The sequence below is a fragment of the Thauera sp. WH-2 genome, from assembly GCF_048321015.1.
In the GTDB taxonomy this organism is placed as follows: Bacteria; Pseudomonadota; Gammaproteobacteria; order Burkholderiales; family Rhodocyclaceae; genus Thauera.
In genome coordinates, this window is sequence record NZ_JBLWFG010000002.1 from 395,414 (window position 1) to 487,224 (window position 91,811).

The 91,811-nt window shown below is 66.6% G+C and carries 86 protein-coding genes, 1 tRNA gene and 1 other RNA gene (1 of these 88 cut by a window edge); 40 read left to right on the plus strand and 48 right to left on the minus strand.

What is annotated here, in order from left to right; translation table 11 throughout:
- Together ACNKW1_RS06085 and ACNKW1_RS06090 are read right to left on the minus strand one after the other, a co-directional pair.
- Positions 1 to 1,287 carry the 5' portion of a cation acetate symporter gene (locus ACNKW1_RS06085; protein WP_418363686.1) on the minus strand. The gene continues 393 nt to the left of window position 1, outside the view, so only the first 1,287 of its 1,680 coding nucleotides appear in the window; the start codon lies at positions 1,285 to 1,287; its stop codon lies off the left edge, out of view.
- Positions 1,287 to 1,595 (minus strand): DUF485 domain-containing protein, encoded by a 309-nt coding sequence (locus ACNKW1_RS06090; protein ID WP_418363788.1) that lies wholly within the window; start codon positions 1,593 to 1,595, stop codon positions 1,287 to 1,289. Before ACNKW1_RS06090 ends, ACNKW1_RS06085 begins: the two co-directional genes overlap by 1 nt.
- A 180-nt stretch (positions 1,596 to 1,775) precedes the next feature.
- On the opposite strand from ACNKW1_RS06090, the gene ACNKW1_RS06095 reads away from it, so the two are divergent.
- Positions 1,776 to 2,558, plus strand: a complete 783-nt coding sequence (locus ACNKW1_RS06095) for an enoyl-CoA hydratase/isomerase family protein (RefSeq protein ID WP_418363687.1) — start codon at positions 1,776 to 1,778, stop codon at positions 2,556 to 2,558.
- A 5-nt stretch (positions 2,559 to 2,563) separates the two neighbouring features.
- On the opposite strand, the gene pgaD is transcribed toward ACNKW1_RS06095, so the two are convergent.
- Genes pgaD through ACNKW1_RS06110 form a run of 3 tightly spaced genes read right to left on the minus strand, consistent with a single transcriptional unit; the run spans position 2,564 to position 6,245 of the window.
- Positions 2,564 to 3,142, minus strand: a complete 579-nt coding sequence (gene pgaD, locus ACNKW1_RS06100) for a poly-beta-1,6-N-acetyl-D-glucosamine biosynthesis protein PgaD (RefSeq protein ID WP_418363688.1) — start codon at positions 3,140 to 3,142, stop codon at positions 2,564 to 2,566.
- Entirely contained in the window at positions 3,097 to 4,371 is a 1,275-nt protein-coding gene (gene pgaC / locus ACNKW1_RS06105; protein ID WP_418363689.1) for a poly-beta-1,6-N-acetyl-D-glucosamine synthase, read from the minus strand. Before pgaC ends, pgaD begins: the two co-directional genes overlap by 46 nt.
- A gap of 26 nt (positions 4,372 to 4,397) precedes the next feature.
- Positions 4,398 to 6,245 (minus strand): tetratricopeptide repeat protein, encoded by a 1,848-nt coding sequence (locus ACNKW1_RS06110; RefSeq protein ID WP_418363690.1) that lies wholly within the window; start codon positions 6,243 to 6,245, stop codon positions 4,398 to 4,400.
- A gap of 337 nt (positions 6,246 to 6,582) precedes the next feature.
- Here ACNKW1_RS06110 and ACNKW1_RS06115 point away from each other — a divergent pair, with 337 nt between their 5' ends.
- Positions 6,583 to 7,383 (plus strand): PA14 domain-containing protein, encoded by an 801-nt coding sequence (locus ACNKW1_RS06115; RefSeq protein WP_418363691.1) that lies wholly within the window; start codon positions 6,583 to 6,585, stop codon positions 7,381 to 7,383.
- A 41-nt stretch (positions 7,384 to 7,424) separates the two neighbouring features.
- Here the strand turns inward: ACNKW1_RS06115 and ACNKW1_RS06120 are convergent, their stop codons facing one another.
- The 4 genes from ACNKW1_RS06120 to ACNKW1_RS06135 all read right to left on the minus strand — a co-directional run bounded on the left by ACNKW1_RS06120 (position 7,425) and on the right by ACNKW1_RS06135 (position 10,770).
- Positions 7,425 to 8,033 carry a DUF3299 domain-containing protein gene (locus ACNKW1_RS06120; RefSeq protein ID WP_418363692.1) on the minus strand — a complete coding sequence of 203 codons (609 nt, stop codon included), beginning with the start codon at positions 8,031 to 8,033 and terminating at the stop codon, positions 7,425 to 7,427.
- A 94-nt stretch (positions 8,034 to 8,127) separates the two neighbouring features.
- A complete protein-coding gene (locus ACNKW1_RS06125; RefSeq protein WP_418363693.1) occupies positions 8,128 to 9,423 on the minus strand; it encodes an ABC transporter permease in 1,296 nt (431 codons plus the stop codon).
- Complete coding sequence (locus ACNKW1_RS06130; RefSeq protein WP_418363694.1) at positions 9,420 to 10,175, minus strand: ABC transporter ATP-binding protein; 756 nt, start codon at positions 10,173 to 10,175, stop codon at positions 9,420 to 9,422. Before ACNKW1_RS06130 ends, ACNKW1_RS06125 begins: the two co-directional genes overlap by 4 nt.
- A 7-nt stretch (positions 10,176 to 10,182) precedes the next feature.
- Positions 10,183 to 10,770, minus strand: a complete 588-nt coding sequence (locus ACNKW1_RS06135) for a DUF2796 domain-containing protein (protein ID WP_418363695.1) — start codon at positions 10,768 to 10,770, stop codon at positions 10,183 to 10,185.
- Positions 10,771 to 10,901: 131 nt separating this feature from the next.
- Here ACNKW1_RS06135 and ACNKW1_RS06140 point away from each other — a divergent pair, with 131 nt between their 5' ends.
- Genes ACNKW1_RS06140 through ACNKW1_RS06160 form a run of 5 tightly spaced genes read left to right on the plus strand, consistent with a single transcriptional unit; the run spans position 10,902 to position 14,314 of the window.
- Positions 10,902 to 11,372: a Fur family transcriptional regulator gene (locus ACNKW1_RS06140; protein ID WP_418363696.1), complete on the plus strand. Its 471-nt coding sequence runs from the start codon at positions 10,902 to 10,904 to the stop codon at positions 11,370 to 11,372.
- Positions 11,372 to 11,542 (plus strand): hypothetical protein, encoded by a 171-nt coding sequence (locus ACNKW1_RS06145; protein WP_418363697.1) that lies wholly within the window; start codon positions 11,372 to 11,374, stop codon positions 11,540 to 11,542. Before ACNKW1_RS06140 ends, ACNKW1_RS06145 begins: the two co-directional genes overlap by 1 nt.
- A gap of 1 nt (position 11,543) precedes the next feature.
- On the plus strand, positions 11,544 to 12,386 hold the full coding sequence (locus tag ACNKW1_RS06150) for a metal ABC transporter ATP-binding protein (protein ID WP_418363698.1): 843 nt from the start codon (positions 11,544 to 11,546) through the stop codon (positions 12,384 to 12,386).
- Between the two features lie 57 nt (positions 12,387 to 12,443).
- Positions 12,444 to 13,310 carry a metal ABC transporter permease gene (locus ACNKW1_RS06155; RefSeq protein WP_418363699.1) on the plus strand — a complete coding sequence of 289 codons (867 nt, stop codon included), beginning with the start codon at positions 12,444 to 12,446 and terminating at the stop codon, positions 13,308 to 13,310.
- A 20-nt stretch (positions 13,311 to 13,330) separates the two neighbouring features.
- Positions 13,331 to 14,314, plus strand: coding sequence for a metal ABC transporter solute-binding protein, Zn/Mn family (locus ACNKW1_RS06160; RefSeq protein WP_418363700.1), 984 nt, complete (start codon positions 13,331 to 13,333; stop codon positions 14,312 to 14,314).
- Between the two features lie 129 nt (positions 14,315 to 14,443).
- Here ACNKW1_RS06160 and rhtB read toward each other — a convergent pair whose 3' ends face one another.
- The 6 genes from rhtB to ilvD all read right to left on the minus strand — a co-directional run bounded on the left by rhtB (position 14,444) and on the right by ilvD (position 18,577).
- Complete coding sequence (gene rhtB, locus ACNKW1_RS06165) at positions 14,444 to 15,061, minus strand: homoserine/homoserine lactone efflux protein (RefSeq protein WP_418363701.1); 618 nt, start codon at positions 15,059 to 15,061, stop codon at positions 14,444 to 14,446.
- Positions 15,062 to 15,071: 10 nt separating this feature from the next.
- Entirely contained in the window at positions 15,072 to 15,878 is an 807-nt protein-coding gene (locus ACNKW1_RS06170) for a sulfite exporter TauE/SafE family protein (protein WP_418363702.1), read from the minus strand.
- Positions 15,879 to 15,981: 103 nt separating this feature from the next.
- A non-coding RNA gene (ssrS, locus tag ACNKW1_RS06175) (6S RNA) lies at positions 15,982 to 16,165 on the minus strand.
- 23 nt (positions 16,166 to 16,188) lie between these two features.
- Positions 16,189 to 16,491 carry a cell division protein ZapA gene (locus tag ACNKW1_RS06180; RefSeq protein ID WP_418363703.1) on the minus strand — a complete coding sequence of 101 codons (303 nt, stop codon included), beginning with the start codon at positions 16,489 to 16,491 and terminating at the stop codon, positions 16,189 to 16,191.
- Between the two features lie 4 nt (positions 16,492 to 16,495).
- Positions 16,496 to 16,690, minus strand: a complete 195-nt coding sequence (locus tag ACNKW1_RS06185; protein ID WP_418363704.1) for a hypothetical protein — start codon at positions 16,688 to 16,690, stop codon at positions 16,496 to 16,498.
- A gap of 36 nt (positions 16,691 to 16,726) precedes the next feature.
- The gene (ilvD, locus tag ACNKW1_RS06190; RefSeq protein ID WP_418363705.1) at positions 16,727 to 18,577 is read right to left on the minus strand and encodes a dihydroxy-acid dehydratase; all 1,851 of its coding nucleotides are present in this window, start codon (positions 18,575 to 18,577) and stop codon (positions 16,727 to 16,729) included.
- A 97-nt stretch (positions 18,578 to 18,674) separates the two neighbouring features.
- On the opposite strand from ilvD, the gene ACNKW1_RS06195 reads away from it, so the two are divergent.
- Complete coding sequence (locus ACNKW1_RS06195) at positions 18,675 to 19,349, plus strand: YceH family protein (RefSeq protein WP_418363706.1); 675 nt, start codon at positions 18,675 to 18,677, stop codon at positions 19,347 to 19,349.
- A 36-nt stretch (positions 19,350 to 19,385) separates the two neighbouring features.
- Entirely contained in the window at positions 19,386 to 20,174 is a 789-nt protein-coding gene (lgt, locus tag ACNKW1_RS06200) for a prolipoprotein diacylglyceryl transferase (protein WP_418363707.1), read from the plus strand.
- A 22-nt stretch (positions 20,175 to 20,196) separates the two neighbouring features.
- Here the strand turns inward: lgt and ACNKW1_RS06205 are convergent, their stop codons facing one another.
- Positions 20,197 to 20,583: a two-component system response regulator gene (locus ACNKW1_RS06205; RefSeq protein ID WP_418363708.1), complete on the minus strand. Its 387-nt coding sequence runs from the start codon at positions 20,581 to 20,583 to the stop codon at positions 20,197 to 20,199.
- A gap of 186 nt (positions 20,584 to 20,769) precedes the next feature.
- Between ACNKW1_RS06205 and ACNKW1_RS06210 the strand changes: the two genes are divergently transcribed.
- From ACNKW1_RS06210 to ACNKW1_RS06255, 10 genes are all read left to right on the plus strand, one after another.
- The gene (locus ACNKW1_RS06210; protein ID WP_418363709.1) at positions 20,770 to 22,152 is read left to right on the plus strand and encodes a malonyl-CoA decarboxylase; all 1,383 of its coding nucleotides are present in this window, start codon (positions 20,770 to 20,772) and stop codon (positions 22,150 to 22,152) included.
- Positions 22,153 to 22,204: 52 nt separating this feature from the next.
- Positions 22,205 to 24,607 carry a putative bifunctional diguanylate cyclase/phosphodiesterase gene (locus ACNKW1_RS06215; RefSeq protein ID WP_418363710.1) on the plus strand — a complete coding sequence of 801 codons (2,403 nt, stop codon included), beginning with the start codon at positions 22,205 to 22,207 and terminating at the stop codon, positions 24,605 to 24,607.
- A gap of 167 nt (positions 24,608 to 24,774) precedes the next feature.
- The gene (locus tag ACNKW1_RS06220) at positions 24,775 to 25,815 is read left to right on the plus strand and encodes a hypothetical protein (RefSeq protein WP_418363711.1); all 1,041 of its coding nucleotides are present in this window, start codon (positions 24,775 to 24,777) and stop codon (positions 25,813 to 25,815) included.
- A complete protein-coding gene (locus ACNKW1_RS06225; RefSeq protein WP_418363712.1) occupies positions 25,802 to 26,287 on the plus strand; it encodes a hypothetical protein in 486 nt (161 codons plus the stop codon). Before ACNKW1_RS06220 ends, ACNKW1_RS06225 begins: the two co-directional genes overlap by 14 nt.
- A gap of 91 nt (positions 26,288 to 26,378) precedes the next feature.
- Positions 26,379 to 26,582 (plus strand): hemin uptake protein HemP, encoded by a 204-nt coding sequence (gene hemP, locus ACNKW1_RS06230; protein WP_418363713.1) that lies wholly within the window; start codon positions 26,379 to 26,381, stop codon positions 26,580 to 26,582.
- 35 nt (positions 26,583 to 26,617) lie between these two features.
- Complete coding sequence (locus ACNKW1_RS06235; RefSeq protein ID WP_418363714.1) at positions 26,618 to 26,857, plus strand: (2Fe-2S)-binding protein; 240 nt, start codon at positions 26,618 to 26,620, stop codon at positions 26,855 to 26,857.
- A complete protein-coding gene (gene bfr / locus ACNKW1_RS06240) occupies positions 26,854 to 27,333 on the plus strand; it encodes a bacterioferritin (protein WP_418363715.1) in 480 nt (159 codons plus the stop codon). Before ACNKW1_RS06235 ends, bfr begins: the two co-directional genes overlap by 4 nt.
- A 70-nt stretch (positions 27,334 to 27,403) precedes the next feature.
- Complete coding sequence (locus ACNKW1_RS06245) at positions 27,404 to 28,315, plus strand: energy transducer TonB (protein ID WP_418363716.1); 912 nt, start codon at positions 27,404 to 27,406, stop codon at positions 28,313 to 28,315.
- 2 nt (positions 28,316 to 28,317) lie between these two features.
- Positions 28,318 to 29,085, plus strand: coding sequence for a MotA/TolQ/ExbB proton channel family protein (locus ACNKW1_RS06250; protein WP_418363717.1), 768 nt, complete (start codon positions 28,318 to 28,320; stop codon positions 29,083 to 29,085).
- The gene (locus ACNKW1_RS06255) at positions 29,085 to 29,501 is read left to right on the plus strand and encodes an ExbD/TolR family protein (protein WP_418363789.1); all 417 of its coding nucleotides are present in this window, start codon (positions 29,085 to 29,087) and stop codon (positions 29,499 to 29,501) included. Before ACNKW1_RS06250 ends, ACNKW1_RS06255 begins: the two co-directional genes overlap by 1 nt.
- Positions 29,502 to 29,615: 114 nt before the next feature.
- Here the strand turns inward: ACNKW1_RS06255 and ACNKW1_RS06260 are convergent, their stop codons facing one another.
- Both ACNKW1_RS06260 and ACNKW1_RS06265 read right to left on the minus strand, forming a co-directional pair.
- The gene (locus ACNKW1_RS06260; protein WP_418363718.1) at positions 29,616 to 30,032 is read right to left on the minus strand and encodes a Fur family transcriptional regulator; all 417 of its coding nucleotides are present in this window, start codon (positions 30,030 to 30,032) and stop codon (positions 29,616 to 29,618) included.
- A gap of 174 nt (positions 30,033 to 30,206) precedes the next feature.
- Entirely contained in the window at positions 30,207 to 31,202 is a 996-nt protein-coding gene (locus tag ACNKW1_RS06265; protein ID WP_418363790.1) for a cytochrome-c peroxidase, read from the minus strand.
- Between the two features lie 312 nt (positions 31,203 to 31,514).
- Between ACNKW1_RS06265 and ACNKW1_RS06270 the strand changes: the two genes are divergently transcribed.
- The 11 genes from ACNKW1_RS06270 to ACNKW1_RS06320 all read left to right on the plus strand — a co-directional run bounded on the left by ACNKW1_RS06270 (position 31,515) and on the right by ACNKW1_RS06320 (position 46,806).
- A complete protein-coding gene (locus ACNKW1_RS06270) occupies positions 31,515 to 32,843 on the plus strand; it encodes an efflux RND transporter periplasmic adaptor subunit (protein WP_418363719.1) in 1,329 nt (442 codons plus the stop codon).
- Positions 32,840 to 34,849, plus strand: a complete 2,010-nt coding sequence (locus ACNKW1_RS06275; RefSeq protein ID WP_418363720.1) for a MacB family efflux pump subunit — start codon at positions 32,840 to 32,842, stop codon at positions 34,847 to 34,849. The genes ACNKW1_RS06270 and ACNKW1_RS06275 overlap by 4 nt, the downstream gene beginning before the upstream one ends.
- A 65-nt stretch (positions 34,850 to 34,914) precedes the next feature.
- Positions 34,915 to 36,294, plus strand: a complete 1,380-nt coding sequence (locus tag ACNKW1_RS06280; RefSeq protein ID WP_418363721.1) for an efflux transporter outer membrane subunit — start codon at positions 34,915 to 34,917, stop codon at positions 36,292 to 36,294.
- A 185-nt stretch (positions 36,295 to 36,479) separates the two neighbouring features.
- On the plus strand, positions 36,480 to 38,855 hold the full coding sequence (locus ACNKW1_RS06285; protein ID WP_418363722.1) for a TonB-dependent receptor domain-containing protein: 2,376 nt from the start codon (positions 36,480 to 36,482) through the stop codon (positions 38,853 to 38,855).
- Positions 38,856 to 38,937: 82 nt separating this feature from the next.
- Positions 38,938 to 39,642: a PepSY-associated TM helix domain-containing protein gene (locus ACNKW1_RS06290; RefSeq protein WP_418363723.1), complete on the plus strand. Its 705-nt coding sequence runs from the start codon at positions 38,938 to 38,940 to the stop codon at positions 39,640 to 39,642.
- 18 nt (positions 39,643 to 39,660) lie between these two features.
- Complete coding sequence (locus ACNKW1_RS06295) at positions 39,661 to 40,173, plus strand: DUF2271 domain-containing protein (protein ID WP_418363724.1); 513 nt, start codon at positions 39,661 to 39,663, stop codon at positions 40,171 to 40,173.
- A 24-nt stretch (positions 40,174 to 40,197) separates the two neighbouring features.
- The gene (locus ACNKW1_RS06300; RefSeq protein WP_418363725.1) at positions 40,198 to 41,001 is read left to right on the plus strand and encodes a DUF4198 domain-containing protein; all 804 of its coding nucleotides are present in this window, start codon (positions 40,198 to 40,200) and stop codon (positions 40,999 to 41,001) included.
- 52 nt (positions 41,002 to 41,053) lie between these two features.
- Positions 41,054 to 42,424, plus strand: coding sequence for a sulfite reductase subunit alpha (locus ACNKW1_RS06305; protein ID WP_418363726.1), 1,371 nt, complete (start codon positions 41,054 to 41,056; stop codon positions 42,422 to 42,424).
- A 379-nt stretch (positions 42,425 to 42,803) separates the two neighbouring features.
- Positions 42,804 to 44,765, plus strand: coding sequence for a ferrous iron transport protein B (gene feoB / locus ACNKW1_RS06310; protein ID WP_418363727.1), 1,962 nt, complete (start codon positions 42,804 to 42,806; stop codon positions 44,763 to 44,765).
- 10 nt (positions 44,766 to 44,775) lie between these two features.
- Positions 44,776 to 45,030, plus strand: a complete 255-nt coding sequence (locus ACNKW1_RS06315) for a ferrous iron transport protein A (RefSeq protein WP_418363728.1) — start codon at positions 44,776 to 44,778, stop codon at positions 45,028 to 45,030.
- 135 nt (positions 45,031 to 45,165) lie between these two features.
- Complete coding sequence (locus ACNKW1_RS06320; RefSeq protein ID WP_418363729.1) at positions 45,166 to 46,806, plus strand: acyl-CoA synthetase; 1,641 nt, start codon at positions 45,166 to 45,168, stop codon at positions 46,804 to 46,806.
- Positions 46,807 to 46,881: 75 nt separating this feature from the next.
- Here the strand turns inward: ACNKW1_RS06320 and ACNKW1_RS06325 are convergent, their stop codons facing one another.
- The 8 genes from ACNKW1_RS06325 to ACNKW1_RS06360 form a co-directional block, all read right to left on the minus strand.
- Entirely contained in the window at positions 46,882 to 47,208 is a 327-nt protein-coding gene (locus ACNKW1_RS06325) for an AzlD domain-containing protein (protein WP_418363730.1), read from the minus strand.
- An 11-nt stretch (positions 47,209 to 47,219) separates the two neighbouring features.
- Positions 47,220 to 47,924: an AzlC family ABC transporter permease gene (locus tag ACNKW1_RS06330; RefSeq protein ID WP_418363731.1), complete on the minus strand. Its 705-nt coding sequence runs from the start codon at positions 47,922 to 47,924 to the stop codon at positions 47,220 to 47,222.
- A gap of 92 nt (positions 47,925 to 48,016) precedes the next feature.
- On the minus strand, positions 48,017 to 48,592 hold the full coding sequence (locus ACNKW1_RS06335; protein ID WP_418363732.1) for a TMEM165/GDT1 family protein: 576 nt from the start codon (positions 48,590 to 48,592) through the stop codon (positions 48,017 to 48,019).
- A gap of 63 nt (positions 48,593 to 48,655) precedes the next feature.
- Positions 48,656 to 51,733: an efflux RND transporter permease subunit gene (locus tag ACNKW1_RS06340; protein WP_418363733.1), complete on the minus strand. Its 3,078-nt coding sequence runs from the start codon at positions 51,731 to 51,733 to the stop codon at positions 48,656 to 48,658.
- Entirely contained in the window at positions 51,730 to 52,785 is a 1,056-nt protein-coding gene (locus ACNKW1_RS06345) for an efflux RND transporter periplasmic adaptor subunit (protein WP_418363734.1), read from the minus strand. The genes ACNKW1_RS06340 and ACNKW1_RS06345 overlap by 4 nt, the downstream gene beginning before the upstream one ends.
- A 62-nt stretch (positions 52,786 to 52,847) precedes the next feature.
- Complete coding sequence (locus tag ACNKW1_RS06350) at positions 52,848 to 53,762, minus strand: adenylate/guanylate cyclase domain-containing protein (RefSeq protein ID WP_418363735.1); 915 nt, start codon at positions 53,760 to 53,762, stop codon at positions 52,848 to 52,850.
- Positions 53,763 to 53,976: 214 nt separating this feature from the next.
- Positions 53,977 to 54,876 (minus strand): ribose-phosphate diphosphokinase, encoded by a 900-nt coding sequence (locus ACNKW1_RS06355; protein WP_418363736.1) that lies wholly within the window; start codon positions 54,874 to 54,876, stop codon positions 53,977 to 53,979.
- 87 nt (positions 54,877 to 54,963) lie between these two features.
- Positions 54,964 to 56,556: a thymidine phosphorylase family protein gene (locus ACNKW1_RS06360; RefSeq protein WP_418363737.1), complete on the minus strand. Its 1,593-nt coding sequence runs from the start codon at positions 56,554 to 56,556 to the stop codon at positions 54,964 to 54,966.
- Between the two features lie 219 nt (positions 56,557 to 56,775).
- Here ACNKW1_RS06360 and ACNKW1_RS06365 point away from each other — a divergent pair, with 219 nt between their 5' ends.
- Positions 56,776 to 57,198: a cyclic nucleotide-binding/CBS domain-containing protein gene (locus tag ACNKW1_RS06365; protein WP_418363738.1), complete on the plus strand. Its 423-nt coding sequence runs from the start codon at positions 56,776 to 56,778 to the stop codon at positions 57,196 to 57,198.
- A 34-nt stretch (positions 57,199 to 57,232) separates the two neighbouring features.
- Here ACNKW1_RS06365 and ACNKW1_RS06370 read toward each other — a convergent pair whose 3' ends face one another.
- From ACNKW1_RS06370 to ACNKW1_RS06435, 14 genes are all read right to left on the minus strand, one after another.
- A complete protein-coding gene (locus ACNKW1_RS06370; RefSeq protein WP_418363739.1) occupies positions 57,233 to 58,339 on the minus strand; it encodes a DUF5924 family protein in 1,107 nt (368 codons plus the stop codon).
- Positions 58,336 to 59,076 carry an SDR family oxidoreductase gene (locus ACNKW1_RS06375; protein ID WP_418363740.1) on the minus strand — a complete coding sequence of 247 codons (741 nt, stop codon included), beginning with the start codon at positions 59,074 to 59,076 and terminating at the stop codon, positions 58,336 to 58,338. Before ACNKW1_RS06375 ends, ACNKW1_RS06370 begins: the two co-directional genes overlap by 4 nt.
- A gap of 13 nt (positions 59,077 to 59,089) precedes the next feature.
- Positions 59,090 to 59,719, minus strand: a complete 630-nt coding sequence (locus tag ACNKW1_RS06380) for a class I SAM-dependent methyltransferase (protein WP_418363741.1) — start codon at positions 59,717 to 59,719, stop codon at positions 59,090 to 59,092.
- A gap of 138 nt (positions 59,720 to 59,857) precedes the next feature.
- The gene (locus tag ACNKW1_RS06385; protein WP_418363742.1) at positions 59,858 to 60,319 is read right to left on the minus strand and encodes a CopD family protein; all 462 of its coding nucleotides are present in this window, start codon (positions 60,317 to 60,319) and stop codon (positions 59,858 to 59,860) included.
- Between the two features lie 82 nt (positions 60,320 to 60,401).
- Positions 60,402 to 61,214 carry an enoyl-CoA hydratase/isomerase family protein gene (locus tag ACNKW1_RS06390; protein ID WP_418363743.1) on the minus strand — a complete coding sequence of 271 codons (813 nt, stop codon included), beginning with the start codon at positions 61,212 to 61,214 and terminating at the stop codon, positions 60,402 to 60,404.
- 248 nt (positions 61,215 to 61,462) lie between these two features.
- Positions 61,463 to 62,230 carry a 3-hydroxyacyl-CoA dehydrogenase gene (locus ACNKW1_RS06395; RefSeq protein WP_418363744.1) on the minus strand — a complete coding sequence of 256 codons (768 nt, stop codon included), beginning with the start codon at positions 62,228 to 62,230 and terminating at the stop codon, positions 61,463 to 61,465.
- Between the two features lie 19 nt (positions 62,231 to 62,249).
- Positions 62,250 to 63,449, minus strand: coding sequence for a thiolase family protein (locus ACNKW1_RS06400; RefSeq protein WP_418363745.1), 1,200 nt, complete (start codon positions 63,447 to 63,449; stop codon positions 62,250 to 62,252).
- Between the two features lie 16 nt (positions 63,450 to 63,465).
- On the minus strand, positions 63,466 to 64,602 hold the full coding sequence (locus ACNKW1_RS06405) for an acyl-CoA dehydrogenase family protein (protein WP_418363746.1): 1,137 nt from the start codon (positions 64,600 to 64,602) through the stop codon (positions 63,466 to 63,468).
- Between the two features lie 150 nt (positions 64,603 to 64,752).
- Complete coding sequence (locus tag ACNKW1_RS06410; protein ID WP_418363747.1) at positions 64,753 to 66,603, minus strand: AMP-dependent synthetase/ligase; 1,851 nt, start codon at positions 66,601 to 66,603, stop codon at positions 64,753 to 64,755.
- Between the two features lie 8 nt (positions 66,604 to 66,611).
- Positions 66,612 to 67,424 carry an ABC transporter ATP-binding protein gene (locus ACNKW1_RS06415; RefSeq protein ID WP_418363748.1) on the minus strand — a complete coding sequence of 271 codons (813 nt, stop codon included), beginning with the start codon at positions 67,422 to 67,424 and terminating at the stop codon, positions 66,612 to 66,614.
- Positions 67,425 to 67,427: 3 nt separating this feature from the next.
- Positions 67,428 to 68,597, minus strand: a complete 1,170-nt coding sequence (locus ACNKW1_RS06420; RefSeq protein ID WP_418363749.1) for an ABC transporter substrate-binding protein — start codon at positions 68,595 to 68,597, stop codon at positions 67,428 to 67,430.
- Between the two features lie 49 nt (positions 68,598 to 68,646).
- A complete protein-coding gene (locus ACNKW1_RS06425; RefSeq protein WP_418363750.1) occupies positions 68,647 to 69,687 on the minus strand; it encodes a branched-chain amino acid ABC transporter permease in 1,041 nt (346 codons plus the stop codon).
- Positions 69,687 to 70,571, minus strand: a complete 885-nt coding sequence (locus tag ACNKW1_RS06430; RefSeq protein WP_418363751.1) for a branched-chain amino acid ABC transporter permease — start codon at positions 70,569 to 70,571, stop codon at positions 69,687 to 69,689. The genes ACNKW1_RS06425 and ACNKW1_RS06430 overlap by 1 nt, the downstream gene beginning before the upstream one ends.
- A 1-nt stretch (position 70,572) precedes the next feature.
- Positions 70,573 to 71,406, minus strand: coding sequence for an ABC transporter ATP-binding protein (locus ACNKW1_RS06435; RefSeq protein ID WP_418363752.1), 834 nt, complete (start codon positions 71,404 to 71,406; stop codon positions 70,573 to 70,575).
- Between the two features lie 248 nt (positions 71,407 to 71,654).
- Between ACNKW1_RS06435 and ACNKW1_RS06440 the strand changes: the two genes are divergently transcribed.
- The 4 genes from ACNKW1_RS06440 to ACNKW1_RS06455 all read left to right on the plus strand — a co-directional run bounded on the left by ACNKW1_RS06440 (position 71,655) and on the right by ACNKW1_RS06455 (position 75,332).
- Positions 71,655 to 72,680: an AraC family transcriptional regulator gene (locus tag ACNKW1_RS06440; protein ID WP_418363753.1), complete on the plus strand. Its 1,026-nt coding sequence runs from the start codon at positions 71,655 to 71,657 to the stop codon at positions 72,678 to 72,680.
- A gap of 92 nt (positions 72,681 to 72,772) precedes the next feature.
- Positions 72,773 to 73,606 carry a class I SAM-dependent methyltransferase gene (locus ACNKW1_RS06445; RefSeq protein WP_418363754.1) on the plus strand — a complete coding sequence of 278 codons (834 nt, stop codon included), beginning with the start codon at positions 72,773 to 72,775 and terminating at the stop codon, positions 73,604 to 73,606.
- A 150-nt stretch (positions 73,607 to 73,756) separates the two neighbouring features.
- Positions 73,757 to 74,062 (plus strand): monooxygenase, encoded by a 306-nt coding sequence (locus ACNKW1_RS06450; protein WP_418363755.1) that lies wholly within the window; start codon positions 73,757 to 73,759, stop codon positions 74,060 to 74,062.
- Positions 74,063 to 74,153: 91 nt separating this feature from the next.
- Entirely contained in the window at positions 74,154 to 75,332 is a 1,179-nt protein-coding gene (locus tag ACNKW1_RS06455; protein ID WP_418363756.1) for a multidrug effflux MFS transporter, read from the plus strand.
- A 25-nt stretch (positions 75,333 to 75,357) separates the two neighbouring features.
- Here the strand turns inward: ACNKW1_RS06455 and ACNKW1_RS06460 are convergent, their stop codons facing one another.
- Positions 75,358 to 77,142, minus strand: a complete 1,785-nt coding sequence (locus ACNKW1_RS06460; RefSeq protein ID WP_418363757.1) for a putative bifunctional diguanylate cyclase/phosphodiesterase — start codon at positions 77,140 to 77,142, stop codon at positions 75,358 to 75,360.
- Positions 77,139 to 79,409, minus strand: coding sequence for a GAF domain-containing protein (locus tag ACNKW1_RS06465; RefSeq protein WP_418363758.1), 2,271 nt, complete (start codon positions 79,407 to 79,409; stop codon positions 77,139 to 77,141). Before ACNKW1_RS06465 ends, ACNKW1_RS06460 begins: the two co-directional genes overlap by 4 nt.
- Before the next feature lie 428 nt (positions 79,410 to 79,837).
- Here ACNKW1_RS06465 and ACNKW1_RS06470 point away from each other — a divergent pair, with 428 nt between their 5' ends.
- Both ACNKW1_RS06470 and ACNKW1_RS06475 read left to right on the plus strand, forming a co-directional pair.
- Entirely contained in the window at positions 79,838 to 81,472 is a 1,635-nt protein-coding gene (locus ACNKW1_RS06470) for a methyl-accepting chemotaxis protein (RefSeq protein ID WP_418363759.1), read from the plus strand.
- Between the two features lie 182 nt (positions 81,473 to 81,654).
- Positions 81,655 to 82,386 carry a pentapeptide repeat-containing protein gene (locus tag ACNKW1_RS06475; protein ID WP_418363760.1) on the plus strand — a complete coding sequence of 244 codons (732 nt, stop codon included), beginning with the start codon at positions 81,655 to 81,657 and terminating at the stop codon, positions 82,384 to 82,386.
- A 17-nt stretch (positions 82,387 to 82,403) separates the two neighbouring features.
- Here the strand turns inward: ACNKW1_RS06475 and ACNKW1_RS06480 are convergent.
- From ACNKW1_RS06480 to prxU, 4 genes are all read right to left on the minus strand, one after another.
- Positions 82,404 to 82,500: transfer RNA gene (locus ACNKW1_RS06480), tRNA-Sec, on the minus strand.
- A 54-nt stretch (positions 82,501 to 82,554) separates the two neighbouring features.
- A complete protein-coding gene (gene selB, locus ACNKW1_RS06485) occupies positions 82,555 to 84,513 on the minus strand; it encodes a selenocysteine-specific translation elongation factor (protein ID WP_418363761.1) in 1,959 nt (652 codons plus the stop codon).
- A complete protein-coding gene (selA, locus tag ACNKW1_RS06490; RefSeq protein ID WP_418363762.1) occupies positions 84,507 to 85,919 on the minus strand; it encodes an L-seryl-tRNA(Sec) selenium transferase in 1,413 nt (470 codons plus the stop codon). Before selA ends, selB begins: the two co-directional genes overlap by 7 nt.
- A gap of 163 nt (positions 85,920 to 86,082) precedes the next feature.
- Entirely contained in the window at positions 86,083 to 86,799 is a 717-nt protein-coding gene (prxU, locus tag ACNKW1_RS06495; protein WP_418363791.1) for a thioredoxin-dependent peroxiredoxin, read from the minus strand.
- 369 nt (positions 86,800 to 87,168) lie between these two features.
- Here prxU and ACNKW1_RS06500 point away from each other — a divergent pair, with 369 nt between their 5' ends.
- The 3 genes from ACNKW1_RS06500 (at position 87,169) to fdhE (ending at position 89,699) form a co-directional block, all read left to right on the plus strand.
- Entirely contained in the window at positions 87,169 to 87,813 is a 645-nt protein-coding gene (locus ACNKW1_RS06500; RefSeq protein ID WP_418363763.1) for a class I SAM-dependent methyltransferase, read from the plus strand.
- 177 nt (positions 87,814 to 87,990) lie between these two features.
- The gene (pdxH, locus tag ACNKW1_RS06505) at positions 87,991 to 88,638 is read left to right on the plus strand and encodes a pyridoxamine 5'-phosphate oxidase (RefSeq protein ID WP_418363764.1); all 648 of its coding nucleotides are present in this window, start codon (positions 87,991 to 87,993) and stop codon (positions 88,636 to 88,638) included.
- Positions 88,639 to 88,790: 152 nt separating this feature from the next.
- Entirely contained in the window at positions 88,791 to 89,699 is a 909-nt protein-coding gene (gene fdhE, locus ACNKW1_RS06510; RefSeq protein ID WP_418363765.1) for a formate dehydrogenase accessory protein FdhE, read from the plus strand.
- A gap of 65 nt (positions 89,700 to 89,764) precedes the next feature.
- Here fdhE and ACNKW1_RS06515 read toward each other — a convergent pair whose 3' ends face one another.
- On the minus strand, positions 89,765 to 90,781 hold the full coding sequence (locus ACNKW1_RS06515; protein WP_418363766.1) for a class I SAM-dependent rRNA methyltransferase: 1,017 nt from the start codon (positions 90,779 to 90,781) through the stop codon (positions 89,765 to 89,767).
- Between the two features lie 237 nt (positions 90,782 to 91,018).
- The gene (locus tag ACNKW1_RS06520) at positions 91,019 to 91,441 is read right to left on the minus strand and encodes a GNAT family N-acetyltransferase (RefSeq protein ID WP_418363767.1); all 423 of its coding nucleotides are present in this window, start codon (positions 91,439 to 91,441) and stop codon (positions 91,019 to 91,021) included.
- Positions 91,442 to 91,811: the final 370 nt, after the last annotated feature.

Sequence of the window (91,811 nt, forward strand, 5' to 3'; positions counted from 1 at the left end):
GAGCAGGATGGCGACGATGCCCAGGCCGATGGTGGCGTACTTCGACACCTTCAGCTCGGTGGCCTCGTTGGCCTTGCCCTTCATGATGACGCGCGAATAGATGTCGTGCGAGATCGCCGACGCGCCGGCCAGCGCCAGGCCCGCCACCACCGCGAGAATGGTCGCGAAGGCCACCGCCGACAGGAAACCGAGCAGCAGGTTGCCGCCCACCGCCTGCGCCAGGTGCATGGCGATCATGTTGCCGCCGCCGACGACCTTGCCGCCGATCACGCCGCCCTCGAAGAACTGCGGGTTCTGGCCGACGATGATGATCGCGCACAGGCCCATGATGGCGATGACGTTGAAGAAGTAGGCGACGATGCCCGAGGCGTAGAGCACCGACTTGCGCGCTTCCTTGGCGTCGGTCACGGTGAAGAAGCGCATCAGGATGTGCGGCAGGCCGGCGGTACCGAACATCAGGCCGAGGCCGAGCGAGATCGCGGTGACCGGATCGGCGAGCAGGCTGCCAGGGTTGAGCAGCTTGTCACCCAACTTGTGCACCTCCATCGCACGCGTGGTCAGCTCGTCAAACGAGAAGCCGAACTGGCTGAACGCGAGCAGACCCACCGCGGTGCCGCCGATCAGCAGCATGCAGGCCTTGATGATCTGCACCCAGGTGGTCGCCACCATGCCGCCAAACGTCACGTACACCATCATCAGCGCGCCGACGACGACGAGCGCGATGTTGTAGTCGAGACCGAACAGCAGCTTGATGAGCTGACCGGCACCGACCATCTGCGCGACAAGGTAGAAGCACACCACGGTGAGCGAGCTGACCGCGGCCATCGTGCGCACCTTACCCTGGTCGAGGCGATAGGCGGTGATGTCGGCGAAGGTGAACTTGCCCAGGTTGCGCAGGCGTTCGGCCATCAGGAACAGGATGATCGGCCAGCCGACGAAGAAGGACAGCATGTAGATATACGCATCCACACCCTGCGCGTACATCATCGCGGTAAGACCGAGCAGCGTGGCCGCCGACATGTAGTCACCGGCGATCGCCAGGCCGTTCTGGAAGCCGGTGATACCACCACCCGCCGTATAGAAGTCGGAGGTCGACTTGGTGCGGCTGGCCGCCCAGTAGGTGATACCCAGGGTCATCAGCACGAACACGAAGAACATGCCGATGGCGTGAAGGTTGAGCGGCTGCTTCTCGGCAGCATCCATCGCGGGGCCGGCGGCGAGCGCGAGCGGGCTGGCGGCCAGGGCGAGCAGGCCGGCTGCGCTGAGGGAAAGCTTACGGGCGTTCATCACTTCTCCTCCTTCCATGCGGCCTTGACGAGTTCCTTGTTGATGTCGTCGAACTCGCCGTTGGCGCGACGCACGTACACAAGGGTCAGGATCCAGAAGAAGATGAATTGCAGCAGGCCAGCCAGAATGCCGAAAGTCAGGTTGCTGCCCTCGAACAGGCGCGTCCCGATGACTTCGGGCGCGAACGCCACGAGCAGCACGAAGCCGTAGAAGACGATCAGAACGATCGCCGCAAGGATGCCCGCAAAGCGAGTCCGTTTGGACACCAGTTCCGCAAAACGCGGATTGCGCCGTATGTGCGCATACATCGAGCTAGACACTTTCTCCCTCCTCGTGGAAAAGCAACGCTTGGAACGCTCCTCCTCCACCCTCCTCTGATCGACCGTTCCGTCTGACGCGGCGTGTCGAGCGAGCGGATGATATATCATCCATAAGAGTCCATACAGGTCCGTATGGAAAAATTTTATTTATCGAAAATCCCGAATGCGATGAACACACGAATCGATCTCGAACTCCAGAACGGTATCGCGACACTCACCCTGCACAATCCGGCCAAGCTGAACGCGGTCAACGCCGCAATGTGGCGCGGACTCTCTGCCGCCATGGGAAAGATCGCCGTCGACGACAGCGTGCGCTGCGTGATCCTGCGCGGCGCCGGCGAGGAGGCCTTCGCCGCGGGGGGCGACATCGAAGAGTTCGTTCGCGTGCGCAGCACGGTCGATGACGCCCTGCACTATCACGAGGATCTGGTCGCGACCGCCCTTAACGCGATCCGCGACTGCGCAGTTCCCACGGTCGCCGCCATCCGGGGCGCGTGCATCGGCGGCGGCCTGGAGATCGCCGGCTGCTGCGACATCCGCATCGCGGGCGAATCGGCCCGCTTCGGCGCACCGATCAACCGGCTCGGATTCTCGATGTACCCGGGCGAGATGGCCGGTCTGCTCGCGCTGGTGGGTCCGGCGGTGGTGCTGGAGATCTTGCTCGAGGGGCGCATCCTCACTGCGCGCGAGGCGCTGCAGAAGGGGCTGCTTTCGCGCGTGGTGGACGACGAAAAGGTATTCGACGAGGCGGCCGCCTGCGCCGCACGCATCCGCGCTGGCGCCCCGCTGGTGGCGCGCTGGCACAAGCAGTGGGTGCGCCGGCTGATGCGCGGCGAGCCCCTCAGCGCAGAGGAAAGGCGTCAGGCCTTCGATTTCCTCGCGACCGAGGATTACCGGGAAGGACTGGCCGCATTTATGGAGAAGCGCACGCCGCAGTTCACGGGGCGCTAGTCTGCTCAGACGGCTTCGCAGGCTTGTTCTTCATCCGCGTCGCGAACGGGGCTGCTGCGCACTCGACCCGAAGGTACGGAGTCAGCGCGCGCTTCACGAAGATCGCGCTCATCCCGAGGCAGGACGGAAATGATGCGCCCCTCCGGATCGTGCTCGACGACCATGATTCGCCGTCCCTGCCAGGCGAGCAGAGAAGACTCCTCTTGTCCAAATCTCGCTTGCAGCATGGCAGGCGTGACGGCGGGAAAGGCCTTGCGTCGCTCCACGTTGCGGAAGCGCAAGTGGTTGTACTTGGCCCACGCAAGCAGGGTGATGCCCATGGCGGCGATCACCACGAGATAGGCGCCGATCAGTTCGAAGAACCCCTCGTCCCCACCAAGATCGAACATGTGAAACTTGAACTGCCAGCCGAAAAACACCCAGCCGGCCAGCGTGACCAGCGGTAGCCACAATACCAGCCACACCATCCAGAAGAAGGTGGTGAGAACGCCGGACAAGGCTCTCTGCGGCCATGACTGCAGGTCAGGGCGTTCAATGATCAGGGGGCTTCGTTCGGTCGTATCCCGCGGTCCGGGCTTTTCCATGTTGCGCGCTTCCTTCCTCTCAGGAGAACCCTCGGCAGCGCCACCACCGAGGTGCAGACGTTAAGGCCCCAGTAGGCCAGTGGATACCAGATCATCCAGTAGTAGTAGCGACCGTACCCACGCTCGTAACGCGAATCGAGGAACATGCTCACGGCGAACTGCAAAAGGCAGGTCGTCCCGATCACCAGACCGCTCCAGCCAGGGGCAAGGGTCCGGATCTGCAAGGCCTCGGGGAGTTCCAGCAGCAAACCCGCAATGAACAGCGCGACGATCGCAGCCATCGCATACGCCCACGCGACACTGGTGAAGTATTCGATGTAGATTGGCCACAAGCGGCGTTGCCGCCACTGTGCGAGAACGCCGAACTGCGCGAGCAGCACCTGGCTGCCGCCCATGGCCCATCGCAAGCGCTGACGCCAAAGCCCTTGCAGCGTTTCCGGCATCAGGATCCAGCACAGCGCATTCGGCTCGAAACGCACATCCCAGTGGCGAATCTCCAGCCGCCAGCTGACGTCGATGTCCTCCGTGAGGGCATGGGGGTCCCAGTAGCCGACATCGTGCAGCGCGCTGCGCCGGAAGCAGGCCATGACACCGGACACCGTGAACACCTTGCCGTAGGTCCGCTGGGCACGCTTGATCAGGCCGATGATCGAGGAGAACTCCCCGACCTGTATCCGCCCGAGCAGCGTGGAACGCGTACGAATGCGCGGATTGCCCGTCACAGCACCTACCCGGGGGCTGGCGAGCAGGTGGCGCATCATCCACTTCAGGCTGTTCCTGTCGACCAGCGAGTCGCCATCGATGCAGAGGAAATACTCGTGACGCGCAAACGCTGCCGCAGTGTTCAACCCTACCGCCTTGCCCTGGTTTCTCGCGAGGTGGACGACCCGGATGCGCGCATCCGCTTGAGCAAGCGCCTCGGCACGCTCGCCGGTGTCATCCGTGCTGCCATCATTGATCAGCAGGACCTCGAACTCCGGATAATCGAGTTCGCATAGCGCGGCCACCGTCTCTTCCACATTCCGCCCCTCGTTGTGACACGGAACGAGAATGCTCACTGGCGGGTAATGCGGCAGCGGCGGCGGCTGATCCGGCGGGGGGTCACGCCGCTCGTAATGGAGGTAATAGTACAAACCGCCCGTCATCCACAGATAGGCCATGAAAAGCGGGTAATAGAACGAAAAGGCGAACAGCAGCCGGGCGATTTCGGAGAGGAGATCGGTCGTCATCACGATGGAATCCTTTGCCTGAGGCGCTAGAAGCGGAACACCAGCGAGGCATAGAGGTAAGCGCGCGTCTCATGCTCTCCGTCGTACGGAAAGCGGCGCACACCCAGGCCATAGCGCGCAGAGGCGTCATCGCCCATGCGCCACTCATGCTCGTAACGCAGTTCGCCAAAGCCTTTCCAGCCATAATCCACATCCGCGGGGCGAGCTGCAGCCCATTGGCGATACCCACCCACGGTCGCGGCGACCCGCTGGTTGAAGCGCCGCTCATAGGCATGCCAGCTCAACCAATCCGAAACCACGGTCGCGGAGAGGGCATAGTCCCGCTTGGGGTTGAAATACTCCGCGTCCGTGCGCGTGTTGCGGCTGGTGTAGGCCGCAAACTGAAGGTCGACCGCGTTTCGCGGCACGCTGTAAATACGCTCGAACCAGGTCGCGCTCAGGGTCGCCCGCTCGTTACCGTCAGTGAAATCGTAGTAGCCGACATCGATCGACTGGCGGCGCGACTCGTCTTCCGTTCGTGTTGCACCCACTGAAAACCGCCACGCTGCCAGGTCAGCGCCGAAATCGCCAAGGTGATAGTAGCGGCCCTTGACCGATACATCGTCCGCGCGCGACTCGAAGGCAGCACGGAACGCCCATCGGTCGCTCGGCTGCCAGTCCCCACGGAGCGAAATGGTCGCCTTGCGCGCAAACGTACGCTCAGACCCCAGCTCTGCAGCAAGGCTCCAGTCTCGTCGAGTCATCTCGACACCGACGCCGGCACGGATGTGATCGGCCCGGTTTTCATCGAAGTCCGCCATAACCCGGTGATGATGCGCAAACACCCTGAACCCGTTTCCGAGCAAGGGGCTGTACAACCAGAGGTCAGTGCTGAGGTCGTCCTTGCCGGACACTCTGCCATGTCCCTGACCGGCGTTCAGTTCAAGACTCAGGCGGGCTCTCGCTGCCGACTCCCACGCCTTGAGCAGCCGCAAAACCCCGGGGTGCTCGGGCATCGTCACGATCAGTTCATCGATCAAGGCCTTGGCCTCTTCGAGCTCGCCCATGGCCCATGCGGTTTCGGCCAGACCGATCTTCGCATGCACGTTTCCTGGCGCTTGCGCCTCAGCGCGTGCGTAGCCCGCCCGGGCCGTTCTTGGAAGGCCTCGCGCCTGCGCGAGCGCGGCAGCCTCCAACTCTCCTGCGGGCGAGTGCCGCTCTTCTTCAGAAAGCGCATCGAGCATCTGCTGCGCAAGGCGTGGCCGGTCGCTGAAGCGGTGCATGCGGGCGCGCAGCAGTCGCGTCTCCAGGGCTGCGCCATCGATCCGCTCGATCTCCGTCAGCGTCCGCTCCAGTGCCTCATCCTCACCCGCCTCGAGATAGGCGTACGCAAGACTCACGTGGAGACTGACCTCATCCGGGCTCGCTGCGAGTGAGGCCCGATAAAGCGCAATCGCATCCAGAGGGCGTCGCGCGCGCAGGGCGAGATCTCCGGCAACGCGAATCGCGTAAGGCGGTAGCGGAGCCAGTCCGGCCAGTTGACGGAGGAGGCGGTCCGCCTCATCGTCCCGGCCCCGCGCCGCCAATGCGAGCGCCCGATCGAGCATCAGCGCGCGCTCGACCGGCGCGAAGCCGCCCTCCCCTCGAAGCCTGGCAAGTCGGGCGATGTTGTCCTCGATCGCCTCATCGAGCTTGGCGTAGCGTTGCGCGCTCCAGTCCTGGTCAAGATGGCGGATGCCCGCCCGGATCTTCGCTGCATTTTCCTCCTGCACCTCCCACCAGTGCACCGCCGGAGACACAGGCTCCGGGATGCCGTCGCCGGCCCAGCCGGGGTGGCTGAACGCGAGCGAGCTCAGGAATAGGCAGATGAGGCCCTGTGGACGAAGAAAGTGCATGCGGAAACATCAAGCGCTGAAGGCCGGGAAGGCGCGATCCTGCAGGAAGCGCGACCATCCGCACAGGGCACAATTCACGCCTTGCAGGAAACTGCACTTACGGCCCGTGTGCATGCAGGAGTCGCCGGGCACGCCTCGCGGGGTCCCTTGGCCCCTACGGCCGCGCCTCTACCATCGCTCAACTGCACGCGTCCGTGACGGATTGCCGCGCGGGCTCAAACGAGCACAGCGAGAATCAGACTGTTTCCAATCCACAAGAAATTCTGGATCCAATATGCGCTCGTCAATTATCAAAACGCTTGCGGTTCTTGCGGTCGCGCTCCAGGTGCCCCCATCGGTGTCGGCGCCCCTCGAACTCATTCCTGTCAGTACAGCGCCCTACGTAACAGGCGGCGGGCTCTCCGCAACCTGGAGCCAGGTTCGCGACGACTACCGCTTCAGCCAGCAGATGTGGTCCGAAGCCGGCAGCGACCCAGCCGCCATCGGTACGTTCGGCTGGGGTACGGGCATCTGGGGCACGGTCGACATCGCCCACGTTCAGAGCCTGCCGAACGACTCAGCCGCCCTGATCGGCCGTGTGAACGACACTTCTGCGGTGAACTTCGCCAACCTGACCTACAACATGCTGATCGGTGATGGAGCACTCGGCCACTGGGAATATGACCGGCAGCGACCACTGGCTCCGATCGTCCAGCAGACCGGCTCGCAGACAAACTACGCCGCCAGCTTCGCAGGCTTTCTCTACATCCCGGAAGCTGGCGCGTACGACTTCAGCCTCTTTGTCGACGACGGCTTCGTGTTCTCGCTCATGGGCGCCAACGGCATGCTCGGCATGGAGCGCGAGACGCTGGCCGGCAGCGCCAACGGCCGCGACCTCTTTGCGCTCAGCGCATCGAATGGCAACACTACGGTGATGATGGGCAGTGGCTATTACGGCATCGAGATCGATTATTTCAATCGACTTGAAGCGGGGGTGATCGACCTCGCCCTGTGGGGGCCACAGGACCAGGGCTGGCGCAGCATCTCGACAGACTGGCTGTTTACGGAACTCCCCAGAAACGCGATTCCCGAACCCGGTACGCTTGCACTCGTGCTGCTTGCATTCACGGCGCTCGGGCGCCAGGCGAGGAAGACCTGAGCGGACTATCCGATCGTCTCCCCTGCAAGGATGCAGGCAAGCTACTCCGGCAAGTCCTCCACATATTCCTCGACCCGCAGCGCACGCAGCTGGTAGCCCGCTACGCCCATCTCCGAGTCCATCCGGCCCACCGCCATCACGCCATTGACCCACACCGGCAGCATGTTCCAGGCCCCGGGCACGGGCTTGTCCGGGATCACGTGGATGAGCTGGTTGGCAGGCGGTGGCGGCACATGGACGCAGGCGCCGAAATACGGCACGAGCAGGAATTCGCGGATCTGCTCGCCGTCACTCTCCAGCGGCACGAGAAAGCCGGGGATGCGCACCTGTGCGCCAGCGAGGCGTTCCACCAGCGGGGCGCGGTCCCATTCCTCGCGCAGGCGCTGCATCGCCTCCATCGCGCGCGGGTCTTCATCCTGTAACTCGTCCAGGTTCAGGCTGCCGAGAAAGCCCTCGGGGTTCCAGTCGGCAGGGATCAGGTCATCCCAGCTGATCTCGCGATACGCGCCTGCCGCCGCGCTGGCCGGCGCCGCCAGTCGGTCGCCGACCCGGTACTCCCCGGCACCCTGAGACTGCGCCTGCACAGGCAGCGCCATCACAAGCAGGCCTGCGAGCAGACCCATGCACAACATCTTCGAGCGTTTCATCATTCCTGGCCGATTGCCTGCAAACAGGGGAAGGGGAAGGCCGGCACGCGCTTCCGCGTAGCGTGACGGTCACCGCGAGATCCGCGGCAAGGCGACATCAGACACGAATCGTCATCCCGTCCGCAAGCGAATAACGGTACGCGCGCAGGGCAGGCACCAGACTCGCGAGCAGGCTCACCGCAAGCACCGCCCCCAGCAAGCGCCACTCGCCGACACCCGGCCAGCCCAGGCTCAGCTGCAGTCCGTGCGCGCTCGACAGCCAGGGCGCAAACGCAGCGCCCGCGCCATACAGCAGCACCAGCCCGAGCGCGATACCCGCCAGCGCGAGCAGCAGGCTCTCCACCGCCAGCAGCGCAAACACCTGCCGTGGACGGGCGCCGAGCGCACGCAGGATCGCGAGCTCGCGCCGGCGCTCGCCCAGGCTGGCGACCACAACCGCCACCATGCCGGCCAGCCCAACCGCCACCACCAGTGCAGACACCGCGAGCAGCGCCTTTTCGGCAATGCCGACCAGGCTCCACAACGCCTGCAGGGTCGCACCCGGCAGGATCGCAGTGAGCGCTTCGTCGGGGTATGTGTTGATCTGGCGCTGAACGCGGAACACCGCGGTGCGGCTCTTCAGCCCCACCAGCGCGGCGGTCACGGACTTGGGCTGCAGGTCGAACTTGCGCACATGCTCGGGCGCGATGCGGAGTCCCGGAATCGGCGCGCCGCCATGCCAGTCGACATGGATCGCCTCGATTCCTTCCAGGCTCACCAGCAGCGCACGATCGACCGGCGTGCCGCTGCGCGCGAGGATGCCAACCACAGTAAAGGGCTTGTCGGCGTGGTCGGCGAATCGCGGCCCGCCCTCGCCGCCCAGGCTGCCGTGACTGAGCACGATGCGCTGGCCGAGCGCGTAGCCGAACCGCGCCGCGACCTCCGCGCCGAGTACCACCTCGAAAATGCCCGCCGCTTCTGCGGGCTTGTCCTCGAAGGGGCGCCCCTGCGCAAACCGCAGCGGGCGACGGTCACCGTGACGATAGTGCGCAAAGAAGTCCGCCGTGGAGCCGACCACCCGATGGCCGCGATGCGAATCCCCGAGCGAGATCGGCACCAGCCACTGCACCTGCGGCAGCGCGGCCAGGTGCTCGATACTCGCCCAGGACATGTTGTTGGTCGCGCTGCCGAGGTGGAAAACGGCATACAACAGCAACTGCACCGGCCCGCTGCGCGCGCCCACGACGAGGTCGGTACCGGAGAGGGTCTGCGCGAAACCCGCCTTTGCATCGTTACGCAGGCGCTCCACGCCGAGCAGCAGCGCCACCGACAAGGCCACGGCAATCACGGTCAGCAGCACGGACAGACGCCGGTTGGCGATGCTGTGCAGGGACAGGGTGAAGACGGGGCTCATGCTGGCGCCTGCATCGAACCAGTGGCGCGATGGATCGTGGCGAGATCGAGCACGCGGTCAAAATGCCCCGCCAGGCGCTGATCATGGCTGACGAAGAGCAGCGCCGCCCCAGCCGCCGCGCACTCGTCCAGCAGCAGGTCGATGAAGGCCTGCTGACGCTCTGCGTCGAGCGCCGAGGTCGGCTCGTCGGCCACCACCAGGCCGGGACGGCCGATCAGCGCGCGCGCTGCAGCCACACGCTGCTGCTGGCCGACCGAGAGCGCGGCCGCGGGCCGATCGAGCAGCGCAGCCCCGAGATCCAGACGCTCGGCCAGGCGGGTGGCCTCGGCCTCCGGCGTGCTGCCTGCCACCGCAATGCGCGCGCGGCGTTGTGGCGAGAACCTGCAGGCAAGCAGGATGTTGTCGCGCGCGGAAAGATAGGGCAGCAGATTGAAGAGCTGGAACACGAACCCCACGTGATCGGCGCGGAAGCGGTCGCGCGCACCGGCCGAGAGCGCCGCCAGCGACTGCCCGGCGATTCGCACCACCCCCACTTGGGGCAGGATCACGCCGCCGACCAGCGACAGCAGCGTCGTCTTGCCGCTGCCGCTGGGTCCGCGCAGGAACACGCGCTCGCCCGCGGCAATCCTCAACGTGGCGATGTTCAGGCAGTCGCAGTCTGCGCCGGGCCAGCGATAGCGCAGCGCGTCGAGCAGCACCGCGGCTGGTTCGGCAGCAGCGCCTGATGCGGTTTCGGTGGGATGGTCAGGCATGGCGGCCTCAGAACGCCATCGTCGTCGCCCCCGGCCTCAGCACCGTCGCGCCCTGACCGTGCGGTGTCGCGCGTTCGGCCCGGATCTCGTGCAGGCGCGGGAAGAACTCGAACAGCCGCGTATCGAGCGCATCCAGCGCCGCAGGCTGCCCGCACACAAACTGATAGCTCGCCACGAGGTCGGCATGGCCGCGCGCCTCTCCGGCATGCTCGTGCTCATGCTCGTGGTCGTGGCCGCGCGCTCCCTCCACCTCGCTCAGCCAGGGGGCCTCGATCTCCACCGTGCGCTGCACGCAGGCTGCCGCCTCGGGCAGCACGAACAGCCTCCCCCCTTCGCGCAAGCGCGCCGCGGCATCGGCCAGTGCCTGGCGCTGGGCAGCGGTCGTGGGGGCATGCTCGAAGCCCACCAGGTTATCCAGCGGCGTCAGGAACTCGAGCAGCAACTCCCCGCCCTCCAGCGCAGCGCTCAGCCGCGCCACGCCATGCTCATGCGCAGCGTGCTGCGCGCTAGCCGGCAAGGGCGTGGCCGCGACAATCACGCCCAAGCCGGCCAGCGCCGGGAGAACATTTCTCGAAAGCCAGGAATGGACAAGCATCAGCGAACAACCTCCGGAACAAGACCGACACGGCGTCGGTCGGGCGAGCGCCCGACTGCGACACAATCTAATGCTACAATGTTGCATCAAAAATCTGCTGCAGGCCAGCACCGCTGCTGACCGCCCTTTTCATGCCGGCCTACCGCCCTTCCACCCCACCCCCTCCGCCCCCCACGAGCGCCCGCGAGCTCATCACCGCACATGGCGGGCGGGTCACGCGTACCCGGGTCGCAGTCATCGACGTCCTGCTGGGTTCGCAACACCCGCTCTCACACGACGAGATCGCAGCAGCCCTTGACGGAGAGCACATCGAGCACGATCGTGTGACGCTCTATCGCGCACTGGAATGGCTGGTCGAGCAGGGCATCGCGCAACGCATCGCGAGCGGGGAGCGGGCCTGGCGCTTCGAGATCCGCCGCGGCGGAGAACACCGCCATGCCCATTTCCACTGCGAGCGCTGCGGGCAAATCCTGTGTCTCGAGGACGTTCCCACCCCTGCCAGTGCCCCGCTGCCGCCGGGCTTCGCGGTCGAACGTGCCGAACTCGTGCTGCATGGCGCGTGCGCAGCCTGCGGCCGCCATGCGCAGAAGGGCGAACAGTGATGAAGCCCGTACCCACGGTTTCGGCTGCACCCGCCCGCTCGCGGCAAGCGCGTAGCGCACGCAGTTTCCCGGCGCGAAGCCTGCTTGGCGCCGGCCTGCCCGCCCGCCTGGTGCTGGTTGCCGCGGCGTTGGTGTTGCTGTGGCTGACCATCTTGTGGGCGCTGGGCTGAAATGCACGCCGCCGCCATGGTCGTCCTCGACAACCTCACCCTCGGATACGATCGCCACCCTGCGGTCCATCACCTGTCGGCGGAAATTCCCGCCGGCAGCCTGCTCGCCGTGATCGGTCCCAACGGCGCCGGAAAATCCACCCTGCTCAAGGGGATCGCCGGAGAACTGCGCCCCATCGGCGGACGCATCGTACTGTCTGCATTGCCTGCGGCCGGGGTGGCCTACATGCCCCAGCGCGGAGAGATCGACCACAGTTTTCCAGTTTCGGTGTTCGACGTCGTCGCCATGGGCCTGTGGCATGAGATCGGCGCCTTTGGGGGGCTCTCGCGGCGCCAGCGTGCGCGCGTGGGCGAAGCCCTCGGCGCGGTTGGGCTCGCCGGCTTCGAGGCCCGCCCGATCGGCTCGCTCTCGGGCGGACAGCTTCAGCGCGCCCGCTTTGCCCGCCTGATGTTGCAGGACGCTCCGCTGATTCTGCTCGACGAACCCTTCGCCGCCATCGACAGTCGCACCGTCGATGATCTGGTGGCGCTGATCCTCGGCTGGCACCGTGAAGGCCGCACCATCCTCACCGTGGTGCATGACCTGGAACAGGTGCGCCGCCACTTCCCGCACGCGTTGCTGCTGTCACGGGAGCCGGTCGCCTACGGCCCCACGGCCGCGGTGCTCACCCCCGAGTTGCTCGGGCGCGCCCGGCGCCTGTCCGAAGCCTTCGACGAGGACGCACCCGAGTGCCACATCGAGACCCCGCTCGAACCATCACTCGCTGGCGGAACGGAAGCGCACGCCCCCCCTGTCCAGCCATCCCACAAACACGGGGACGGACACGTGCACCATCACCACTGACCGTCGGCCCCGTGCCCACCCCATCGCCTCTCACCTCCTGCAAAAAGCGCCACCCGAGTGTTCGATTTCCTCATCGCCCCTTTCACCGAGTTCGCCTTCATGCGCCGCGCGCTCGCCGGCTGTCTCGCGCTCGCGCTCGGCGCCACACCGGTCGGCGTATTCCTGCTGCTGCGCCGCATGAGCCTGATGGGCGACGCCATGAGCCACGCGATCCTGCCGGGCGCCGCGCTCGGCTACCTCGCCTTCGGCCTGTCGCTGGGTGCGATGACAGTGGGGGGCATCGTTGCCGGCCTGGTGGTCGTCTTCGCCGCCGGTCTGGTGACGCGCGCCTCGGTGCTCAAGGAAGACGCCAGCCTCGCCGCCTTCTACCTGCTCTCACTCGCGGCCGGGGTGATGATCGTGTCGCTGCGCGGGCGCAATCTGGACCTGCTGCATGTGCTGTTCGGCTCGGTGCTGGCGCTCGACGATGCCTCGCTGCTGCTGATCGCCGGCATCGCCAGCGTCACCCTGCTGAGCCTCGCCGTGCTGTTCCGCCCGCTGGTCATGGAGTGCTTCGACCCCGCCTTCCTGCGCGGCGTGAGCCGCTGGTCGCCGGTGGCGCACTACGGCTTCCTGATGCTGGTGGTGGTGAACCTGGTGAGCGGCTTCCACGCCCTGGGCACGCTGATGGCGGTAGGCATCATGATCCTGCCCTCGGCCGCCGCGCGCCTGTGGGCGAAGGGTCTGCCGATGCTGCTGCTGCTCGCTGTGCTGTTCGCGTTCGGCAGTGGCATCGCCGGCCTGCTGTTCTCCTTTCATGCCGACGTACCGGCGGGCCCAGCGATCGTGCTCATGTGCGGGCTGGTCTATTTTGCCTCGCTCATCGCCGCACCGGGTGGCCTGCTCGCCGGCCGGTTGCCGGTGCGCCACCACCTCGAATCCTGACTTCCCAACCCTGAGCCCAAATGACCATGAAACGGAACTCGTCGATCGCCCGCATCCGCCGCAGCCTTCATGCGCTCGCAGCCTCATTCGCCCTGCTCGCCGGCAGCGCCCATGCGCAGCCGGTGAATGTGGTCGCCAGTTTCAGCATCCTCGGCGATCTCGTCGGCCAGGTGGGCGGTGAACGTGTGAAGGTGCGCACACTGATCGGCGCCGACGAGGACGCGCACGCCTTTCAGCCCCGGCCCTCGGATGCACGCGACATCGGCAGCGCCACGCTGGTCGTCGTGAATGGTCTGGGTTTCGATGACTGGATGCTGCGACTGGCACATGCGGGCGGCTACAAGGGCACGGTGACCATTGCCAGCAAGGGCATCACCACGCTCGAGATGGACAAGGATCATGACCACCACGGTCATGACCACGACCATGGCCACGAGCCCGCTGAAGCCGGAAACAAGGCCGGCACGAAGGCGGTGGATCCGCATGCCTGGCAGGACGTGGGCAACGTGCGCCGCTACGTCGCCAACATTGCCGACGCGCTGAGCCAGGTCGATCCCGAGGGCGCTGACCGCTACCGCACCAACGCCGAGCGTTACGATGCCGAGCTGAAGGCGCTGGACGCGGAGATCCGCACAGCCTTCGAGGCCATGCCCGTGGAACGACGCAAGGTGGTCACCTCGCATGCAGCTTTCGCCTATTTCGGCCGCGCCTACGGGCTGCAGTTCCTGTCGCCGGTGGGCGTGTCCAATAACGCGGAGCCTACCGCGCAGGGCGTCGCCCGCCTGATCCGCCAGCTCAAGGCCGAGAAGGTGCCCGCAGTGTTCATCGAGAACGTGGCCGACCCGCGCCTGATCGAGCGCATCCGGAGCGAAAGCGGTGCGCGCGTGGGCGGCACACTGTACTCCGACGCCCTGTCCGCGACGGACGGGCCTGCAGCCAGCTACGTGCAGATGATGCGCGCCAACCTCGCCACGCTGCGCGACGCGCTGCACGCAAAGGACTGAAGGCGGACGCGCCCCAGACAGCTCCGGACGAAAAGGAGGCGAAGGCGCCGACGGGCGTAGCGCGCCTTCGGGCCAAGGCGTGGGCTCGGCGCCCGCATCAGGCGGTAAAAAGGAGCCCCGGCTGCAGACTCAACGGCTCGAGGCAGCCAGCATCGCACCCGCGCCCACGAACAAGCCACCGAAGATGCGGTTCTGCATGCGCAGCAGGCGCGGGTTGCGAAGCAGCGGACGAAAGCGGGTAGCGAGCAGCGCATAGAGCGACATCACGATCACGTCCACTCCGACCATGGTCGCGCCGATGACCGCGAACTGCGGCCACTGGGGCAGATCGGGCACGATGAACTGTGGCACCAGCGCGGCGATGAAGACGATCGCCTTGGGGTTGGTCAGGTTCACCAGCACCCCCTGGGCGTAGAGCTGGCGGCGGGAATGCGCGCGCACCTCACCCTCGCCGATGGGTTCCGGCGCGGCGCGCCATTTCTGTACGCCCAGCCAGACCAGGTAGCCCGCACCGACGAACTTGATCACCGTGAAGGCCACCTCCGAGGTCGCCAGCACCGCGCCCAGGCCGAGCGCGACCACGCCCAGTTGCAGCAGCAGCGCCAGCTCCAGCCCGGCGATGCTGCGCAACGCGGCGCCGAAGCCGTAGCGCAGACCGGTGGACATGGACAGCACCGCGCCCGGCCCGGGCGAAACCGCGATCACGATCGATGCGACCAGGAAGGCCAGCCACAGATTCCAGCTCATCACACCCTCCTCAGGCAAACAGGCTGTGCAACATCTTCGCGCACAGCAGCATCAGCACCCCGGCGAACACCTTCTTCAGCGTCGCCACCGGCAGGCGATGGGCGAGCCGGGCTCCCAGCGGCGCGAAGAACATGCTCACCGCCGACACCAGCACCAGCGCCGGCAGGTAGATGAAACCCAGTGTCAGCGCGGGCGTACCGGGCGCGCCCCAGCCATTGATCAGGTAGCCCAGCGTGCCCGCCAGCGCGATCGGCAAGCCGATCGCCGCGGACGTGCCGATCGCATTCTGCATCTTCACGTTGCACCAGGCCATGAAGGGCACCGACAGCGAACCGCCACCGATCGCCACCAGCGCGGACACCCCGCCGATTCCCAGGCCGGCTGCAGTCATCCCCGCTGTACCGGGCAGGTCACGCGAAGGCTTGGGTTTGATGTTCAGCAGCATCTGCACCGACACGTAGGCCATGAAGCAGGCAAAGAAGATCGCCAGCGGCACGGTGTCGGCGCGCGCGGCGATGAAAGTGGCGCCAAAGGTGCCGGCGAGAATGCCGGGCGTGATCGCGCGCACGATGTCCCAGCGCACCGCGCCATGGGCGTGATGGGCGCGCAGGCTGGACACCGAGGTCAGCACGATAGCCGCCATCGAGGTACCCAGCGCCAGATGAACGACCTGGTCCTGCGGGAAACCCTGGGCAATGAAGAAGGTGGTCAGCATCGGCACCATGATGCCGCCGCCGCCCACGCCGAGCAGACCTGCGAAAAAACCCACCGCTGCGCCCAGCACGGGGTAGGCGAGCCACCAGATGTCGAATCCCATGGACACTCTTCCAGCGCACGCCAGCCACGATCACCGCACACGGCAGGCAGGGCATGCACCACGTTAACGGGGAAAGGCGCGGCTTTCACCGCGCCTTTCCGATTGGCCCCCCGCCTGTGCCGTCTCCGCCGGGCATCCTGAACCATGGGTTCAGGGAGGTCGCGTCCCTTCCGCTTCAGGATCACCCGGCGAGGGGCGTTCACACCAGCGGCATCGATGGTCGGCGACCGAGTCTCTCGACTATTGGTTCAAGGAATCTACGACTTCGACGAACACTGCAGGGGATTGATCTTACCGCCTGGAAAAGCGCTCAGAAGAGCTTTTCCTGCGGTGCCAGCACGCCGTCCAGGCGCGCTTTCATGAGTCCGATTCTACGCTTCATGCCCGGCATGTCAAACCCGTTGCCACGCTGATGCTGGAGAAATTCGTGGGCAATGTTGAGCGCAGTCATGACCGCGAGTTTCTCCCCCGAAGCGTGCGTCTTCTCACCGAGTTCGCGGAACTTTTCGTCCAGGAACGCGACGGTGGCGAGCAGATCTTCGCGCGTCTCGGGCGTGCAGGAGATACGGTACTCCTTGCCCAGCAGCGTCATGTCGAGGTGGTCGGCAGACATCGCGTCAACCCTCCGGCAGTTTGTGGAGCAGGCTCTCGAGCCGGTCCGCGGCCAGGCGGACCTTGTCTGCGAGCGTGCGGTTGTCGGCCTCCAGCCTGCCGACGCGCGTGCGCAGGTCGGCATTGTCGGCCTTCAGGCGTTCGTGCTGGCTGATCAGTTGCTCTAGCTGGGCTTCGAGTTGGGCGAATTCGGTATCCATGGCGTCGATGGTAGTGAGCGGCCCATGACGGGTCAATCAGCGCTGCACCTGAGTGACATCACGCACTGCGCCGGTGTCTGCCGAGGTGGTGAGTGCCGCGTAGGCCTGCAGCGCAGCCGAAACCACGCGCTCGCGCTTGACGGGCCTCCAGGCAGCGCGCCCCCTTGCCTCCATCGCAGCGCGACGGCGGGCGAGTTCGGTGTCCGGAACCGCGAGGTGGATGCGCCGGTTCGGGATGTCGATCTCGATCGTGTCACCATCCTCGACCAGCGCGATCGCACCGCCGCAGGCTGCTTCGGGCGAGGCGTGGCCGATCGACAGGCCCGATGTGCCACCCGAGAAGCGGCCATCGGTGAGCAACGCGCACTGCGCACCCAGGCCACGGCTTTTCAGGTAGGAGGTCGGGTACAGCATCTCCTGCATGCCGGGGCCGCCCTTGGGGCCTTCGTAGCGGATCACCACCACGTCGCCGGCCTGCACCTGCTCGCCGAGAATGCCCTCGACCGCGTCTTCCTGGCTCTCGAACACCCGTGCCTTGCCGGTGAACTTCCAGATCGACTCGTCCACACCCGCGGTCTTCACGATGCAGCCCTTCTCGGCGATGTTGCCGTACAGCACGGCAAGACCACCATCGGCGGTAAAGGCATTGGCCTTGTCGCGGATCACGCCGGAGGTGCGGTCCATGTCGAGCTCGTTCCAGCGCCGGTCCTGAGAGAAGGCGACCTGGCTCGGCACGCCGCCGGGCGCCGCACGGAAGAGCGTGAACACCGAGTTTTCGTGTGCCTGCATGATGTCCCAGCGCGAAAGCGCCTCGGCCATGGTCTTGCTATGCACCGTCGGCACGTCGCGATGCAGCAGGCCTGCGCGGTCGAGCTCGCCCAGGATGCCCATGATGCCGCCCGCGCGATGCACGTCCTCGATGTGGACGTCGGCCACCGCGGGAGCAACCTTGCACAGGCAGGGCACGCGACGGCTGATGCGGTCGATGTCCTTCATGGTGAAGTCGACACCGGCTTCGTGCGCGGCGGCGAGCAGGTGCAGCACGGTGTTGGTCGAGCCGCCCATGGCCACATCCAGGCTGATCGCATTCTCGAACGCCTTGAAGCTGGCGATCGAGCGCGGCAGCGCCGAGGCGTCGTCCTTCTCGTACCAGCGGCGGGCCAGTTCGACGATGCGTCGCCCGGCCTCGCGGAACAGCTTCTCGCGGTCGGCGTGAGTGGCGAGCGTGGTGCCGTTGCCAGGCAGCGACAGGCCAAGCGCCTCGGTGAGGCAGTTCATGGAGTTGGCGGTGAACATGCCCGAGCACGAGCCACAGGTCGGGCATGCCGAGCGCTCGATGGCGTCGACCTCCTCATCCGAACAACTCTTGTCGGCCGCCTTGACCATGGCGTCGACCAGGTCGAGGGAGATGACCTTGGCCTCCCACTTGACCTTGCCCGCCTCCATCGGCCCACCGGAGACGAAGATCGCCGGAATGTTGAGACGCAGCGCGGCCATCAGCATGCCCGGGGTAATCTTGTCGCAGTTCGAGATGCACACCAGCGCGTCGGCGGTGTGCGCGTTGCACATGTACTCGACACTGTCGGCGATGAGCTCGCGCGAGGGCAGCGAGTACAGCATGCCGCCATGGCCCATGGCGATGCCGTCGTCCACCGCGATGGTATTGAACTCCTTGGCGACGCCCCCCGCAGCCTCGATCTCGCGCGCGACAAGCTGGCCGAGGTCCTTGAGGTGCACATGGCCAGGCACGAACTGGGTGAAGCTGTTGGCGATCGCGATGATCGGCTTGCTGAAATCCTCGTCCTTCATGCCAGTGGCACGCCACAGGGCGCGGGCGCCCGCCATGTTGCGGCCGGCGGTGGAGGTGCGGGAACGATACTGAGGCATGACGGCGCTCCGGAAGATCGGCGGTAAAGGTTGGGATTCTAACGCGCAGCACGAAGCATGCGTATCATCCGGAGCCTAGTCATCGCCAGGAGCGCACATGCAAGACCTGACCCCCGCAGAGGGTTTCGATCTGGACGCCGCCGAAATCCGCGTGCTTGGCGTACTGATCGAGAAGTCCTTCATCACGCCCGACGCCTATCCGCTGTCGATCAATGCCATCACCACCGGTGCCAACCAGCTCACCGCACGCGAGCCGGTCATGAGCCTCAGTGAGCCCGAGGTGCAGGCCGCGGTCGACAGCCTGATCGCGCGCCGTCTGGTATCGAAACGCGACCAGCAGAGCGCGCGGGTGGCGAAGTACGAGCATCTGATTCGCCTGCGCCATTCGCTGCCGCCGGCCGAGCAGGCGGTGCTGGCGATCCTGCTGCTGCGCGGCGCACAGACCGCCGGCGAACTGCGCCAGCGCTGCGAGCGCCTGCACCGCTTCGACGACGTCGCCGCGGTGGACGCGGTGCTCGAACATCTAGCGGAGAAATACCCGCCCCTGGCAGCCGCCCTGCCCCGCGCGCCGGGCACCAAGGAAACCCGCCATGTGCACCTGCTCGGCGGCGATGCCGCGGTGCAGGAGATGGCCGAGGCTCAAGCCGGCATCGCCGCCGCAGGGAGCGGACGAGGGCGGATCGCGGAACTGGAGGACGAGTTGCGACGTCTGCGCGAGGAGTTCGACGCGCTGCGCAACGAGTTTGCCGCATTCCGCAAGCAGTTCGACTGACCCCCTGCCCCACGCCGCCCCGCCCCGCCGAACACCATGCTGATCCATCCTCAGTTCGACCCTGTCGCCTTCTCCCTCGGTCCGCTCTCGGTGCGCTGGTACGGGTTGATGTACCTGATCGCATTCGTTCTCTTCGTCGTCCTCGGCCGCATCCACGCACGCCGCAGACCCGAGCTGGGCTGGGACGCGCAGAAGATCGACGACCTGCTGATGTACGGTGTGATCGGGGTGATCATCGGCGGGCGCCTGGGCGAGGTACTGTTCTTCCAGCCCGCCTACTACCTGCTGCACCCGGCGGAGATTCTTGCGGTCTGGAAGGGCGGCATGAGCTTCCATGGCGGCTTTCTCGGCGTGCTGGTGGCGATGTGGCTGTACGGCCGCAAGCACGGCAAGGGTTTCTGGCAGGTCACCGATTTCATCGCGCCACTGGTGCCGACCGGGCTCGCCGCGGGCCGCATCGGCAACTTCATCAACGGCGAACTGTGGGGCCGGCCAGTGGGAGCCGAACTGCCCTGGGCGATGGTTTTCCCCTGGGTGGACGCGGCCCCGCGCCACCCTTCGCAGCTCTACCAGGCCGCAGGCGAGGGCTTGCTGCTGTTCGTGTTGCTGTGGTTATACGCGGCCAGTCCGCGACCGCTTCGTGCCGTCTCCGCGGCATTCCTGGCTGGCTACGGCAGCCTGCGCTTCATCGCAGAGTTCTTTCGCACGCCCGATCCCGGCATCTTCGGCACGCTGTCGCTGGGGCTGTCCACCGCGCAATGGCTGTGCGTACCGATGATCGCCGTCGGGCTCATGATGCTCGCGGCGTCTGCGCGCCAACGCTGAGGGCGCGCGCACCAAGGCGCGATCAGAGCATCCGGGCCAAGCTTCGGGTCATCTCGACGAGATCGTCCAGGCTCCCTACCGACTCGGCGCCCAAACTGCGCGCCGCTGCCGCAGCCGTGGATTGCGATGAAGGCACCACCGCGACAACGCAGCTTCCGGGCGCCATGCGCTTGAGCAGGCCGACGAAGCGCGCCGGCTCGTCAGCTGCGGTGCGGCAGTCGAGCACGACCAGATCGGGGCGCAGCTTGAAGTAAGCCTGCAGGGCGCGGCTTTCGGTGAAGCAGCGCTCGACGACCTCCGCGCCGGGCGGCGGAACCGAGCGCAGCCGCAACTCGGCCGCATCAGCCGCAGCCTGATCCGGAACCAGCAGCAACACCCGCAAAGGAAGCTGATTATCGTGCACGCTCAAGCCTGCAGCCGATCGGATCGGCGGGACGGATATCGAAGGAGGTCAGGCAGCCTGGAAGGCTGGCGGGGTGAGCTTTCAACGACCGCGTGAATTTCGCACGACAGCCGAAAATTGCCAGCGTAATTGCTACCCAATCTGGGATAGCATGGTAACAGAATATCTACCATGAATCGGACAGGAGGCCGCATGACGGGCTCGAGACTGGTTTCGCGCGGGTTGAGCATGATGCGCGAATTCGTCGCCAATGCCGCTCATTTCGGCAAGCCGCCGGAAGCGGGCGACCTCGAACGCATCCGTGCGCAACTGCAGGAGTGCGCCGAAGGACGCGGGGGCGAAGTTTCCACCCGGCAACGCGCCGGAAGGCTCGCAGAAACCTACCTGCATCTGGACGACGCGGGACGGCACGCTTTCCTGCGCCTCATCGCACACGAATTCGGCCCCGACCCGAGACAGGTTTCGGAGGCACACGAGGCCTATCAGGCCGCGGTGGGCACGGCAGAGCAATGGGACGCCGAAGCACGCCTGCGCGCGGCGATGCGTTCGCGCAGGCTGCGCATCCTGACCCAGTTCAACGCCATCCCGCAGGGCGTCAAGTTCCTCGTGGACCTGCGTGCCGACCTGCTGCGCTTCGTCGCGCAGGACCCGTCGCTGAAGCCGCTCGACCGCGAACTCGAAGCCCGCCTGTCGGCGTGGTTCGATGTGGGCTTCCTCGAATTGCAGCGCATCACCTGGCTATCGCCGGCCGCGCTGCTCGAAAAGCTCGTCCAGTACGAGGCAGTACACGAGATCCGATCCTGGGATGATCTCAAGAACCGGCTCGACTCGGACCGACGCTGCTATGCCTTCTTCCACCCACGCATGCCGCTAGAACCGCTTATCTTCGTGCAGGTCGCATTGCTCGAGGAGCTGGCCGACAACGTCCAGCGCCTGCTGGACATCGAGGCGCCACTGGCCGACACCCGCCGGGCAACCACGGCGATCTTCTACTCCATCAGCGCGACCCAGCCCGGTCTGCGCGGCGTGAGTTTCGGCAATTTCCTGCTCAAGCGCGTCATCGACGACCTGAAACGGGATTTTCCGCGCCTGAAAACCTTCGCCACCCTGTCCCCGATCCCCGGGCTCGCACGCTGGGCGCAGCGCCATCCTGAAGAGATGGCCGAAGCATTCCTCCCGGCCGACAGGACCCGGCTTGCCGGGTTAGGCATCGCTTCGACCGACGACGCTGCACTTACCGCGGTGCTCGAAGGCAAACCCGATTGGCAGGCCGACGACAAGCTGCGTACGACCCTGCGCGAGCCACTACTGCGCCTGGCCGCGCGCTACCTGCTCGAAGCGCGGCGCGGCGACAAGCCGGTCGACGCGGTCGCGCGCTTTCATCTCGGCAACGGCGCCCGTGTCGAGCGCCTGAACTGGCTCGCCGACTGCTCCGCAAAGGGCTTGCAGCAGTCATGGGGAATCATGGTGAACTACCTCTACGACCCTGACAGCATCGAATCGAACCTTGAGCAGTTCGCCAGCGAAGGGTTGATCGCCGCATCGTCCACCGTACGCAAGCAGGCGCGCCGCTGAACGCGGTGCGCACACGATCATGTTCTTCCGTTGTCGACCCAGATCCATCCGCATGCGCCTGTTGCTCGCGAGCACGGTGGTGCAGGTCGTGCTGTTGAGCCTGCTGCTGGCGAACAGCATGCGGCTGATGAACAACGCAGTCTCGGCAACGCTAGAGACCACGATCACGCAGAACGCGAGCATTCTCCATGCGATGGCAACCGCATACGGCGAACAACAGCGCTTCGACGCGCTGCAGGACGTCCTGGGCGAGTTGCTGCATGACGCGGAGGAAGGACTCACCTACGTGCGCATCGCAGGTCGTGACGAGCGCATGCTGGTGGCCGCGGGACTGCCACAGTTGAACCGGCTGCCGGAGCCGACCGAGCAGACCAGCGGACGCCTGCAGGGGCTGGTCGGCCGCGAACTCGTTCATGTGCGCAGGCCACTTCTGCTGCCGCGCAACGAGGTCGGCCTGCTGCAGTTTGGCATTTCGATTTCGTCGCTCTCGGCGGCGCGACAGGCCATCATGAGCCAGGGTCTACTGATCGCGCTGTCTGAGATCGCGCTGACGTTCCTGCTGCTCTCGGCCGTCGGCTTTTTCCTCACCCGCAATCTGCACCGGCTCCTGGACGGCAGCAAGGCCATCGCGGATGGCCACCTGGATCATCGCGTGCTCACCCGTGGCCGCGACGAGCTCGCCACCATCGCGCATCATTTCAACATCATGGCCGCCACCCTGCAGCAACGCGTATCAGAGCTGCAGGAAACGGCCGGTCGGCTGCGCGCCAGCGAGGAGCGCTATGCCATGGCGCTGCGGGGGGCGAACGACGGCCTGTGGGACTGGGATCTCGACACCGGTCACGCCTACTACTCCGAGCGCTTCTGCGAGATCCTCGGCCTGCCGCCTGGCGGCATGCCCGCTGAAGCCGACGCCTTCATCGACCTGGTGCACCCGCACGAGGTCAAGAGTTACCAGCAACGTTTGATCGCCCACCTGAAGGGCGAGAGCGCCCAGTTCATGATGGAGTTGCGCGTCGCCCGTCCCGATGGCGAGTATCGCTGGGTGCTGATCCGCGGCGTGGCAAGCCGCAACCCCGGCGGGCACGTCTTCCGCATGGCGGGCTCGCTCGGCGACATCAACCTGCGCAAGCGCGCCGAGCAGCAGCTCCTGCACGACGCCCTGCACGACGGACTCACCGGACTGCCCAACCGCGCGATGTTCATCGAGCACGCGAACCACGCTCTCGCCCAGCGCCTGCGGGGCAACCCCAAGCAGATCGCAATCCTCACCATCAACCTCGAGCGCTTCAGCCTCGTCAACGACAGCTACGGCCACGCCGTCGGTGACGAATTGCTGCGCAGGATCGCCAACCACATCACCTCGCTGATGCGGCAGGGCGACGTCTGTGCGCGGGTCGGGGGCGACCAGTTTGCCGTACTGCTCAACGGGGTGGAGAATTCCATCGAAGCCTTGCGGATGTGCGAGGACCTGGTCGCTCTGCCCGCCTTCGCACCCAGCAACACCGACCAGGTCCTGCATCCGCGCTGCCGCGTCGGCGTAGCGATGAGCGACAGCGCGCGGGAGGACGCCGAATCCCTGCTGCGCGACGCGGACAACGCCTTGCACAAGGCGCGACGCAGCGAAACCGCCCCAATCGAGTTCTTCCAGCCCGATATGCACGCGCAAGCGGTACGGGCTCTGCAGATCGAGGCCGAGTTGCGCGCCGCCCTGGTGCGCGGCGACCTGGGTGTCTTCTATCAACCCATCGTCGAGCTCGCCACACGACGGCTCGCAAGCTTCGAGGCCCTGGTGCGCTGGCCCCACCCGAGCATGGGCCTGCTGCCGCCTTCCGAGTTCATTCCCCTGGCCGAGACGCTCGACCTCATCCACGACGTGGGCATGCAGGTGCTGCGCAGCACCTGCCGCGACATCCGCGACTGGAGCACGCGCCTTCCACAGCAGCAGCCGGTGCGCGTGAGCGTGAACCTTTCCGCGCGACAGCTCTCGCGCGCCGATCTCGCCGAGGAACTGCTCGCGGCCATTGCGCAGAGTGGCATCCCACGCAGCGCGATGCGTTTCGAAGTCACCGAAAGCGTGCTCGCGGACCGCGACGGCCCCGCCATCGCCCATCTGCACGCGCTGCGCGCATCGGGCATCGACGTGCTGATCGACGACTTCGGCACCGGCTATTCGACGCTCAGTTACCTGCACACGATGCCCTGCAACCAGGTGAAGCTGGACGGCTCCTTCGTTCACTCGCTCACCCACGACGAGCGCCTGCGCGCCATCGTGCGCCACAGCATCCAGCTGGCACACGAACTCGGCATGACCGTGGTAGCAGAGTGCATCGAGAATGAAGAGCAGCTGAAAACGCTGCTCGAAATGGGATGCGACTACGGACAGGGCTACCTGTTCTCCCGCCCGGTCGATCGCGATTCGACGTTTGCCTATCTGCAAGGCCTCGATCAATGACTCAAGGATCTCTCCGACGCCATCTGCTGGTACCCGCCCTGGCCCTCGGCTTGCTGCAAGGCCTGTGCGCCCCCGCCGCGCGCGGGACCGACATCGACTGGCGCCTGTCGGGTTTCGCTACCTTGGGTGCGGTACACACGCGCTCGGACACGCTGCAGTTCGCACGCGTGGGCATCGATGCCCCCGGGGGGCAGCGCACCGATCTCGGTCCGGATTCTGTGCTGGGCGTGCAGGCTGATGTTCGCCTGAGCGAGCGCAACGCGTTCGTACTGCAGCTGGTCACCCGCGAGACGCAGCGTGGTGACTACGACCCACGCCCCGCCCTGGCCTTTCTCAGCCACGCCCTGAGCCCCGAACTCACGCTGCGTGCGGGCCGCTTCCGCAGCCCCTTCTTCATGCTCTCCGATACCTCGGACATCAACTACAACCAGGTTTGGGTTCGCCCACCCGTCGAGGTCTACGGGCTCAATCCCTTCAGCGACATCGACGGCATCGATCTGCTTTACCGCACGCACATCGGCGACATGTTCGTTGAGCTGCATCCGTACTTCGGCCGCAGCCGGATCCCTGTCATCAATGGCGGGCAGGCGCGCCTGAGCAAGCTTGGTGGCATGACGCTGACACTGGAGTCCGGATCGCTGAGCCTGAGCGCCGGCTATGCGAAGGCAGATCTCGCTGTCGAGCGGACCTCGCCGGGCTTCGTCGACTTTGCCTCCACACTGCCGCAAGCGCTCAGGGCGGAACTCAGCGGCTCGGGCGCAAGCGCAAGCTTCAGCTCGCTGGGCATGCAATGGGACGACGGCGTCTGGCGCTTCAGTGCAGAGGTGGCGCGCAACACCGCAAGCAAATTCTCGAACAGCGCCACCGCTGCCTACGCTTCCGCCGGCCGCCGCTTCGGATCCGTCATGCCCTACCTGAGCGTCGCTCGCCAATGGCAGGATCAACCTCTCGTCGAAGCCGCGGAGTGGCCGGGCTACGAGGACCGGATCAAAGGGTTCAACCGCTCGCGCAACCAGGCCCAGAAGAGCTTCTCCGTTGGCATGCGCTGGGATTTCGCCCCCAGCGCGGCATTGAAGGCCGAATTCACCCAGGCTCGCACCAGTCGGAACGCGCTGGGCACTTTCATCGCCCGCGAGGACCCTTTCGCGCCGGGTCTCGACCGACGCACGATCAACCTGCTGAGCGTGTCGGTCGATGTGGTGTTCTGAGCGCCTCGTTTCCCTGCGCGGCTGGCTGCGCGTGTTCGCGCTGTGGCTGACGCTGCTCGCACCCACCGCACTTGCTGCGGACGGGGCGGGGATCGTGCTGGTCAGCGCGCGTGAGGGCAACCTCCAGACCCTGGAGCTCAGCGCGGCGCAGGAGTTGTACCTTGGCCAGCGCACCCGAATCGCAGACGGCCCCTTGCTCACGGTCGTCGATTTGCCTTCCGGCCCGGTCCGGGACCAGTTCTACCAGCACCTGACGGGCAAGAACCCCAGCCAGATCCGGGCCTACTGGTCGCGTCTGGTATTCACCGGGCGGGCGCGTCCTCCGCACGAAGTCGCTGGACCCGAGCATGCGATCGAGCTGGTCCTCAGAAACCCGAACGCCCTCGCCTATCTGCCCGCCAGCCTGGCCGAGCACCCTGGACTCAAGGTGCTGTTGAGGCTCGACCAGGTACCCGGCAGCGCGACACGGTAGGCGCAGAGGATCAAGCAGATGCACGAACAGATTGCACACGCTCGGCACTCGTGCTCTAATGCGAATCATTATTGTTTGCACGAAGTTTCAAATGATCGATTCTGAGATCCCGGATACTGGCTCCATGGAAAAAGGCGTGCTCGACAGCGATGACCTGCCCGGGAGCGATGCCCGCCTCAATGTCGTGCGCAGCACCCAGCTTCTCGGGCGGCAGCGCGCGATCACGATCGAACACGAGGGCAGCCATTACCTCCTGCGTGCAACGCGGAACGGAAAGCTGATCCTCACCAAGTGAGCGTGGAACGCAAGAATCTGTCTGGAGGCTAGACTATGTATGTGTGCGTATGCAATGCAGTCACGGAGCGCCAGATTCACCTGGCCGCGAGTCAGGGGACGCGCACGCTCCGGCAGCTTCGCACCGAACTGGGTGTCACCGCGGAGTGCGGTCGTTGCGCGCGTTGCGCAAGGGATTGCCTGAACTCCGCGCTGGCATCAAACCCACGACAGAGTCACGCCGCGGTATGCTCCAGCCCGGCACCGGCGTTCTCTCTCACCCTGGAGGCAGCATGAAAGGCGACAAGAAAGTCATCCAGTTCCTCAACAAACAGCTGACCATCGAGCTGACGGCAATCAACCAGTACTTCCTGCATGCACGCATGTACAAGAACTGGGGCCTGGATCGACTCGGCAAGCACGAGTACGACGAATCGATCGAGGAGATGAAGCATGCCGACCTGCTCATCGAGCGCGTCCTGTTCCTCGAAGGTCTTCCGAACCTGCAGAACCTCGACAAGCTCCTGATCGGGGAGAACGTCCCGGAATGCATTCAGGGCGATCTGAAACTCGAACTGGGTGGGCGAGCGAACCTCATTGAGGCGATCGCCTACTGTGAGTCCTGTAAGGACTACGTTTCGCGGGAGATCTTCGAGAAGATTCTCGAGGACACCGAGGAGCACATCGATTACCTCGAAACCCAGCTCGGTCTGGTCGAGCAGGTGGGACTGCAGAATTACCTGCAGTCACAGATGAGCCCGGCCTCAAGCTGACCACGTTCTCAACCCGACCACCGTTTCCAGCCCGGCTGCCCCCGCGCGGGGCAGCCCACCTTCCTGCAACATGCACACTGCCGCACCGGTCCTGAAGACGCCCGCCCCCGACACGGCACCGATCGCCGGACGCAAGGCAGCGCTTGCTGCATCTGCGTCCATCGTGACCCAGGTCGCTGCGGTCAACGCCGTCGAGTTCGAGGCGCCCCCGGCGCGACGCGCATCCGATGCCTCCCCCCAGTCCGCGCTGAATGGCGGCTCGGCAGCGCGCATCACGCTCGCCTCCCTGGTGGCAGTTGCCCATCTCGCCGCGCTGGGGGCGCTCGCCCACTTCGGCATGCAGGACACGACGCCACCGCAGATCGCCCCGATCCAGGTCGCACTGATCCAGGCCGAGCCAGCAGCCATGGAGCAGCCCGCAAGCGCAGCCCCAGCTGAACCCGTGCCGCCGCCCCCTCCTGAAGTGCGTCCGCCAGAACCAGCGCCGCCGCCACCGCCACCGCCCGAACCCAAGCCCGAGCCGACGCCCAAGCCGAAGCCCGTGGCGAGGAAGCCGACACCCAAGCCGGTGGTCCGTGAAACACCCCCTGCCACCGACGCGCCTACCGCAACCAGCGCACCCGCCGAAGCCGCACCCCAGCCTGCGCCTGTAGCAAGCGCAAGCGCCTCCACCCGAAGCGAAAGCACGCCGGCACTCACCCAGGCGCGCTACGACGCTGCCTACCTGAACAACCCGCATCCGGCGTACCCGATGGTGTCACGCCGCATGCGCGAGGAAGGACAGGTCATGCTGCGCGTGCTCGTCTCCGCGGAAGGACTGCCTTCACGGATCGAGTTGCGCGCAAGCTCGGGCTCCTCGCGCCTGGATCGGGCCGCTCAGGACGCCGTCGCGCGCTGGCGTTTCGTCCCTGCACGTCGTGGTAGCGCAGCGGTGGAAGCCTGGGTGCTTGTACCCATCGTATTCAAACTCCAAGGAAACTGAACATGGACAGTTCACAGGCCTTCGGCCTCGCTCACCTGTGGGCACAATCCGACTCGATCATCCGCGCCGTTGCGCTCATCCTGCTCGTCATGTCCGTCACGAGCTGGTATCTGATCCTGAGCCGCGCCTGGCGCCAGATGCGCGCCCGCGGCTACACCCGTGCGGTCGAGGCGTTCTGGGGCGCCAGCAACCTGGAGTCAGGGCTGAAGATCCTGGGTGAGCGCGCACCGGAATCCCCTTTCGAAGCGCTCGCGCAGCAAGGGGCCGCAGCCACCGAGCACATCCGCCGCCACACGCACACGAACACCCTGGGCGGACATCTCGACGCCGACGAGATCGTCACCCGTGCCCTGCGCAAATCGATGGCCCTGTCCACCGCGGGCCTCGAGGCCGGGCTGACCACGCTGGCGTCGATCGGTTCGACCGCGCCCTTCGTGGGCCTGTTCGGCACGGTGTGGGGGATCTACCACGCGCTGGTGAACATCAGCGCCTCAGGCATGGCCACCCTGGACAAGGTGGCAGGACCGGTCGGCGAGGCGCTGATCATGACCGCCTTCGGCCTTTTCGTCGCCATCCCGGCCGTGCTTGCCTACAACGCGATCACCCGTGCGAACCGTGTCGAACTCTCGGAGCTGGACGCCTTTGCTCACGATCTGCATGCCTGGTTCTCCACGGGTGCACGCATTGCAAGCGTCGCGGGTGCTCAGGAGCAAGCCAGTGCAGGCTTGCGTATCGCCAGCAACAAGGCCACCAGCCCCGGAGCCGCATGATGGCATTCGGCGGTTTCAACCAGGGCGACAGTCGCCCGCCGCAGAGCGACATCAACATGGTGCCGCTGATCGACGTGATGCTGGTGCTGCTGATCGTGTTCATGATCACGGCGCCCCTGCTCACCCACTCGGTCAAGATCGATCTTCCTCAGGCCTCGAGCGACGCCACCGAGCAAAAGCCCGAGAATATCGCGCTATCGATCGACGATCAGGGGCGGGTCTTCTGGAACGAGGAACTGCTGGACGCGGAACTCCTGCCCGCACGTCTTGCAAACGCGGCTGCGCAGTTGCCCCAGCCCGAGTTGCATCTGCGCGCGGATCGCAACACGCGCTACGAGGTCATCGCCGAGGTGATGTCCCGGGCCCGCATCGCCGGCATCGAGAAGATGGGCTTCGTCACCGTGCCGGAAAACTGAGCCGACGCCACAGGCCTGCTACAAGAAACGGAAACGGCGCCCTCCCGCTGCGGCGCCGTTTCTTCTTGTCCTGCTTCCAATGTAACGGGCAGAGCGCCCCGCCGGGCGTTACGCTCAGGCCATGCGGTTGCGGACACGCACGATGACGTCGATCTCGTCGAGCACAACGCCCTCGGGCAGTTTCGGCCTGCCGACGACCTGCAACTCTTCATCGGAGACGTCGCACACCTCACCGGTGTCCATGTTGTAGAGATGGTGGTGCGGCGTGGTGGTCGAGTCATAGACCACGCGCTGCGGATCCACGAAGAGCTCGCGGATCATTTTCTTCTCGCTGAACAGTCGCAGCGTGTTGTACACCGTGGCTCGCGAAACATCCGGAGACAGGTCGCGAACATTCGCCCAGACCTGATCAGCAGACAGATGCACCGGCGCGGAAAACAGCACTTTCGCGATCTCGATCCGCTGGTGGGTGACCGGAACGCCGGCCTTGCGCAGGCTGGCGATGGCATCGGCAGAAGTATATTCGTTCATGGCTATCCATCCCGGGGCGCTCTGAGGGCCCCTTCTCTCTGTTAAGACTCCGTATTAATGCTGGACCGAGTCGTACATTGCGTCAATAAGCCTTACGAACTAATACGGGGGGCAGTCTTGCGACCGCCCCCCGTTCGGAATGCCACTCCGGATGCGGGATCTCCCCGCCGACGCTTAATTGAACGGATTCGGCTGCGGCGTCGCGTTGCTGGACGGCGGCAGCAGCGGCATTGCGATTTCCGGACGGTCTCCGGTCAGCGTCTTCAGGAAGGCGACAATCTTGCCGATCTCATCCTCGCTGTATTTGCGACCCAGCTGCAGGCGCCCCATGACGTCCACCGCCTCCTCCAGGGTTGCGGCTTCACCGTCGTGGAAGTACGGATAGGTCAGCTCGACGTTACGCAGGGTCGGCACCTTGAAGTTGAAGCGGTCGGCATCGTTACCGGTGACGGCAGCACGACCTTCAGCCGGCGATGTGCTCTGGTACGGCTCGAACAGGCCCATGCGCTGGAACGAGGTGCCGCCCGCAGCCGGCCCGTTGTGGCAAGCCACGCAGCCGCTTTCCTTGAACAGGGTGTAGCCGGCCAACTCCTTCTCGTTCAGCGCCTTGTCGTCACCCTTGAGCCACTGGTCGAAACGGGCATTGGGCGTAACCAGGGTTTCCTCGAACTCGGCAATCGCGTCGGTGATCATGTCGATCTCGATCTTGTCCTTGCCGTAAACAGTCTTGAACTCCTCGACGTAGCCGGGGATGGACTGCAGGATGCCGACCGCCAGCGTATGCGGCATGTTCATCTCCACGTCCGCCTGGATCGGGCCGCCCGCCTGCTCCTTGAGGTCGGCCGCGCGGCCGTCCCAGAACTGCGCGATCGCGAGGCTGGAGTTGAACACGGTCGGCGAGTTCACCGGGCCTGCGTTCCAGCCGTGACCGATGGAGGTCTTGAGGTTGTCCGTACCGCCCATCGACAGGTTGTGACAGGTGTTGCAGGAGATGATGCCGGACATCGACAGACGCGGTTCGAACCACAGCTTCTTGCCCAACTCCACCTTGGCAGGGTCGGTGACCTTGGCCGCCTCGATCGGCTGGATCGGTTCCTCCCGCACGGTGGCGGCCCAAGCGGTGCCGGCAACGGCAAACGCAACTGCGACTCCGACTGCTTTCATCTTCATCATGGTGCTTCTCCTTGCTTGCTCAGCGAATCTGCTGTGGTTCGTCCGGCGTCGAAGTTTTCCTCCGCCGTGCTGTTGGTCTGATTAGACATGATCTAATTTCCCTATTTCTTGACTATCGTCAACCTTTCCTCAAACCATGCCCCGGAACGTTGTCTTCGAGCGCGGGTCTTCCATGACCGCTCACCAATCGTCTTCATCATGGCCCAAGCGCTGCAATCTGATACATGACGGCGCCAGGCAGGCCGCTATGCTTGCACAGAAACTCTCTTCTCAAGCCGTGACTCCGCGCACGACCGACACCACAATCACATGAACACCCACACTCCCTCCTCCCGCAAGCCCCACCCCCGCTGGGGCCGCCGACTGACGCTGCTCGCCCTTCCCCTGCTTGCGGTGGGCGGCTGGTACGCATGGCCGCATCTGGTGGGCGAACGCAGCCCGCTCACCGCCTATCAGTTCAGTACCGTCCAGCGCGGCGACATCGAGGATGTGGTCACCGCTACCGGCACCTTGCAGCCACGCGACTACGTGGATGTGGGCGCGCAGGTGTCGGGCCAGCTCGACAAGATCCACGTCGAGGTAGGCGACAGCGTGAAGGAAGGGGACCTGCTCGCCCAGATCGACCCCACCGTCTATCTCGCCCGGGTCGACGCCTCGCGCGCGCAGTTGAAGAACCTGAGAGCACAGTTGAAAGACCGCGAAGCCCAGCTCAGCCTCGCGCAGATCCAGTTGCGCCGCCAACGCGCACTCATGGCTGAGGACGCAACCACCCAGGAAAGCCTGCAGACGGCCGAAGCCTCGGCGAAATCAGCCGAGGCCCAGCTCGAGGCCCTGCGCGCCCAGATCGAGCAGATCGAATCCACCCTGCGCGCAGACGAGGCCAATCTCCAGTACGCCCGCATCCTCTCGCCGATGAGCGGCACCGTGGTGTCGATCACCGCCCGCCAAGGCCAGACGCTGAACACCAACCAGCAGGCGCCGGTGGTCATGCGCATCGCCGACCTGTCCACGATGACCGTGCAGACGCAGGTCTCCGAAGCGGACATTGGCCGCCTGCGCCTGGGCATGAGCGCCTACTTCACCACCCTGGGCGGCAGTGGCAAGCGCTGGTACGGCAAGCTCGAGAGGATCGAGCCGACCCCGACCGTCACCAACAACGTCGTTCTATACAACGCACTCTTCGACGTACCCAACGCGGACGGACGCCTGATGACGCAGATGACCGCACAGGTCTTCTTCGTGGTCGCACAGGCCAAGGACGCACTATTGGTCCCGATGGCGGCACTGACCCAGGGTGCCCCCCGCCCGCCGCAGGTCGCTGGCCCGGCATCGCCCCCCGCCCCGGCGGGGACGCCCCCTGGCGGCGGCGAAATGAACCCGGGTGGCGGACGCGGCGCAGGAAAGGGCATGGGGACCGGCCGAAACCGGACCGCGACCGGGACTGCAGCGTCTCCGGCGCAGGGAACGGTCAAGGTGGAGAACGCGCGCGGTGCGCTCGAAGATCGCAAGGTGGTACTGGGCGTTGCAAACCGGGTGCAGGCGCAGGTGCTCGAAGGGCTGCAGGAAGGCGAGCGCGTGGTGTCCGGTGTGGCGGTGGGCGCAGGCAGCAGCGGCCCGGCGAGGACACCGCGTCTATGAAGCCGGAAGCCCTTCCCGCACGCGAGACGCCCACCACGCCAGATCAGGGCGCAGATGGCCTGACGCAGGCCGGGGCTTTCCGCCAGCCACTGATCGCGCTCTCGAACATCACGCGCAGCTTCGTGAATGGCGAGGTCGAGACCCGTGTGCTGCACGGCATCGACCTCACGATCCATGAAGGTGAATTCGTCGCCATCATGGGCGCCTCGGGCTCTGGCAAGTCGACGCTGATGAACATCCTCGGCTGCCTCGACCGGCCGAGCAGCGGCGTATACCGCTTCATGGGCGAGGATGTGGAGGATTTCGGGCGCGACGAGCTCGCCCGCCTGCGCCGCGAGGCCTTCGGCTTCGTGTTCCAGAGCTACAACCTCATCGGCGGAGCCACTGCGCGCGAGAACGTGGAGGTGCCGGCCGTCTATTCCGGCATGCCGCGCGACGAGCGCCACCACCGCGCCGAGGAACTGCTCGGCAAGCTGGGGCTGGCCGAGCGGGTGCACCACCGCCCGAACCAGCTCTCCGGCGGTCAGCAGCAGCGCGTTTCCATTGCGCGCGCGCTGATGAACGGCGGGCGCATCATCTTCGCCGACGAACCCACCGGCGCGCTCGACAGCCGGAGCGGGGCCGAAGTCATGAAGCTGCTGCGCGAGCTCTCGGCGTCGGGGCATACGATCATCCTCATCACGCACGAGCGCGAGGTCGCCGAGCAGGCGCAACGCATCATCGAGATCCGTGACGGGCGCATCGTGTCCGACCCGGGCCCCTGCCTGCCCGAGGGTCCAGCCCCCGACTTCAGCCCGCATGTGGATCGCACCTCTCCGCTCTCGGACGTGGTCGAGGCCACCCGCACCGCGCTGCGCGCCTTGCGCGCCAACCTGTTCCGTACCGTGCTGACCCTGCTCGGCATCGTCATCGGCGTGGCCTCGGTGATCGCCATGCTCGCGATCGGCGACGGCGCCAAGCAGAAGGTGATCGACCAGGTCAGCGCAATGGGCACCAACCTGCTCACGGTGCGCCCGGGCGCACCAAACACGCGCGGGCGCGACGCGCCTGCCACGCTGGTCGTCGAGGACGTGCAGGCCATCACCGAACTGCCCAATGTCCTCGCCTCGGTGCCCGAGCAGGGCGCCACGATCACCCTGCGCGCCGGCAACGTCGACCACCGAAGCAGCGTCAATGGCACCTCGGCCGACTATATCGTCGCTCGCAACTGGGCGACCGCCAGCGGCACCTTCTTCAGCGCCGAGGACGAAGCCCGCTACGCCACTGTCGCGGTGCTGGGCCAGACCGTCGCGCGGGCGCTGTTTCCCGGCGGCGACGCGATCGGCGAATTCATTCTGGTCAACAACATCCCCTTCCAGGTCGTCGGCGTGATGACTCCGAAGGGGGCCACGCCCTGGGGGCAGGACCAGGACGACATCGTGTTCATGCCGTTCACCACCGCAAGCCTGCGCATCACCGGCCAGCGCTTCCTGCGCAACGTGACGGTAGCGGTCGAGGACGTGGCGCGCATCGACGACACCCAGGCCGCGGTGCAGAGCCTGCTGCTCGCCCGCCACGGCGTGGAGGACTTTCAGATCCGCAACATGGCTTCGGTGATCGACACGGTATCCGAAACGCAGAACACGCTGACCATCCTGCTCGGCACGGTTGCGGCGATCTCGCTGCTGGTGGGTGGCATCGGCGTCATGAACATCATGCTGGTGTCGGTGACGGAACGCACGCGCGAGATCGGCATCCGCATGGCCACAGGTGCACGCACACGGAACATCCTGCAACAGTTCCTCATCGAGGCACTGGTGGTTTCCGCTGTCGGCGGGCTGATCGGCGTTGCCGTCGGGCTCGGTAGCGCAGCCATCATCGCCAGCTTCGGCACCGCAGTGCAGTACTCGCTGCTGCCGGTGGTGCTCGCCTTCAGCTGCGCCTTCCTCACCGGACTGGTGTTCGGCTACCTGCCGGCGCGCAAGGCCGCGCGCCTGGATCCCGTCGTGGCCCTCGCCTCCGAATGACATTCCCGAGCAATTTCACTCCACCGGAGCGGGCTTGCCCGCACATCCCCACCCGGACGAAATCCATGCAGCCTCATCGCACTGCCCTGCGCCGCAGTCTCCTCCCCGTGCTGACCGCCCTTCTCGCGGCCGGCTGCGCGATCACCGAGCCCGTCGCCCGCCCGGACCTGCCCCTGCCGAACGCATGGGCCGAAAGCGAGCCCGATGCCAGCGGCGCCGTCGATGCGGCCTGGTGGCGAAGCTTCGGCTCAGCTCAGCTCGACGCCCTCGTCACGGAGGCGATGACCTCCGCGCCAGATCTACGCATCCAGGCCGAGCGCGTGGTGCAGGCCGAGCTCACGCTGCGCCAGGCCGGCGCCTCGCTCTTCCCGACACTGAATCTCAACGGTGGCAGCGGCACGCGCAATGTAGATGGCAACGAGTCGGGCTCGATCGACCTGAGCCTGGGCGCCAGCTATGAGCTCGATCTGTGGGGTCGCATCGCCGCCGGCGTGGACGCCAGCCGCGCCAGCCTCGCGGCAAGTCGCCATGACTACGACGCCGCCCGTCTGTCGATGAGCGCAAGTGTCGCCACCACCTGGTTCGAGGCCCTCGCGCTGCAGGAACGCGTGGAGATCGCCCGCCAGAACCTCACCCTCGCCGAGGGCGTGCTGCGTGTGGTGCAAGCCCGCTACGACAACGGCGCGGCCTCTGCACTCGATCTGAGCCAGCAGCGCAGCACCGTCCTCACTCAGCGCAAGGCGATCGAACCCCTGGAAGTGCAGCTTCGCCAGACACGCAGCGCGCTCGCCCTCCTGCTCGGTCGCAACCCGCAGGCCCGCTTCACGACCGACGAGCGCCTCGAGGCCTTGCGGGTGCCAGGCATCGATGCGGGCCTGCCCTCCGAGTTGCTGCTACGCCGCCCCGACCTCGCCGCCAGCGAAGCCCGTCTCATCGCTGCAGCCGCCAACATCGCGGCAGCGCGCGCGGCCCTCCTTCCCGGCATCAGCCTCTCGGCCGGCGCCGGGCTTGGCAGCAGCGCCCTGCTTTCACTCGCCGACACCACGCGCACACTGTCGCTGTCGGCCAGCGTGCTGCAGAAGATTTTCGACGGTGGCCGCCTGCGTGCAGAGGTCGAGCTCCAGCGCTCACGCCAGCGCGAACTGCTCGAAACACACCGTCGCGCCCTCCTCGTCGCCCTCAAGGAAGTGGAAGATGCACTCGCCGACGGCGCACGCGACACCCGCCAGGAGGTCGCACAACGCGAGATCCTGACCGAAGCGCAGCGCAGCCTGCGCTTGGCCGAGCTACGCTACCGGGAAGGCGCAGACAGCCTGCTCACCGTGCTCGACGCCCAGCGGACCCTGTTCTCAGCCCAGGACCAGCTCGCCCAGTTGCGCCTGGCGCGCCTGAACAACGCGGTGAACCTGTACAAGGCGCTCGGCGGCGGCTGGCAGGGCACCTGAAGGCAGCCAGCTGGGGCGCGAGAACATCCGCGCAAAACACCCGTTACAGTTTGACAAACCTAAATACGAACTTTTATCATTCGCGACTCCAGATAACACCAGCCAGCCACCTGTAAGCCCTCCGGGCCAAGCGTATCCAGGAAGCCAGCCAACGTCCCGACTACGCCGTCAAAGGAATCGCTTACATGGCACACGCTGTCCGGGCGGGCAACCGCCCGCCTCGTATTCGCACGTCCGTCCTCTTCCTCGCGCTGGCCTTTCCAGCCGCCGCATCGCACGGACAGGAGACCGCGCTTGGCGCAGTGGTCGTCAGTGCTGCGGGTTTCGAGCAGAAGATCACCGACGCACCGGCCAGCATCTCGGTCGTCACGCAGGAAGAACTCTCGAAGAAGCCCTACACGACGCTGATCGACGCCGTGCGCGATCTCGAGGGCGTCGATATCGGCGAGACCTCCGACAAGACCGGCCAGAAGACGATCAGCATGCGCGGCATGGGCTCGGACTACACGCTGATCCTGATCGACGGCAAGCGCCAGAACAATCACGGCGACATCTACCCGAACAGCTTCGGCGGCAACCAGTTCAACCACATTCCGCCGCTCGACGCCATTGAGCGCATCGAGGTCATCCGCGGCCCGGCATCCACGCTGTACGGCGCGGATGCGATGGGCGGCGTGATCAACATCATCACCAAGAAGGACATCAGCAAGTGGTCAGGGTCGGTCACCTACGGCCGGACCTTGCAGACCGACGATCAGTTCGGCGATGACATCACTACCGACTTTGCCATCCGCGGGCCAATCGTGCAGGGCAAGCTGGGGCTGGCGTTGCGCGGCAGCGTCTATGAGCGCATGGCCTCGAACGTCGAACTCGAGCCGACGCTCAACCCCGGGACAGGCCAAGTCCAGTCGCCCGACCTGGGTTTCGGCGGCGGCGGCAAAACCGTCGACAACACCAACAAGGCATACGGGCTCAGCCTCTTCTTCACCCCGGACGCGCGCCAGCGCATCACGTTTGACTACGACGACTCCACCCAGTCCTACAACAACGACCCGTATATCGACCAAAGTGGTGCCACCGCTTACCCGCTGGGCACGGTCGACAGCATCGACACGGTCTTCTGCAGCAGGTGGAGCGGCTCTCGATGTGTCCAGACAAACGGGGCTTCAGGTCGCGCGGAGCCTCGCGTCGGCTACGCGAGCGAGCAGGAGTTCACCCGCAGTGCATGGTCGCTTTCGCACGAAGGCCATTGGGATTTCGGCACGAGTTTCCTCGCCCTGTCCTACGTTGAAACGGACAACAACGGCCGCACCCTGCCCTTCACCGTTGCCGAACGACAGGAACTACTGGCGATGCTCCAGGGCTCCGGCGCCTACGCAAACCTCAGCGAGGATGAACGTAAAGCCGCAGCGCAGGCTACATTCCTGCCGCGCCCCAAGCGCGTGCTGCAGAGCAACCAGTACACGCTCGACGCCAAGCTGGACATTCCGCTGCACAAGCTCGCAGGCGACCACCTTCTGGTCGTGGGCGGCCAGATCATCGACGGCGAACTGCAGGACGGCGTGTTCGGCATGGAATCCGGCACCCCGGGGAAGGTACAGGATCACAAGATGTGGTCGCTCTTTATCGAGGACAACTGGATGCTGACCGACGCCTTTACACTCACGGGGGGGGTGCGCTACGACAACCATGACATTTTCGGCGACAACCTCTCACCCCGGATCTATGGCGTCTACAACCTGAACCCCCAGTGGACCCTCAAGGGCGGCATCAGCACCGGCTTCAAGACCCCCAAGACCACCCAACTCTACGACGGCGTCGTGGGCTTCGGCGGCCAGGGCACCTCTCCTTTCTTCGGCAATCCGGACCTTCAGCCTGAAACGAGCCGCAACACTGAGCTCGCGGTTTACTGGAGCCATCCGGACCGGCACAGTTTCAACGCCACGATCTTCCGCAACGACTTCAAGGACAAGATCGCTTCGCAGGCATGCGGCCCAACTGCCAGCGTGACCTGCTCCAGCACGGGTGACTATGCAGACCTCGGTTACGCCACATCGACCAAGGCGGTGAACATCGACGAGGTGGTGATTCAGGGGGCCGAACTCGCGGGACGCTGGCAGTTTCTTCCCAACTGGGCGTTGCGCGGCAACTACACCTACACCGACAGTGAACAAAAGAGCGGTGACGAGAAGGGTCTGCCGCTGGGCAACAGTGCTAAGCACATGCTCAACACCACGCTCGATTGGCAGGCGCGTCCCGATCTCAACGTCTTCCTGACCCTGGAGTCGCGCTCCAAGCGCTACCGTGGGACCGATGACGCCGGCAATCCGCGCTACTACAAGGACTACGACGTCCTCCATCTCGGCGCCAGCCTCGAGGTAAACGAACACGTCACGCTCAACGGCCGCATCAACAATCTGCTGGACAAGGACTTCACCGGCTACACCTGGGTGCCTTGCTCCGGCCGCGGCTGCGATACGAGCGGTTACGGCCCCGAGTACGACTACAACAACAAGGACAAGGCGCGCAGCTTCTGGGTGAGCTTGAACGCCCGCTTCTGAGCGGCGCTGGCAGTCACCGCAGCCCTCGACGGCTGCGGTGACCGCGCGTATTCGATCGCCCGTCAGGCAGCCTGACTCAACCATGCCGACCTACCCGAGGCCCTCCGACACCGCGGCAATCCGCACGAAGCATGCGCACGCCACCACGCCGGACACAGACGGGCAGCGTCAGGCCCGTCGGGCCGGATGGCTGCGCGCCCTGCACCAATGGCACTGGATCAGCTCGGCCGTCTCGCTATTCGGCATGCTCATGTTCGCCCTCACCGGCATCACCCTCAACCACTCTGGCGCAATCGAGGCCAAGCCGCGGATCGAGACCCGCAGCGTCGCCATCCCTGCCTCGCTGCGGGACGACTTGCGCACGCTCGCCGGCGATGGCCAGGCCGCAGAGCGCCCGCTGCCCGACGCAGCCACGCGCTGGGTGGCGGACGCGATGGCATTGTCCGTCGCCGGCAAGCCGGCCGAATGGTCCGAGGGTGAGATCTACCTCGCCCTGCCCCGCCCGGGGGGTGACGCCTGGCTGCATCTCGACCTTGAGGCGGGCGAGGCAGAGTACGAACTCACCGACCGCGGCTGGATCGCCTGGCTCAACGACCTGCACAAGGGTCGCAACACGGGTGAGGCCTGGCGCTGGTTCATCGACCTCTTCGCGGTGGCGTGCGTGGTCTTCTCCGTGACCGGTCTGCTCATCCTGCAGGTTCACGCCACCACGCGCGCCTCGGTATGGCCGGTGGTCGGCCTGGGCGTGGTACTGCCTGCACTGCTGATCCTTCTTTTCATTCACTGATCCCCCTGGAGCCCCCGCATGTACAAACCCCTGCTCCTCGCGCTCGGCCTGCTCGCAAGCAGCCCTGTGCTCGCAGCCGGCATCGATGTCGAACTCGAACTGCCGCACTTCGACGTGGCGGACTACCGCCGCCCCTACGTCGCCGCCTGGCTCGAACGCCCGGACAACTCGGTCGCCGCCAACCTCGTCGTCTGGTATGACGCCAAGATGCGCAACGCAGAAGGCGCGAAATGGCTCAAGGACATGCGCCTGTGGTGGCGCCGCAGCGGACGCGAGCTGGCCATGCCGGTCGATGGCCTCACCAGCGCCACCCGCCAGCCGGGCAAGCACACACTGAGCTTCACCGAGGGGCAGACCCCGCTCGGCAAGCTCGCCGCCGGCGAATACCGCCTGGTGGTCGAGGCCGCCCGCGAGCACGGCGGTCGGGAAGTGGTGAGCCTGCCGCTGCAATGGCCGCCTACGAACGTCACCCACCACGAGGCACGCGGCGAACACGAACTCGGCACCATCGCCGTCCAGCTCAAGCCCTGATCCGTCCGCACCGAGGAAGAACCGATGAAACCCAAGCAACACCTTGCCGCCGCCGCCCTTGCGCTCGGCCTCGTCACGCCGGCTGCACATTCGCACGAAGCCTGGCTGCTGCCCTCGTCCACCGTGCTTTCCAGCCCCGGTTACGTGACCTTCGACGGCGCCGTCTCCAACGACATCTTCTACTTCAACTATCGCCCGATGGTCATGCGCGACAACCTCGCCATCACCGCACCTGACGGTAGCCCGCTGCAACCGGAAAGCCTGCTCCAAGGCAAGCTGCGCACGGTGTTCGACCTCCATCTCCAGACCTCGGGCACCTACCGCGTCGCACTTGCCAGCGCCAGCGTGATGGCGAGCTGGAAGGAGAACGGCGAGACCAAGCGCTGGCGTGGCACGGCCGCCGAGATGGAGGGCAAGGTGCCGGCCGAGGCCGAGGAACTCGTCATCCGCGAGGGCAGCTCCCGGATCGAGACCTTCGTCACCGTGGGCCGCCCTACCGAAGCGAAACCCACGGGCAGCGGTCTGGAACTCGTACCGGTCACCCACCCCAACGATCTCTATGTCGGCGACCCGGCCACCTTCGCCTTCACGGCGAACGGCAAGCCAGCAGCAAACCTCGAGGTCACGGTGATTCACGCGGGCACCCGCTACCGCGACCAACTCGAGAAGCTCACGCTCGTCACCGACGCCGAAGGCCGCGTCACCCACACCTGGCAGGCACCTGGAATGTACTACCTGAAGGCCTCGGTGGATGGGATGAGCGAAACCCGGAAGAACGTGGAACGCCGCCTGTCCTACGTGGCAACGCTCGAGGTGCTCGCCCAATGAGGGCACTTCGGGCGCAGCGGGACGACCACCTCCGGCGCAGCCCATCGCCGGCATGATCAGTCTCGAGTTGCCCAGGCTGGGGGCGGCGACGGGGGTGTTGGCAGCGTATGCGGCGCTCTGCATCCAGGCCTGGCGGGTTCATCGCCGCCGCGTCGCGCCCCTCAATGAGGATAACCACGCGGGGGTACTGATCGCCTACGCGAGCCAGAGCGGGTTCGCACAGGAACTGGCCGGGGAGGCCGCACGCGCGCTGCAGGCGGCCGGCCTGCCCGTACACCCCTGCGCGCTCGACCAGATCGGCGCCGCGCAGTTGCGCGATTGCACGCGCGCACTCTTCCTCATCAGCACCAGCGGCGAAGGCGACGCCCCGGACAACGGGGCGGGATTCGTCCGCCAGGTGATGACCACCCGCCTCGATCTCCAAGGGTTGCGCTACGGACTCCTCGCCCTCGGCGACCGCCGCTATGCGAACTTCTGCGCCTTCGGCCGCGCACTGGACCACTGGCTGCAGCAACAGGGTGCAGGCCCGATCTTTCCCCGCATCGAGGCGGACGGCGCCGCGAACGATGCCCTGATCACCTGGCGCCACCAACTCGCGAGCTTCGCCGGGCTGGCCGAGGTGGCGGAAGCACCACAGGCTGCCACCGGCTTCTGGCGCATACGCGCCTGTCGCCAACTCAATCCCGGCAGCGCGGGGGCACCGGCCTGTCACGTGGAGTTGGAACCCGTAAGCGAGGACTCACCCGCCGCGACGATCACGCCCCTGCCGCACTGGGCACCCGGCGACCTGCTGCAGCTGATTGCCACGGGCGATGATGCCCGCCCGCGCGACTACTCGATCGCATCCTTGCCCGAGGACGGCGCCGTACACCTGATCGTGCGCAGGGTGACCGGCGCAGACGGGACGCCCGGCGCACTCTCCCCCCTGCTGACACAGGAGGCAGCGGTCGGCACCCGCCTGCGCGGGCGAGTACGCCCCCATCCGAATTTCCGCATCGGCGACAACGCCGACCGCCCGCTGCTGCTCATCGGCAACGGCACCGGCCTTGCGGGCCTGCTCGCCCATCTGCGCGCCCGCGCCCGCCGCGGCGACGGCCGCAACTGGCTGCTGTTCGGCGAGCGCAACAAGGCGCACGACGATCTGCACGGCGCGGAGATCGACGCACTCGAGCACGACAACCTGCTCACCCGCTGCGACCGCGTCTGGTCCCGCGACCCTCCGCACGGCGAGTACGTGCAGGACCGGCTGCGGCGCGCCGCAGACACGGTACGCACCTGGGTCGAAGGCGGCGCAGCGATCTACGTATGCGGAAACGCCGTTGGCATGGGACCGGCCGTACACGCCGCACTGGCCGAAATCCTTGGCAACAGCACGCTCGACGCACTCACCCGCGCCGGACGCTACCGACGCGACATCTACTGACACTGCGGGAGGCGTTCCGCCGCCTGCACCCTTTCTCGAGAAGGAGCCCCACCATGTGCACAACACCGTCGCCGACATGCGCTTCGCGAGCGAAGGGCTGAAGCGCGACGCGGTCATTGACTTGGGCACTGCCTACCTCGAGGGCATCGACAAGATCGTCACGCCCTGACGCACCCCGCCACCGCACCGACGCCCCACTGCAAGCCGGCGCGGGCACCCTCGGCGAGCACGCTTGCGCCCAGGGGCCGCAGCGACCCGTCAGCCCCACGAAGACGCCCCTGCCGATTTACGATTCCTTTGCGTTTGGTCAGAGAATCCACAAATAAGATCCATTATCATTCTTTGTCCGCCTTCCCTCTTCTTCGGGATTCATCCCTTCATGGACTGCTCCACCTCGCTTCCGACCCTCCCGGCTGCATTGCGCACCCTCGCCCTCGTCGGCCACCCCAACGTCGGCAAATCGGTCCTCTTCCACCGCCTCACCGGCACCTACGTCACGGTGTCCAACTACCCCGGCACCACGGTCGAGGTCTCGCGCGCCACCCCGCGGTTCGACCGCGGCGCGTCCCTGCTCGACACGCCGGGCGTGCTCGCCCTGCCCTCGCGCAGTGATGACGAGCGCGCCACCATGCGTGCGCTGCTCAGCGAGGACATGCGCACGCTGATCCAGGTCGGCGACGCGAAGAACCTGCGCCGCACGCTCAACCTCACTGCGCTGCTCGCGGAACTCGGCGTGCCGATGGTGATGGCGCTCAACATGACCGACGAGGCAAAGGCGCGCGGCGTGACGGTGGATACGGGTGCGCTCGCCGAGGCGCTCTCCATCCCTGTGGTGGCGACCGTGGCCACCGGCGGCGAAGGCGTGACTGCCCTCACCGATGCGCTGCCCAAGGCCGCTGCACCCGCGGCGCTGCTGCGTTACGACCAAGCGCTGGAACAGCAGATCGCGGGCATCGAGCAACTCATCCTCACCCACTGCCCGCACCCGCGCCTGGCCGCGCGCGGGCTGGCGATCCTCGCCATCGGGAGGGATCCTGAAGTGGGTGCCTGGCTCGAAGCGCAGCCCGGCAGCGCACCCGTGTGCGCGGCGATCGCCGACCTCACCGCCCCTACCGGACGCGACTCGCTGCCCGCGCGGCTGGCACGCGAGCGCGGCACCGCCGCCGAGGCACTCGCGCGCACCGTCTCCCGTCAGGCCAGCGGCATGGACCACACGCTGTCGATGCTGCTCGGCCGAGTAGCAGTTCACCGTGTATGGGGCTGGCCGATGCTGTTCGGCGTGCTCTATCTCGTCTATCTGTTCGTCGGCGACTTCGGCGCCAGCACCCTGGTCGGGCTGCTGGAGGAGGATTTCTTCGGCGAGGTACTGAACCCCGCCGTCACCGACTTCGTCACCCGCAACATCTCCACACCCTGGCTGGCCGATCTCTTCGTCGGCGAGTACGGGCTTTGGACGATGGGCATGACCTACGCACTGGCGCTGATCCTGCCGATCGTGACCACCTTCTTTCTCGCCTTCGGCATTCTGGAAGACTCGGGCTACTTCTCTCGCCTCTCGGTCATCGCCAACCGCATGTTCGCCGCGATCGGCCTCAACGGCCGCGCGGTGCTGCCGATGGTGCTCGGCCTGGGGTGCGTGACCATGGCCACGCTCACCACCCGCATCCTGCACACCCCGCGCGAGCGCCTGATCACCATCTACCTGATGGCGCTGGCGATCCCGTGCTCGGCGCAGCTGGGCGTGGTGCTCGGCCTGCTCGGCGGCATCTCCTTCGGTGCCACCGTCATCTGGGTGCTGGCGATCGTCGGCGTGCTGCTATTTACTGGCTGGCTGGCAAGCAAGGTCGTGCCCGGGCGGCGCGTGCCCTTGATCACCGAACTGCCGCCGATGCGCATGCCGGTGCTGGGCAACGTGCTCAAGAAGACCGGCGGGCGACTGAAGTGGTACCTGATCGAGGTGATCCCCCTTTTCCTCATCGGCACGCTGATCATGTTCACCCTGGATCGCGTCGGCGCCCTGCCCTGGATCATCGAGGCCGGCAAGCCCCTGGTGGTGGGTTGGCTCGGTCTTCCGCCGGAGGCGAGCGCCGCCTTCGTGATGGGCTTCCTGCGCCGCGACTTCGGCGCGAGCGGCCTGTTCGCGCTGCAGGGCGAACTGTCGATGGTGCAAGCAGTGGTCGGCATGGTCACGATCACGCTCTTCGTGCCCTGCATCGCCAGCCTGATGATGATCATCAAGGAGCAGGGCATTAAGGTCGCCGCACTGATGCTGGCGATGATCATCCCCACCGCCTTCCTGATCGGCGGCCTGCTCAACCACGGCCTGCGCCTGATCTTCTGAGGACTCGAGCATGAACGCGACCCACGCCCCCACGCACGAGCGCATCCGGCTGCTCGGCACCCCTGTCGGCCGCATGGTCCGCGTTGCAGACTTCGGCGACGAGATCGACCCCCTGCAGCGAGAACAACTGCACGCCTACGGACTGTCCGCAGCGCATGCAGTGCGCGTACTGCAGCAGCACCCGATGACCGTGTTGCTATGCGAACACGTGGAACTGGCGATCGAACACGAGGTGGCACGCCATGTCTGGGTAGAGCTCGCCTGAACGGGTAAACCCGTAGCAAAACCCGAGACAATTGCTGCGCCATCCTCCATACTTGCCGGTATGGAAAAGACGCGCCCGAGCGGGGTGCGCCCACTCCATGCCTGCAAGCTTTGTCCGTAGATGGGAGAGGAAAGCATGTCGCAAAACGCATATGAAAAAGGTCTGGACAAGAACCGGGCCAACTATGTAGCACTGTCCCCGCTGAGCTTCATCGAGCGCTCCGCCATGGTGTACCCGACGCGCACCAGCGTCGTGCATGGCAGCCGCAGCTACACCTGGTCCGAAACCTACACGCGCTGCCGCCGCCTGGCCAGTGCGCTGGTCGCCCACGGCGTGAAGAAGGGCGACACCGTCGCCGTCATGCTGCCCAACGTGCCGCCCATGGTCGAAGCCCACTTCGGCGTACCGATGACCGGCGCCGTGCTCAACACCCTGAACACCCGGCTCGACGCGGAGGCGATTGCCTTCATGCTCCAGCACGGCGAAGCGAAGGTGCTGATCACGGACCCCGAGTTCGCCGGCGTAATCCGCGCCGCGCTCGAACTGCTCGAAGGCGACAAGCCGCTCGTCATCGACGCGCTCGACGACGAATACCCGGGCAAGGACTGCGTGGGCGGCATCGAGTACGAGGAATTCCTTGCCGGCGGTGACCCGAACTACGCCTGGCAGATGCCCGAGGACGAGTGGGACGCAATCTCGCTCAACTACACCTCCGGCACCACCGGCAACCCCAAGGGCGTGGTCTATCACCACCGCGGCGCCTACCTCAACGCTGCCTCCAACATCATCAGCTGGGGCATGCAGCCGCACGCCGTGTACCTGTGGACGCTGCCGATGTTCCACTGCAACGGCTGGTGCTTCCCCTGGACCATGGCGGCCAACGCCGGCGTCAATGTCTGCCTGCGCAAGGTCGACCCCGCCCTCATCTACGAGCTCATCCGTCGCCACAAGGTCACCAACATGTGCGGCGCGCCCATCGTCTACGGCATGCTCATCAACGCCCCCGACGGCCTGCGCGCGGGCATCGAGCACAGCGTCGCCGGCCTCATCGCCGGTGCCGCGCCCCCGGCCGCGATCATCGAAGGCGCCGAGCGCGTGGGCTTCGACATCACCCACGTCTATGGCCTCACCGAGACCTATGGCCCGGCCGCCGTGTGCGCCAAGCACCCCGAGTGGGATGCGCTGCCCATCGACCGCCGCGCCGAGCGCAACGGCCGCCAGGGAGTGCCCTATCACATGCAGCAGGCGATGACCGTGCTCGACCCGGTCACCATGGAGCAGGTACCCGCCGACGGCGAAACCATGGGCGAGATCATGTTCCGCGGCAACCTCGTCATGAAGGGCTACCTGAAGAACGAGAAGGCCACGCAGGAGTCCTTCGCCGGCGGCTGGTTCCACACCGGCGACCTGGCCGTGCTGCACCCGGACGGCTACGTGAAGATCAAGGACCGCTCCAAGGACGTGATCATCTCGGGCGGCGAGAACATCTCCTCGCTCGAGGTCGAGGATGTGCTCTACCGCCACCCGGCGGTGATGACCGCCGCCGTGGTCGCGCGCCCCGACGAAAAGTGGGGTGAAGTCCCGGCGGCCTACATCGAGGTCAAGGAAGGCGCCGGCGTAACCGCGGAGGACATCATCGCCCACTGCCGCGAGCATCTCGCCCGCTTCAAGGTGCCCAAGCACATCGAGTTCTGCGTCCTGCCCAAGACCTCCACGGGCAAGATCCAGAAATTCGCCCTGCGCGAACTCGCCAAGTCCGCTTCGGCCATCGAGTAAGCCGCCGGCAAAGCGGCGGATCGGGGGCAAACGCCAGATCCGCCCGCGGCCAAGGGGCTGGGCGGGTAGCAAAAGCTACCCGCCCAGCCCCTTCCTCATCAGTAACAGCACCGCCATGCCCAGGATGAAAGGCAACCAGGGGTTGCGCGAACGCAGGGCGAGCAGGATCACCACCACGCCGGCTGCGAGCTTGGGGTTAAGCGGATCAAACACGCCCTCATCGAGCAGCAGGTCGGGCATCACCAGTGCCGACAGCGCTGCCGCCGGCGCATAGCGCAGGGCGCGCTGCAAGGCCGGCGGCAGGCGACCCTTCTCTCCGGCGAGGATGAAGCTGCCGCGGGTCAGGACGGTGGTCGAGCCGATCGCAAGCAGGGTCAGCCACAGCCACAGGCCTTCACTCATCACGCCCTCGGTCATCGCGCAGCCCGCCCCGCCAGCACCCGTTCAGCGGCAAAGCCGGCGGCAATGCCGAGCGCGATGCCTGCGATCAAGCCCAGGCGCAGCGGCAAGTCACGCAGCAGCACCGCGCCCAGCCCGCCCACCAGCCCCGCCACCCACATCGGACGCTCGCGCAGCATCGGCACCATCATCACCATCAGCGCGATCGTGGTCATGAACTCCAGTGACCAGCCCTGCGGGATGACGCCTGCGCCCAGCACCCCGATCAGGGTGCTGCACTGCCACAGCATCCAGCAGTAGATGGAAGGGACAATGTAGTAACCCCAGCGCCAATTCGGATCTTGCGCGCGCCGCAGCTTGTCGGCACCGACCGCGAACATGCCGTCGACGAGCAGGTAGCTCGAAGCCAGCCGGCGCATGAAAGGATGGCCGTGGAAAGCCGGTGCCAGCGTGGCACTGAAGATGATGAAGCGCAGGTTGAGCACCAGCGCAGTAAGGAAGATCAGCCACAGCGGCGCACCGCTGCCGATCAGCGGCAGCGTGCCGAGTTGGGCGGTCCCGGCATACACGAGCAGATTCATGCCCATGGCCTCGAGCGGTGACAAGCCGATCGAGCGCATTGCAATGCCGGTGACCATCGCCCAGGGCACGAGTCCGACCGAAAGTGGCAGAAAGTCGCGCATGCCCTCGCGGGCGCCGCTACGGAAGGTGGTTTCCATGAGGGCTGACTGCAAAAGCGCTCTAGCATAGCAGGCGTCGTGCATCGGCGCCGCCGTGCGCGAAAGGGGTCACGAAAGGGGGTACGAAAGGGTCAGAAACCGATCGACTCGCCGGCGCCCGCAAGGGTCGCGATCCCCAGCCCGAGGAAGATCGCCGCTGCAATCCCATGCACCAGCTTCACCGGCATGCGCTGGGCGATTCGGTCGCCAAGCAGCACTGCCGGCACATTGGCGATCATCATGCCAAGCGTTGTGCCGATCACCACTGCAAGCATGGCCTGGTACTGCGCCGCCAGCGCCACCGTGGCCACCTGGGTCTTGTCGCCCATCTCGGCAAGGAAGAAGGCGATCAGCGTCGTTCCGAACACCCCGAAGCGCGGAAGCCGGGCGTCCTCTTCATCGAGCTTGTCGGGGATCAGGGTCCACACCGCCATCGCGAGAAAGGACAGGCCGAGCACCCAGCGCAGGGTGTGTGGCCCCATCAGCGTGGTCAGCCAGGTACCAACCGCGGCAGCGAAGGCATGGTTGGCGAGGGTCGCGACCAGAATGCCGAGCACGATCGGCCATGGTCTGCGAAACCGGGCGGCGAGGATGAAGGCGAGCAACTGCGTCTTGTCGCCGATTTCAGCGAGCGCGACGATGGCGGTGGAAACGAGAAAGGCGTCCATTACAGCGGATCCGGTGTTATGCGCAGCGGCCGAACGCCTGCGCCTCGACCCGAGCGCGGCATTCTAGCGGCCGCCGCGCTCCATCGCCATGCGATACACCAGCGGAATGGCGAAAAGGGTCAGGACCGTGGAAAAGCCCAGGCCCCACACGATGCTCGCCGCCACCGGGCCCCACATCAGCGACTTGCCCCCCAGCCCGATCGCAAGCGACAGCAGCCCACCAATGGTGGTGGTGGTGGTGATCAGGATCGGCACCACGCGCCGGCGCGCGGCGTAGATCGCTGCATGCTGCACGCTCATGCCCGCCGCACGACGCTCGTTGGCGGCGTCGATCAGCACGATCGCCGAATTCACCGCGATGCCGGTGAGCGCGATCACGCCGTACAGGGTGTACAGCGACAGCGGATTGCCCGACGCCAGCAGCCCGAGCACCACACCGGTGAAGGCCAGCGGCACCGTTACCAAGATGATCAAGGGTTGCCAGTAGCTGCGGAACTGTGTCGCAAGGATCAGGTAGATCAGGCCAATGCCGAGCATGAAGAGCTTGCCCATGGCGTCCAGGCTCTCCTCGATGTCCTCGAGTTCACCCGAGAAATCAAGCTCCACACCGGGGAACTCCGGCTGCATGCGCACCCACGCGGCCTTGAGCCGATCGTTGGCCTCCACGGTGTCGATCTGCGACCTGTCCAGATCGGCTTCAACGGTAATTGCGCGGGTGAGCTGATAGTGGCGGATGTAGCCCTTGGACAGGCGCAACTCATGATCCACCAGATCGCCCAACTGCACGCTGCGGCCATCGGCGAGCGGGACCACCCGCTGCAGCAACTCGGTGACGTCGTTGAGGTTTTCCGGACGGGCACGGACGACCACCTCGATCTTCTCTCCGCCCTCGCGGGTCGTGGCGACGATCTCACCCTCCCCGTACAGGCGCAGCAGGCGTGCGACCTCGGCCGGATTCACCCCTGCGCGGGCGAGCTTCTCGCGGTTCAGCAGCAGGCGCATCTCGCCACGGCCGGGCACGTCGTCATCCATGAGGTCCTTGACCCCGGGCAGAAGCGCAACCTCGGCAAGAAACGCGTCCGCGGCGGCGCGCAACTGCGGGTAGTCGTCAGATTTCATCTTCACCGAGATCGGCTTCGCGGTCGGCGGGCCGCCCTTCATCTCCATGAAGGAAAACTTCGCCTCACCCTCCAGCGCCTCGATCCGCGGACGCACCGCGGCGATGATCTCGCCGGTTTCGCGCATGTCGCCGTGGCGCGGCAGAAGGGCTACCAGCACCTGCCCGTACTGGTCGCCATAGACCGGCTCGGTGTCGGTGAACTTGAGGCCCGAATAGCTGGCGATCGACCGCAGCTCCGCCGGGTCGACCGCCTTCTGCAGCACGCGGGCGGCGCGCTCGGCCTCGGCCAGGGTCCGCTCGGGACGGACCCCGGCGGGCATGTCCACGCTGACATAGAAGAAGCGCATCGAATCGAAAGCGAAGAACTGCACCTTCACCAGGCCACCCGCCACCGCCGCACCGGCCCCCACCATGAGCAGCACGAGCACGGCCATGCCGATCCGGCGCCGGCGAAGCACTGCCACCAGCGCACGCGCGTACTTCACCCGCAGCCAGTGCGTGAAGCGCTCGCGCAATACCTGCGCACGGGTGCGCCGAGCAGAGGGCTGCAGGCCCAAGGCAAGAACGTGGGTGGGCAGGATCCAGAACGCCTCGGCCAGGCTCACCAGCAAGCCCACCGTGACCACGAAGGGCACGACGAACATGAAGCTGCCGAGGATGCCGGGCAGCAGCATCAACGGCAGGAATGCAGCAATCGTGGTGAGCACCGAGGCGATCACCGGCAGCCCCACCTCACGCACCCCGCCCACCACCGCCTCCTGCGGCGCCTCGCCACGCTGCAGGCGGTAGTAGATGGCTTCCACGATCACCACCGCGTCGTCCACCAGCATGCCGAGCGCGATCACCACCCCGAGCAGAACGGTGAGGTTGAGGGTCGAACCGATCAGATCGACGCCGATGAAGGTGCCCGCAAGCGAAAACGGCACCCCCAGCCCCACGAGCAGCGCCAGGCGCGAGCCGAGGAAGATCCAGCACATCAGCAGCACCGCACCGAGGCCGAAGAGTGCGTTCGACTCCATCACGCCGATCGCGCTACGGGTCGCGTGGGTCTGATCATCGATCAGGGTCAGCTGTACCCCCTGGCCGGCGAGCAAGGGATTGCGCGCGCCAGCGAAAGCCTGCAGGCGCTCCACCAGCTCCAAGGTGTTGGCGTCGGGTTGCTTGGTGACGGACAGCATCACCGCGGGCTGGCCGTTGTAGATGACCAACTGGCTCGCGCGCTCCTGGCCGCGTGCAACGCTTGCGATCTCGTCCAGCGCCACACGGCCTCCTGGCGTGATGACGGCTGCACCTGCCAGGGTTTCCGGATCAGGCGTCTTGCCCTCCATGCGCACCAGCCACTCGCGGTCCTGCACGCGCACGCGACCGCCGAGCGTATTGCGGAACCACGCAGCCACCGCATCGGACACCTGCACCGGCGACAGGCCGGCTGCGGCCACCCGCGCCGGATCGAAATCGACCTGCAGCTGCGGCTCCTCGAAGCCGGCGGTGATCACCTGGTCCACCCCCTCCAGCGCCTCGAGCTCCTTCTTCATCACGAAGCCGGCGCGCCGCAGGCGTTCACCGCCAGCGCCATGCAGCACCATGATCGCCGTCGGAAAACCATTCGAACTGGTGATCTCCATGACCACCGGGTCGGTAGCGTCCGGCGGCAGCTCGGCCGACGCCTTGTTCTGGATCTCACGCCGCAGGTCATTGACGCGCTTGTCGAAGCGGCGCTCGGACAGCTCCTCGAAGCGCACCAGGATGGACGACACCCCCTCGCGGCTCGAAGAGGATGCGAAGCGCACATCCTTGACCTGCTTGATCGCATCCTCGAGCGGGCCGGTGAGCTCACGCTCCACATCCTCCGCCGAGGCGCCCGGCAGCGCGGTGATGATGCTGACCCAGTTGAAGTTGATCTCCGGATCCTGCGCCCTCGGCATGGCCAGATAGCTGAGCAACCCGCCGAGCAGCACCATCACGAAGGCGATGTTGGCCAGCGGATGATTGTCGATCAGCTTGCGGTAGAAGGCGCTCACTGCGCGCCTCCGGACGCACCAGCGCCAGCAGTCTGCGCATCCAGCCCGAGCGCGAAGCGCCCTTCATCGACGATCAGCGTGTCGCCCGCCCAGTCGACCGCCACGGCACGTCCCGCCTGTGCCTGCGGCAGCACCCTGAACACCGGCACCCCGTCCTGCATCACCCAGGCCCCCAGCGCACCCTTGCGCTCCTGCACGAAGCCCGCCGGCAGATGCGGCGTACCGCTGCGCCAGCGCAACTCCCCACCCAATCCGGGCGACAGTTCCGCATCGCCGCGGAAGATCGCCTCGCGGGTCTGGCCAGCCACATCCAGCAGCGGCGATATGCGCTGCAACTGCAGGGCGTGCTCGCGCCCGCCCGCCGCCAGCGTCCATTCCGGGGCGGCGCGCAGGCTGTCGATGTGCATGGAGGGCACTTGCGCGCGCACCTCGGCATCGCCCGTCGCGGCGAACACCAGCAGAGGCGCACCCACCGCCGCCAGCTCGCCCACGGCCACCCGGCGCTCGCGCACCACCCCATCGAAAGGCGCGACGATGCGCGTGCGCGCCAAGGCGAGCTCGGCCGCCGCCCGGGCGGCGAGCGCCGCGTCGCGCTCGCGCTCGAGCACGCCCAGCTCGGTTTCGCGGATGCGTAACCCGTCGGCGCTGATGAAGTCGCGCTGCGCCAGCGCACGCGCCTGGTCGAGCTGGGCGCGCGCGAGGCTGATCCGGCTGTCGATCAGGGCCAGTTGGGCACGCACACGGTCAAGCTCGATACGGTAGGCAGCGTCGTCCAGTTGCACCAGCAGCTTGCCGCGCGCGATCGCCTCCCCCTCGCGCACCGGCATGTCGACGACACGCGCGGCAACTTCCGCGGCGATGCGCGCTTCCTCCCGGGCGACCACCTGCGCCGGAGCGCGGAACTCCGGGTAACTCGCCAGCTCAGCCAGGGGCCGGGCATCAAGCGAACCCACGCCGGATTCGTCCGCGGCATGGACCGTTACGGCAAGGAGTAGCAGGAAAGGCGCAACGAGGCGGGAAGCAATGAAGCAGGGGGCGGTCAGGCGATTCACAATGCGTCGGTCCGGTTCTTGTCGTTGGAGAGGCGGGCGCCTCGACCGCGCAGCAGGGCGGATCAGCCCTCGTCGATGACGCGGAAGCTCAGCGTAGGGGCGGTAAAATCGTCCGGGGTCGCCCCCACTCCGATCTCGCCCTCGCCATAGAGGGTGCAGCTGTCGCGGCGCAGCACCACGGGGGCGCAGGTGCCGGCGAACCGTACCCAGCTGCCGTTGCTGCTGAAGTCGGTAAGCAGGCACTGGCCGGCCGCCCATTCGATGCGCGCATGACGGCGCGACACGCGCGGATCGTCGATCGAGAAACCAGCGCCGTCTCCGCGCCCGATGATCAGGGGCGCTTCGTCGTCGTGCAGTTCGATGTGCTGATCGAGCCGTGCCAGGTCAACACGGCGCATCGGCCGCCCCGCATCGATCAGCCCCTGAAAGCCGAGCAGCGCGGTCAAGGTCGTTTCGGCAGTGCGCGAGAAATCGACGCGCCAGACCCGCACTGGCTCGGCCTTGCCCTTGATGGTAATGCGGTCGAGGCTGTGACAGGCCAAGCGAACGGGGTCCGGCAAGCAGGAGAAAACGGACTCGCTGATCAGCGTCTCCCCCGCCTCGGCACGGTCGCTGAGGCGGGCGGCCACGTTCACCGCGTCGCCGTAGCAGTCACCGTCGTGTTCCACGATGGCGCCCCGGTCGATGCCCGTCTTCACGCCCAGCGGGCCGCGCTGCAACTCGACCGCCGTCAGCTCGCGCAGGACTTCCTGCATGCGCGCGCCGGCCTGTACCGCCGCGACCGGGTCGTCAAACAGCACCAGTACCCCGTCACCGAGATACTTGACCACCTGACCGCCAGCACAGGCGAGATGACGGCCGAGCACATGCGTGCAACGCGTGACGATCTGTGTCGCCGCGACATTGCCTGCAGATTCAAACAGTCCGGTGCTTCCCGTAAGATCGGCGAACACCACGGTCCTGACCGATTGTTCCACGCGCCTCCCCGTTTATTTTCGTTGTGGTACGCAGCGACGCCAAGCCACGAATCGACCACAGACCGCTGCCGTACCAGCCGCGATGCTAGCACTAAGGCTTGATCACGTCATCGGTCGCGCAAGTCGCGCGGCATGAAAAATGCTTGGAAAGGCTTTGCGGGCAGCAAAAACGAGAAACGACCCGCCCGTCGTGGCACCGCGGCCCGCGGGCGGATCAGGCGGGAAGAATGGCGCGCAAGGCCTCGGCGAGCAACGGCGCAACCTGGACCGCATTGCTCGGGTGCACGATGCAATCGGTGCTCCAGATCTCGCCAACCCCAGCGTTGTGAATGGCCTCGAGCGCGCCTTGCGCAAAGAGCGCATGCGTGACCGCCACGTCGACCGAGCGTGCACCGGCCTCGCGCAGCAGGACCGCAGCGCGGGCAAGCGTCTGACCCGAGCTCGCCACGTCATCGAGCAGGATCACGGCACGCCCTGCTACCTCGGCGCCCGCGGGCAGCGCAATCACAACATCATGGTCGCCACGGCGAATCTTGCTGCACACGATACTGTCAAGACCATGCCGTCCGGCTGCGGTCTCGATCCACTGGCGCGATTCGGCGTCAGGACCGACGAGCAGCGGGCGCTCCCGACGCTGCACGGCGATGTCCGCAAGCAGGCCGGCACCCGAAAGCGCGATCGCGTGTGGGACGGGGATCGCCTCGGTCAGGGTATCGACGCGGTGCAGGTGCGGGTCGACGGTAATCACCGCATCGAAAAGCCCGGCCAGGAATTCACCCACGATGCGCTGGCTGACCACCTCGCCCGGACGGAAGGCCTTGTCCTGGCGCATGTAGGCCAGATAGGGCGCGACCAGGCTGATGTGCTCGGCACCCAGCTTCCCGGCACTGCGCGCGACCAGCAGCAACTCCAGCAGCTTCTCGTTGGGGCGGTGCAGGCTGCGAAAGAGCACGACATGCTGCGGCAGCGACGGAGGCAGCCTCAACCGCAACTCGTCATCCGGAAAGCGGTGGCGTTCGATCAGTGCTGCGTCCAGGCCGGCGGCGCGCGCCAGCCGGGCGGCTTCATCCGTCTCGTCCTCGAAATGCAGCAGGAGGGGCGTGTTGTTCTTCATCGGTAAAAGCCTACCCGGGTCCCTCCCGCGCCGAAAGTTGATCCGGGCCTCGTCTGCGAAGGAATTCACACCCGCGCGACTGGGGGCTCAGAACTCCACGAACAGATGCGGCACTTCCTCCGCGCCACCGATCGCATAGCCGCTGGCGCGAGCGCTCGCCTGGCGGGCAAAGTCGAGGTCGGACGGGTAATCGGCATGGACCCTGTAGAGTGCCTCCCCCTTCTGCACCGGATCTCCGAGCTTCTTCAGCAGATCCACGCCCGAAGCGAGCATCTTGGGCGCGCCTGCCAGACGGGCAATGCGCGCGAGCTGCAGGTTGTCGATGCCGGTGATCACCCCATCCGCCTCGGCCAGCACGTCGAATGCGAGGCGGGCGAGTTGCGGCGCGTTGTGATCGAAGGCCTTGCCGCCCTGCGCGCGGACGATGGCGTCCATCCTCGCCAGCGCGCGCCCCGAGTCCAGAATGTCGCGCGCAATGGCGAAGCCGTCCCCCCCACGCACGTCCGGATCGAACTCCAGCATGCGCCCCGCGAGGCGCAGCGCCTTCTGGCGCAGATCGTTGGGCGCGCGCGGATCGTTCTCCAGCACCTGCATCACGTCGCGCGCCTCGAGCACCGGGCCGATACCGTTGCCGATCGGCTGGCGGCCGTCGGTGATCACCACGTCGATGGTCAGGCCCATGCGCGTGGCGACAAACTCGAACAGCTTGCGCAGCTTCTGCGCCTCCGGCATCGAGCGCACCTTCGCGCTTGGTCCCACCGGAATGTCGAGCACCAGATGGGTCGATCCGGCGGCTACCTTCTTGGACAGGATGGAAGCGACCATCTGCCCGGGCGAATCGATCGACAGCGGGCGCTCGACCGAGATCAGCACGTCGTCGGCCGGCGAGAGCTTGGCCGTGCCGCCCCAGGCGAGGCAGCCGCGGTGCTCGCGCACGATCTCGTTCAGGCGCTCCACCGGCAGTTCGACCTGCGCCAGCACCTCCATGGTGTCGGCCGTGCCCGCCGGCGAGGTGATCGCGCGCGAGGAGGTCTTCGGGCACAGCATGCCGTGCGCGGCGACGATCGGCACCACCAGCATCGAGGTCCGGTTGCCCGGGATGCCACCGATGCAGTGCTTGTCCACCACCGGCCGCTCCTGCCAGTCGATGCGGTGCCCCACCGCCGCCATCGCCTCGGTGAGGAAATACACCTCCTCGCGGTCGAGTTCGCCCTGGTTGGTCGCGACCACGAAGGCGGTGAGCTCGATCTTCGAATAACGATGTTCGGCGATGTCACGCACGATCGCACGGAAGTCATCCCGCGCGAGCCGCTCACCGGCGATCTTGCGGTGCAGCGCAGGGATGGAGGTCGGCGGCTCGGCCTGCGCAATCATCGCCGGGTGCCCATTCTCGACCCCCATCTGCGCAAAGGCGTCGATCGACAGCCCGACCTCATGGCAGCGCACGATGCGCGGATCGTCCACCACATTGAGCGTGGCGAGGACACGCCGGCCATTGGCGCGCACCTCGACCTTGGACAGTGCCTGGAAACCTTCAGCGCGGTAGATCTCGCAGTCCCGGTGCAGGTAGGCGACGTTTTCGCGGTAGGTATCCACTGCCACGCGGCGCAGCCTGAGCGGGAAGGCATCCCCCTCTTGCGGCGGCGGCAGGGCGGGATGGTCGTCATTCTGTGCATTCATGGTGCAAGACTACACCCTGGCTCCACACCCATGAAGCCGCTCGCAGGCACGGATGCGTCACATGACACAGGGACACCCACGTCACGGACAGACACACCGGGACCGCCAGCATTACGCCTGGCGAAACCCCTGCGCAAAGCTTAACGAACGTCAACATGGTCAAGCCCGATCGACCATAAAATGAGTACAAATTCACACACCAGCACAACGGAGGGCGACATGACGAACCGAAACATCTCTTTCATCGTCAAGGACCAGAACCCCTTGATGCTGCGTCCGACGGATACCGTCCAGAGCGCGTGCCAGGCAATGTGCGAGCGCAGCGTGGGCGCGGTACTGGTAACGGACACCAGGGCCCACCTGAAGGGCATCTTCACCGGCCGCGATGCGGTGCAGGTGATCGCCAATGGCGGCGACCCGGCGACGGTTCATCTGTCCGAAGTCATGACCCGCGACCCCGACACCATCGAACCCGACCGCAAGGCGATCGACGCGCTGCACAGGATGTGCGACGGCGGCTACCGGCACTTGCCGGTGACGGTCGACGGCAAGGTGGTCGGCATCATTTCGCGCAGCGACTTCAAGGGCCTCGAGCTCGACCAGTTCGAGGACGAGCAGAGCCTGTGGGAACGCATCTGCTGACCCCCACTCGACCCGGCGCGCCCGGTCCAGAAGCTCAGTCGACCCGAAACCGGAGCGTGCCGATCATGCGGTCGTCCGCAGTGAGCACGCGCACTTGCCAGCGCCCGCGCGGATCATCCGGAAAGTTGCGCTTGTACGTCCACGCGCGGTAGCCGTCGGTTCGTCCGCCGGTCACATCCAGTTCGATGCGGTCGACCTCGCGCCCTTCGTGCAGCCAGACATGACTCACCCGCTCCGTGAGCCCCAGCGGCGCGCGGATTGCAGTGTAGGCGTAGAGGCCTGCCTCGCGCAGGTGCGCGGCATCCAGCGCCCGCAGGCTCTGCGCTGGCGCCCGTTGCTCGACATCCATGGCCGTGCTGACCGCCACCTGGGTCAGCCGCAGGGTGGCAGGCGGCACCCACAGGCGCGCCAGCCATCCGGCGAGGCCTAGGGCCACCAGCAAGGCCAGCACCAGCAGTCCGCGCCACCAGCGTGGCATGGTGACCGCGCCCGCCAAGGTCGGAAACGACAGCACCACGGCAACCGCGAGCGCTGCCTGATAGCTCGCCATCGCCGGGACCTGCAGCACCAGCGGCAACACCACCAGCAGCAGCGCGAACAGGGTCAGCGTGTGATAGCTCAGGAAAAGCCAGCGTCGCTTCGCCAGGCGCCCGTAGTACAGCGGATCGATGATCGCTACCAGCGCCATCACCCCAAGCGCGGCGGTGAACATCGCCTGACCGCTGTTCCAGGAGGTACTGGCGACGAAGAAAGGCAGCGCAAAGAACAGGCTCTCCTGGTGCGTGAACTGCGTCAGGTAGCGCACCAGCGCGGCGGGCACACCGAAGCCGAAGCGCCGTTTCAGCGCGCGATCGAGCACGCGCTCCAATACCAGCAGCAACCAACCCGCCAGCATCGCTACCGCCATCACCCTCGCCACGCCTTCATGACGTTCGACGAGAAGGAAGCTGAGCACACCGGAAACGAAGCCGAAGCTCGCCACCAGCCAGGGGTGGCGGCGCAGCCACACCATCAGACGCAGTCCGCGCCATTTCAGTCGCTTGAGCCGGCTGCCGCGCCCAGCCGGCGCCGCCGATACGGGCAGCGCGGGCTCCGCATCCGGGGGCAACCCAGCCCGTGGCTCGACGGGGCCGGCGCTCACTGCATCAGGTCGCGCAGATCGGCGACCGGCGAACGGCCGAAATCCGCGTCGAGCATGAAATCCACCAGATGCATCGCACACGCCTCGGGGGCCACCAGGCTGCCGCTGCGCTTCAGGTCGACGAAGCGCTCCCGCATGGGAAAGCGCTCGGGGGCGATCGCACGGATCTCGCCCTGCATGTCGGTGTCGATGACGCCCGGCGCCAGCGCGCAGATGCGCAGCCCGGGCGTGGCATCCATCTGGACCGCACGCGCATGTTGGTCAAGTGCCGCCTTGGTGGCGCAATACACGCTCCAGCCCGCATAGGCGGCGCGCGCTGCGCCGCTCGACACGTGCAGCACGCGCCGCTCCCGAATCCCGTCCGCCTGTGCGAAAGCCGCCGCCAGCATCAGCGGCGCCGCCACGTTTATCGCCACGGCGTGCGCCACCGCTGCCGGGTCCTGCAGCGGCAAAGGCCCCATCGGCTGCAGGGTGCCGGCATTGTTTATCAGCAGCGCTTCATCTGCATCACCCAGCCAATCGGCGAGCCCTCCCGCCGCAAGCCAGGCTGCGAGGGCTTCGGTATCGGCCAGATCAAGCGCCACCTCGGCGAGCTGCCCGCCGTGCGCCACCGCCAGGGCAGCATTCCCCTGCCGCGCCAGCCCAAGCACTGGAACGCCGCGTTCGAGCAGTTCCGCCGCAATCGCCGCACCCAACCCGCGGCTGTGTCCACTCACGATTGCCCGGATGCCCGTCATCGTGCGTCCCCGCTCACGCAGCCGGCTTGCGCGCGACCAGGCCTACCAAGGCCGAATGCCCCTTGTGGCCCACCCCTTCATCGAGCACGTCCTCGTATTCCTGCAGATGCAGGATCTCGAGCGCGCCGAAGGCTTCGCGCAGCATGTCCGCGGTGTACAGATGGTCGACCGCCGACGGCCCGCCGGTACGGAACTCGAGTTGCTTCGGCGTATAGCCCTGCAGGATCAGATGGCCGCCCGGCTTGAGCGCGCGAACCATGCCCGCAAAGATGCTCGCGCGCTGCGCCGGCGTGGCGAACTGGATGAAGATCGCCACCACGAAATCAAACGCGGCCTCCGGATACGCCCAAGCAACCGCATCCGCAAGCACGAAATCGACCTCGACGTGACGGCCAGCCGCGAGCTTGCGCGCCTTCTCCAGCGCCACCGGCGAGATCTCGGTCGCCGTCACCTGCAGGCCCTGCTCGGCCAGCCACACCGCATTGCGCCCCTCGCCATCGGCCACCGAAAGCGCATTGGCGCCGGAAGCCAGCAAGGCCGATTGCGCTGCCAGAAAACGGTTTGGGGTGGTGCCGAATACATAGTCCTCGCCCGCGTCGCGAAAGCGCGAAGACCACATGCGTTCCTGTTCGTGTGCGTTCATCGTTTCTCCTGAAATCGTGCGGCGACATCGCGCCCGTGCGCATCGCCGCCCCCCCCGTGGCTCGCGGACGCAGCCGCCCGCTACCAGGGCGGGCGCTCGCCCGCGCCCGGATGCATCCGCACGGTCAACACGGAATGCTCAAACCAGCCAGCGGCCGAGTGTCGCCATCGCGATGGTCAGCAGGCCCAGGGTCAGGTTGGTCCCGACAAGCTGACGGATGCGCCCGAGCGCCGCGCCGCCCGATTTCCATTCCTCCGTTGCGACGGCCTGCTTCAGGCCTGCATACGGAACGAAGAAGACGAAGGCGTAGATGGCGATCATCACCAGGCCCATCAGGAGCATCAGGTGCTGGTAGAGCGGTGCCGCAGCAAAACCATAGCCCAGGATCAATGCGAGCCCGCTCGCGAGCACGGCCACGACCGACACCCACACCCAGACAAAGAAGCGCGCAAGCACCCCGCGCCACAGCCGCAGGCGCGGCGGCGGCTCGAGCTGGCTGGCTGCCTCCGGACGCAGGCAGACATAGGCAAAGAACATGCCGCCCACCCAGACGACGACGCCGGTCACGTGCAGGAGGAGCAGAAAGGAATCAAGAGCCATGGCGCCACCTCAAAAGGTATCGAAAGCGTCCTGATTGTGCCGCAAAAGAGGCCCCGCGCGGCAAGCGCCGCGATCGGCCCTGCTATCGGCCCTGCCAGCGCGCCGGACGCCGCTCGCAGAAGGCGCGCACACCCTCGCCGAAGTCCGCAGTTGCCGACATGGCGAGAAAGCTCGCCTTCTCCGCATCAAGCGCACCCGCGAAGTCGCTGTTCAGCCCCGACCGCAGCAATCGCTTGATCCCGGCCTGCGCTGCCGCCGGCCCGTCTGCGAGGCGGCGCGCCATGGCGAGCCCGCTGTCCTGCAGCTGCGCCACCGGCACGACCTCGGCCACCAGGCCGATATCCTTCGCCTGTGCGGCATCGATCTGCGGATTGAGCAACGCGATCGCCAGCGCGCGCTGCAGCCCCACTCGGCGCGAGAGATGCCAGCTCGCCCCGCCGTCCGGCGTGGTGCCGATCGCGCTGTAGGCAAACACGAAGCGCGCATCGTCGGCCGCAACCAGAATGTCGCAGGCGATCGCCAGCGACATGCCGAAACCCGCCGCCGAGCCGGCCACCAGGCCGATGACCGGGCACGGCAGTCTCGTGAGGCCCGCAACCGCCTCGTGCACCGCATCGATCAGGCACCCGATCTCCTCGGCGCATTCCTGCTGCGAGTCCTGCAGCAGGGCATCGAAACGGCGCACATCGCCACCGACCATGAAATGTGCGCCGCTGCTGCGCAGCACGACCGCCCGTGGCGGCTCCGCTTGCAAGGCGCGCACGGCATCGCGCAAGGCGAGCCCCATCGCGAGATCGAGGCTGTTGCGCGAGGCCGGACGGTCAAGGGTGATGAAGGCAATCCCGCCCTCACGCTCGAGGCGCACGGATGAATCGGCAGCGGTGGAATCAGACATCGGCATAATCTCCTTGAGTACATTCTTTGCGTATGCGGACGAGGATACGCGATGCGCCATCGCCGGGCACCCCCCCCCCGCCACACCCCTCGCCCACCCCCTGACCCGACACGCCCCGGCCCGCACGCCCGCGCCCGCACAGACACACGTGGCCGCGCCTGCCTCAGGGGCGAGGCCCTACCGGGAGAAGAGGGGGAGCGAAACAGCGAGCAGGATGGAAAGCGAAATGCGCAACTCGAACACGCAGCTTACTTGGCCGCCATGCGGATCGCACCGTCCAGGCGGATGACCTCGCCGTTCAACATCGGGTTCTCGCAGATCGACTTCACCAGCTGCGCGTATTCGCTGGAACGACCCAGGCGCGAGGGGAAAGGCACCATCTGGCCGAGCGAATCCTGCACCTGCTGTGGCAGCCCGCGCAGCATCGGCGTCTCGAAGATGCCGGGCGCGATGCTCATGACGCGGATGCCGTAGCGCGCCAGCTCGCGCGCGATCGGCAGCGTCATGCCGACCACGCCGGCCTTGGACGCCGAGTAGGCCGCCTGGCCGATCTGGCCGTCGAAGGCGGCGACCGAGGCGGTGGTGACGATCACGCCGCGCTCGCCCTCCTCGTTCGGCGCGGCCTTGCTCATGGCGTCGGCGGCGAGGCGGATCGGGTTGAAGGTGCCGACAAGGTTGATCGTCACCCCGCGCATGAAACTGTCGAGGCGGTGCGGGCCTTCCTTGCCCACGACCTTTTCGCCCGGCGCCACGCCGGCGCAGCACACCAGACCGTGCAGGCCGCCGAAGCCCGTCACCGCGGCATCGACCGCTGCCTGCGTCGACGCCTCGTCGGTGACGTCGGTGCGCACGAAGCAGGCCGCTGCGCCCAGCTCCGCCGCGAGCGCCTTGCCCGCCTCTTCATTGAGATCGGCAAGCACCACCTTGCCGCCGCCTTCGACCACCATGCGCGCGGTGGCGGCGCCCAGGCCCGAGGCGCCGCCGGTGACGAGGAATACCGAGTTTGCGATCTTCATTGCGTGTGCTCCCTGTGTCTCAGATGCGTTCGATGATGGTTGCGGTGGCCATGCCGTGGCCGACGCACATGACCTGCAGGCCGAAGCGGCCGTCGCGCTGCTCGAGGCCTGCGAGCATCTTGGCCATCAGGCCGGCGCCGGTGCCGCCCAGCGGGTGGCCGTGGGCGATCGCGCCGCCCCAGGGGTTGAAACGGTCCATGTCCGGCGCGAACTCGCGCATGAAGCACAGGGCCACGCTGGCGAAAGCCTCGTTGACCTCGATCCAGTCCATGTCGCGGATCGACAGCCCGGCCATCTCCAGCGCGCGGCGCGCCGCCGGGATCACCCCGGTGAGCTGCATCACAGGGTCCGAACCGACCGCGACGCGGGCGCGGAAGCGCGCGCGCGGCCGGATGCCCAGCGCATCGGCCGCCGCGCGCCGACCGACCAGCACCGCGGCCGCGCCGTCGGACATCTGGCTGGCGTTGGCCGCAGTCACGCCGCCCTCGCCCGGCTGGCGGAACACCGGCTGCATGGCGCGCATGCGCTCGACATCGATCACCGCACGGATGCCTTCGTCGTGCGCCAGCGTGATCGTGCCACCCTCCTTGTCCACACCCGCCACCGGCAGGATCTCGGTGTGCAGGCCGGCCGCGCGCGCCGCCTCGGCACGGCAGTGGCTTTCCATCGCGTAGTCATCCATCTCGGCACGCGAGATCTGCCACTGGTCGGCGATGCGCTCGGCGCTCTCGACCTGATGCGGAATGGCGAAGCGCGCGAGGATCTTCGGATGCAGATTGTCGAAGCCACGGAAGTCGCCCTGCCCCAGGGTCAGATCGAGGAACATCGGCACCCGGCTCATGCTCTCGACGCCGCAACCGATGGCAAACTCGAGGTCGCCCGCAGCCACCGCCTGCGAAGCGGCATGGGTGGCGAACTGGCTGGAGCCGCACATGCGGTTCATCGACACGCCCGGCACCTCAGCCGGCAGCCCGGCGATCAACAGCGCCTGGCGGGCGATGTTGGCGCCCTGCTCGCCGGCCTGGCTGACGCAGCCGGCCAGCACGTCGCCGACCTTATCGGCCGGCAGTCCGGTGCGCGCCAGCACGCCGCCGATGGCGGTGGCGAGCAGTTCGTCCGGGCGGGTCTCGCGCAGCGCCCCGCCGCGGCGGCCGAAGGGGGTGCGGACGGCGCCCAGAATCAGCGCTTCGTTCGGATTGGAGGAATTGGATGGGGTCATTGCTGGGTCCTCGGGTTCAGGCCCGCTGCAGTTCGCGGGCGATGATGTTGCGCTGGATCTCGCTGGTGCCTTCGTAGATCTGCAGCACCTTGGCGTCGCGGAAGAGCTTTTCCACCGGGTATTCGGTCGAGTAGCCCATGCCGCCGAAAATCTGCACCGCCTCGGTCGCCGCCCACATCGCGGCATCGGCGGCGAAGGCCTTGGCGATCGAGGCCTCGATCGTGTTCGGCCTGCCCTGGTCGAGCAGCCAGGCCGACTGGTAGGTAAGCAGGCGCGCGGCCTCGAGCTTCATGCGCATCTCGGCCAGCTTGTGCGCCACGGCCTGGTGGTCGATCAGGCGCCGGCCCATACTGCTGCGCTGAGTGGCGTAGGCGAGCGACTCGTCGAGGCAGCGCTCGATGAGGCCGACGCCGAAGGCGGCCACCATCGGCCGCGAGTGGTCAAACACCGCCATCGCCAGCGCGAAGCCGCCGCCCTCCTCACCGAGGCGGTGATCCTCGGGCACGAACACCTGATCCAGGAAGACCTCACAGGTGGGCGAACAGCGTTGACCGAGCTTGCCCAGCGGCTCACCCACCGTCAGACCCGCACTGGCACGCGGGACGATGAAGGCCGTCATGCCACGATGTCCGGCATCCGGTGCGGTCTTGGCGAAAACGACGAGAAATTCGGCCAGGTTGGCGTTGGAAATCCAGATCTTGCTTCCGGTGAGGCGATAACCGCCCTCCACCCGCTCGGCGCGGGTCCGCACGCCGGCAACGTCGGAGCCCGCGCCCGGCTCGGTCATGGCGAAGCTCGCGAGCGCGCCGTTGGCAGCCGCGCGCAGATAACGATCACGCTGCATCTGGCTGCCGGCGATCGCAATCGGCTCGGTGGCCAGCGCATTCACGCACAGGGCAGTGCCGATCCCCAGACAGCCGCGGCAGAAGGCTTCGGTAACCAGCACCAGTTCGAGGCAGCCCAGACCGCCCCCACCCACCGCCTCGGGCAGGTTGATCCCCAGCAGGCCGAGTTCCTGAGCGCGCTGATGCACCTCGACCGGGAAGGCCTTGCTGGCATCGGCCTCGGCTGCGCGCGGCACGATCTCGCGCTCGGCGAAGCGGCGGGCGAGATCGCGGATCTCGCGCTGCTCCGCATTCAGTTGGAAATCCATGATGTCTCCGGCGCGGCGACCCCGGGCAGGCAGCGCCGCGCACAACAGGCTCCGGCGTGCCCGCGCACGCCGCGCCGAAAAGAAGGGAAAACGTCGTCGAAAACCCCGGGGACTCAGCCCGGTGGCGCACCCGCACGCGCCGGGGAGTGGTCACGCATGGGCGGCCTCTCCCCGGTACATGGCTTCGATCACGTCGGCATAGGTCTTGTAGATGCTGGAACGGCGCACCTTCATCGTCGCGGTCACCTCGCCGTCGTCGTGGTCCAGTTCCTTGGTCAGCAGGTGGAAGCGGCGGATGTGCGAGACCTGCGCGAGCTGGCCATTGCCGCGTGCGATCTCGGCGTCGATCAGCGCGCGCACCTCCGGGTGCTCGACCAGCGAGCGGAAGTGGGTGAAGGGGATCTGGCGGCCCTCTGCCCACTTCGCCACCGTCTCGTAGTCGATCTGGATCAGGGCGGAGACGAACTTGCGCCCGTCGGCGACGACGATGCACTCCTTGATATAGGGGCTGGCCTTCATCGTCTTCTCGATCTCGGACGGCGTCAGGTTCTTGCCGCCGGCGGTGATCATGATGTCCTTCAGGCGATCGACGATGTAGAGCTGGCCGTCGCGCGCCTCGACCACGTCGCCGGTGTGCAGCCAGCCGTCGCGGATGCTGTCGGCGGTCGCCTCCGGGTTCTTGTAGTAGCCGGCGAACACCATCTCGCCCCGGATCAGCAGTTCGCCGCGCTCGCCGATCCGGTGCTCGACACCGAGGATCGGCGTGCCGACCGAGCCGAAGCGGGCCGCATCCAGCGGCTGGCCGGTGATCATGCCGGTCGATTCGGTCAGGCCATAGACCTCCACCAGCGGCACGCCCAGCGTGCGGAAGAACTGCACCACCGCGGGCGGGATCGGCGCGGCGCCGGTCAGCGCCACCTGCGCCCGGCGCAGGCCGATGAAGTTCTGCAGCGCGCGCAGGATGAGCCAGTACCAGAAGGCGTAGCTCAGGCGCTCGCCCGCGGTGCGCTGCGCCGCCGCCTTGTGCGCGAAGGGCGCGCAGGCGGCCATCGCGCGGTCGAACAGCCAGCGCTGCAGCGGACCGCTCTCCTGCATCTTGATGCTGATCGCCGAGTGCAGCTTTTCCCAGATGCGCGGCACGCCCAGGAACATCGTCGGCGCGATCTCGCGCAGGTCTTCCTGCACGGTGCGGATCGACTCGCCGAAGGCCACCGTGGAGCCCAGGTAGATCGGGCAGAAGGTGGTCAGCATCTGCTCGGCGACGTGGCACAGCGGCAGGTAGGACAGATGGCTGGTGTCCGCCGACAGGCCCAGGCGATCGGCGATGCCGGGCGCCACGCCGCGGATGTTGGCGTAGCTGATCATCGCGCCCTTGGGTTTGCCGGTGGAGCCCGAGGTGTAGATCATCAGCGCGATGTCCTCGAGCCGCTGCGTCGCCAGCGTCTCCTCCACCAGGTGACGGTGGGTGGCCTCGTATTCGACCCCGAGCGTCTCCAGGTCGGCGAAGGACAGGATGCGGTCGCGCACACGCTCATCGGCGTTGCGCAGGCCCTTGGTCTCCATCACCACGATGGCGCGCAGATGGGGCAGCTGGTCGAGCGCCTCGACCACCTTGTCGGTCTGCTCCTGGTCCTCGCACACCACCACCTCGACGTCGGCGTGGTTCAGCACGTAGGCCACCTCGGGCGCCGGGCTGGTGGGATAGACACCGACCGCGATGCCGCCGACCAGGCCGCAGCCCATCTGCGTCAGCACCCATTCGATGCGGTTCTCGGCGAGCACGCCGACGTGGCCGCCGGCGGACAGGCCGAGCGCACGCAGCCCCAGGCCGACATGGCCGGCGCGGCGGTAGTAGTCGTCCCAGGAAATGCCCTGCCAGATGCCGAAATCCTTCTGGCGGATGGCGATGCGTGCTGGATGCTGCCTTGCCTGCTCGCGCAGCATCTGCGGCAGGGTCAGCCTGGGAAGCGGATTGACTTCGGGGTTCTTGCTCATGGCCATCCTCTCGCTCACGACAGCCAGCGCTTGCGGCGCTTGTAGTGCTTGATGTCGCGGAAGCTCTTCATCTCGCCGTGCCCGCCCATGCCGAGGTAGAACTCGCGCACGTCCTGGTCGGCGGCCAGGCGTTCGGCCGGGCCGTCGGTGACGACCTTGCCGTTCTCCATGATGTAGCCGTAGTGCGCCACCGCCAGCGCCACCGAGGCGTTCTGCTCCACCAGCAGCATCGACACCTTCTGCTCGGCGTTGATGCGGGCGATGATCTGGAAGATGTTCTCCACCAGCAGCGGCGCCAGGCCCAGCGAGGGTTCGTCGAGCAGGATCAGCTTGGGCCGCGCGATCAGCGCACGACCGATCGCCAGCATCTGCTGCTCGCCGCCCGACAGGTAGCCCGCCAGGCCGTTGCGGCGCTCGTACAGGCGCGGGAAGTACTCGTAGACGAGGTCGTAGTCGGCCTTCGCGCCGCTGCGCCCGGTGAGCGCATAGGTCGCGGAGACGAGGTTTTCCTCCACGGTCAGGTCCTCGAACACGCGGCGCCCTTCCATTACGTGGAAGAGCCCCGCGCGCACGAGTTCGTGCGGCTTGGAACCCGCCAGCGGCTTGCCTTCGAAGCGGATCTCGCCGCGCGTCAGCTCGCCGTTCTCCAGCCCCAGCAGGCCGGACACGGTCTTGAGCGTGGTGCTCTTGCCCGCGCCGTTGGAGCCGAGCAGTGCGACGATCTGCCCACGCGGCACCGACAGCGACAGGCCACGCAGCACCTGCACCGCCTTGTTGTAGATCACCTCGATGTTGTTCACCTCGAGGACGGATTCGGCCGCACTCATCGCTTACTCCAGCACGATCCAGTCGGAGGCCGGCACCATGCGCTTGGCCTTGGTGTCGGCGCGGTAGATGCGGCCGACCGGGATGGTGTTGCCACGAATGGTGATGGGCACGCCGATCAGGCCGCCGGTGTCGAAGTTCTCGATCGAGTTCAGCGCCGCCTTGAAGTTGGCCGCGGTCATCTCCTTGCCCGCGGCGATCGTGCGCCGGGCAGATTCGGCGTAGAGCATGGCGGACAGGAAGCCCTGGATGTAGGGCACGTTCTGGTACTCCGGCCGCATCGCGCGGATCTTCTCCAGCATGGGCGCCGGGGTGGAGTCATCGTAGTAATAGCTGTAAGGCATCACCCCCATGAAGCCCTCGGCGACGTCGCCCATCTGCATGACCGTCGAGTTGTCCATCGTCCAGAAGGTGCCCATGAACTTGGTGTCCAGGCCGAGCTGGCGCGCCTGGCCGATGAACTCCGGGATCGGGCCGAGGATGTAGCCGTGGAAGATGATGAAGTCCGGCCTCGCCCGGCGCATCTTCGCCATCTCGGTCGACACATCGACCGCGCCCGGCGGGGTCATGATCTCGATGGCAACGTTGAGCCCCAACTCCTTCGCGACGCCGCGGCTGCTCTCGATCGGGTCGCGGCCGAACTCGGTGTCGGAATAGACGAAAGCCACCTTGGCGCCCGGTTTTTCCTTGGCAATGTAGCGCAGCAGGATGCCGAACTGCTGGGTGTAGTCGGGGCCAGCGATGAACTGGTAGGGGTACTTCTTCGGGTCGTTCAGCTCCGTGGCGAAGGAAGCACCCGACATGATCATCGTGCCGGCGCGGTCGAGCTCGGGGTTGATGGTCTTGCTGAAGGCGGTGGAGTCGCCGTAGTAGAAATTCACCTTGTTCTGGCTGGTGATCTTCTTGAACGCGGCCACCGACTGGTCGACCTTGTAGGCGCTGTCCTCGGGCACATAGCGCAGCTTGTGGCCCTCGATGCCACCGGCGTCGTTGACCATCTTCACGTAGTCCTGGATGCCGGCGTGGATGCCGATGCCGGCGAAGGCGAACACGCCGCTCATCGGGATCGAGCCGCCGATGACGATTTCCTTGTCTGCCGCCTGGACCCCGGGCATGCCTGCGGTGGCTGCCAGGACCGCGGTGGCCAGCAGGCTCTTGAGTACGGTTCTTCTCATGCTTGTCTCCTTCTCTTTATGTGTGGTGATGCGATGAGGCGAGGAAAACTCAGGCCCGGAACGGCCAGAGGTGGAAGAAACGGCGGATGCGGCGCCAGATTTCCTGCAGGCCGAGCGGCTCGAACACGAGGAAGCCGACGATCAGCGCGCCGAACACGATGGTGCGCACCGGCGACAGGATCAGCGTGGCGTCGGCCGACAGCGGCAGCCAGCCGACGATGAGCTTGAGGGCCTCGGGCACCATGGTCATGAAGACCGCGCCGAGGATGGCTCCGAGGATGGTGCCCATGCCGCCAACGATGACCGCGGCGAGGAAGAAGATCGACATGATCAGCGGGAAGCTCTCCGGCGTGACCACGCGGAAGAAGTAGGCCCACATGCCGCCCGCCACCCCGGCATAGAAGGACGACAGGCCGAAGGACAGCAGCTTGTAGCGCAGCAGCGGGATGCCCAGCACCTCGGCCGAGATGTCGCGGTCGCGGATCGCGATGAAGGCGCGGCCGATACGGGTGCGGAACAGGTTGGCAGCACCCAGCACCATCAGGATGGTGATCGGCACGAACAGCCAGTACAGGCGGAACGAGGTGTCGAAGCTGAGGCCGAGGATCTCCGCCGGCGCCACCGTGATGCCGGCATGGCCGCCAGTGACCGAATGCCAGTTGGCGAACACGAAGTGCAGCACCACCGACGCGGCGATGGTGGCGATCGCCAGGTACAGGCCCTTGACCCGCAGCGAGGGCAGGCCCACCACCAGCCCGCCGAGCATCGCGACGAAGCCGCCGGCGAGCAGGTTGAGCAGCACCGGCGTACCAAGCTTCTGCTCCAGCGCCGCCACCGTGTAGGCGCCGATGCCCATGAAGGCGGCCTGCCCCAGGCTCACCAGCCCGGTGTAGCCGGTGAGGATGTTGAGCCCGGTGGTGCTGGCGATGTTGATCGCCACCAGGCAGGCGAGGTAGAGCCAGTACTCGTCGGCGAAGAAGGGGAAGCCGAGCAGCGCGACGGCGAGGACGGCCAGCCAGGCGTACTGGGTGCGGCTGTCGAACAGCGACTCGTCGTGGCGGTAACTGGAGCGTGCGGTTCCGATGCGCATTACAACCTCTCGATTTCATGGGTGCCGAACAGGCCGTAGGGACGGACCAGCAGCACGACGATCAGGATCATGAAGGTGGCCAGCAGCTTGAACTCGCCGCCGAGGAAGCCCCCCGCAAGGGATTCGACGACGCCGATGAAGAGGCCGGCGACCAGTGCGCCGAGCACGCTGTCCAGCCCGCCGACGATCACCACCACCAGCACCGACAGGCCGAACACCCCCATGGTCGAGGAGATGCCGCCCACCGCGCCGACGATGACGCCGGCGACGGCCGCGATCATTGCCGCCACCGTCCAGGACAGCGAGAACACCTTGGGCACGTTGATGCCCATCGAGTAGGCCGCCTGCTGGTCCGAGGCCGTTGCCCGCAGCGCCACGCCGCCGCGCCAGAAGCGGAACACCGCCAGCGCCACCCCGATCAGCACCGCCGCGACGAGGAAGCCGTAGAACACCTTGGGCGGCACGAAGGCCTCGCCGATCATCACCGGCGTGCTCGGCATGAACTCCGGCAGCCGGCGCGGCTCCGAGGTCCAGATCAGCTCGACCACGCCGACCAGGATGGACGCGAGGCCCACCGTGACCATGAACACCGAGATCGGCGACTCGCCCAGCATCGGCCGGATCGCCACCCGCTCGAGCAGCGCACCCGCCACGCCACTGCCGATCACCGCAACCAGGATCGCCAGCCACATCGGCATGTTCATCGCCGTGGCGAGACCGAAGCACAGGTAGGCACCGATCATCAGCATCTCGCCGATCGCCAGGTTCACCACTCGTGTGGCCTTGTAGATCATCACGAAAGCGAGGCCGGTCAGTGCGTACAGGCCGCCGGCGCCGAGGCCGGCCAGCACGATCTCGGCCAGGAAAAGCCAGTCGAATTCCATCTCAGGCTCCCACTGCAAGAGGTTGATGGAGGCGCTGGCGCAACTCGGAGACGTCACCCGAACCCAGGTAGGCCTTGATCACTTCCGGGTTGGCCTGCACCTCGGCCGGCGTGCCGTCGGCGATGACCTGGCCGAAGTTGAGCACCACGACGTGGTCCGACAGGTCCATGACCATGCCCATGTCGTGCTCCACCATCAGCACGGTCACGCCCCACTCCTCGCGCACGTCGAGGATGAAGCGCGCCATGTCCTCGGTCTCCTCGCGGTTCATGCCGGCGACCGGTTCATCCAGCATCAGCACCTTGGGTCGCATCGCCAGCGCGCGCGCCATCTCCACCCGCTTCTGCAGGCCGTAGGACAGCACCGACACCGGCATGTGGCGGATGTGGTCGATCTCCAGGAAGTCGATGATGCGTTCCTCGACCTCCTGGCGCAGCTTCATTTCCTCGTGCCGCGCACGGCCGAAGTAGAACAGCGCGTCGAGCACGTTGGTGCGCAGGTGGGCATGGCGACCGAGCTTGATGTTGTCGAGCACGGTCATGCCGCGGAACAGCGCGATGTTCTGGAAGCTGCGCGCCAGACCCAGCTTCGCGCGCTCGGGCGGCCGGGTGGCGGTGATGTCCTCGCCCTGGAAGCGGATGCGCCCCGTCGAGGGTTTGTAGAAACCGGAGATCGTGTTGAACAGCGAAGTCTTGCCCGCGCCGTTCGGACCGATGACGGTGGTGATGGACCCCGGAGCGACTTCGAAGCCCACATCGGTCAGCGCCTTGATGCCGCCGAACGACAACGTGAGCCCCTCGACCTCGAGGATCGGATTGGCCTTGCCTGGATGCACCTTGTCTCCTCCTGCCAGCCGCCTCTTGCCGGACGGACTGCGCGTGCCGTGCTTTAATTGCCAGCGAACGCGAACCTTTTGGGGATCGCGAGCCGCCGGCTTGGGCATTAATCTTTTTTCTGCCGCTATTTGCAGGCCATACTAGGCAGTACGGGCCTGGTTGTGGATGGCAGAACCGGCCGATCGATTGACATTTCCTGCCACTTGATCGAGACATCCCGACCTCGCACTGCAGCATCGCAAGCGCCATGACCGAACGCCTGAACGCCCCCGCCGTCACCGTGCCGATCCGCATGATCGGCCAGCTACTCGACCGCCTCGTCGAACACCGGCCGCTGGCGCTCGACTGCATCGGCCGTGCCGGCATCGCCCCGGCGCTGCTCCAGCAGGACTCGGCTCGTGTCACGGTGGAACAGTTCGCACTGTTCTACCGCACGCTCGCCATCGAGCTCGACGACGAAACGCCGGGCATGTTCTCGCGGCCCCTGCGCGCGGGCACGCTCAAGTTCCTGTGCCTCGGCATGCTGGACGCCGCCAACCTGCGCGTCGCCCTGCACCGGTTCTGCTGGTTCTTCCGCCTGGTGCTGGACGACCTGCATTACGAGATGGGCGAGGAGGACGGACTGACGCGCATCACCTTGGTCGAGCGCACCGACCTCGGCCGCCACCGGATGCTGATCCTGGAGCTGATGCTGATGCTGGTGCAGGGAATCGCGTCGTGGATGATCGAGCGCAAACTGCTGTTCGCAAGGGTGGATCTGAACTACCCCGCCCCAGCGCATGCCGGCGAGTACATCAACATGTACGCCGGCCCGGCGCGCTTCGACCAGGCGCTTACCGCACTGCACATCGAGCCGGCCTTCATGGACGCGCCGATCCGCCAGGACAAGGCCTCGCTATCGGCCTTCCTGCGCAAGGCGCCGATGGACTGGATCCACGTCTCGGTCAGCGAACGCCTGTTCACCCACCGCGTGCGCGACCTGCTGGAAGCCGGGCTAGGCCGTCCGCAGACGGTGGAGGACGTGGCGCGCGCCATGCACATCTCGCCACGCACGCTGGCACGCCGGCTAGACGCCGAGGGCACGCACTTCCAGGCGGTCAAGGACGCCCTTCGGCGCGACGTGGCCATCGCCCGCATCTCGCGGACCGACGAACCGATCGCCAGCATCGGCGCCGACCTCGGCTTCGACGATCCGGCCGCTTTCAACCGCGCCTTCAAGCAATGGACCGGGACGCCGCCGGGCAGCTATCGGCGCGCGCGCGCCAAAGTCTGAGCGCTCGTCCGCGCAGAAACCACACTTGGTACGCGCCCGGCGTCAGGGTACATTCGGCCCATCCTCCCGGCCTCCTCCTTCTCTTCCAGTCCATGACCGCCCAGCACCCCGAGATCCGCCCCGACCAATCCATCGAGCTGCTCAAGCAGCTCCATATCCTCACCCGCGACGGCAAGCTCAACCAGGACAGCCGGCGCAAGCTCAAGCAGGTCTATCACCTCTACCAGTTCATCGAGCCGCTGCTGGCCGAAGCGCTGGCCGAGCACCCCGACCTGCAGCTGGTGGACCACGGCGCGGGCAAGTCCTACCTCGGTTTCATCCTGTACGACCTGTTCTTCAAGCAGCACGCGCCGGGCGGGCGCATCCACGGCATCGAGACGCGCGACGAGCTGGTGACGAGCTCGCGCCGGCTGGCGGACAAGCTCGGGTTCTCTGCGGGCATGCGCTTCCAGAACCTCAGCGTGGCCGAATCGATCGACTCGGACCGCCTGCCCGGGCGCATCGACATCGTCACCGCGCTGCACGCCTGCAACACCGCCACCGACGACGCGATCCGCTTCGCGCTGCACAAGGGCGCACGCGCCATCGTGCTCGTGCCCTGCTGCCAGGCCGAGGTTGCCGCGGTGCTGCGCAAGCACAAGCAGCAGGCACTGCGCCACCCGATCGCAGAGCTGTGGCGGCACCCGATCCACACGCGCGAATTCGGCAGCCACCTCACCAACGTGCTGCGCTGCCTGCAGCTCGAGGCACACGGCTACGAGGTCACCGTCACCGAACTCGTTGGCTGGGAGCACTCGATGAAGAACGAACTGATCATCGCGCGCCATCAGCCCGACCGGCCGCGCAAACGCGCTGCCGAACGCCTCACCGAGCTGCTCGGCACCTTCGGCCTCGACGAACTCTCCGAACGCTTCTTCACCGCCTGAGGGCGATCTGCGCGACACCCCGGCCGGCCCAGTTGCGCCCCTGGAGGCGCGCTGGTGTCACAGGGCGGGAATCCTCCACCTGATACACTGCGAACGTCCGGCCGGCAGAGAAGCGCTACGCCGGCCACATACACTTACACGGAGGTATTCATGGCTGTCCTGCTGCAGGTTGACTTCCCTTTCAACGGCCCCTGGGGCGAAGAGATGAGCACGGGCATGCGCGATCTTGCGGCCTCCATTGCCGGGGAGCCTGGCCTGTCCTGGAAGATCTGGACCGAGAACCGCGACACTGGCGAGGCGGGCGGGATCTACCTCTTCGAAGACCGCGCCAGCGCCGAGGCCTACCTCGACATGCACCGTGCACGCCTGCTTGGTTTCGGCGTACCGACGGTCAACGCCAAACTTTTCGAGGTCAACGTTCCCCTTTCGCAGATCGATCGCGCCCCGCTGGTCTGAAGAGGTTTACGACTTCCTTCGGCGCGACGAGCACCCTGTGGGTCGCCGGACCCGATGCCTGACCGAGCCCCCTGAACGTGAAATACGACCCATGGCGGTGACGCCCTCCTCCCTGCTCGCAGCGCTCATCGTCGCGCTGACCGCCCTCGGCCCGCTGTCCACCGACTTTTATCTGCCCTCGCTGCCCGCGATCGCAGATGCGCTCGGCACCGACAGCGCCGGGGTGCAGCTTACGCTGTCGGTGTACCTGCTCGGCTTCGGCACCGGCCAGCTCGTCATCGGGCCACTGTCCGACCGCTACGGCCGGCGCCCGGTGCTGCTGTGGGGTATGGCAGTCTTCCTCGTCGCGTCCGCAGCCTGCGCGTTCGCGCATTCACTCGAGGCCCTCGTGGCAGCCCGCCTGCTGCAGGCACTGGGCGCCTGCACGGGGCCGGTACTCGGACGCGCGGTGGTGCGTGACGTGTATGGCCCGCAGGAGTCGGCCAGGGTGCTCTCACACGTCTCCACGGCCACTGCGCTGGCGCCACTGCTCGCGCCCATGCTCGGCGGCTGGCTCACCTCGGGCTTCGGCTGGCGCGCGACATTCGTCGTGCTCACGCTCTACGCGGCACTGCTGATCGTGCTGCTGTGGCGCGCACTGCAGGAAACCAACGCCCACCCCGACCCGCAGGCCCTGCAACCTGCCCGCATGCTGGCCAACTACCGTACGCTGCTGGCGGACCCAAACTACCGCACCGCGCTGCTGGTGGGCTGCGGCGCATTCGCGGCGCTGTTCGCCTTCATCTCGGGCTCGCCCTTCGTCTACATCGGCCTGTACGGCATGAGCCCGGAGCAGATGGGCCTTGCCTTCGGCGTGAACGTGACCGGCTTCATGCTCGGCACCATCCTCTCCGCACGCCTGTCGCGCCGCATCGGCCCTGCGCGGCTGATGCGCCACGGCGTGCTGCTCGGCGCGGTGAGTGGCACCTTGCTCGCCGGGCTCGCACTCGCCGGCGTGGTCCACCCTGCGGCGGTCATGCTGCCGATGTGGGGCGTCACCGCGGCGATCGGACTCACCCTGCCCAACGCCACCGCCCTTGGCCTGGCCGGCTACCCGAAGATGGCGGGGGCAGCCGCTTCGCTGATGGGTTTTGTGCAGATGGGCCTGGGCGCAGGCGCAGGCATGGTGGTCGGCCATGGCGTGCAGGACAGTGCCTTGCCGCTGGCGCTGATGGTGGCGGGCGCGATGCTGTTCAGCCTGCTGGTGTGGGCGCTCGGACCGAGGCGCTGACGCGCGGCGCCTTCGGCGGAGATCGTCAGCCCGCTGTCCCGAACGCCCCAAACCCGCTCGCCACGGCGCGCAGCAGCGCCTCCTCCGCAAGCGGCGGCGCAAACAGGAAGCCCTGCACGACATCGCACCCCATGTGCGCGAGGCGTTCGAGTTGCTCCACGTTCTCGACCCCCTCGGCCACGGTAAGGAAGCCGAAGTGCCGCGCCATGTCGATCACCGTGCCCGTCAGGCGCTGGTCCTGCGGGTTGGTGTGCAGGTCGCGGATGAAGGCACGATCGATCTTGAGTACCGACACCGGCAGCGCCTTGAGGTAAGCGAGCGAGGAGTAACCCGTGCCGAAGTCGTCGATCGCAATGCCGAACCCGGTGCGCGCAAGCGTCTCGAGCTGCGTCATGGCCAGCGCCATGTCCTGCATCAGGCCCGACTCGGTGACCTCGATCTCGAGCAGCGCGGGCGGCACACCGCGCGCCTGCGCAGCCGCGATGATTTCGTGGGCGAACTCGGGGCGCATCAGCTGCACGCTGGCGACGTTGACCGCGAGGCTGAAGTCCGGCGGCACCACCGCCTGCCGACGCCAGCGCGCGAGCAGATCCATCGCCTCGTGCATCACCCATGCGCCGATCGCGACGATCTCGCCGCTGGCCTCCGCGAGGGGAATGAACTCCGCCGGTGACACCGGGCCGAACTCGGCGCTGTTCCAGCGCAGCAGCGCCTCGGCCCCGCACACCGTACGCGTCTTCAGGTCGACCTTGGGCTGACAGGCGAGGTGGAGTTCTCCGCGCGCGATCGCGTGGCGCAGGGCGTGGGCCATGCGCGTGCGACGGCGGAGCGCCTCCTCGAGCTCGGCCGAGTAGGCCTGACACAAGCCGTCACGCGCAGGCAGCGCCAGCGCCGCCCTGCGGATCCAGTGCTCCGCGGACCCCGCGGCGGCGCCTGCGCTGCGACCTATGCTGGCGCGCAACTGCAGGCTCATGTCTTCCACCTCGAAGGGCGTGGCGAAATGCTCGAGCACGGTCTCGCCAAGCGCCCCATGCGCATCATCACTGCCGGCGTGATCCGTCAGCAGCACCCACTCGGAGCTGTTCCAGACCCCCAGCATCGCGTCTGCGTCCGCCTGCAAGGGGCGCAGGCGCTGAGCGAGCTGCATGCCGAGCCGGTCGGAGATGACGTAACCATGCAGGCGTGCGATGTCATCCAGCCCACCGATGGCGATGAACAGCACACCGGGATTGCGACCCTCCGCCAGCAGACGTTCGGCATGCTCGAGCAAGGCGCGGCGGTTGGGCAGCCCCGTCACAGGGTCCTCGCGCGAGAGCGCCTCAAGTGCGCGCGTGCGCTCCTTCACCAGCCCCTCGAGCAGCACGGCGCGCTGCGAACGCTCCTTGATCAGCCAGTGCCGGTCCAGGGTATTGTGTATGCGCTGCAGAACCTCGACATGGTCGAAGGGCTTGATCAGAAAGTCCTGCGCCCCGAGTTCCAGCGCGCGGTGGCGTGTTTCCTCGTCGATCTGCGCGGTGAGCACGATCACCGCCGGCGCCTGTTCACGCGGCAACGCGCGCAGCCGCTCCATGATCTCCAGTCCGCTCAGCCAGGGCATGCGCACGTCAAGCAGGATCAGGTCCGGGCACTGGCGCTGCACGCGGGCTTCCACCCGCCGCGGATCGGTCATGCCCTCGAGCCGGTCATAACCTTGGTCCTCGAGCAGCCCGATCAGGAGCTCTACATTGGCCAGGTTGTCATCGACGACGAGGATGTCGGCGTCTGCGTAGCGTTCCTTGAACGGCATGGATTCCTCGCTGAGATTCGTCATTTCACCGCGTCCGCATGCGTGCCCTGCCGCCCCCTGGGCACTCCAGGTGTATCGGGTGAGCGTTCGTCCCCGAGGTCGGCGGCCGGCAGCTCGAACCAGAACGCGCTCCCCTCGCCCTCCACGCTTTCCACGCCGATCTCGCCCCCCATCAGGTGCACGAGCTTGCGGGTCAGCGCAAGGCCAACGCCCGTTCCTTCCACCTCGCCCGACTCCGCACCGAGCCGGTTGAACGGCTGGAACAGCTCCCCGAGCTTGTCCGCCTCGATCCCCATTCCGGTGTCGCGCACGCCAATCCGCACCAGCGGCCCGGTGCGCACGCACTCCACCCACACCTGCCCCTCCGGCCGGTTGTACTTGATGGCGTTGCTGAGCAGGTTGATCAGCACCTGCTTGAGCCGCACGTAATCGGCCTGCACCTGCAGCGGGCAGGCCTCTGGGGCGGGCATGTGCAGCGCGACACCCTGTTGCGCTGCCAGCGGGCGGATGCTCTCCACCGTCTCTTCCAGCACATCGCACAGCGCCACCGGCTCGAGCAAAACCTGCATGTGCCCCGATTCGATACGTGCGAGATCGAGCACCTCATTGATCAGGCTGAGCAGGTGGCGCCCGCTGCGCTCGATGTGCCCGGCATGGCGGGCCTGTCGCCCGGTCAACGGCTGGCGCCCGTTCTGCAGAAGCTGGGCAAAGCCCAGGATGGCGTTGAGCGGCGTGCGCAGCTCGTGGCTCATCGAAGACAGGAACTCGGTCTTGGCCTGGCTGGCGCGCTCCGCCTGATCGCGCGCGAGACGCAGCTCTTCGGTGAACCGACGCTGTTCATCGAGCTGGCGATAGAGGTTGATGAGCAGCGCGCAGGTCGAGGTGAAAGGCTCCAGCCATGTCGCCAGCGCGTCGTCGTAGGGCTCTTCGGCATTCGCGATCGCGTACATGCCGATCACCTCGCCGCGGTCGATGATCGGCACGCCGAGGTAGTTGTGCAGCGGCGGGTGCCCGGGGGGCAGGCGCCCACCCCTCGGATCGGTCGCCATGTCGTTGCTGAGCACCACCTTGCCCCCGGCGAACACCTGCCCGAGCATGCCCTGCGGATTGGTCAGCATCATGTCGCCGCTGCTCAGTTGCTGCATCAGCGCGCGCGTCTCGTCGTTCCACGACAGGTCGGTGATGGCGTGGATCTTCAGTGCGGGCACACCCTCCTTGGGGACCACTTCGCCAATCAGCGCATGGCGGCTGCCGGTGAGCGCGCGCAGCGCCTCCTTCAGGAAGCTCCAGAGCGTGTTCTGCGAGAGCAGCGCGCGATAGTCGGTCAGACCGCGGTGTAGCACCTCGAGCAGCGCATGCTCGCGCGCCTGGCGCTCACGCACGGCGTTGATCTCACGCAGATCGGTGAGAATGCCGATGAATTCCCGCGCCTCGGGCGGGCAATCGGGATCCGCGCAGGCCACTTCGCTCAAGGCCAGCTGAACCGGAATTGCTTCTCCATTGCGGTGAAGGGCTTCGACTTCGCGGGCCTTGCCCAGCAACCGGGTCTTTCCGCTCGCGATGTAGGCCGCGAGATAGCCGTCATGCTCGCTTGCGATCCCAGGCGGCATCAGCATCTTCACGTTCTGCCCGACAAGCTCGGCCATGCCGTACCCGAGCATGTCCCGACCGTGCGGGTTGACCTCCTGCATCTGCCCCAAGCCGTCGATGCGCACGATTCCGACGGCCGCACCTTCGTTGATCGTCTGGTAGCGCGCGGTGATGGCGAGCGTCTTGCGCGCTTCCGTGCGCAACTCGTTGGTACGTTGATGCAGGCGAACGAGGTGCTCCACCTGGTCTGCGAGCTGGCGCAGCCGCCCCCGGGCGGTTTCATCGAAGTCGCGCGGCTGGTAGTCGATCAGGCACAGCGTCCCCAACACATGTCCTTCCTCGGAATGTATGGGCGCGCCGGCATAGAACCTCAGGCCCGGATCGCCGGCGACCAGCGGGTTGTCTGCAAAGCGGGGATCCCGCCGGGCGTCCTCCACGACCAGAAGGCTGTCGAGGAACACGACGTGGCTGCAGAACGCGACATCGCGCGGCGTCTCGGTCGCACACAAACCCAGCCGCGATTTGAACCATTGCCGATCGCGATCGACCAAGGACACCAGTACGGTCGGAACGCCGAACAGACCGGCGGCGAGCCGGGTGAGATTGTCGAAGGCCGGTTCGGGAGAGGTATCGAGGATATCGAGCGACTGCAGCGAAGCCAGGCGCGCGGTTTCATTCTCGGGGAAAGGGGCAGACGGCATCCGGGGTCCTGAAGGTGAGCATTTCGGGGCGGCCGAGCGGAAGGTCATCCACCGTCCTCGAAGCCGCGTCCCAGCCCGAAGCCTGCCCGTCTGTGCGAAGAATCCGCGTCACTCTACCAACAAAGCCTGCTTCGGAAGCACCTGGAAGCACCTGAAAGCACCTCGAGAGTGTCTGGGTTCGCAGTATCGAAAGGCGAGCCCCGCGGAGGAAGCCAAACCCGCGCGCAGGCGGATCATCGCGGACAACTTTTCAGCTATATTTGCATTATTCTGCAAAATTCGTCACATATTATTTTCTCAAGTTTGTTTTTGCTGTGCCGAAGATAGACTCGTTAAAGATTTTTCCACTAGCTTTTTCCCTGCCGAACACCGGCAGGAAGAGCGGCTGCAAGCGGTCCGGACGTTCCCAAGATCAATAAGAGAGTTCCATGCGCAACAACCAGCCAGTCACCAACGTCGAAACCCTCCTGCCCGAAAACGAGTTCATCTACTCCCAGACCAACCTGAAGGGCATCATCGTGGAGGCCAACAAGGCCTTCGCGGACATCAGCGGCTTCACCCAGGAGCAGATGGTCGGGCAACCACACAACATCGTCCGCCATCCCGACATGCCTCCCGAGGCCTACGCAGATATGTGGGAGGACCTGAAGGCGGGACGTCCATGGCAGGGGCTGGTCAAGAACCGCCGCAGCGATGGTGGCTTCTACTGGGTGGTGGCGAATGCATCCCCCGTCCGTGAAAACGGCCAGATCGTCGGCTACCAGTCGGTGCGGACCCGCCCCTCGCGCGAACAGGTCGCCGCAGCAGAGGCGGCGTACAAGCGCCTTCGCAGCGGCGATCGCTCCATCCGCATCGAGCACGGACGGGTAATTCCGGCGCGCCTGTCGGTGTGGGCGCGGTTCAACGACGTCCGGGTGCAGACCCTGGGGGGGAGCCTGCTGATGGTGCTGATGGCCGCGCTGCTCGTCCTCGCTCCGCTCGTCGCCGTCCCATTCGAAGGCGACCTGATGCTGGGCCTGGGCGCCCTGGCACTACCCTGGGCGCTGTGGATGCTGTTCGGCAGCATGCCAAAACTGAACCGGGATCTCGTCGCACTGGACGATTTCCTGCGGAAGGTGCTCAGCACCGGAGACCTTCGGCACCGCTTCAGCCTCGCACGTTACGACGCCCTGGGGCGCATCTCACGCAAGACCGATCGCTTCATCTCCTCGGTGCAGGCGACCATTCAGGGCATGGAAGATACCGCTCGGGGCGTCGCGGACGTGTCGGGCGAGGTTCGTTCGGGCGTCGTCATCGTCGACAAGGCCGCACGCAAGCAGGCGGACGCAACCCAGACCGCGGCCGCCGGCATCGAGGAAATCACGGTTTCGATCGCCGAGGTCGCCGAACATGCCTCTTCGACGCACGCTGCGGCGGCGTCGGTGAGCAAGTCGTCCAAGCGCGGTGCAACGCTCTCCGAAGAGGCGGTCCATTCCATCCGGACCCTGGCCGACACCGTCAAGGCCTCGGCCGCGCGGGTGGAGTTGCTCGGCGAGCAGTCGATCGAGATCTCGCGTATCACGGACGTGATCCGCGAGATCGCCGATCAGACGAACCTGCTCGCACTCAACGCGGCCATCGAAGCGGCTCGCGCGGGCGAAGCCGGTCGCGGGTTTGCCGTGGTGGCCGACGAAGTGCGCAAGCTCGCCGAACGCACGACCAAGGCCACGCTCGACATCAGTCAAATGGTGTCCTCGATCAGCGCCGACACCCACCAGGCCGTCGAGGGCATGCGCGCCGGCGCCGTGCACGTTGAAGACAGCGTCAAGCTGGTTGGCCAGGCAGAGGAGGCGCTGCGCGAGATCGACGCGCAGATGTCGCGAACGCTGGAGATGGTCAACGAGATCACGCACTCCTCAAGCGAGCAGCGCAATGCCATGCAGCTGATGGCGCAAAGCGTGGAACAGGTCGCGGACATGACCGACCAGAATGCGAGTGTGGTGAGTCAGACCAGCGCAGCCGTGGAGCGGCTGGACAATTCCGTCGCGCGGATGCGCAAGGCGGTGGGTCAATTCGCCATCTGAGCCCCCTGCAGCGCCCGTGCCCGCCGCAGCCGCCGCCGGCGCTGCGGTCGGCCACAGGCGGGCCTGCAAGCTTCCACTACAGACAAGCGCACATGGGGGCGCGCCAGGTGGGGACGGCGCGCTAGAATGCCGGGCTATCGGCCCTATGGGCCTGCCTGTATCGCTATCGCTGGAGCGCCTCGATGAAAACCCTCTCCGCCGCCCTGCTCATGCTCGCGTCCCTCACCGCGCTGGCCGCGACTCCGCCCAAGGGCGACTGCGCCACGCCAGCACCCCGCCAGGACCTGAGCAACTGCGACTTTTCCGGTCGTGACCTGACCGGCCACGATTTCTCCGGTACGGTGCTGGAGAACACGCGCTTCAACGGCGCACAGCTCAAGGGTTCGCGCTTCGACAAGGCGATGGCGAAGTGGACCAACTTCACTGGCGCGCGCCTGGAGGGCTCGAGCTTTGCCGGCGCAAACCTGTTCCACGCCAAATTCAACGACGCCGACCTCAGCGACGCCAACCTGCAAGGCGCCAACCTGTTCGGCGCCATGCTGGTGGGTACGCGGGCGCCGCGCGCGGATCTTACGGGTGCGTTCATGAAGGACGTGCACATGCCGGGCGCGGACCTCACCGGGGCCAGCCTGCGCAAGATCTATGGGCTACGCTTCATCCTCGACGGCTCGAAGCTGCAGGGCGCGGACCTGTCCGAAGCCGACCTGACGGGCGCCAACCTGGAGGCGGTGGATTTCACCTCGGCCAAGGTGCGCGGCACACGTTTCTCGGGTGCGGTGATCCCGGAAGCGGTGTTCCGCAATGCAGATCTGTCCGACGCAGACTTCAGCCACGCCGATCTGGAAGGCAGCGATTTCGCCGGCGCGCAGAACATGCCCGCCAAGCTCAAGGAACAACTCGACAGCGCGCGCTGAGCGCACGCCGGAGCGGATGGCGGAAGAGAATGGGAGTCGAACCCACCTGGGACCGGCTGACGGCCCCACCTGGTTTTGAAGACCAGTCGCCCCACCGGGGAACGCCTCTCTTCCGTCGTGTCGTGAGCGGATTCTAACCTCGCAGGCCGCGCTTCGGCCGCCTGCGCATCAGTTTTCCCCCCATGCGGGCGGCTCGCCGCGCAGCACGTGCGCAAGGCGGTGTCCCGCGCCGACGCGGCGGGTAAAGCCGACGCGGTCGAAGAACTCCAGGATCTGGATCGCGCGCTTGCGCCCGCCCCCGATGCGGTCGCGGAAGTCCGCCGCGCGGATGCGCCCCTCGTTGGCCGCAGCGAGCTCGGTCGCGATCGCACTCAGCCGCGCCACCGTCACGCACGGATAGAACAGGTCGCGCACCACCTGGAAGATCTCGCCCCGCATCGCCACGCGGCGCAACAGGCTGCGCGTGGCGCCCTCCTCGAGCGCGCACAGGGCGGCGAGATCACGCACCCAGGGCGGGTCGTATTCGCCCGCCAGCAGGTGCGCCAGCATCGCATCGGCGCGCTCGCGGTCCGCGGTGCCGAGCTCGACGGTGTGCGTGGGCATGTGCCAGTACGAGCCCATGCGCACGAGCCGCCCGTCGTCGAGCAGCGCCTCCAGGCGGGAGAGGAACACCGCGGACGGCAGCTGCGGCGCGCACATCCGCCGCAGGCGCTCGCGCTCCACCCCGGGCTCGTCGGCGAAGTGTTCGTGGTGCGCGGCCAGGCGCGCAAGCACGCTCTCGCCGAGCGCCCCCCATGCCGCGTGCGAGAAGATGCGTCCGCCGGCCTTCGTCGCCACATGGCGGGCATCGGGCAGCAGTTCGCGGATGCGCGCACCCGGCAGGTTGTGTGCGATCGCGAGTTCCTCGGGGTCGAGACCGAGGGGTGCGCACTCGAGCAGCGCCACGAGCCGGGCTGCGGGCTCGGGGGTCTCGAGCACCGCCAGCATGGCGAGACGCTCGGGGCGGCGACGGTGGCGCGCCGGCGGAAAGGGGTCGAGCACCCTGCCCCCGCCCAGGGTATTACTGCCCGCTGCGTCCCGGATCACGATGCGGTCGCCGCAGCAGGCGAACAGCGGCCGGTCGCACACCGCCTGCACCAGGCCGCTCGCCCCCGGCGCGAGCCCGCCGGCCTCGAGCGCCTCATCCAGCAGCGCCAGCCGCGCCATGGCGTGTCCGCCGGCATGGTGCAGTGTCACGCTGGACCACTGGCCGAGCTTGCGCGGCGCATCGGGGAGCAGCTGCAGGCGCAGGTCGATGCGATCGGTGGCGCGGGCAGCCTGCGGCGTGAGCAGCCAGTCGCCGCGCTCGACCTCGCCGTAGTCGATGCCGGCCAGATTGACCGCGCAGCGGCTGCCCTGCGAGCCAGACTCCGAGATGCGGCCATTGACGCGCAGCCCACGCACGCGCAGCGCGCGACGCAGCCCATCCGCACGCGCCAGCAGCACCGTGTCGCCGCTGCGCACCGTGCCTGCATGCACGGTACCGGTGACGATCGTGCCTGCGCCAGCGAGCGCGAAGCGGCGGTCCACCACGAGACGGAATCCGGCATCGGCCGGCTGCATCGACTCCTCGCGCGCCACCGCGCGGAGGTGCTCGCGCAAGGGTTCGATGCCCTCGCCGCTCAGCGCCGACACCGCGAACACGGGGCTGCCCGCGAGCGAAGTCGGGGCGAGCAGCGCCGCGATGTCGGCATCGACCTCGGCGACGCGCGCAGGCGGCACACGATCGCACTTGGTCAGCGCCACCGCGCCGCGCGCGATGCCGAGCAGGTGCAGGATCGCCAGATGTTCACGCGTCTGCGGCATCACCCCGTCGTCGGCCGCCACCACGAGCAGCGCGAAGTCGATGCCGCTCGCGCCCATCAGCATGGTGGGGATGAAGCGTTCATGGCCGGGCACGTCGATGAAGGCGAGCGTGCGCGCCGCATCCACCCCCGCCGCCTCGTCCAGCGGCGCGAACGCGTAGCCGAGCTCGATGGTGATGCCGCGCGCCTTCTCCTCGGGCAGGTGGGTGGTGTCGATGCCCGTAAGCGCGCGCAGCAGCGTGGTCTTGCCGTGGTCGATGTGGCCTGCGGTACCGATCAGCATGCGCGCGTACCTCCGCCGCCAAGGCGCGCGAGTTGATCGGCGAAGGCCGCCTCATCCTCCGCACGCAGGCAGCGCAGGTCCAGCCACAGCGCGTTGTCGGCGATGCGTCCGACGACCGGCACCGGCAGGCTGCGCAGCGCCTTCTCGAGCCGGTTCAGCGTGCCGCCCTTGCGTTGCGGCCGGCATACCAGGCCGGCCGACGGCAGCCGGTCCACGGGCAGACTGCCCGAGCCGATCTGCGAGCGCATCGGCTCGACCGTGACGGTGAGCGGCCAGGCGGCGAGCGCGCCCGCAAACGCGGGCTGCAGGCGCTCGGCCTGGGCGAGGATCTCGCCTTGCGCGCGGGTGAGCAGACGCAGGCTCTCGAGCCGCTCCGCCAGGCGGTCGGGGTCGCGATACAGGCGCAGCACCGCCTCCAGCCCGGCGAGGGTGATCTTGCCCACACGCAGCACGCGCTTGAGCGGGTTCTTCTTGATCTTCGCGATCAGCTCGCGCCGGCCGACCAGGATGCCGGCCTGCGGGCCACCGAGCAGCTTGTCCCCGGAGAAGGTGACCAGGTCCGCCCCGGCCGCGATCGCCTCGCGCGGCGTGGGCTCGTGCGGCAGGCCCCAGGCCTCGAGCCCGGTGAGCGTGCCCGAGCCGAGATCCTCGACGAAGGGCAGGCCGTGGCCGTGCGCGATCGCGGCGAGCTCGGTGCGCGGCACCTCCTTGGTGAAGCCCTCGATCGAATAGTTGCTGGTGTGCACCTTCATCAGCATCGCGGTACGCGGGCCGATGGCTTCCTCGAAGTCGCGTGCATGGCAGCGGTTGGTGCAGCCCACCTCGACCAGTTTCGCGCCGGCGCGCTTCATGATGTCGGGGACACGGAAGGCGCCGCCGATTTCCACCAGCTCGCCGCGCGACACGATCGCCTCCTTGCGCTGCGCGAGCGTATTGAGGAGCAGGAACACCGCCGCGGCATTGTTGTTGACCACGGTCGCAGCCTCGGCGCCGGTGAGCTCGATGAGGAGTTCCTCGACCAGACCGTCCCGGTCGCCGCGTCCGCCGGAGGCCAGGTCGTACTCGAGCGCGCAGGGGTGGCGCGCGGCGTCGACGATGGCGGCGATCGCCTCTTCGGGCAGGGTGGCGCGGCCCAGGTTGGTGTGCAACACGGTGCCGGTGAGGTTGAACACCCGCCGCAGCCTGGGCAGGCTGGCGGCCTCGATGCGACGCAGGACGCCATCGCGCAGCGCCCTGGCATCCGGAAGCGCGGCGCCGGCGCGGATGGCCTCGCGCACGCTGGCGAGCTCGGTGCGGATGGCATCGGTGACGACGTGGCGGCCATGGGCCTGGGCCTGCTCGACGAGGGCGGGCTCGGCCAGCAGGCGATCGACGGACGGAAGGGAAGCGAGGGAGGCTGTAGTCATGATTCGAATGAACGATCAGCGAGGTGCTAGCAACGAAAGACCGGCATAAAAACCGTCGGTCGATGAAAGACAAGCTTGTGCAGCATCCGCCCGGGTGCAGAAGCGGAAACCCCGCCTCTGGGGCGGGGTCCTCGGGTGCTCCGAACGGCGAGGCCGGGATGGATCACTCCATCGACGGATTCCACACCTTCCACACCTTGCCGACCAGGTCGGGACCCGGCTTCAGCGTCGGCTTGCCCGGCTCCCAGCCGGCCGGCGTTGCTTCCGCGCCGCCGGTTGCCCGCACGTGCTGGAAGGCCTGCACCTGACGCACGGTTTCCGCGAGCTTGCGGCCCACGGGCGGGGTCATCACTTCCATGGCCTGGACCACACCATCTGGGTCGATGATGAAGCGGCCACGCAGCTCGATGCCCTGCGCGTCGTCATAGACGCCGTAAGCGCGCCCGATGTTGCCTGCCTGATCGGACAGCATGTGGAAACGCACGCCGCCGTCGACCATCTTCGACAGCTCCTCGTCGTTCCAGATCTTGTGGACGAAATGGCTGTCCACGCTGACCGAGAATACTTCTACACCCAATGCCTGAAGAGCATCATATTGCGCTGCGACCGCAGACACTTCTGTTGCTCAGACGAACGTGAAGTCACCAGGGTAGAAACACAGCATCACCCACTTACCGGCATAGTCCGAGAGCTTCACGCTGGTGAAGCCACCCCGGTAGTAAGCGGGCGCCGCGAAATCAGGGGCTTTCTGCCCGACGCGAGCGACCATTGAAGGCACCTCCTTCTGACTGGCAGACTCCGCTGGAGCCGGCCCTGTTTCGACAGGCGCATCGGGTACCGAACCCGATACTCGTGCGCACGAAGCGCTTTGCTCTTCCATATGCACCTCCATGCCATGCCGAGGCTCGATCGAACCTTCGTGCTGCATCGTGAAAGGTCCGGCCGCGACATGCGGTTGAGACGGTAGTCAATAAGCTACCACTGATAAGGCTATGCCCGGACCGGCCCTGGGTCAATCGCAATCAGGCCGGAAAATGGCAGAAAAATCGACCGAAAGCTGCCATTTTGCGCCACTCTCTGCCATGCAGCCGATAATGCCTGCCAGAAATACGGATGCGCACAGTGCCGCAGCATGAAAACCCCCATTCCACGGTCACGTCCCGCCAGCGCGGCATGCGGGCGCGGGACTTGCGCCGCATTCCCCGCGACGCCTGAACGCGTCCGCAGAACGCCCCACGGAACACGGACCATGCCCCGGACCGAACCCTTCGACACTCATGGCGAACGCTACGAGGACTGGTTCGAGCGCCACCTCGCGGCCTACGAGTCCGAGCTGCTCGCGCTGCGCGCCTTCGTGCCGATCGAGGGCCGCGGGCTGGAGATCGGCGTGGGCAGCGCGCGCTTCGCCGCGCCGCTCGGGGTGGCGACCGGTATCGACCCGTCGATGGCGATGCTCGCGCGTGCGCGGGCGCGGGGCATCGAGGTGGTGGCCGCTTGCGCCGAGGCCCTGCCTTTCTGCGCGGCGAGCTTCGATCACGTGCTGATCGTGACCACGCTGTGCTTCGTCGACTCGCCGGCGAAGATGCTCGCCGAAGCGCATCGGGTGCTCACCTGCGGCGGTCGCATCGTGATCGGCTTCATCGATCGCAACAGCCCCATCGGCCAGGACTATCTCGCGCACCAGCACGAGAGTGTGTTCTACCGCGACGCCAGCTTCTACTCGGCCGCCGAGGTCGAGGACCTGCTGCGCGCAGCGGGTTTTCACATCGAAGGCTGGGGGCAGACGCTAAGCCAGCCGCTTGCCGGGATCACGCACATCGAGGCCCTGCGGCCCGGGCGCGGGACGGGCGCCTTCCTCGTGGTCGCCGCCACCCGGGACGACGCAGCAGCCTGAGCGCGAGGACGCCCCCGATGGACAGCCACTTCTGGTCGCGCTGTGCGGAGGCGTGCTGGTGGCGGTGATCGTCGTGATGTCGAAGGCGTGACGGCGAGCCGGGCCGAGCGTGCTAGGCTTGCTCGCCAATCAAGGATGAGGCCTCGGGCCGCAATACGAACGCGACTGGAAGACATCATGAGCAAGCACACCCCGCTATCGGACCTGCGCAAGAGCTATGAGCAAGGCACGCTGGAAGAGCACGACTCGGCCAGCGAACCGCTGCAGCAGTTCGCGAGTTGGCTCGCGCAAGCGTTGGAGCGCGGGCTGCCCGAGCCCAATGCGATGACGGTGGCCACGGTCGGCAAGGATGGCCGCCCCTCGACGCGCCCGGTACTGATCAAGGGCTACGACGCGCGCGGCATCGTCTGGTATTCGAACTACCACAGCCGCAAGGGCCGCGAACTCGAAGCCCGCCCCTTTGCCGCACTGCAGTTTCACTGGGTGGAGATGGAGCGCGTAGTGCGCATCGAAGGCCGGGTGGAAAAGGTATCCGCGACCGAGTCCGACGAGTATTTCGCCAGCCGCCCGCTCGCACACCGCATCGGCGCCTGGGCCTCGCCGCAGAGCGAGGCCATCGCCGGGCGCACGCTGATCGTGTCGCGCGCCGCGGAATACGGCCTCAAATTTGGCCTCAACCCGCCCCGGCCGCCGCACTGGGGCGGCTACCGCCTGGTGCCGGACTACTGGGAGTTCTGGCAGGGCCGTACGTCACGCCTGCACGACCGCATCGCCTACCGTCTGCAGACCGATGGCAGTTGGGCCCGAGAGCGGCTGGCGCCCTGACTGCAGGCGAAGCCCTGAACCTGCCACCGCCACGGGCAGGCCAAGCCTCCACCACCACTCTGGGACGCGCGGACGCGCGGCGTTGCCTTTTCCCTTGCCTTCGGTAGAACACTGCACCGATCATTGAGGCCGTTTTTCATCCGCGAGCAACCATGAACACCCCGACCACCGCGCAACACACCGCGGGCGAAGCCCCTGCGATCATCCTCCCCGATCCCGAGAGCATCTTCCTCACGCGCGCAGAACGTTTCGACGCACTGGCGCTGCACCACGGCCTGGGCGAATGGCTCGCCTTCCTCGGCCGGCTTTCGCGCGCCCAGGACAAGGCACTGAAGGCCGCGGAGCCCGACCTTGCACCCCCCGCAACGGAAACCCTCGAGCTGGCGCGCAAGCACCGCATGCCACCGGTCAGCGTCGCCTCGTTCCAGCGCCCGATCGTCTGGCACGACATCCTGCGCAGCATCGTCGGCGATCTGCTCGAGAACGCGCCCGTCGGCGCCCGGGAAACCCTCGACGCGCTCCTGCTCACCAGCGCGGAAGAGCTCGACAAGCTGGCCGAGAAACTGCTCAATGGCGAACCCGAGCGCGCCGACATGGACCGCCTGCCCTACATCGCTGCCGCGATGCAGGTGGTGTTCACCGCGGTCGCCAGCAAGCTCGACGCCACGGCCTTGCCGCGCATGGAGGCGCACAGCACCTGCCCGGTGTGCGGCAGCCACCCCGTCGTGAGTGTGATCCGCAGCGAAGGCCCCACCGCCGGCCTGCGCTATGTGCACTGCACCCTGTGCAACACCGAATGGGAGGTTCCGCACGCCACCTGCGTCACCTGCGGCGACCGCGAGAAGGTCACGCTGCACGAGATCGATGGCGACGACGGCATCGCGCGTGCCGAATCCTGCGGCGCCTGCGAGAGCTACATGAAGCTCATCGTCCAGGGCCCGAACGTGCGGGTCGACCCGATCGCCGACGACCTGGCCTCGGTGGCGCTGGACATGCTGGTGGACGACGCCGGTTTCGTGCGCAGCGGCCCGAACTACCTGCTCATCGGCGCCGGAGAGTAAGACGGCAAGCGGGGCTGCGCAGGCGCCCGGTTGCACGGGCGCCCGGTTGCACGGGCGCCTGACGCTTAAACGCGCAGCAGCAACACCTTCAGCGGCGGATTGTCGTCGCGACTGGGAAAATCCGCTTCCGGGGCGATCCATTCCGCCTCGCGCAGGGGGCGCCCCGCCTTGCGGGCGCTGCGGTCGAGCTGGTCCAGCCAATCCTCGCGCCGCACACGCGCGACGTTGTTGCAGCAGATCAGCGTACCGCCCTCCTCGGTGGCAAGCAGCGCCGGCTTGAACAGCGCGGCGTAGTCATGCACCAGGTCGACCACGCCGAAGGGGCTCTTGGCGTAGCGCGGCGGATCGAGGAAGACGAGATCGAAGCGGTGCGGCGCCAGCTCGGGAAAGGGCGGCAGGTGCTTGCCGCGCACCACCTTCGGCTGACCGATGCCCGCGTACTGTCGCAGGGCGGCGAAGGCATCCGACTTGATGAAGCGCACACGGATCGGCAGCTCGTTGAGGCGGGCATTGTCCTTGCCGACCGCGAGGCTCGACTCGGCAAAATCCACATTCACCACATGACGCGCGCCCGCCTTGGCCGCAGCGACACCGACACCACAGGTGTAGGCGAACACATTGAGCAGGGACTTGCCCTCCGCCTCCTGCATCACCCGCCGGCGCGCCGCACGCAGATCGAGGAACAGCCACGGATCCTGCCCCGCATGCCGGGCCTGGAAGCGGTAGCGCACGCCGAGCTCGGAGAACTCCGAAAGTTGCTCGGCCAGAGCCTGCTGCTCCGGCGAAAGGGCGTTGGCGATGCGGGAGTTCTTTCCGCTGCGGTCATTCCAGACCAAGGGCAGGCCCGGCAGGGCACCACCGTAGAAGGCCTCCAGCTCGGCCAGTTGCTCGGCCGTCAGCGGCCGATGGAAGGTCTGCACCAGCAGCACCGAGCCATAGCGGTCGACCGTGATCCCGGGCGCACCTTCGACGGTGCCGTGAAAAAGACGATAGGCATCGGTCTGTTCGGCAGCCAGCTGTTCAATCAGGGGCGCTCGGGCGGCAAGCGCGGCCGAGAGCAGGTCGGTGAGGGAGGAGGACATGGCGGTTCCAGCGCAGGGCGCGCCAGTATGCCCGACTGCGCGCCGGATGCGCATCCTCGGAAAGGTGCGCCGCAATCCGGCCGCCCTGCCCGTGCAGCGCCTTCTGCGCAGCGGTGCACATGAACAATCACCGGTCCCACACAACTGTCCTCTGCACTCTCGGCGTCAGCATTCCGAGCAGCGCCGTAAGGCGTTCGCTCGAAGGAAGGGCTAGGCGTCATCTTCGGTTCGCGAAGCTCAGTGTTCATTGCCCGCGTACACCCACATTGGCTCTGTTCTGCCCGCTCGCTCGAACCCCATCGACTTGTAGAACTCCACGGCCTCTCCATCCGCAGTAAGCATCCTCTGATGGAACCCCTCGTACTTCTCCATGAGAGTGCCCATCATCGCTCGTCCGACGCCTTGGCGTTGAAACTCGGGGTGCACAAGCATGTGGGGGAAGTACACAACCAGGTGGCCGTCCGAGATAGCATTTCCTAGACCGACTAAGCGGCCTCCCACTCGAGCGGTAACCAGCGCATGGGAGTTCCGAAGTGCCGCAAGAAGCTGGCGTGGCTTCTCAGCAGAGGACCAAGCGTTTGCTTTGTAGAGCTCGACAACCTCAATGTCATCGAGAGAGTCGTTCAAAGATATGGTCAATGACATTTCGCTGTGCCTCATGTGAGACGCCTTACTTTATTCTGGGGTAACAGTTCTGCCGCATAACATCGGAATGCCGGATGACTTTTCGACCTCAACTGCCGATAGCTCGAAGGGGCACTCAGCAGCGATGTGTTGGTCACCCTGCAGTTCGAGCGTCACGCGACGGCGAACAACAGCTTAACCATCCTGCCAACTGGAACTACCGACCCGCTGCGGTCACTGGCACGCAAGGAAACCTGCCGCTCAAATTGCGTGCTCAGTCGGCGGAATAGCGCGCAGCTTCTTGACGTTCGCATGCCGTTTCGAGTGAGGTGCGGCCATAGGCACTCCACCGTTGTACCGGGCCTCTACCCATCCGCAAAGTCATGTAGACGCTCCGAAAACACCC

Bases quoted from the DNA above. Each gene is read 5' to 3' on its own strand.
- pgaD (WP_418363688.1), bottom strand. From the start codon at position 3,142: ATGGAAAAGCCCGGACCGCGGGATACGACCGAACGAAGCCCCCTGATC.
- ACNKW1_RS06450 (WP_418363755.1), top strand. From the start codon at position 73,757: ATGGCTGTCCTGCTGCAGGTTGACTTCCCTTTCAACGGCCCCTGGGGC.
- ACNKW1_RS06280 (WP_418363721.1), top strand. From the start codon at position 34,915: ATGCAGCCTCATCGCACTGCCCTGCGCCGCAGTCTCCTCCCCGTGCTG.
- ACNKW1_RS06330 (WP_418363731.1), bottom strand. From the start codon at position 47,924: ATGGAAACCACCTTCCGTAGCGGCGCCCGCGAGGGCATGCGCGACTTT.
- fdhE (WP_418363765.1), top strand. From the start codon at position 88,791: ATGAACACCCCGACCACCGCGCAACACACCGCGGGCGAAGCCCCTGCG.
- ACNKW1_RS06315 (WP_418363728.1), top strand. From the start codon at position 44,776: ATGAACGCGACCCACGCCCCCACGCACGAGCGCATCCGGCTGCTCGGC.
- ACNKW1_RS06170 (WP_418363702.1), bottom strand. From the start codon at position 15,878: ATGGGATTCGACATCTGGTGGCTCGCCTACCCCGTGCTGGGCGCAGCG.
- ACNKW1_RS06460 (WP_418363757.1), bottom strand. From the start codon at position 77,142: ATGACGAATCTCAGCGAGGAATCCATGCCGTTCAAGGAACGCTACGCA.
- pgaC (WP_418363689.1), bottom strand. From the start codon at position 4,371: ATGACGACCGATCTCCTCTCCGAAATCGCCCGGCTGCTGTTCGCCTTT.
- ACNKW1_RS06520 (WP_418363767.1), bottom strand. From the start codon at position 91,441: ATGAGGCACAGCGAAATGTCATTGACCATATCTTTGAACGACTCTCTC.
- pdxH (WP_418363764.1), top strand. From the start codon at position 87,991: ATGAGCAAGCACACCCCGCTATCGGACCTGCGCAAGAGCTATGAGCAA.
- ACNKW1_RS06445 (WP_418363754.1), top strand. From the start codon at position 72,773: ATGACCGCCCAGCACCCCGAGATCCGCCCCGACCAATCCATCGAGCTG.
- ACNKW1_RS06265 (WP_418363790.1), bottom strand. From the start codon at position 31,202: ATGAAGATGAAAGCAGTCGGAGTCGCAGTTGCGTTTGCCGTTGCCGGC.
- ACNKW1_RS06260 (WP_418363718.1), bottom strand. From the start codon at position 30,032: ATGAACGAATATACTTCTGCCGATGCCATCGCCAGCCTGCGCAAGGCC.
- feoB (WP_418363727.1), top strand. From the start codon at position 42,804: ATGGACTGCTCCACCTCGCTTCCGACCCTCCCGGCTGCATTGCGCACC.
- ACNKW1_RS06420 (WP_418363749.1), bottom strand. From the start codon at position 68,597: ATGAGAAGAACCGTACTCAAGAGCCTGCTGGCCACCGCGGTCCTGGCA.
- ACNKW1_RS06160 (WP_418363700.1), top strand. From the start codon at position 13,331: ATGACCATGAAACGGAACTCGTCGATCGCCCGCATCCGCCGCAGCCTT.
- ACNKW1_RS06270 (WP_418363719.1), top strand. From the start codon at position 31,515: ATGAACACCCACACTCCCTCCTCCCGCAAGCCCCACCCCCGCTGGGGC.
- selB (WP_418363761.1), bottom strand. From the start codon at position 84,513: ATGCTGATCGGTACCGCAGGCCACATCGACCACGGCAAGACCACGCTG.
- ACNKW1_RS06135 (WP_418363695.1), bottom strand. From the start codon at position 10,770: ATGCTTGTCCATTCCTGGCTTTCGAGAAATGTTCTCCCGGCGCTGGCC.
- ACNKW1_RS06130 (WP_418363694.1), bottom strand. From the start codon at position 10,175: ATGCCTGACCATCCCACCGAAACCGCATCAGGCGCTGCTGCCGAACCA.
- ACNKW1_RS06430 (WP_418363751.1), bottom strand. From the start codon at position 70,571: ATGGAATTCGACTGGCTTTTCCTGGCCGAGATCGTGCTGGCCGGCCTC.
- ACNKW1_RS06180 (WP_418363703.1), bottom strand. From the start codon at position 16,491: ATGTCTGCCGACCACCTCGACATGACGCTGCTGGGCAAGGAGTACCGT.
- ACNKW1_RS06365 (WP_418363738.1), top strand. From the start codon at position 56,776: ATGACGAACCGAAACATCTCTTTCATCGTCAAGGACCAGAACCCCTTG.
- lgt (WP_418363707.1), top strand. From the start codon at position 19,386: ATGCTGATCCATCCTCAGTTCGACCCTGTCGCCTTCTCCCTCGGTCCG.
- ACNKW1_RS06325 (WP_418363730.1), bottom strand. From the start codon at position 47,208: ATGAGTGAAGGCCTGTGGCTGTGGCTGACCCTGCTTGCGATCGGCTCG.
- ACNKW1_RS06360 (WP_418363737.1), bottom strand. From the start codon at position 56,556: ATGAATGCACAGAATGACGACCATCCCGCCCTGCCGCCGCCGCAAGAG.
- ACNKW1_RS06395 (WP_418363744.1), bottom strand. From the start codon at position 62,230: ATGAAGATCGCAAACTCGGTATTCCTCGTCACCGGCGGCGCCTCGGGC.
- ACNKW1_RS06425 (WP_418363750.1), bottom strand. From the start codon at position 69,687: ATGCGCATCGGAACCGCACGCTCCAGTTACCGCCACGACGAGTCGCTG.
- ACNKW1_RS06465 (WP_418363758.1), bottom strand. From the start codon at position 79,409: ATGCCGTCTGCCCCTTTCCCCGAGAATGAAACCGCGCGCCTGGCTTCG.
- ACNKW1_RS06275 (WP_418363720.1), top strand. From the start codon at position 32,840: ATGAAGCCGGAAGCCCTTCCCGCACGCGAGACGCCCACCACGCCAGAT.
- ACNKW1_RS06355 (WP_418363736.1), bottom strand. From the start codon at position 54,876: ATGAAGAACAACACGCCCCTCCTGCTGCATTTCGAGGACGAGACGGAT.
- ACNKW1_RS06390 (WP_418363743.1), bottom strand. From the start codon at position 61,214: ATGTCTGATTCCACCGCTGCCGATTCATCCGTGCGCCTCGAGCGTGAG.
- ACNKW1_RS06225 (WP_418363712.1), top strand. From the start codon at position 25,802: ATGTGGTGTTCTGAGCGCCTCGTTTCCCTGCGCGGCTGGCTGCGCGTG.
- ACNKW1_RS06095 (WP_418363687.1), top strand. From the start codon at position 1,776: ATGAACACACGAATCGATCTCGAACTCCAGAACGGTATCGCGACACTC.
- ACNKW1_RS06300 (WP_418363725.1), top strand. From the start codon at position 40,198: ATGAAACCCAAGCAACACCTTGCCGCCGCCGCCCTTGCGCTCGGCCTC.
- ACNKW1_RS06410 (WP_418363747.1), bottom strand. From the start codon at position 66,603: ATGGCCATGAGCAAGAACCCCGAAGTCAATCCGCTTCCCAGGCTGACC.
- ACNKW1_RS06405 (WP_418363746.1), bottom strand. From the start codon at position 64,602: ATGGATTTCCAACTGAATGCGGAGCAGCGCGAGATCCGCGATCTCGCC.
- ACNKW1_RS06185 (WP_418363704.1), bottom strand. From the start codon at position 16,690: ATGGATACCGAATTCGCCCAACTCGAAGCCCAGCTAGAGCAACTGATC.
- ACNKW1_RS06215 (WP_418363710.1), top strand. From the start codon at position 22,205: ATGCGCCTGTTGCTCGCGAGCACGGTGGTGCAGGTCGTGCTGTTGAGC.
- ACNKW1_RS06320 (WP_418363729.1), top strand. From the start codon at position 45,166: ATGTCGCAAAACGCATATGAAAAAGGTCTGGACAAGAACCGGGCCAAC.
- ACNKW1_RS06515 (WP_418363766.1), bottom strand. From the start codon at position 90,781: ATGTCCTCCTCCCTCACCGACCTGCTCTCGGCCGCGCTTGCCGCCCGA.
- ilvD (WP_418363705.1), bottom strand. From the start codon at position 18,577: ATGCCTCAGTATCGTTCCCGCACCTCCACCGCCGGCCGCAACATGGCG.
- ACNKW1_RS06290 (WP_418363723.1), top strand. From the start codon at position 38,938: ATGCCGACCTACCCGAGGCCCTCCGACACCGCGGCAATCCGCACGAAG.
- bfr (WP_418363715.1), top strand. From the start codon at position 26,854: ATGAAAGGCGACAAGAAAGTCATCCAGTTCCTCAACAAACAGCTGACC.
- ACNKW1_RS06145 (WP_418363697.1), top strand. From the start codon at position 11,372: ATGAAGCCCGTACCCACGGTTTCGGCTGCACCCGCCCGCTCGCGGCAA.
- ACNKW1_RS06285 (WP_418363722.1), top strand. From the start codon at position 36,480: ATGGCACACGCTGTCCGGGCGGGCAACCGCCCGCCTCGTATTCGCACG.
- ACNKW1_RS06245 (WP_418363716.1), top strand. From the start codon at position 27,404: ATGCACACTGCCGCACCGGTCCTGAAGACGCCCGCCCCCGACACGGCA.
- ACNKW1_RS06295 (WP_418363724.1), top strand. From the start codon at position 39,661: ATGTACAAACCCCTGCTCCTCGCGCTCGGCCTGCTCGCAAGCAGCCCT.
- ACNKW1_RS06475 (WP_418363760.1), top strand. From the start codon at position 81,655: ATGAAAACCCTCTCCGCCGCCCTGCTCATGCTCGCGTCCCTCACCGCG.
- hemP (WP_418363713.1), top strand. From the start codon at position 26,379: ATGATCGATTCTGAGATCCCGGATACTGGCTCCATGGAAAAAGGCGTG.
- ACNKW1_RS06440 (WP_418363753.1), top strand. From the start codon at position 71,655: ATGACCGAACGCCTGAACGCCCCCGCCGTCACCGTGCCGATCCGCATG.
- ACNKW1_RS06415 (WP_418363748.1), bottom strand. From the start codon at position 67,424: ATGAGTGCGGCCGAATCCGTCCTCGAGGTGAACAACATCGAGGTGATC.
- ACNKW1_RS06500 (WP_418363763.1), top strand. From the start codon at position 87,169: ATGCCCCGGACCGAACCCTTCGACACTCATGGCGAACGCTACGAGGAC.
- ACNKW1_RS06150 (WP_418363698.1), top strand. From the start codon at position 11,544: ATGCACGCCGCCGCCATGGTCGTCCTCGACAACCTCACCCTCGGATAC.
- ACNKW1_RS06455 (WP_418363756.1), top strand. From the start codon at position 74,154: ATGGCGGTGACGCCCTCCTCCCTGCTCGCAGCGCTCATCGTCGCGCTG.
- ACNKW1_RS06400 (WP_418363745.1), bottom strand. From the start codon at position 63,449: ATGACCCCATCCAATTCCTCCAATCCGAACGAAGCGCTGATTCTGGGC.
- ACNKW1_RS06090 (WP_418363788.1), bottom strand. From the start codon at position 1,595: ATGTATGCGCACATACGGCGCAATCCGCGTTTTGCGGAACTGGTGTCC.
- ACNKW1_RS06210 (WP_418363709.1), top strand. From the start codon at position 20,770: ATGACGGGCTCGAGACTGGTTTCGCGCGGGTTGAGCATGATGCGCGAA.
- ACNKW1_RS06375 (WP_418363740.1), bottom strand. From the start codon at position 59,076: ATGACGGGCATCCGGGCAATCGTGAGTGGACACAGCCGCGGGTTGGGT.
- ACNKW1_RS06125 (WP_418363693.1), bottom strand. From the start codon at position 9,423: ATGAGCCCCGTCTTCACCCTGTCCCTGCACAGCATCGCCAACCGGCGT.
- ACNKW1_RS06255 (WP_418363789.1), top strand. From the start codon at position 29,085: ATGGCATTCGGCGGTTTCAACCAGGGCGACAGTCGCCCGCCGCAGAGC.
- selA (WP_418363762.1), bottom strand. From the start codon at position 85,919: ATGACTACAGCCTCCCTCGCTTCCCTTCCGTCCGTCGATCGCCTGCTG.
- ACNKW1_RS06140 (WP_418363696.1), top strand. From the start codon at position 10,902: ATGCCGGCCTACCGCCCTTCCACCCCACCCCCTCCGCCCCCCACGAGC.
- ACNKW1_RS06385 (WP_418363742.1), bottom strand. From the start codon at position 60,319: ATGGCTCTTGATTCCTTTCTGCTCCTCCTGCACGTGACCGGCGTCGTC.
- ACNKW1_RS06110 (WP_418363690.1), bottom strand. From the start codon at position 6,245: ATGCACTTTCTTCGTCCACAGGGCCTCATCTGCCTATTCCTGAGCTCG.
- ACNKW1_RS06120 (WP_418363692.1), bottom strand. From the start codon at position 8,033: ATGATGAAACGCTCGAAGATGTTGTGCATGGGTCTGCTCGCAGGCCTG.
- rhtB (WP_418363701.1), bottom strand. From the start codon at position 15,061: ATGAGCTGGAATCTGTGGCTGGCCTTCCTGGTCGCATCGATCGTGATC.
- ACNKW1_RS06195 (WP_418363706.1), top strand. From the start codon at position 18,675: ATGCAAGACCTGACCCCCGCAGAGGGTTTCGATCTGGACGCCGCCGAA.
- ACNKW1_RS06380 (WP_418363741.1), bottom strand. From the start codon at position 59,719: ATGAACGCACACGAACAGGAACGCATGTGGTCTTCGCGCTTTCGCGAC.
- ACNKW1_RS06305 (WP_418363726.1), top strand. From the start codon at position 41,054: ATGATCAGTCTCGAGTTGCCCAGGCTGGGGGCGGCGACGGGGGTGTTG.
- ACNKW1_RS06250 (WP_418363717.1), top strand. From the start codon at position 28,318: ATGGACAGTTCACAGGCCTTCGGCCTCGCTCACCTGTGGGCACAATCC.
- ACNKW1_RS06470 (WP_418363759.1), top strand. From the start codon at position 79,838: ATGCGCAACAACCAGCCAGTCACCAACGTCGAAACCCTCCTGCCCGAA.
- ACNKW1_RS06335 (WP_418363732.1), bottom strand. From the start codon at position 48,592: ATGGACGCCTTTCTCGTTTCCACCGCCATCGTCGCGCTCGCTGAAATC.
- ACNKW1_RS06235 (WP_418363714.1), top strand. From the start codon at position 26,618: ATGTATGTGTGCGTATGCAATGCAGTCACGGAGCGCCAGATTCACCTG.